Consider the following 115,343-nt stretch of genomic DNA (forward strand, 5'->3'; position numbering starts at 1 on the left):
AATTTCCAAGTCGGGCGTCCGGCCATCCGTGAAGCATTAAGTGCATTAAATTCAATGGGTCTCATTGAAATAAAACAAGGGGAAGGGACATTCGTTAAAACCTTCGACCCTACCATCATGAACCATCCCTTGTCTGCTGCCCTTTTGATGGATCAAGATAATATCAAGCATTTGCTGGAAGTTAGAAAAATCCTTGAGTCTGGGACGGCAGAAGTGGCAGCGAAGAAAAGATCGGAAGAAGACCTTATCGAACTCAAGGAAAGGCTTTTTGATATGGAACAGGTATCCGCCGATGAAGAACTTAGTGATAAAGCGGATATTGCCTTCCATGTTGCAGTGGCAAACGCTTCACAAAATGAGCTGCTGATTACATTGATGAACCACGTTTCAGAATTAATGACGGAAAAGATGCGTGATATCCGTCGGGTTGCGCTTTATTCCGAAGAGATGACACTTAAGCAGCTTTATCAGCAGCATGCGCGGATCTATGATGCAATCGTGGCACAAGATGAAGCTGGAGCCCGCAATGCCATGCTGTTTCACCTTCAAAGCGTCGAGGAATCACTGAACCGGGTCATCCAAAAAAAACAGCAAAAGAATAGTTGATCTTCTTATAAATTTCAAAAATACTCTATACAAACAAAGATAAAATTGATATATTACTTTGAAAACGATTACTACATTTAAATATTGGAAATTGGTTTATTCTCTTAACCATTTCCTTTTTCTATTTTTCAGTCATCAGATGACCTGTTAACCTATTCGAAAAAGGAGGAGTTCAGATTGAAAGTTACTCTCTTTGCAACATGTTTAGTTGATTTATTTCAATCCAATGTCGGTAAGGCAACAGTGGAGCTACTCGAGAGATTAGGCTGTGAGATCGATTTCCCGGAATCCCAGATATGCTGTGGACAGCCGGCATATAATAGCGGGTATACGAAAGATTCGAAGGAAGCTATGAAGAAGATGATTAAAACGTTTGCCGATGCTGAATATATCGTAACCCCTTCCGGTTCCTGTGCAGCGATGTTCAAAGAGTATCCGGTCCTTTTCAAAGGCGATGCCGAATGGGAAAAGAAAGCCGCCTCATTAGCGGATAAAACATATGAATTGACCCAATTCATCGTGGATGTCTTAAAAGTGACCGATGTCGGGGCGACCCTTAAGGGAAAGGCCACTTATCATACTTCATGCCATATGACACGGCTGCTTAAGGTTAAGGAGGCACCTTTCATTTTGTTAAGCCATGTTAAGGGACTGGAAATGACACCTCTGCCAGATGCTCAAAATTGCTGCGGATTCGGGGGAACCTTTTCAGTTAAGATGGGTGACATTTCCGGGCAAATGGTTGAGGAAAAAGTCTGCAATATTGAAGATACCGGGGCAGATATTTTAATAGGTGGGGATGCAGGATGTTTGATGAATATCGGTGGACGGATCCAAAGGAAGGGGCAACCGGTGAAAGTGCTCCATATTGCGGAAGTCCTGAATAGTATTTAAAGAAAGCGAGGAGGGAAAGACGATGGCTATGAAAACCAGCTCTGCCAAGTTTAAAGACCGGGTGGATGAAGGAATACATAATGATTTTATGCGTTTGGCCGTTTCGAGTGCCCAAGAACGATTACACGGACGGCGGCTGATGGCCGTTGATGAATTGGGAAGTTGGGAGGATTGGCGTTCCCTTGGGGAAGAAATCCGGCAGCATGTGCTCAGCAACCTTGATTTCTATTTGCACCAGCTTGCAGAAAACGTTTCGAAAAGGGGCGGTCATGTCTTCTTCGCTGAAACGGCTGAGGAAGCAAGCGGCTATATCAAAGATGTCATTGTAAAGAAGAATGCCAAAAAAGTCGTGAAATCCAAATCGATGGTCACGGAAGAGATCAATTTGAATGCAACTTTGGAAGCAGTTGGCCTCGATGTCGTTGAAACGGACCTTGGTGAATACATTTTACAAGTGGATGATCATGATCCCCCTTCCCATATCGTGGCACCTGCTCTCCATAAAAATAAAGAACAGATAAGAGATGTTTTTAAAGAGAAGCTTGCGTATACGCAAACCGAAAAACCGGAAGAGCTAACCGCCCATGTCCGGGGCATTCTCCGGAAAGATTTCTTAAACGCCGATGTGGGAATTACCGGCTGCAACTTTGCGATTGCGGAATCGGGCTCGATCGGTTTGGTGACGAATGAAGGAAACGCCGATTTGGTCACTGCCCTTCCAAAAACGCAAATCACCGTGATGGGAATGGAACGGCTTGTGCCTACATTCGATGAATTCGAAGTCCTTGTCAGTTTATTGACAAGAAGCGCTGTCGGTCAAAGATTGACCAGTTACATCACCACACTTACCGGTCCGCGTGATGAAGGCGATGTAGACGGACCTGAGGAATTCCACCTTGTGATCGTAGATAATGGACGATCCTCCATTTTAGGAACTGAATTTCAATCCGTTCTTCAATGCATTCGCTGTGCTGCCTGTATAAATGTATGCCCGGTCTATCGCCAGGTTGGCGGCCATTCATATGGTTCAATATATCCTGGACCAATCGGTGCTGTGCTTTCACCCTTGCTCGGAGGGTATGATGATTTCAAGGAGCTGCCGTATGCCTCAACTCTTTGTGCTGCCTGTACTGATGCCTGCCCGGTAAAGATCCCTCTCCACGATTTACTGAGGAAGCATCGTGAAGTCATCGTTGAAAAGGAAAAAATGGCTCCATTTACAGAAAAGATGGCCATGAAGGCTTTTGGAATCGGTGCGGCCTCGCCTATGCTTTATAAGTTCGGTTCCAAAATGGCCCCATCAGCGATGTCTCCTTTTAAAACTGGGGATATCATCTCAAAAGGACCGGGACCACTCAAAACTTGGACAGAAAGCCGCGAGTTCCCTGCTCCAGGGAAAGAGAGCTTTCGGGACTGGTTCAAAAATCGGGAAACAGGAGGGAAACCATCATGAATGGAACCATCCACAATGAAGGGACATTTTTAAACAATATAGCCAAAAACCTGGGAAGGGCTCCTATTACGGAAGGCATTTCCGTTCCCGTATGGAAGCATGCCCCCCAAAAAGAAGTTTTGAAACATGCGACACCAAATGATCTTGTCGCGGAATTGGAGGAGCAATGTAAACGGGTACATACTCAGTTTCACCTTACCGACTCCAAGCAAGTGATGCAGTGTTTAAAACAGGTGATCGAGGAACTTGGAAATGGCCCCTTGATCATCCCTAAGGACGATCGATTTTCTGCCTATAAGTTAGAGGATATCTTAAAGGAAAAAGATGTCCATGTATGGGATCACCAAGCAGGGAAAGAAAATATCGAGAAAGCCGAGAGTGCTAACATTGGAATCACATTCAGTGAAATGACACTAGCTGAATCAGCGACCGTCGTCTTGTTCAGCGACAAGGACCACGGCCGTTCCATCAGCTTCCTTCCTTCCTGCCATGTTTCCATCATTCCAAAAAGCACTATCGTTCCGCGAATGACCCAGGCTGCGGCGGCCATTCGTTCGAAAGTAACCCGGGGCGAAATCGTTCCTTCCTGCATTAATTTCATAACAGGACCGAGCAATTCCGCCGATATCGAAATGGATCTTGTCGTCGGCGTCCATGGGCCAATCAAAGCGGTCTATATAATCGTCGAAGATAAATAGAAATGAGGAAAAAATGGAGAGGACCTAATTAGGCCCTCTCCATTTTCATATTTCACTCTCTTACTCGTAAATGATCCGATCTACCGCTTCACGGTCCAGGCGTTTGATCACTTCGACAATGAGCTTAACGGCATTCTCATAATCATCCCTGTGAAGCATTGCTGCGTGTGAATGAATGTAGCGTGTGGCAATCGTGATCGCCAGAGCAGGTACTCCATTTGCCGTCAAATGGATGGAGCCGGCATCCGTCCCACCACCCGGAATCGATTCATATTGATAAGGAATATTCATTTCATCAGCCGTGTCGGTGACGAAATCGCGTAATCCCTTATGCGCCACCATCGACGAATCATAGATGACGATTTGCGGACCTTCACCCATCTTACTCATCGCTTCTTTATCGGATACCCCCGGTGTATCACCAGCTATGCCGACATCGACGGCAAAACCGATATCCGGCTGAATTTTGAATGTGGATGTTTTAGAACCACGCAGGCCGACCTCTTCTTGCACCGCACCAATTCCATAAATTACATTAGGATGGTCGCAATCTTTCAGCTGTTTAAGCACATCAATGGCAATTGCACAGCCAATTCGATTGTCCCAGGCTTTGGCAAGCAGCATCTTTTCATTATTCATGACCGTGAATTCAAAATATGGCACAACCATATCCCCTGGCTTCACACCCCATTCGCTAACTTCTTCTTTGCTTGTTGCACCAATATCAATAAACATATCCTTAATATCAATCGGCTTTTTCCTCGCCTCCGCTGACAGGATATGTGGCGGCTTGGAACCGATAATGCCAGTTACATCACCTTTACTTGTAACGATCGTCACGCGTTGGGCCAGCATGACCTGTGACCACCAGCCTCCTACCGGCTGAAAACGCAAAAATCCTTTATCATCAATTTGGGTAATCATGAAACCGACTTCGTCCATATGCCCCGTAACGACGATTTTCGGACCGTTTGCATCTCCCGTTTTCTTCGCAATCAAACTTCCCAGGCCATCTGTCGATATTTCATCAGCAAATGGTGTTATGTATTCGGTCATCACTTTTCTTACTTCACTTTCATTTCCTGCAATGCCCTTAGCATCCGTTAAATCCCGCAGCATTCTTAACGTTTCATCTAATTGAACCATGCTTTTACCTCCCTATTAATTACATTATAAGAATAATTATACAGAAAATCGATTGCATTAACAATCAGTAGCCTTGCTTTTGCCGTTCATAGTTCACTTCATTTTTACTTACATATGCTTTTTCCACATCCACTGCCGAAAATCCAAGCAACTCCCCTAAATGCAAATACTCAGCAAAAACCTTTTGGAAAGATGACTCTGTCAATTGCGTGCGAAATTCACTGATGTAGCCGTAAATGGCAGTAAATTGAGCTGTCAAATCCCTATGCTGCACCTTGAGGGAAGATGGGACTTCCGGCACGAATCCCCGTTCGATCCCGAGTGACAAAATGAAATGAATGCCATCCACATATTCAGCTAAAATCGTTTCTTTATCAGAGGGGCCTTTTAGACTCCAGAATTTAAAACATCTCGTTTCATTAGCCAGCTCGCCAAGCTCCACTAAAAGGGCAAGTATCTTACGTTCCACCAAGTCTTCAGCACCCAAATCATGCTTGGATTGTATATGCTCATCTAAAGCCGCCTGCATGTCCAATAATTTACCTATGTTCATTATCATCACTACTTTCTATCGTCTTCCTTTAAATTATATCAAATAAATGAAACTTATTAAAAACCCATACGTAAATGAAGGGAATCACTCTGTTTAGGGAGGTAGCTCCATGGTATTGATCATGCGGTTCATTATTTTGGCTCTCATCATCTTCTTAATATATACAGTCATCAAATACCTATTTAATCCGAAAAGAAAATTAGAGCTGGCACATGAACAGAAAAAATTCTTTTTGCTCGATGATACAGCCAATATACGAAAGAATTTTTTACTGACATACAACGGGGTGATGTTTGAAGGGGAAAAGTATTTAGGTACGACGGAACGCTCCTTTGAAGTCATCTCCATCTTCATATGGCCGAAAAAAGTGGCAGGCCTGAAAGGCTTGAAGCGAAATGACTTTTTAAAAATCGAGGCAGCCATAAAAAAACAATATCCGGATGCCGTCATTGATTGGAAAAGCCCAGTTAAGGAATTTTTGGAATAGTGAAAAATACCGCGCGTTATGAAGAGCCTTGAGAAACGAACTCAAGGCTCCATATTAATCATGTGAACGGAAAAATTCCTTCCATGGTACGACCGTCTGCTTCTCCCTCAATAAATATAGCAATAAGGTCAATGATAATAAAATAATGACGATCAGAGTCGGACTGAAATCTGCAATATAGTGGCCAAAAACCGTGTATACGAAGGCTACGGGGATATTAGTCATGAAGGATAGATAAAAATAGTTTTTCAATCCTTTATTGGATTCCAATAAGCAAAGCGACAAAAGATAAAAATGTATGAATGGTATTAGTCTCAGTACTGCAATTTGCCGGCTGTTTAGCTTTCGGTTTCCAAACAGCTTATTCTTAAGGCGCAGCAGCTTATCCTTTGTTTTCGGAAATTTGCCGATCACGAAATAAAAGGCCATACTGGACAACGTCAAACCGATTACGGAATATATGGTTCCTAAAGCTGCCCCGAATAAAACTCCGCCGGACATGCAAACTACAATGACGGGAATGAATAAAAATTGCCTTAATAGATGAAAAGTGATAAATATCAACGGTGCAAACACGCTGCCAGATTGAACGTAGCTCATCACAAGTGTCAGTTTATCATTCATGCTCTCCCTCCAGCTACTCTTTGCTGCTTCTACAAGCATATACATCATACGGGCTACATATTACCATTGTATGAATATCTTAATCAATAAGCCTATTTGAATAATCATCAATATCGGCAGGCCCCACTTGAAAGCGGCATGCTTCGTCTTATGGCGGAAATGCTTCATCCCCAGAAATGACCCTGTTCCTCCACCTATAACCGCCCAAAACCAAAGTGTCTTTTCGCTGATCCGGTATTCCCGATTACGCGCTTTCCTTTTGTCTACTCCCATTATGGCAAAACCGATGATGTTCGTGATGATCACATAAGCTACAATGAACCATGCTACTTGCATCCTCATCTCCTCCTTTAACTATGTAAAAAGCCACCCTCTTGAAAAGAGAGTGGCTGATATCAGTGAGACTTATTTGTCTAATTGTTGTTTAGCAGCAGTTGCTAATTGAGCAAAAGCTTGTTCGTCAGCAACAGCAAGATCTGCAAGCATTTTGCGGTTCACTTCGATACCAGCAAGCTTTAGACCATGCATTAAACGGCTGTAAGAAAGACCGTTGATGCGTGCTGCAGCGTTGATACGAGTGATCCAAAGTTTGCGGAAATCACGTTTTTTCTGACGACGGTCACGGAAAGCATAGTTTCCTGACTTCATTACTTGTTGGTTAGCTACTTTGAAAAGAATATGTTTCGCGCCATAGTAACCTTTAGCTAATTTTATTACCTTTTTACGACGTTTGCGAGTAACAGTACCGCCTTTTACACGTGGCATGTTATTTCCCTCCTATTTAACTCGATAAATCGAACTTATTTAATATTGTCTAGCATATGACGAATACGTTTGAAGTCACCTTTGCTTACAAGGCTAGCTTTGCGAAGCTTACGCTTTTGCTTAGTAGATTTGTTAGCAAATAAATGGCTTGTGTAAGCGTTAGAACGCTTAAGTTTGCCGGATCCAGTCTTTTTGAAACGTTTAGCAGATCCGCGGTGAGTTTTCATTTTAGGCATAAGGTATTCCTCCTCATTACAAATTACTTTACAATTACTTTTCAGCTTTTGGTGCTAAGATAATGAACATGCTGCGTCCGTCCATTTTTGGATGTTGCTCGATTGTAGCCACTTCTTTACATGCTTCAGAAAAACGAACGAGTACACGTTGACCAATTTCCTTATGTGTAATGGCACGTCCTTTGAATCGGATAGAAGCTTTTACCTTATCGCCTTTTTCAAGGAATTTAATACCGTTGCGAAGCTTCGTATTGAAATCATGTTCTTCAATCGTCGGGCTCAAACGAACCTCTTTAAGACTGATGACCTTTTGATTTTTACGTGCTTCCTTGTCTTTCTTTTGCTGCTCGAAGCGGTGTTTTCCGTAGTCCATGATCCGGGCTACCGGAGGCTTTGCATTTGCAGCAACTAAAACTAGATCAAGATTTACACGAGCGGCAATTTCCAATGCTTCGAATTTCGTTTTAATTCCAAGTTGTTCTCCGTTTTGGTCAATAAGACGAACTTCACGGGCTCGGATGCCCTCGTTTACCATCGCGTCTTTACTAATAGTTAGCCACCTCCAAAGATATTGGCGAATACGAATATTTGAATCAATTCGGTCACGCTCACAACTCGCTTACAGGATTTAATCATAATAAAAAAGTGTGGATGCATGCTGCACCCACACTGATAGACTCATTCAGAAAGATCCAAATAATCAAATCATGACCTGTTAACTGCATTGCTTGCGTCAACCAGGTGAGAAGCGGGTGCTTCTTCTTTTCCTCAAACACGTATTCAATTCACTTTAGAAATATATCATAAACACTGATGACTTGTCAAATGCTATTTTATACGTTTTTCACAACAAAATTAATATTATCAGACATTCTGTTATTTGACAATACGTTTTTTAAAGTAATTTAGACAAATAGTATTCGTCATGATAGCTTTCATCGAAAAATAATGAGTCCCGTTTCGTTCCTTCTAGTTCAAAACCCATCTTTTTATAAAGGGAAAGTGCCGGTTCATTGTTGGCAATAACGGTCAATTCAAGGCGCCGGATTTCATATTCAAGTGCTTGCTCCTCCATTTGTTGAAACAGCTTCGTACCGACTCCTTTTCCTCTCTCTTGTTCGGAGATGCCGATAACAATTATGGCAGAATGCTTTGTTCTGCTAAGATTATTGCCCAATAAGATGAGATACCCTATCAAGTCGTCGCCGCTTGCTGCAACGAGGAAAACGGAGCGGGGGTTATTTTCAATTTGCTCGATTTGCCTCTCCAATTTACTCTCCGTTGCTTTTCTTTCCCCCGGGTTGTACAACATGAACCCGGAATCTTCAACATGATTGATCAGAGCTGCCAATTTCCCTGCATCTTGCCCCGTAGCCTTTCGAATTTCCATCTCTTCCACTCCCTCTTTTTTTACAGGCCATACGGATAGAACCATCAAATGTTAAGAGTTTTCTTTCGCCTTTTTCCTTTTCTCAATGGTGTCCCAAGAATATAGAGCTATCCAAAAAATCAGGACCGGGACAATCGCATATTGCCGATAACCATCCAATAACAATAAGATGATGATGGCAAGGAATGTTGGCCCAAATAGATAAGAAAATTTCTTTTTCATGCTGACCCTCCTTTTCATTGCCGGACATATATTCACATGATGGTTTCATTTTATCATGCCTTAATTAAAAAGAGGGACACAACGATATGTGCCCCCCTTTTGCTGTTAACGGCTTACTTCCGCTTTAATCGCCGCAACAAAATCTTCAAAAGCGATTGTTTCCGATTTTTGTTCACCGTATTTTCGTACATTCACACTGCCTTCTTTGGCTTCATTGTCTCCAACAACCAGCATATACGGGATTTTTTGCATTTGTGCTTCACGGATTTTATAACCGATTTTCTCGTCACGTGTATCCAGGTTGACACGAATGCCTTGCGCTTTAAGTTTTTCCTGCACTTCTTTCGCATAATCCAGGTGCACTTCAGGTGAGACCGGAATCACTTGTGCTTGGATAGGTGCCAGCCAAGTCGGGAATGCTCCCTTGTATTCTTCGATCAAGTAAGCGACGAAACGTTCCATTGTGGAAACGACCCCGCGGTGGATTACAACCGGACGGTGCTGCTTGCCGTCTTCACCGACATAATTAAGATCAAAACGTTCAGGGAGCAAAAAGTCAAGCTGAACAGTGGAAAGCGTTTCATCTTTCCCTAAGGCAGTACGAACCTGGACATCAAGCTTAGGACCGTAGAATGCCGCTTCACCTTCCGCTTCAAAATAATCAAGACCAAGTTCATCCATAGCACCTTTTAACATGCTTTGTGCTTTTTCCCACATGGAATCATCATCGAAATATTTTTCTGTATCCTGCGGATCGCGATATGACAGACGGAATGAATAATCCTTGATATCGAAATCTTTATATACTTCCTGAACCAGGTTCACAACACGCTTGAACTCTTCTTTGATTTGATCTGGACGGACGAATATGTGCGCGTCATTCAATGTCATCCCACGTACACGTTGAAGGCCGGAAAGGGCACCTGACATTTCATAGCGGTGCATCAAACCAAGCTCGGCAATCCGGATTGGCAGTTCGCGGTAGCTGTGGATACTGTTTTTATAGACCATCATGTGATGCGGACAGTTCATCGGACGCAGGACAAGCTGTTCGTTTTCCATTTCCATGACAGGGAACATGCCGTCCTGGTAATGATCCCAGTGTCCAGAAGTTTTATAAAGGTCCACGCTTCCCATTACAGGTGTGTAGACATGGTCGTAACCAAGGCGTTCTTCCTTATCCACGATATACCTTTCGATTGTCCGGCGGATGGTCGCGCCTTTTGGCAACCACATCGGCAATCCTTGTCCCACTTTTTGTGAGCTCATGAACAAGTTCAATTCTTTACCGATTTTACGGTGGTCACGTTCCTTCGCTTCTTCGAGGAAACGCAGGTGTTCGGCTAAATCTTCTTTTTTATAGAAAGCCGTTCCGTAAATGCGCTGAAGCATTTTGTTTTTGCTATCGCCTCTCCAGTATGCACCAGCGATGCTCAATAGCTTAAATTCTTTGATTTTTCCGGTTGATGGAACGTGAATTCCACGGCAAAGGTCAAAGAATTCCCCTTGCTCATAGAGCGTTACTTGCTGATCGGCTGGAATCGCATCGATCAACTCCAGTTTATACTCGTCGCCTATTTCTTTAAAACGGGAAATGGCCTCATCACGACTCACTTCGATGCGGGAAATTTCCAAGTTTTCGTTGACGATTTTCTTCATTTCTTTTTCAATCAATGGCAGGTCTTCAGGAGTCAATGATTCCTCCAGATCCATATCGTAGTAAAAACCGCCCTCAATGACTGGCCCTACACCGAATTTGGCGTTTTTGTACAAACGTTTGATCGCTTGTGCCATCAAGTGTGCTGTACTGTGACGCAATATTTCAAGAGCATCCGCTACGTCCTGTGTTACGATTTCGATTGTGCCGTCTTGTTCAATCGGGCGTTTCAAATCATATAATTCACCATTGAATTTTCCAGCAATGGATTTTTTCCTTAAACCAGGACTGATGGATGCAGCGATTTCTTCAGTTGTTGTGCCTTTAGCAAACTCCTTGACAGCTCCGTCAGGAAAAGATATTTTCAGTAATTCAGACATTCCGTTTCACTCCTTCTTATTGTTCAAACAAATTAAGGGTTTTTGATTCCATTACAACACAAAAAGCCCGCCCCTGTATAAAACAGGGACGAGCTTAGTAATAAATATCATTAACCCGCGGTTCCACCCTCGTTCCATCTTGCTTTTCACGGCAAAACGGCACTTGTAACTTGGTAACGGCAGCTTCCCGTCAGCTCATATTCGCAAAATGCCTGCTTTCCGAGCCGAAGTTTAAAGGTGGTAAGTGTTCCATGCGAATAGGAAGCTTACAGCCTGTTGGCTCCCCTCTCTGATAATCGGCGACTAGAATACCCTTGTCCTCATCATAACTTTTAGTTTTTTAATAGTATGTAGGAAATTATAATTTGTTATACAGTGAAAATCAAGGTTAATTTTCTTTTTACGAAGAAAGATTATTCAAATGCATTTGAAAAGGACGAAAGCGGCAGGACGGTCGCCCGTTCTTCGAAAATCCTTGAAATGGTCTGAATCAGCCCTTCTTCCTTGTCATCGGTATAGATGCACAAGTTTTCAGGAGCAATCGATAAAAGCGGGGCAAGTATCACCGTATCGAGAAAAAGTGAACTTTTGGCAAGAAGCCTCCTGTCGATCATACTATTGATTTTTGGACGGTCGAGTTTGCTGAATTTCTGATCATAGAAATGAAAACCATCCCGGTTGACCAAGTGAAGCTTTCTTAATTTCGACTCCTGCCCATGAAGGCAATCACGGAGAGTGGCAATGAAATTTTGATAGTCCTGTTCTAGCTTATATTCATCAATCGCCTTGACGACATACTTTTCCAAAGTTTGCTGAAATGATTTTAAACGGAAGGTCGTAAAAGAATCGAATGAAAAAGATACCTTTCCAGCCAAGATGCTTTGAAGTCCTTCCTCAATCAATCGTTTCTCCGTACTGAATGCTTCCTCTTGATTCCTGGCTCTTTCCACCTCGATGATTGATGATGCAATTTCAATGATGGCTTCTATTTCTTCCCGTTCCCGATAAAAAAATTTACCGACTATTATTTGCTCCAGAACAGGAAGCGTCTTTTCTTCCAATAAAAAAGAATGAAATGCATCACGAAGCAGAATTAGCCACTTATCACCTGAAGACTCCGTCATATCCACATGCATGCCTTGTTGCGGAAGAAATCGAATGTATGCTTGAAATTCTGCCCCCAGTGGATGGACAGAAACGAAATCCAGTAATTTCAATGCCTCTGAATCGTTTTGAAACGAAATTTGCACTACGACATCCCCCCTTCCCCCTTGCTTCTTTTTTCATGTATATGGGGATGGGGACGTGTTTAGAAGTGGGATGGACCTTGTAAGAAGAAAAAAGTGACCTCCATTAAGAGACCACTTTTCTTCATCTTCTCCGATTCACGCCATCAAGCTTGACCGGCTCCGCTAAATATTGAATTCTTTCCAGTACCCTGGCCGCCTTCACTTCTTCCTTTTCACCACGCTGTGAAAAGGTCAGGTGATTCTCCAGGCCATTCATGTCAAAATTCGAAGTGAAAAACGTCGGAAGGTTTTCCAGCATTCTAAATTGCAAAATCGGGCCAAAAACCTCATCGCGTCCCCAGCTTGTCATGGACTCCGCTCCAATATCATCCAGCATGAGGATCGGTGCCGTTTTCACCATCTCAATTTTTTCATTGACCGTATTGTCACCTATCGAACCCTTAAGTTCCCTCAAGTAGTCAGGTACATAGACAATAAGGGAGGAAATTTGCCTTTCTGCAAGTTCATTGGCAATCGCACCTAATAAATACGTTTTCCCAACACCGAATTTACCATATATATATAAGCCTTTTTGCCTTTTGCCTGGTTCATACTCCATAATGAACGACATCGCTTTACTTAAAACACCTAAGCGTTTGTTTTGATCATCCGTTTGAGTGAAGTCATCAATGGTCGCCTTTAAAATATCCTTCGGCACGTAAAGGCTGCGGATCAATTTTTCACGTTTCCGCTTTTCATCCTCTGCCAATTTCCGCGGGCAGATTTCATAATGCAGATTCAGGGCCTTCCCTTGAACGACCAATTTGGGATAATACCCCTGCATCATATTGATGCAGCCGTCCAAGCTTGGACATTTATCGCACTTATTGCTTTGTGAAGTGAACTCATAAAGCTTCCCCAAGTTTTTTTCGATCATGTCTTCCGTGACCGTCGAACTGTTGGCATTCAAAAATAACCGCACCTGTTCATCTTCAAAAATCTCCTGTTTCAGCTTTTCATAACGCTGTTGAAATTGGTTTGTATTGGCCAATTTATTCAGGGATCTATTAATCTTTTCCATCGTTCATTTCACCTCCTGCTTTCCACTGCTTCCATTTTTCCTGAAGCTCACGTTTCTGGGCATTCAATTCGGGCTGATCCGCATTCTGCTCTTGCTGTGCTTCTTCTTTTTTCTCAAGCCACTCCGGAACCACTTCTTCCCGTATCGTCTTTTTCCGGCCGCCCTTCGCAGCATTCCTGCTCCCTTGAGCCCAGTCCTGATATTTCCGGTGTTCATTTTTAGCTAGTTCCATCGCCTCGATGACGGTGGAGACCTTCAGCCGTGCCCAATGGCCTGCCAATTTTTCCACATAGCCCTTCGTGAACTTCATATCCGTTTTGAGCATGACATATTCAATCAAGACATTGACGACACCAGGATTCAGCTTTTGGTTGATCATCACGCCCTCCACCACTTTCAAATCACCGCTTGATGGCTCTGCGCCGCCGGACAATTGCATTAGCCGCTCCCGTGGGGATATCGTCTCCAAATGCCGGATTAGCTCTTGTTCCTGTGTTTTCGGTTCTTCTTTTTGGGTCCGTTCACGAATCGGCTGCACCCGATTGACCAGGGAAGGCATGTCTGCCTGCCGTTCGATCTGATACCAGTCCCTTGCCGCCTTCCTGAGCATTTCCTCATCGATCTCATCATCCAATGAAACGGCATCCATTACTAGTTTTTGCATTTCAAGCGGATCAATGCCATATAAAAAAGCAAGTTTGGCAATCGTACTTTTAATTTTCGGGGTAAAGGCCTTTTTCGGTACGATCGAAGATTTCATCCCGGCTAATAAAAGTTCAAAATCGAATAAGTTGTCAAATCCCGAAGGCTCGACGCCATCCGTCCGGTCGATATATTGCTGATCAGGAATGGGGTTCCATTCGTTTTTTGCTTCATCCGTTACATATAAAGAGTCCAAATGATCTGATGAGAATACCTCCGCAAAAGATTTAGTCACACCTTCATATTGATCCGTTAAGATATGATCATCACAAAAGAATCTCTTTAACCGGTTGAATTGTGCTTTACCGATCTTTTTGTATAAATAAATATTCAGCATTCCATCCGTGAAGAACTGTTGGGGGGAAAGCGGCGGATTTATCTCATAGATAAATTCCTTTGTCTCATTTTTCGATTTCTTATATACATTCAACAAACCGATTCCCTCAAGTAAAAGCCGGGCTTCGTAAATATCACCTAACTTAAGGCCGATTGTATTCATTAATTGATAATGTGAGGAGGTTTCCGACCATAGCCTGTTTTCCTCCAACTCACTCCATAACGTCATATATAGGCTAATACAGATAGGTCCAATAAGAGGTTGATAAAGTCGGGTAAGTATTTTCCGATCATAATCATGAAGCAGCCCCGCAGATGAGACCAAATATGAATCAGCTGGGAGCAATTCTTGCCAATGCATTGACATCTCCATTCAAACCTTTCAAAAGATGTAGTGAAAAAAGAGCCAAAGTAAATCTTCAGCTCTACTTTCTTTCTTTATTTATTAAATCTTTCAATTCATCGATAAAGACATTGATATCTTTAAATTGTCGATAGACGGATGCGAATCTAACATAGGCAACCTCATCGACTTCTGCCAGCTTGTCCATCACCATTTCGCCGACACTGTCGCTTTTCACTTCCGATATGCCCTGGTTGCGTAGTTCTTTTTCTACATAACTGGTAATTTGCTCTAGTTCTTTCAAGGGAACCGGACGTTTTTCGCAAGCCCTGATTAAGCCACGCAGGATTTTATCACGACTGAACTCTTCCCGTGTACCGCCTTTTTTCACTACAATGAGCGGTGTTTCCTCCACCTTTTCAAATGTCGTGAATCGAAAACCACATGCCTCACATTCACGGCGTCGTCGAATCGATTTACTTTCATCGACTGGCCTGGAATCGAGCACTCTTGTTCCGTTATATTGACATGATGGGCATTTCATCATTATCAGCTCCGTATTTTATGTAGGACTCCCCTATCTAAATGTTCCCCAAGGAATTACTTTTCTATCTTAATCTTATATTAAAAGGAACGGCCAGTACAAGTAAAAAGTGTAACTTCCAGCAGCAGGCACTTTTTGTCACGCACTAGAAGCACCGTTATCAAAGTCTTTGTGCACTGGGATACTTCCCCTTATAAATTGAAGCAAGATCTGATTCATTGCATTAAAAAAGAGATGCACCCATGGCATCTCTGTGTATACGTGTTTTTTATAGGGCACTTATATTGGCTTTTTTCATTTGTACAGGACCTAATCCACGTGGTAATTCTATGTTCTCGCGTGTTTGCGCATTCAAAGCTTCTGCAATATAATCTGCCGCAATATTCGGATCCAAGTTACCGCATGTATAGACATCAATGCTGGCATAGCCGTGTTCAGGAAAACTGTGAATCGTTAAGTGTGATTCAGAAATGATGACAACCCCACTAACTCCTTGTGGAGCAAACTTGTGAAAGGCAACTTCTCGTACCTCTGCACCTGATTTTAAAGCAGCATCAACAAAAATCTTTTCAATCAAATCGATATTGTTCAGTTTCTCAAAGTCACAACCCCAAAGTTCAGAAATTACATGTCTACCCATAGTTTCCATAGTGTAAGCAGTTTCCATATTAAGCTTCCCCCTTACCATGATTAAAAAATAAGTCTGATAACTACCACGGGGGAAAGTTAGTCCAAAGAGGTCCTAACCCTTTAAGTAGCCATCATGCAAACCGCTTTTGAAGAAGTTCACGATTCATAGTATATATGGTTTAAATTTTTTTTGCAACTCCAAATTGAATTTTTGGATAGATAAACTTTTTATGTAATAAAGATATGGGGGAGGTCCCAATGTGGGGCAAATTCTGTTTTCGTGTGTTTATTCAGCGCCATAAGGCAGCCAGAAATTGATGATCAATGAATTAAAAATAGTCTGCTAAAAAAATTTAGCAGATAGACAAACTCGATAATAATTGAGTTTGTCTACTGTTTTTTATGTTTTTAATATTTGGCCGTTTATTGGAACGTGGGGCACTCGCTTTCCGCGGGCGGTCCGCCATTGCGCCTGTGGGGTCTCCCTTTGACGCGCTTTTCCCGAAAGGAGCCTCGAACACCCGCTCCAATCAACTTTGTTTTAAGATAGAATCCTTTTACCTATAGTCTATTTAAGGCAGAGAACAAGGGGATTAAGGACAGTTCAACTAATCCTGAAGAGTAGCTACTATGTGAAAGATGAACGAACAAAACAAGTTTGCCTATTCGTTTCATGCAGCATCGAACTTCAATGCATTTTTGTCGGGGACGATACGCATGATCGTCATATCTTAGAGCCTCTGGTTGAACCAGTGAATTCCAGAAAGTTCGAAAACCAGGAGAGTTTCCGCAGATGCAAAGGAAAAGCATGGTATGCGCTGGGTCACTATTCTCTCTAACTGCTTCAAATCCAATAAAAAATCAAAAAGGTTTCGGAATGTGACCATTCCGAAACCTTTTTGTCTACAAACTGGGCCCGCTAAAAAATTTAGCAGGCTCGATTTTTTCATTATTTTACTGATAATTCAACTTCGGAGGTTTTTTTCAACTCGGATGCAACTAATTTTACAAGGTCCACTACCCGGTTGGAGTAACCCCACTCATTATCATACCAAGCCAGGACTTTAACTTTCCTGTCACCAATCATCATCGTTGTCAAACCATCGATGATGGCAGAGTGAGGATTAGTTTTGAAATCACTGGAAACCAAAGGTTCCATCGTGAATTCCATGATTCCTTTAAGTTCATTTTCTGAAGCGTCGATGAACGCTTGATTCACTTCATCAATCGTGACATCACAGTTTAAATCCACAACAAGGTCGACTAGGGACACATTAGGTGTCGGTACGCGTATCGCCATTCCGTGAAGCTTGCCTTTTAATTGAGGCAACACCAATGAGATCGCTTTTGCAGCTCCTGTGGTCGTAGGAATGATGCTTTCCGCAGCGGCACGAGCACGTCTTAAGTCTTTGTGCGGGTTGTCGATATTATTTTGATCATTTGTATAAGAATGTATCGTTGTCATTAAACCATTGTTAATGCCGAATTTCTCATCAAGCACTTTTGCAACCGGTCCAAGACAGTTAGTTGTACAAGATGCATTGGATATGACAAAATGCTTGTCAATTTCCAGAACTTCCTGATTGACGCCCATGACAATGGTAACGTCTTCATTTTTACCTGGTGCTGATAAAATCACCCTTTTTGCCCCTGCCTCTAAATGAAGAGCCGCTTTAGAACGATCATTGAATTTTCCAGTAGCTTCAATTACAATATCTATGTTCATCTCTTTCCAAGGCAATAGCTTTGGATCGCGGTTATTTATCAATTGTACTCGGCGGCCATTCACTACAAGTGAATCATCTTCCGCTATAATGATACCGTCGAATTTACCATGTATCGTATCATACTTTAGTAAGTGTGCTAAAGTTTCAGCAGGATAGCTTGCATTAATGGCAACAATGTCCAAACCCTCATCTAATATGGCCTTTCGGAAAACCATTCTTCCAATTCTCCCAAATCCGTTAATTGCTATTCTTGAATTCATTGTTCGGACCCTCCTGAAAATATTAATGTTATACTTATTACCTCTCACATGTAATTAGTATAACATAATTAGATTGAAATGTGCTAATAAAAATGCGGATTGTTTTATTTTTTCAACACAAAAGGAAGAAACCCGAAGATTTCTTCCTTTTATCACAACTATATGACATGCCATTCGCTAAGCAGGGCCTTCACCTGCTTCTTCGTTTCCTTAATGTCCCCATTATTATCGATGACGGCATCCGCTAAAGCCTTTTTATCAGCCAAGGGCATCTGAGAATGGATCCTGGCAAGCGCATCCTTCTCAGATAGACCATTCCTGTTCATTAAACGTTCCAATTGAACTTGTTCATCGACATATATCAAAAGCGTCTTTTCCACCATGAATGTCAGCTTACTTTCAAATAAGAGCGGAATATCCATGAATACCGTTTCTTCCCCTGCAGCGAGTGCCTCTTCCGTTTTGAGGCGCATCCAATTCCTGACGGCAGGGTGAACGATGCCATTCAATAGCAATCTCTTTTCCTGATCATGGAATATTATCGACCCCAGCTTTACGCGATCTATATTCCCATCCGCCAATAAGATATCTTCTCCAAACGCCTCCACAACTTGATGATAGGCGTCTTCACCTGGCTCAACGACAGCACGGGAAGCCAGATCTGCATCTACAATCGTGAATCCGAGTTCCTGTAAATAGAGGCTGACACTGCTTTTCCCGCTGGCGATGCCTCCAGTGATTCCGATGATTTGTCCCATATGCTCCCCCTTTTAAACCATGTATCATAACTTGAATAAGCCGATTATAATTAATAGTACACCTGGAAGAAAGGTTAAATGCTGGACAACTTTATTATTCGAAAGCAATTTCCCGCTTTGCAGTCCGCTCCAAATGAAAATTGAACTCATAACAGCGATGCATACTGCGAGGATAATCGGTGAAATCCCGATCATGGCTGCTCCGACTCCAGCCCCGAACGCATCCAGTGAAAGTGCAAACCCCAAGACAAGCGCTTCAACACCCGTAATCGTACCTGATTTATCAAAATCGGCATTCAATGGTTTTTGTAAAATATTAATGGCTACCCCAAGTGATTTAATTTCAAAATTAAAGATGATCTTTTCATGATATCTATCATCTTTCAAATCTTTGTCAGGCCTAAAGTATTGGTATACCATCCAGGCACCAAGAAAGATGAGGATGATGCCCCCGGTTTTTTCAGCCGCCCCGATAGATATGAGCTGACTGATGAATTGACCGATGACCATCGCTATGCCTAAACTCAAAGCAGAACAAAATGAAATGACCGCTATTGACTTTAAGGGGATTTTCATCTTCCGCATACCAAAAGTCAAACCTACGCCAAATCCGTCAATACTAACTGCAAAAGCAAGAAAAATAATTTGTAGCCACATCGGAATATTACTCCTTCCCTTCTCGTTGCTACCCTAGTATATGGTAGGAGCCCATCCGATGTGTTTTTAAAAAACATTAGTTAAATAAGCGGCTGGCACAACGGGCAAATATGTGTGCCGCGTCCTGCAACAACCAGCTTTTCAAGTGGCGTGCCGCATGTTTTGCATTCCTCACCCTTTCGTCCATAGACATTCAGTTCCAACTGAAACATGCCGATTTGCCCTTGAGAGTTGAGGTATGAACGAATCGTACTCCCACCCTTTTCCACCGCTTCACCCAATGTTGCAATGATTTCCGCATGCAACTTTTTGATTTCCTGCAAGGATAGTGAAGAAGCTATTCTCTCCGGATGGATACCGGAACGGAATAATGACTCGTCCACATATATATTCCCAATTCCAACGACAACCGTTTGATCAAGGAGAACCGGCTTGATTTTCCTGTTGGTTTTGGCCAATTTCGCACTTAGCCCCTCGACAGTAAATTCTTCAGATAACGGTTCAGGTCCTAAATGCAGCAGCGGCAACCGCTCAAACTCTTCTCCTTTGGCAAACAGGTGCATCGTTCCGAATTTCCGGACATCCCTGTACCGAAGCTCACTGCCATCCGTGAAAGTGAAGATCACATGTGTATGCTTATCGTATGGCTCTTCTTTTGGATGCACCCCGTATTTCCCCTCCATCCTTAAATGCGAAACCATCGAATAATCATCCAAGGTGAAAATGAGGAACTTGCCCCGACGACCTATACTCTGAATCGTTTGCCCTCTTAAAGCATCCTGAAACTGTTCGACAGGCTCAGGCGCTTTAATGATCTTTGGCCAAAAGACGGACACTTCCTTGATCTCTTTTCCAAGTACGAGCTGCTCTAACGTTCTTTTGACTGTTTCCACTTCTGGAAGTTCTGGCATTACAATCACCTATCTTTTATTATTTGGCATCAAACCATGTTGGCCCGAAAGCATAATCCACTTTAAGGGGCACGTTCAATTCAATGGCATTTTCCATTTCCTCCGGAACGATGACCTTAAGGATTTCGAGTTCCTCGGGAGGAGTTTCAAAAATCAATTCATCATGCACCTGAAGAAGCATTCTCGTTTTCAGCCCTTCACTTTTCAGGCGCTTATTCATATTTATCATCGCAAGCTTGATGATATCCGCGGCACTGCCTTGAATCGGTGTGTTCATCGCTGTCCGTTCGGCAAAGCTCCTGATGTTGAAATTCCTGCTTGTAATCTCAGGTATATAGCGCCTTCTTTGCAGCAAAGTCGTGCTATACCCTTTTTGACGTGCCTCATGTATACTTTCTTCCATATATTCCTGAACACCAGGAAAGCTCCTTAAATACTTCTCGATGAACTCTCCAGCTTCTTTTCTCGTGATGCCAAGACTTTGCGATAGCCCGTAGTCACTTATACCATAAACGATTCCGAAGTTGACGGCTTTTGCTTGGCGCCTCATGTTCGACGTGACTTCCTCCGCCTTTACATGGAACACATCCATCGCTGTCCTTGTATGGATGTCCATCCCGGCTTGGAATGCTTCCACCAATCCGCTGTCATTGGCGATATGCGCCAGCACGCGTAACTCGATTTGCGAATAGTCCGCAGCAAAAATGATCCAATCCTTTTCGGAAGGAATGAAGGCCTGCCTGATTTTCCTGCCTTCTTCCAGTCTGATAGGGATGTTCTGCAGGTTGGGATCTGTAGAACTTAATCGGCCGGTTTGGGTCAATGCTTGGTTGAACCGGGTGTGCACCTTGTCCGTTTTAGCATTGACCACTTTGAGCAAGCCTTCAATATATGTGGATTGCAACTTACCAAGCTGGCGATACAGTAATATTTCCTTAACGATATCATGCTGGCTCTCCAGTTTTTCCAGTACATCGGCTGAAGTGGAATAACCTGTTTTGGTTTTCTTCATGACCGGAAGCTCTAACTTTTCAAAAAGGATGGCCCCAAGCTGTTTAGGTGAATTGATATTGAAAGCCTCTCCAGCCAAATCAAAAATTCGTGCTTCAATGGTTCTTAAGCGAATGGCTAATTCCTGCCCCATGTTTTTCAGCCGGCCTATATCCACCTTGATGCCCTGCCATTCCATATTAGCCAGGATGATCGACAAAGGCAGCTCCAGTTCCGTTAACAGATGATATTGCTCGAACTCTTGCAGTTTATTGATCATCGGTTCTTTAAGAGAAAGGATTGCCTTCGATTTTCTGGCGATATGCTCGCTCAATTCAGCTTGCCCAGGAATCTTCCGTTTTGCACCTTTCCCATAAAAAACATCATCTGTCTCAAGACGGATTGTACCTTGTGTTTTCGTGATTTCGGCCACTTCATCCACTGACTCTGCCGGATCTAGGATATAGGATGCCAAAAACACATCAAAATCGATGCCTTTTATTTCGACGCCTCTATGACGGAGTGCAACAACCGTACGCTTCGCATCGAAAACCGTTTTCTTTTTTGTTTCATCCTCTGCCCAGGTTTTAAATGCCGCGGAACTCAGAGCATCATCTCCATGGAAGTAAAAATGACCTTGTTCATTACTGATGGCTATCCCTATAATATCTGCACGATGATAATTATCTTCTAAAGTTTCAACATATAAAGCACTTTCATCTGCAAACATTCCTTCTGACATTTCACCCGTGTGAACCTCTATCTTTTCCTGTTCAAGCGGTACACTTTCCGTTACATCCAATTTATCGAGCAAAGTCGAAAAGCCTAGCTCTTTATAGAATGAGATGACTCGTTCCTGATCCATGCCGCTGTACTCGGTCTCGTTTACAGAAACTTCAAGCGGCGCTTCCCTCGTTATTGTAGCCAGCTCTTTACTTAATAGAGCCAGGTCTTTATGTTCCTCTATTTTCTCTTTCAATTTTTGTCCGCTTACCTCATCAATCGACTGCAGGAGGTTTTCCACCGTTTCAAATTGATGCAATAACTTAAGGGCGGTTTTTTCACCAACACCCGGTATGCCAGGAATATTGTCGGAGGCATCTCCCATCAGCCCTTTTAAATCAATGATCTGAAAGGGGGATAGACCGTATTTTTCATGTATATGCTTTGGAGTGTATTCCTCAATTTCAGTAATCCCCTTTTTCGTAATGGAAACCGTCGTACTAGGGGAGGATAATTGTGTTAAATCCTTATCACCGGAAATGACCTTCACCTCAAAACCATCTTTTTCAGCTTGTAAAGATAGCGTCCCGATAATATCATCGGCTTCATAGTTCTCCAGTTCATACCTTTTTATTTGAAAACAATCAAGCAGCTCACGAATGAAAGGAAATTGCTCAGATAATTCAGGCGGCGTTTTTTGGCGTCCCCCTTTATATTCTTTAAATGAAGCATGTCTGAATGTCGTTTTACCCGCATCGAATGCAACAAGTATGTGCGTTGGTTTTTCTTCTTCAAGAATGCGGTTGAGCATCATGGTGAATCCGTAAACGGAATTCGTATGTACCCCTTTATCATTATTCAAGAGCGGAAGTGCAAAAAACGCACGGTATGCAATGCTATTTCCATCTATGAGTACTAACTTTTTATCCAATTCCGTCTTCCTCCAGTCATACAGGTTTATGTAGTTTTAGCTTCTATTTAAAAACGCAAAAAGCCGTTCATTTTCTTTCTCTATTCTACCATGAGTAGAAGCGGAAAGAAAAATGACGGCAACGGCGATTATTTAGTATTTCCCATTAACAAGCTGGCATATGGGGAATCCGACGGCAGAACGATGACCGTTTGATCTCCAATCGTTTTTTTGTAGGAGTCAAGAGTCCGGTATAGTTTATAGAATTCGGGATCTTTGGAAAACGACTTATTATAGATTATCGCTGCTTCCCCTTCTCCTTCAGCCCTGATAACTTCTGCATCAGCTTCTGCAGTCGAGAGCAATTCTTTCACTTTACGATCAGTATCCGCAATGATACGATTTTTCTTCGCATCACCTTTGGATAGGTACTCTTGCGCTTTCGATTCCCGCTCTGAAATCATCCTCTTGAAGACGGATGCTTCATTTTCGGCTGGCAGGTCAGTCCGCTTTATCCGGACATCCGTCAGGCTGATGCCATAACTGTCCTTTTGGAGCAGTTCGTTGACTTTTTCTGTTATGCGGTCGTTTAAACTTCCCCTGGATGACTTCTCATCATTAATGATTTCATCATAATTCAGCTGGCCCAGCTCTGAACGAACTGCCGAATAGATGAACTCTTCCATTTTCGTTTCGGCATTCTGTAGCGTCCTTGCATTTGTAATCAATTTCTTCGGATCTTCTATTCTCCATACTGCATAGTTGTCGATCAGCATCCGCTTTTTATCTTTCGTATTGATTTCCGCCTCGGATACATCAGAACTCATCTGATACTTCGGCAAGGTCATGACGCTCTGGATGAATGGCACTTTTACCTTCAAACCCGGGGTTTTATCAATTCTTACCACTTCACCGAATTGACGGACGACTTTATATTCGCCCTCTTTGACGATATATACATTGGTGAAGATGATTAGCAGCAACGCGAATAAAATAATGAGGAAAATGCCAATTTTCACGTAGCCTCTCCAATGAAAATCACCTTTTTTCAACTCAGAGAAATCTATTATTTTCCCACTCATTGTTTAGCGCCCCCTTCCCCCGCCGCTTTTTCTTCCGTTGCATTCCCTTTTTCCGTTTCTCCTTCTGGAGCAGTGGATTCATCAGGTGCAGGCATTTTTTTCGTTTCCTCTTTTTCAAGCGAGCGAAGCGGCAAGTACTTCATTGTGTTTCCATCATCATTCATGATATAAAGCTCCGCATTCGGCAATACTTCTTCAAGGGTCTCAATAACAAGACGGTCCTTCGTAATCCCCTTATTGCCCTTATACTCACTTAGTAATTTTTCAAAGACCGCTACATCCCCACGGGCAGCTTCCGTACGGGCAGCTTTATCCCCATTGGCCTGTGATATGATGGCGTCTTTTTCCCCTTCCGCTTCATTCATCCGTTTATTTTCATATTTATCCGCTTCGTTTATTTTCGTATTGGCCGTTTCCCTGGCATCCGTTACATTGGTAAATGCCTTCCGGACTTCTTCATTCGGTAACTCCACATCCTGGAGTTTAACCGCAGATATCGAAATTCCGACATCATATTTCTCCATTAGCTGTGACAGCAATCCCCATACATCCGCTTCAATTTGCGCTTTACCGGATGTAAGTGCATCATCTATTTTCGTGCTGCCGATAATGCTCCGTAAGGCAGCTGAAGTCGTATCATATAATATTTTCTCTGGATCATCTGCATTGTATAGATATTTTGGAGGGTCTGTGATTTTCCACTGAACAACTAGGTCGGCTAGCACAATATTTTCATCACCCGTAATCATCTTGGTCTCACTCGGGTAATCCTTCACCTTTCCATCCTCTTCCTTATATCCAAACTTAAGGCTGAATGTTTCTTTCGATAATTTTTCAACCGATTGAATCGGCCAAGGCAGCTTAAAGTGAAGTCCTGGTTCTGTTATCGTCTGCTCCACCTTACCAAACGTCATTATGACAGCTTGATCGGATTCATCAACCGTGTACCAGGTCGATATCGCAACTACACCCAAAATTAAAATTAGAAAGACAAGTCCTATGATCGTATATATCCTTTTTAAGGTAACGATATGTATCACCCCTTCTTTGCCGTTATATCTTATTTACGCAAGAAAGGGCCTAAAGTTTCATGAAAACCAAATATTTTCCTAAGAAAATAGGATAGAGGAATGGTTCCCGGGGAATAAGACAAAATTAAAAGACAGAGACTATGGGTCTCTGTCAATGTTTAACTCCTTGGATGAGGGGTTGTACAAACATTGTACCCCTGCATTATGAAGTCCGTTTTAAGAAATTGTAAAGGACATGTAAATTCACGAAACCCGCTACATCTTTCCTTTTAAGCTTTTATTTAAAGTGACTGTAAAAGTCGTCCCGGTTCCAGGTGTGCTTTCCACGTTGATTTTACCTTTATGGACTTCTATTATATGCTTGACGATTGCCAGTCCAATGCCAGTTCCTCCTGAATCGCGGCTCCTTGCCTTATCGATCCTGTAAAACCGTTCAAAGATTCTCGGCAGTTCTTTTTCTTCGATACCGATCCCGCTATCTTGAACTGCAATATCAACCGTCTGTTCATTCTCCATGATATTCACGGTGACCCTCCCGCCATTTGGGGTATAGGTCAATGCGTTCGTTATCAAATTAATGAAAACCTGTTTGATCCTATCAGATTCCCCTTCAATGAAAGCAGGTTCCTGTGATGCTTTAATTTCAAGCGATACTTCTTTTTCCTTCAGCTTCCCAATAAGCATCTCTTGTATTTCACCAAGGACTTTCGTAATATCCACGACACCTGCGTTCAAAACGAATTCCTGCTGCTCCATTTTTGATAAATTCAGAAGCTCCTGAATGAGCTCTTGCAGCCGATCACTTTCTTTCAAGATAATTGTTAAAAAGTGCTTTAAGGTCTTTTCGTCTTTTAAAGCCCCATCTAACAATGTTTCTGAAAACCCTTTAATAGAAGTGATCGGGGTTCTCAATTCATGGGACACATTAGCCACGAAATCCTTCCGCATTTGCTCGAGCCTTTTCAATTCGGTGATATCATGGAAAATGAGGAGGATCCCCTTCCATTCATCATGATTCCCGATAATGGGAGCCCCGTAAATCTCAAAATGCTTACGTTCTATTGCAAGCGGTATCCTCACCTGGCGTTTTATCGTTTTTTCCGTCCGAAAGATCTCTTCGATTATGGCAATCACTTCCTGATCTTTAATGACCGAGTAATATTCCTGAAACAAAAAAGTAGCGGAGTTTACATGGAAGCTTTTCTTGAATTCCCGGTTGATTAAGGTGGTATACCCTTTACTGTCTATGAGCAAGACACCACTACCGATATTTTCAACAAGTACTTCCAAACGATCCTGATTCATTTCCCTCGCTATTTCAGTTTCCTGAAGATTCCTCGCCAATATGTTCAAGGAAGTTGTCAGCATTCCGGTTTCATCAGTTTGCCTCCCGAATGTCCGAGTTCCATAATTCCCTTTTGCCAGTTCGATGGCTGCCATCGTCGCCTCCTCGATCGGACGGATATAATATGAAGTGATTTTACTCGCGAGCATGAGAATGATGATCAAGGCAACCCCTAAACAAATGATCAATATTTGCCACATTTGTTTATTCACTTGATCGATGGCCTCTATTTCATTGCTATGGACGACAAAACCTTCAATCTCGCCATCCTTTTCGACCGTCTTCCAATAAAAATGGAGGTCCGACTCCCCTTCAACCACCTCAAACCCTTCCCCATACTTAAGCCCTTTTTCCAAAGTTATTTTGCGAAGGACCTTGGAATGGCTTTTAAGTATTTCATTTGATGATGTCGAATCGTATAATATTTCCCCACTCGTAGAGAGAATCGTTAAGTTCGAATCTAAAAGGGGAGTCAGTTTTGCCGTCTTCCCTTCTTCCAAAAAGGACGCGATCCCCCCATGCTCTTGAATATATGTAGAAATGAAGAATGTTTCGTTCTGTATGCGCTCATTGAAAGTTGTAATATAATAACTTTTGAACAAATGCCCCAATAAAAAGCCCACGGCCATCAGGACGACCATCACCAGCGTGATGAGGGTATATAAGAGCTTTTTACGATAGGTCGTCATTCTTTTTTAGGCTCCTCAAGCTTATACCCCAAGCCCCTTATCGTTTTGATATATAGAGGTTTTTTTGTATCCTTCTCTATTTTTTCACGAAGATGGCTAATATGCACATCGACGATTCGGGAATCTCCCGCGAAATCATAATTCCATACCGCACTGAGCAGTTGGTCCCTAGTCAATACTCGTCCTTTATTCTTCGCCAAGTATAAAAGTAATTCAAATTCTTTTGGAGTTAATTCTAATTGCTGTTCATCAAAGAATGCTTCGTATCGATCCGGGAATACTTTCAATTCCCCTAATTTCAAGAGACCATCTTCCTGATCATTACCTGACTCACTGCCGTTCGATTGAAACTGAGATCTCCTTAATATGGCTTTAATCCGTGCTACTACCTCCCGCGGACTAAATGGTTTGGTTAAATAATCATCCGCTCCAAGTTCAAGTCCCAGAACTTTGTCAAATTCATCGTCCTTAGCAGTCAGCATCAAGATCGGTATATTGATTTTTTGCTGGCGAAGCTGTTTACATACTTCAAGCCCATCCATTTTAGGCAGCATCAAATCCAATACCACTAAATCGGGGCGTATGTCCACAGCAGCCTGTAGTCCTTGTTCTCCATCCAAAGCAGTGATCACCGAATAGCCTGCTTGTTCTAAATTGTACTGAAGTAAGGTAACTATTGATTGTTCATCATCCACTACGAGAATTTTCTTTGACATTAGATCCCCCTGAATTATGTATTACCCCATAGACCAAATTCTCAGTCTACTCATCCAATTCCATTATAAAGAATATTATATGAAATTTACACATAAAAAAACGTATTGAAAGTTATTCCTACCTTAAGCAGGGGCTTATCGCCCCCGGATTTGTTCCAAAGCGGATAAAAAGACTGCCCGGAGATGGAAGATGGCCTCGGCCTTCCCTTCCAATATTCCAGGCAGTCTGATCAAGAGATTGTTTTCCATCTCTTATTGAAGAACTTGCATTACCGCTTTAACTGATTCAACTGATTTTGAAAGTGCCGCTTTTTCGCCTTCAGTCAATTCAAGCTCGATGATTTGTTCAATGCCGTTTGCACCTAGTACAGTTGGCACACCAAGGTAGATTCCTTCGAATCCGTATTCGCCCTCAAGATAAGCGATGGATGGAAGAACGCGACGTTGGTCTTTAAGGATTGCTTCAGCCATTTCCACAAGGGATGCAGCCGGTGCATAATATGCGCTTCCGTTTCCGAGAAGGTTTACGATTTCTCCGCCACCTGTACGAGTACGAGCCACGATTGCTTCTAAACGATCTTGGGGGATCAATGTCTCCAAAGGAATTCCGCCAGCATAAGAATAACGGACTAGAGGGACCATATCGTCACCGTGTCCGCCAAGCACGAAACCAGTTACATCTTTAACGGATAAGTTTAATTCTTGAGCTACGAAAGTGCGGAAACGAGCTGTATCAAGAACACCCGATTGTCCGATAACGCGTTCTTTAGGGAAACCTGATTCTTTGTAAACAGTGTAAGTCATTGCATCTACAGGGTTAGTCAAAACGATGATTGTTGTATTAGGGGAATATTTAACCACTTCTTTAGTTACTGATTTCATAACTTTTTGGTTAGTTTGAACTAAGTCGTCACGGCTCATGCCGGGCTTACGGGCAATTCCAGCAGTGATGATCACTACGTCGGAATCAGCTGTTTCTGAATAGTTGGATGTACCGATGATGTTAGCGTCGAAACCAAGAACAGGTCCTGCTTCCGCCATATCAAGAGCTTTACCTTTTGTAGGGTTTTCAGCTTGCGGAATATCAACTAAAACGATATCACCAAGTTCTTTTTGAGCTGCTAGGAATGCTGCTGTAGCACCAGTGAAACCGGCACCTACCACTGTGATTTTTTTACGCTTAGACATGTTAATTCCTCCTTAAAATATGTGAATATTTTGGAATACTTTTAACATTTTCATGCACATATATATATAAAGCTCCCTGGAAAAGAAGCCCATTAAGGTACTTTTCCAGAAAGCATTTATAAATTATTTAAGGTTTTTGATAAGCTCATCAGCGAACTCAGAACATTTAACTTCTGTTGCGCCTTCCATTAGGCGGGCAAAATCGTATGTAACGACTTTAGAAGCAATTGTTTGTTCCACTGATTTTGTGATGCTGTCTGCAGCTTCGTTCCATCCAAGGTGTTCAAGTAAAAGAACGCCTGAAAGAAGTACTGAAGATGGGTTAACTTTATCAAGACCAGCATATTTAGGAGCCGTTCCGTGAGTTGCTTCGAAAATGGCATGTCCAGTTTCGTAGTTGATGTTTGCTCCTGGAGCGATACCGATTCCGCCAACTTGTGCAGCTAATGCATCAGAAATGTAATCTCCGTTCAAGTTCATTGTTGCAACAACATCAAACTCTTTAGGACGAGTCAGGATTTGTTGTAAGAAGATATCAGCAATGGAATCTTTAACGATGATTTTGCCTTCAGCTTCAGCAGCAGATTGTGCTTTGTTAGCAGCTTCAGTGCCTTCAGCATCTTTAATTTTGTCATATTGGTTCCATGTGAACACTTTATCGGCGAATTCTTGTTCTGCAACTTCATAACCCCAAGTTTTAAATGCGCCTTCCGTGAATTTCATGATGTTACCTTTATGAACAAGCGTTAATGATTTACGGCCTTCTTTGATCGCATAGTTAAGTGCAGAGCGAACAAGACGTTTTGTTCCTTCTTCAGAAATCGGTTTAATTCCGATACCTGAAGTTTCAGGGAAACGAATGTTTTTAACACCGAATTCATTTTGTAGGAATTCGATTAATTTCTTAGCTTCGTCAGAACCTTTTGCATATTCGATACCAGCATAGATGTCTTCAGTGTTTTCACGGAAGATGACCATGTCAGTGTCTTCCGGACGTTTAACTGGTGAAGGCACACCATCAAAGTAACGTACTGGACGAAGACATACGAATAAGTCCAATACTTGACGCAATGCAACGTTCAATGAGCGGATACCGCCACCGATTGGAGTTGTAAGAGGTCCTTTAATAGCGATTAGATATTCGTTAATGACATCAAGAGTTTCTTGTGGAAGCCATTCGCCTGTTTGGTCAAATGCTTTTTGTCCAGCTAAAACTTCTTTCCATTCGATTTTCTTTTCGCCGTTGTAAGCTTTTTCAACTGCTGCGTCTAAAACGCGAGAAGCTGCTGCCCAGATATCAGGACCGATTCCGTCTCCCTCAATATAAGGAACGATTGGATTGTTTGGTACGTTAAGAGCACCGTTAGTAACTGTGATTTTTTGGCTTTGTGTCATGTCTCTTACCTCCGATTCAAATTCAAAGGTTAGATGGCCCGGCATTAAACGAGGCAGGACCACTAACCCTTTTTACTCACATCTATTAATTTACTACAAAATCGATGAAATAAAAAATAATTTTTGAAAAACTTTTAATTAGCGTTCTTCAATCGGTACATATTTTTGCATACCTGGTCCAACATACTCTGCACGCGGACGGATCAGGCGGTTGTTTGAATATTGCTCAAGGATATGAGCGATCCAGCCTGAAGCACGGCTTACTGCAAAGATTGGTGTAAATAGGTCATGCTCGATACCTAAACTATGGTATACGGAAGCAGAATAGAAATCTACGTTTGGCGGAAGATTTTTTTGACCAGTTACGATTTCATTAATTTTAATGGACATATCATAATATTGCGGTTGTCCAGTAAGTTCAGTAAGTTTTTGGGACATTTCTTTAAGGTGTTTAGCACGTGGATCACCTTTACGGTACACACGGTGGCCAAAGCCCATGATTTTTTCTTTATTGGCTAATTTTTCATTGATATATGGCTCAACGTTATCAACTGAACCAATTTCAGTAAGCATTTTCATGACTTGTTCGTTAGCTCCGCCGTGAAGTGGGCCTTTTAAAGCGCCGATGGCAGAAGTTACGCCAGAATAGATATCGGATAATGTAGCCACACAAACGCGTGCAGTGAATGTGGAAGCGTTCAATTCATGGTCAGCATGAAGGACCAATGCTTTGTTGAATGCCTCTTCTTCGATTGCCGTTGGTTCATTACCACTTAACATATATAAGAAGTTAGCAGCAAAGCTTAAATCTGTACGTGGTGCAACCGCTTCTTTACCTTGACGGATGCGAGCGAAAGTTGTTACCAATGTAGGGATTTTTGCTTGGATGCGGATTGCTTTACGATAGTTAGCGTCTTCATTCATTACATCCGCTTCTTCATCATAAAGACCAAGAAGAGATACAGCTGTGCGAAGAGCTCCCATTGGATGTACTTTATCGATTGGGTATGTTTTGAAATGATTAACCACTTCTGCTGGAATTGCAGCATTTTCAGCAAGTTGTTTAGTTAATTCCTTTAGTTGGCTTTTGTTTGGAAGAGCTCCGTGCCATAAAAGATAGATTACTTCCTCGAATGTTGCATTTACAGCCAAATCGTCGATGTCATAACCTGAATACGTTAATGTGTCATCGATAATGGAGCTTACTGATGAAGTTGTTGCTACCACACCTTCAAGACCTTTTGTTGCTGTCATACTAAATCTCTCCTTTTCCTAGATATTCCCCTATACCCTTGCTCATTGCGTATAAATATAGCGCTTCCAAGGAAATTAGCTATTCTGAATACAACCATCTATTTTTTAGCAGAAGACATACATCTTGTATTGAAGCGTTCACGGAATATGCCCCCAACAATAGTAAAATGTACGATAATCTTTTATACGAAATTCTAAAAATAATGTTTGTAGCTATTCCTAGTGAGCGCTTGCTCAATAACTACATCTTTTTTTAAGGTTCCTCAAAAATATCAATGATATTCTGAATCCCATTTTTAATAAAACAGAGCAGTTACATGATTATTATAAACAATAAACACTTTTTTGGGAATGAAAAGCACTTAAAATGTGAAAAAATTATTATTTCATTAGAAAAATTAGCAACATATTCACCTGCTTTTTTTTATGCAATCCAACACATTTTTTTTGAAAATTTGTCGCAAAACAGAAGAAATGAAACATTAGATAGAAAATTCCCATTCCCAATGTTGACGAGCTCTTTTATCCTCCGCCACTTGCTTCATTTAAAAAAATTAAAGATCTGCATGCATAAATAAGCAATTCCTGCCCCGATTAACGGACCGACAGCTACACCTTTGAATAATGCGACAGCAAGAATCGTCCCAAAAACAAGAGCCGCAGTAATATGCGGATCATGTGACAGGAGTGTAATCCCATTTTTCGCTATGAGTGCAACCGCTATTCCGGATGCAAGCGCAATCCAGGCATAAGGGGATTTAATGGCGTCCCCAAGTTCCTTGAAACCAATCGCCCCATTCGCTATTGGGATGAGTACGGAAATCGTGATGATAGTAACGCCCAAGTTGATTCCTTTGGCTTCTAAATATGGAAACACTTTAGCGTCAAGGCCAATCAGTTTCATGCTTAAAAGAAAACCCGCAGCCATGATCAGTGACATATTTTTCCCAAACCAACCGATTGCTGCAAGTAAAATTAAAAATACGACAGGACCGTTGATCATTCTCCCTTCACCTTCTTTCTTCTTTTTTGTTATTTTAACATAACAAACTCCTCTCTTTCTTTAGAGGAGACCGATTTATGGAGCTATGTATTTTAACGGGAAAAAGTTAAGCAGAATGACGAAAGAATCTTTCCTTTCTTTTCCATCATCGTTACAATTATAATACAAACTTTATGATAGAAGGAGGATATGTCTTGAATCCAGTATATATGTATCGTTTCATTCGTTCTTTACTGGTCGTCGGAGGAATAATTTTAGGTGGAATTGCCTTGTTTTATTTATCTAAGTATACATACCCATTCATTATTGCCATGATAATCGCTTTCTTGATGAACCCCCTGGTCACTTTTTTCGAAAAGAAAGGAAGACTGCCAAGGGGATTGGCTGTATTCATTTCCCTTTTGCTCATTTTCCTTTTATTTGCGGGTCTAATCACCTTACTGGTCACCGAGATCATTTCAGGGACCAATTACCTTGCCGGAGTCATACCACAACACATTGAAACGATCGTGGACTTTATAGAAACATACATCACTTCAACCGTCATCCCTTTATATAATCAAATAGCTGCCATGTTCAATAATTTGGATATCGAACAGCAAGACACAGTCCTCAAGAATATCCAAAATATCGGTGAATCCATCACTACCGGAGTAAGCGGCTTCATTCAAGCGTTCTTGAAGAACATTCCCACAATTATCGGATGGTTTCCAACTACGGCAACAGCACTCCTTTTTACCCTACTGGGCACTTTCTTCATCAGTAAAGATTGGGATACCTTTGGCCTTGTGACAGGAAAAGTGTTGCCTGATAAGATTTTTTCGGGTGCCAAGCGTTTATTCAGGGACTTAAAACGAGCTTTATTTGGTTTTATCCGTGCACAATTCACTCTTGTTTCATTGACGACTGTCACGATTTTAATCGGCTTTCTCATCTTAAGGGTGAATTATTCAATTACCATTGCCCTGATATGCGGACTGGTCGATATCATTCCCTATTTAGGGACAGGGACGATTTTCATTCCTTGGATCATCTTTGAATTCATTGCCGGAAATACAAGTCTTGCAATCGGTTTGTCCGTCCTGTACATAATCGTTGTTGTCCAGCGCCAGTTAATAGAGCCAAAAGTTCTTTCTTCCAGTATTGGTTTGGATCCGCTCGCCACTCTCATCGCCTTGTTCATCGGCTTCAAATTGATCGGTTTCCTTGGGCTGATTGCAGGACCTGTCGTACTTGTCATATTCAATACACTTCAGCGTGCCAATGTCTTTAAGGCCATATGGTCTTTCATCATCGGGCAAGATACAAAGAGAACCACATAAAGTAATCCAGCTTATCTTTATATCTTATAGCATTCTCCCATTCCATATAAAAATCCGCCTCGGGTACGAGGCGGATTTTTGGTTTCAAGCCTTTATTTTGACGTCTCGAATTGTTCTGTTTCAGTAGAACCTGCAAGTGCTGTTGTGGATGATGTTCCACCAGAAACGACTTGTGCCACTTCATCAAAATAACCAGTTCCCACTTCACGTTGATGGCGTGTTGCTGTATAGCCGTCGGGTTCACTGGCGAACTCTGCTTGTTGAAGTTCTGAGTATGCAGCCATACCGCGGTCTTTATAACCAAGAGCAAGATTGAACATGCTATGATTCAATGAGTGGAAGCCAGCAAGGGTAACGAATTGGAACTTATAACCCAATTTACCCAATTCAACTTGGTAGCTGGCAATTTCTTCATCACTTAATTTAGCTTTCCAGTTAAATGATGGGGAGCAATTGTAAGCAAGGAGTTTACCCGGGAACTCTGCATGGATCGCTTCGGCAAAGCGGCGAGCATCCGCTAGATTAGGTTCAGAAGTCTCACACCAGATAAGGTCGGCATACGGTGCATAAGCAAGGCCGCGTGCAATTGCTTGATCAAGGCCCGCGTTGGTGCGGTAGAACCCTTCCGGAGTCCTTTCGCCAGTGATGAAAGGTGCATCGACCGGATCGATATCATCGGTGATCAAGTCTGCAGCATCAGCATCCGTACGGGCAATTAAGATAGTCGGTGTCCCCATTACGTCGGCTGCCAATCGGGCGGAAACCAAATTACGTACTGCCGTTTGGGTTGGCAGAAGAACTTTACCGCCTAGGTGACCACATTTTTTCTCTGAAGAAAGCTGGTCTTCAAAGTGAACGCCTGCCGCTCCAGCTTCGATCATGCCTTTCATTAATTCGAAGACGTTAAGGGAACCGCCAAAGCCGGCTTCAGCATCCGCTACGATTGGAGCGAACCAATCGATATCCTCTTTTCCTTCGGCAAAGCTGATTTGGTCTGCACGCTGAAGTGTCTGATTAATGCGTTTAACCACTTGCGGCACGGAGTTGGCTGGATATAAACTTTGGTCAGGGTACATTTGCCCTGCGATGTTAGCATCTGCCGCAACTTGCCAGCCGCTTAGGTAGATTGCTTTTAAACCAGCTTTCACCTGTTGCATTGCTTGGTTACCAGTCAATGCTCCTAATGCATTGATGAAATCCTCTGTATTTAATAGATTCCATAGTTTCTCAGAACCACGGCGTGCCAGTGTTTGTTCAATATCGATGGAACCTCTTAATTTAATAACTTCGTCCGCCGTATAAGGACGTTTAATCCCAGTCCACCGTGAGTCATTTTCCCAGTTTTGTTGTAATTGTTGCGCTCTTTCATTCATCATTATAGTTTCCTCCTAATTTATATTTAATATTTTTAATATTAAGATAATTGTTCATATGCCGGATTGGTTAAGAAATCTGCAAAGTCATCCGCTTCAATCAATTCTTCGAATAGTTTAGTAGACTCTTCAAACTTTCCTGACTTGAAAGCTTCTTCCCCTACTTCCGATTTAATGACCTCCACTTCTTCCTCTTTAATCTGATGGAATAATTCTTCGGTTATTTTCCTGCCATCTTCGAGGATGCCTTTTGGATGCCGGATCCATTGCCAGACTTGTGCTCTTGAAATTTCAGCCGTTGCTGCATCTTCCATTAAGTTATTAATGGGCGCCGCCCCCCTGCCGCTTAACCAAGAGGCAATATATTGGATGCCGACGTTAATGTTCGTCCGTAATCCTGCCTCCGTGATCGTTCCTTCGGGCACAGCCAGCAACTCTTGCGCTGTTACAAGGACATCTTCTCGTTTTCGGAAAATTTGATTCGGCTTTGGAACAAGCAGGTCAAAAACCTCTTTTGCGATGCTTACCATACCTGGATGGGCAACCCATGTTCCATCATGGCCGTCTCTTGCTTCGCGTTCCTTATCTGCCCGGACTTTCGCAAAAGCCTCATCATTCTTAATCGGGTCATTTTTAACTGGAATTTGCGCTGCCATCCCGCCAATTGCCGGAGCATTACGAGTGTGGCATGTTTTGATTGCCAATAAGGAATACGCTCTCATATTCGGAACGGTCATCGTCACCTGCAGCCGGTCAGGAAAGATAACATCATCCGAGTGACGGAACTTTTTCAGGAAACTGAAGATATAGTCCCAGCGGCCGCAGTTCAGGCCTGCAGAATGTTCTTTAAGCTCGTACAGAATTTCATCCATTTCGAATGCGGCAAGTATCGTTTCAATCAAGACCGTTGCCTTAATGGTTCCTTGCGGTATTCTTAGATCGTTCTGTGCATATACGAATATTTCATTCCATAATCTTGCTTCTAGGTGGCTTTCCATTTTTGGTAAGTAGAAGTATGGACCGCTTTGTTTTTCGACCAATGCTTTTGCGTTGTGGTAAAAGTACAGTCCAAAGTCAAAAATGCTGGCTGATATTGGCTGTCCATCCAAAAGGACATGTTTTTCCTCCAAATGCCAGCCGCGTGGCCTTACCTTTAGGACAGCCCTTTTTTCATTCAATTCATACACTTTGCCATTTGGATTTTTAAATGAAATGGTTCCGCGGATTGCATCGCGCAAATTCAATTGACCATCCACGCAATTCTCCCAAGTGGGTGAGTTGGCGTCTTCAAAATCAGCCATGAATACATTGGCACCTGAGTTCATTGCATTAATGATCATCTTACGATCAACTGGTCCAGTTATTTCAACCCTGCGGTCCTGCAAGTCATTCGGGAGTGGCGCAATCGTCCAATCACTTTCACGAATATGCTTCGTTTCTTCAAGGAAATCAGGCAACTTGCCTTGATTCAGCTCTTCCTGTACGCTTTTGCGCCGTTTCAGAAGTTCCCTCCTTCTTTCACTGAAATGCCGTTCAATTCTTTCGATGAATTGAAGAGCCTCCGTTGTAAGTATTTGTTCATATCCTGGCTTAATGTTGCCCGTAATTTGTAAGCCTTTTGCTTCCGTAATCATGTTGCCTCTCCACATCCTTTCCAACTCTTTAATGTTATAATACAGTTGTTTTATTTCCTGTTTGTATTATATAACACACTGTATAAATTTGTCACCAGTTTTTTCTAAAAAGTTTCCAAAAAAAGAATTTCTCACATGAAAAAACCTGATTTATCCATGTTTTCGCGGGATAATAGTTAAAAAATTCTGTTATTATACATTGCTTCACTTTCTTCCGAATTCTTCATTTAATGGTGAAACAGGCAAAACGGATTACATTTAATCTCCCTATGTTTTTGTCCAATTTTAGTGAAATGCCATAAAGGCTGCCAATGAAAAAAACCCTTGGTTGCTTTTGAAGACTTCTTTTTTCCAGACCAAAAAGGCTGCCTAAAAGCTTGAGCTTTTAGGCAGCCTTATATTATTTATGCCGAATGATGGTGACTTTCCCTTTATTCATCCTGTTCATGATAAACCGGATAACAATCGGTTTGAGGAGATTCCGGGTTGGCGGAAATACAAGGAGCAATCCCATGATATCCGAAATGAACCCAGGGGACAGCAACAGTGCAGCTCCAATAAAGATACAGATTCCATCAATGATTTCATTTCCTGGCATCATTCCGTAACGAATCTGTTCCTGTGCCCTTTTCCATGTTTCCATCCCTTGCCGTTTAGCCAAATAGGCTCCGATTAAACCTGTGGCTACAATCAGGAACACAGTTGGCCAAAAACCAATCATATTGCCTGACAGCAATAGGACAATGATTTCAATGACCGGCATCGCAATGATAAACAATAAAAAATATTTCATCTACATTCCTCCTGCACAGCCCATTTCTGGTGCGGTACATCCATCTTACCTCATTGGCACGGAATCAGCCAAAATTTCGTTTTACAAAACGTTGGCATGTCCATCATAAATGACTCCACGGCCTGCATCGACCGTTATTCTTTGCCCATCCGTGAAAACTTTGGTCGCGTTTTCCGCCCCAACGATGACCGGAATGCCCAATGTGACCCCTACAACAGCTGCATGGCTTGTCAAACCGCCTTCTTCCGTTATCAATGCTGCACACTTTTCAATCGCTGGCATCATATCGCGGTCAGAACCAATTGTAACAAGTACAGAGCCTTCCGTCACTTTTTCCAAAGCTTCCTTGGCATTCTTAGCTACAACCACTTCACCTTTCGCAGATTTCCTGCCGATTCCTTGAGCCTTCAAAAGAACCTCCCCTAACACATGAATTTTCATCAAGTTAGTCGTACCTGTTTCACCAACTGGCACACCGGCTGTTATGACGACTAAATCCCCATGGGACACTAAGCCGGAATGCAAGCTTTCATCAATAGCAGTTTGAAGCATCTCATCGGTAGTCGTCGCCTTGGGACCGATCTGTGGGTAGACTCCCCAAGCCAGTGCAAGCCGTCTTGAAACATGATCATTGGAGGTAACGGCAATGATCGGTGCTTTAGGGCGGTATTTAGAAATCATCCTTGCCGTATGGCCACTTTCGGTAGGGGTGATGATTGCTCCGGCATTAAGATTAAGCGCCGTGTGGGCAACGGACTGACCAATTGCATCCGTGACATTATGACGGTTCACTTTGCTTCTGACTGATAATATATCCCGATAATCAAGGGCAGTTTCTGCACGTGAAGCAATGTTATGCATCGTTTGAACAGCCTCGACAGGGTAGGTTCCAGCAGCCGTTTCACCAGAAAGCATGATGGCATCCGTTCCATCAAATATGGCATTGGCTACGTCACTTGCTTCTGCACGGGTCGGCCTTGGGTTACGCTGCATCGAATCGAGCATTTGTGTAGCCGTTATGACCGGTTTCCCGGCATTGTTACATTTTTTGATCATTTGTTTTTGGACTAATGGCACTTCTTCTGCAGGAATTTCCACTCCCAGGTCGCCACGGGCTACCATCAAACCATCTGAAACTTCCAAGATTTCATCAAGCCGGTCTACACCCTCTTGATTTTCAATTTTAGGGATGATTTGAATATGCTCAGCTCCATTCTGCTGCAATAATTCACGCACTTCAAGTACATCGGAAGCCCTGCGTACAAATGAGGCAGCAACAAAGTCGATACCTTGTTCGATTCCAAAAAGGATATCCTGTTCATCTTTCTCCGTTATGCCAGGCAGGTTAACCGAAACACCTGGAACATTCACGCCTTTTTTGTTCTTAAGTGTACCGCTATTCAATATTTTGGTACTGATTTCTTTTCTTACCTCATCTATTTTCAACACTTCAAGACCGATCAATCCATCATCCAAAAGGATTTTAGATCCTGGATGGACATCATGCAGAAGCCCTTCATAGGTAATGGAGAATTTTTCAGGTGTTCCCAGGACTTCATTCATGGAAATAATGACATCATTGCCGGCTACCAGCTCTATGGAGTCATTTTCCATATTATTTGTCCGTATTTCAGGTCCTTTTGTATCCAGCAGGATAGCAACCTGTTTACCCGCTTTTTCACCCGCTTCCCTGATATTGCGGATTCTAGCGGCATGTTCTTCATGATTTCCATGTGAAAAGTTAAGCCGAGCTACATTCATCCCCGCTTCTATTAATTGAACCAGCTTTTCTATACTTTCACTTGCGGGGCCAATCGTACAAACAATCTTGGTTTTTCGCATGTGTCATCCTCCTTTAAGGAAAAATCGCCGCCTGCCCACCTTTTAAATGACAGGGGGCGTAGTGTTATAAGTCTCTTCTTTTAAATACCTGCAATTATTATCATTGATCAATACTGATTTAAATGGATAACTCAGAAGATAAATCATACATTTTCTTGTCAATTGTATGCGGTTTAGCAAGGGCTTCGATGATATCATAATCAACTAGTCGATTTTGTTCTATTCCAACAGCCCTGCCCCCTTTGCCTTCAAGAAGCAATTCAACAGCTTTGGCTCCAAGCCGACTTGCCAATACACGGTCATTTGCCGAAGGAGATCCTCCGCGCTGGACATGGCCGAGAACCGTTACACGGGTTTCAAATCCTGCTTTCGCCTCAATTTTCCTCGAAATATCAACAGCACTTCCAACACCTTCAGCTACAATGATGATACTATGCTTTTTCCCACGGTCATGTCCGCGGTTCAGCTTCCCAATCAGATCTTCCATATCATATTCGCATTCAGGACAAAGGATCGTTTCCGCTCCGCCAGCCAGGCCGGCCCAAAGCGCGATATCGCCGGCATTTCTTCCCATTACTTCAACCACATAAGTCCTTTCATGAGAAGTTGCCGTATCCCGAATCTTATCGATAGCGTCGATTACTGTATTCAGGGCTGTATCGAAACCAATCGTAAAGTCCGTACCCGGTATGTCATTATCAATCGTTCCAGGAACTCCGATACAAGGGAAGCCCCTTTCAGTCAAAGCTTTCGCTCCGCGGTAAGAACCATCGCCACCTATTATGACAATGCCCTCGATGCCAAGTTTATTCAGTTGTTCAATCGCTTTCAGCTGGCCTTCCTCTGTCTTAAATTCCGGACAGCGAGCCGTATGTAACATTGTGCCGCCTCGATGAATGATATCCCCGACCGACCCAAGCTCAAGTTTCCTTATATTCCCATTTATAAGGCCCTGATATCCATAATAAATCCCGAAGACCTCCATTTCATGAAAAATTGCTTTACGGACAACCGCCCGGACTGCCGCATTCATGCCTGGAGAATCTCCTCCACTAGTCAATACACCAATTCTTTTCATAAATGTCACCTCTCTACAGCACTAATCAATTTTAAGCTCATTATATCATTGTACCCTTTTTCAAGCTTCAATAAGCAGTATCTGTTACACTTATGCTCACCTGATGTAATAAGCCTAACCGATTCTCTACAGAAATTGAAGTAAAATGGTGTAAAAGTTTACATACTATACACAAACCATATTCTTTACAGGTTTCGGTAATGAATACATATGCACACCATTAAAGGCTGAAAAAACGTGTTGCCCTTGGCAGCACGTTTTTCCTTTTTGCAAAATGTATTATGAATGCTGTTCAACTTCCTTAGGTTTCCCCTCAGATTGTTTTTCAAATTCATATTCACCGATTTTCTTGAATTTCATGTAACGCTGGTTAATAAGGTCATCACTATTCAATGGCAGAAGTTCATTGAATGAACGTTTCAGGATTTCCTTGATGGCTTCTGCCTGTAAATTTGCATCCCGGTGGGCGCCGCCTCTCACTTCAGGAATGATCTCATCGATGACTCCTAAACGGTTTAAGTCGGGAGCAGTGATTTGCATCGATTCCGCAGCCCTCTTAGCCTGAGAAGCATCCTTCCACAGCAATGCCGCAGCCCCTTCAGGAGAAATTACCGAATATGTTGAATTCTCAAGCATGAAAATTCGGTCTCCAACACCAAGTGCCAATGCACCGCCGCTTCCACCTTCACCAATGACAATGCTGATGACCGGCACCTTAAGCCCTGCCATTTCAAAAAGGTTTTTCGCAATGGCTTCACTTTGTCCGCGCTCTTCAGCAGCTTTGCCCGGGAAAGCTCCCTTCGTATCAATGAAACAAATAATCGGACGATTGAATTTTTCCGCCTGTTTCATCAGACGCAAAGCTTTTCGATAGCCTTCCGGATGGGGCATGCCAAAGTTACGGCGGATGTTTTCCTTCGTATCCTTACCTCTTTGATGTCCAATGACAGTCACGGCAAGTCCATCAAACTCTGCGATTCCAGCCACAATCGCTTCATCATCCCCATAATAACGATCTCCATGAAACTCTATGAAGTCATTGAATAATCTCGGAATGTAATCAAGCGTCGTCGGACGGGCTGGATGACGGGCAATCTGAACGCGATCCCACGGTTTTAAATGGTTATAAATATCCACTTCCAGCTTCTCTAGGCGCTTTTCCAACGTTTCGATTTCTACTGTAAGGTCTACGTCAGCATCCTTCGTAATCGCCTTTAGCTCTTTAATCTTATTTCTCAGGTCCGTAACGGGACGCTCGAACTCTAATTCGTAAATCATAACCATTCACCACCCGGGGCATGAATTTTAAGGATCGTCGTCAAAGTTTCTTTCATTTCAGTACGTTTGACAACCGCATCCAATTGGCCGTGCTTCATCAAGAATTCAGATGTTTGGAAGTCTTCTGGAAGCTCTTCATGAATCGTCTGTTCAATGATTCTTCGTCCCGCAAAACCAATAAGTGCTCCAGGTTCGGCTAGATTAATATCACCAAGTGACGCGAAACTTGCCGAAACCCCACCTGTGGTAGGATGGGTCATCATTGATATGATCAGCCCGCCTTCATTGCTGAACATCTTGAGTGCAGCACTCGTCTTTGCCATCTGCATCAAGCTTAAAACACCCTCCTGCATCCGAGCGCCGCCTGATGCCGTAAAAATGATAAACGGAATCTTCAATTCACCTGCACGTTCAATGGCACGGGTGATTTTTTCACCAACAACGGAGCCCATGCTTCCCATCCGGAAATTGGAATCCATGATGGCTGTTGATACTTGGTACCCATTGATGCTCCCTACTCCTGTAACAACGGCCTCATTAATCTTGGCCTTCTTTTTGTCCTTTTCCAATTTATCCAAGTAATCCGGAAATCCAAGTGGGTTAACTGAAATCATTTCTTTATCAAATTCATTAAAACTGCCGGCGTCGAATAAACATTCGATACGCTCATGGGAAGACATCGAATGATGGAACCCGCAATGCAGACAGACTTTATTGTTTTTCACTAATTCTTTTGTATACATGATTTTTTTACAGCCGGGGCATTTTGTCATAATTCCTTCTGGTACATCTTGTTTCTCCCGATCTAAAGGAACCGTTGCATATTTCTTCTTAGACTTCGCAAATAGCTCTTTAAGCAAGCTTAATCCTCCCTTTACCACCAATTATCTATTATTTGATACTTGGTACAAACTATATCAGAAATTAAAGTAGTATCGTGTAAAAAGGTGTCACTCGTCCTTCGACATATTTCTAATTCTAATAAGATACGTTTCGATGGCTTTTTCTTCATCCCGTTCGAGTAAATATGTAAGAAGTGCCAGATAATCTTCTTTTTTCACATTACCCTGTACCATCTCTGATGTTCTAGCATAGCTGTTGACAATGCGCCAAATTCGTTCCATCAATCGATTGCGATTCAATATGGCAATTCTTAAGAAGAAATCATCATCATGAAACTCATCCGTCTTGACCCAGACCATTAATCGTTTGATATCCTCAGCTGTAGCGAAAAAGGCGACAATCCGTAAACAGTCAATTTCAATCAGCCTTTTCGTCTCAGCCAAATCTTCTTGTACTTTTTTATCTTGCAAAAAAAAGGTTCCCAGAAGCTCGACTAGCTTATGCTCCTGGAAATCCCTGATAAACGTTCCTTCACCACGCCTTGTTTCTATTAATCCTAATAGCTCTAAGGCACGCAATGCTTCCCGTACAGAGGAACGACCAACATTAAAACGATCCGATAACTCCCGTTCTGATGGGATTTTATCTCCCGGCAGGAGGCTTTCCGCTTCAATCATGCTACGTAGGCTCTCAACGACATCGAGATAAATTTTGGATGAAGAAGTCCGACCTGCCAAATTAATTATTCCTCACTTTTTCCAATGATCGCTAATTTCCTTGTTTTTTCTTTAATTGCCTCGGGATCCATATTAATTCTAGCCACTCCCGTTTCCATCGCTGCCTTGGCAACAGCAGCCGCAACTGCAGGCGCTACCCTCTCATCAAAAGGAGCAGGGATAACGTAGTCTTCGTTCAACTCATGTTCCTCAATTAAACTGGCAATGGCCTCTACAGCAGCAACCTTCATTTTTTCATTGATATGAGTCGCACGTACATCCAATGCACCACGGAAAATTCCCGGGAATGCAAGGACATTATTGACCTGATTCGGGAAATCCGAACGGCCCGTTCCAACAACCTTGGCACCCGCTGCTTTCGCATCCTCCGGCATGATTTCCGGATTTGGATTAGCCATCGCGAAAATGATCGCATCCTTATTCATTAATGAAACCATTTCTTTGGTTAACGCACCTGCGGCAGAAACGCCTACAAATACATCAGCGTCTTGAATGACCGCTTCCAAAGGTCCTGAAATCTTATTACGATTGGTCACTTTCGCCACTTGTTCTTTTATATCATTCATGCCTGACGAACGGCCCTCATAAATGGCGCCCTTCGTGTCACACATAATAATGTCACGTACTCCGTAGCTATAAAGCAATTTAATGATAGCAATACCCGCAGCCCCGGCTCCATTCGCTACCACTTTAATTTCTGAGATTGATTTATTCACAAGTCGCAAGGCATTTACAAGACCTGCAACAGTTACAATGGCCGTACCGTGCTGATCATCATGAAAAACAGGGATATTCATTTCTTTCTTAAGTCGTTCTTCAATTTCAAAACAATTTGGTGCGGCAATGTCCTCTAAGTTAACTCCTCCGAATGTCGGTTCGAGTAATTTAACTGTCTCTACAATTTTATCCACATCCGTCGTTTTTAAACAGATTGGAAAAGAGTCCACTCCAGCGAAACTTTTAAATAAAACGGCTTTTCCTTCCATAACCGGCAAAGCAGCTTCAGGGCCGATGTTTCCAAGTCCCAACACAGCCGTTCCATCAGAAATAACAGCAACAGTGTTCCCTTTCATTGTATAGTCATAAACGGTTTCTGGCTTATCGTATATTTCTTTACATGGTTCTGCGACACCAGGAGAATAAGCAAGACTTAAATCTTCTGCATTCCTAACCGGTACTTTTGAAACTGTTTCTAATTTCCCTTGATTCATGCGATGCATATGTAAAGCTTCTTCTCTTAATGACATATTTTCACTCCTAAAACATATTGGGTAACCCATATCATATATGCTGAAATCTAGTGGTCAGACCACAGCGGCCTGTTTTCAATATAACATAACTGCTTAAGTTGTAAAACAGTTATTCTCGCTTATAAACCACATTACCTTTTCCGACTAAACCAAATAATGCCTGCATCAGACTATCTGTAGGATTGACCCAATCCCAATAAGATAGCTGTACATAACGGTTTTCCCTCTCGTAAAAAAGCATGACCTTTGTTTCGCCGCTATGCTGCATTAAAATTTTTTTTATTTTTTGCAGTGTGTCCTTCGTTTGCTTGCCAGCCTCAATTTTCAGGAAAACCGTTCCGTTTTGTTCCTCTTTCATCCTTTTCACTTTTTCAAGCGGATATACGTTCCTGGTCAGGAGCTGGGTTTTTCCATCCCGTTCTTCCAATGTCCCCTGCAGCATAACGAGTTGTCCATGATTCAAGTCGGCAGAGTGGTTTTTATATACATTGGGAAAAACGACCGCCTCAATGTCCCCCTCTTCATCACTGACGCTCAAAAAGGCCATAACATCGCCCTTTTTTGTCCTTATGGTTTTAACCGACGTAATATATGCGCCAAGTAAGACTTTTGATTCCTTTTTATTGGTAGCCTCGTCTATGGTCAAACAGCCGAAGTACTGAAATAGTTCCCTGTAGCTGGTCACGGGATGATTCGATAGATAAAGCCCCAATGCGCTTTTCTCCAATGAGAGTTTGTGCTCGATAGGAATGGGCTCGACCCGGTTGTATTTCGGTTTGAGTGAAAACTCGCCATCCGAAAACATATCGAATAGATCATCATCTGGATTTACCAATTCCGTATGGCTGATCGCTATGTCCAAACTCGCCAATAATGTTGCCCGGTCTTCACCGAATTCATCAAAAGCACCTGAATGCACAAGCGCCTCCAACACTTTTCGATTTACGATTTTCCCCGAAACGCGCAAACAGAAATCGAATAAATCAGCGAACGTCTTTTGTCGTCTTGCAGCAAAGATTTCTTTTAAAACCGTACCGCCTATTCCTTTTATGGCTCCAAGACTATAGCGGATCCCTTCCTTTTCCGGTAAAAACGGGTATCCGCTCCGGTTAATCGAAGGGGGCAGAACCGTCATCCCTTTCTTTTTTGCCTCACGGATATATTGGGCAATCTTTTCATCATTCCCCACTACCGATGTCATTAGTGCTGCCATGAAATATTCCGGATGGTGGGTTTTCAAGTACCCCAGCTGATAAGCAATGACACTATAAGCAACCGCATGGCTACGGTTGAATCCGTAATTAGCGAAGCGGACGATCAAGGAATAAATCTCATCTGCCGTTTTTTCGGAATATCCTTGTTTCAAAGAGCCGCTCACAAAATGCTGCCGCTCCTGATCCAGCACATCCTTTTTCTTCTTCGAAACGGCACGACGGAGCAGGTCAGCTTCCCCAAGTGAAAATCCGGCGAGGCGAGAGGCAATTTGCATGATCTGTTCTTGATAAACAATGACTCCGTATGTAGGCTCAAGGATATCCTTCAAATCCTGGTGCAGGTACTCAATGGGAGCCAGTCCATGTTTTCGCTCGATGAACAGCGGTATGTTTTCCATGGGACCTGGACGATAGAGGGCATTGACCGCGACAATATCCTCGAATCGGTTCGGTTTCAGCTTGATCAAAACCTTTCGGATGCCATCCGATTCAAATTGAAACACTCCAGTTGTTTCACCTCTCCCTAAAAGGGCTAACGTCTCGGGGTCATCCATCGGGATATGCGACAGGTCCAGTTTTTTCCCCGTTCCCTTGTGGATGTTCTTTAAAATATTTTCGATGAGCGTTAAATTGCGAAGCCCCAGAAAATCCATTTTAAGAAGTCCCAGTTCTTCAAGAAGGTCCATTGGATATTGAGTAAGATGGATGCCGTCATGCCCTCCCTGAATCGGGATATGCTCGGTCAGTGCCTGGTCGCTAATGACGACGCCTGCCGCATGTGTCGAAGCATGGCGAGGCAGCCCTTCAAGCAATAACGCCGTTTGAAAAAGTTTTTGATTCATCTCACTCTCATTAACGAATTCCCTCAGCCTTTTCGATTCCTTGAAAGCTTCAGGAAGCGTGATGCCCAGACGGCCTGGAATCATTTTCGATACCGCTTCCTGTTCCTTTGAATTCAAGCCGAAAACACGTCCTGTGTCCCTTAAAGCAGCCTTGGCAGCTAATGTTCCGAATGTAATGATTTGTGCTACATGAAGTTCCCCATATTTCTTCGCGACATAGGCAATCACTTCTTCACGGCGGTTATCCGGAAAATCAATATCGATATCCGGCATCGAGACACGTTCAGGATTCAGGAAACGCTCGAACAGCAAGGAATGTTCGATTGGATCGACATCCGTTATCGACAGCACATAAGCGACCATCGATCCGGCGGCCGATCCCCTTCCAGGACCAGTCAGGATTTGGTGATCCTTAGCGAATTTCATGAAATCCCAAACGATTAAAAAGTAATCACTGAAATTCATCTTGGTAATTATATCCAATTCGTATCGAAGGCGCTCTTCATATTGAATGGATGGCTCAGGAAATCTTTTCCGCAACCCTTGGAAACAGACAACTTCGAGCATCTCCTCGGCTGTGACTCCATCTTCAGTGGGGTACTTAGGCAGCAGTGAACGATGAAACGGAATTTCAAGATTGCATTGTGCGGCAATATGTAGTGAATTTTCGAGTGCATCCGGCCTGTCATGGAATAGTTCTGCCATCTGAGCCCTGCTTTTCAAATAAAATTGATTGGATTCAAGAACCGTATGCGTCTCATCCGACAGCTTGTCACCATTTCCAATTGCCAGAAGGACTTCCTGAGCGAGTGCATCGCTTTCGTTCAAAAAATAAACCGGATTCGTCGCAACGATCTTTATCCCTAATTCTCTCGCCAACTGACTTAAAGCTTCGATACCTTTCTCTTCGTCCGCAATCGAAAGTCTCTGTATGGATACAAAAAAGTTATCATGGCCAAAAATTTGCAGAAATCGACCTGCAGCCTGTTTGGCTCCTTCAGTATTTTCTTCTCTTAATAGCGTTTCTATGTTCCCCTCTGCACCCGGTGTTATTGCTATCAAGCCCCCGGAGTAGGCTTTAAGCCAGTTCATTGGAATGCCTGACGGGGATTTCGTTTTTATGGCACTGCTTATTTTTAGCAGGTTTTGATAGCCTTGCAGATTTTTTGCCAATAAAAGAAGGCCATGTGCCGATTCCTGTTCATCGAGGACATCTGCAAGAAGGCCGACAATCGGCTTTATTCCCTGTTTCTTACATTCTTTATAAAAATAGACCGAACCGTACATAACATTTCGATCGGTTAAGGCAAGACTTGTACAGCCATCCGCTTTCGCTTTGGCCACAAGATCAGTGATCTTCACCGTACTTGTCAGCAGGCTGTATCCGCTCTGAATATGGAGATGAGTATACACGTTTTTTCTCCCACCTTTGTAAGGCATGTTTCTTTTCATTATAGTGTTTATTTCAAAAAAAGAAAATATGTTCTCATTACCAATCCAATATATCACCCTGATTTTCGCCGACTATCATAATACCTCTGCACTTCCCATATAAATAGAATAGAAGAATATCAAGCAAAAAAGGATGATGATATATGAATGAAGCCTTTTTTCCGGCCTTTATCAACAGCTTTTTCATATCGCTTGGCGTATTGCTTGGAGGCTCGTTAATCGGGGGCCTCGCCGCTTTTTTTACTGGACAAGCTCCGATGACGACTGTGTTCCGGCTATCGGACAGCCTGCGTATATGGGCGATTGTCGCTGCCATCGGGGGTACTTTTGATATGGTCTATAATTTCGAACGCGGCATTTTCCACGGAGAAACGAAGGATATAGTCAAGCAGATACTATTGATTCTATCTGCACTTGGGGGAGCACAGACAGGAGCACTGATCATCAACTGGTTCACTCAGGAGCATATATCATCATGAGGATTCCTCCCTATCACCGGGCACCCACCTGGCAGCGTTTTTTTGCCGGGGCCGCACTTGGCGGATTGATCAGCTGGGTGATTTTCTTTTATATGTATGGGGTCCAGCAAGAAACACAGATACGGATCATTCATGACCAAAGAGAAGAAGTCAAGGATTTGAACGAAAAAATCGGGATCTGGGAGCAGGATTATAAAAAATTGAATCAGCAAAACGAAGAGATCTTAACGATTCAAGAGGTCGAAGTGACGATTACGAATGGAAAAACATACAGTCTCGATCAGCTGAGTGTCGCGGAAGCGGAGGATGTGATAGAGGACGACCTTTCCTCCCTTCTCGCCAAAGATGTCGTCAGTGTATATAATGGAAAGATGCTCTTGAAAAAATCAATCGAAAATAAAATCGTGACCATCAATAAAAAGCGTTATGACCTTGAAGTCGTGGAAATCATGTTTTATACGAAAATGAACATTGAAATCAAAGTAAAGAGGAGCTCTTGATAAAACCGCTTTCCGACAAAGTCCTTATTATATCCGCAAAGCTAAAAGACCAAATCACTTTGATTTGGTCTTCATGTCATTTCAATCCAAAAATCGTTTTCTAATTCGCTTTATTCAACTCTTCCAAATCGGCAAGGATATTATCCACTTCATCCCAAGAATGGATCGAAGCCCCTGCTGCAAACGGATGGCCTCCGCCGTTATATTTACGGGCAATCGTATTGATGATTGGACCCTTGGAACGGAAACGGACTCGGATTTCTTTATCCTCTTCAATGAAAAAGACCCATGTCTTAACATTTTTAATCGAACCTAGCGAGGAAACGAGCTGAGAGGCCTCCGATGCCGAAGCATGGAATGTTTCAAGTATATCCTTTGTGATGATCATTTTCCCCGTGCCATATGGAAGGATCTCAAAATGCTGCAGAACATAGCCATTCAACCTGACAATGCTTTCATTGACATCATACATCTCCTGATATAATTGCGGACGGGAGAACGAATAGTGAATCAATTCACTGGCATAGGCAAATGTCTTTTCAGTCGTGCTTTGGAATAGGAAACGACCTGTATCGCCAACGATGCCTGCATATAGAAGGCGTGCCGCTTCATCACTCATCTTCAAGCCTTTTTCTTTACCGAATTGGTAAAATTCATAAATCATTTCACTTGCAGAACTTGCTGATGTATCGACCCAGCGCATATCCCCATATGGATCTTCATTAGGATGATGGTCAATCTTAATCAGTTTATCCCCCGTCATATACCTTGAATCACAAATCCGGTCGGTATTGGCGGTATCACAAACGATGACCAAAGCACCTTGATATGTTTCATCAGAAATCACATCGAGCCTTCTTAAATAATTCAGTGACGGTTCTTCTTTCCCAACCGTATAAATCCGCTTTTCAGGGAAAGATGCCTTCAGGATTTCCGCCAATCCCCCCTGTGAACCATAAGCATCCGGATCTGGACGGACATGGCGATGGAGAATGATAGTATCATAACGCTTTATATCTGCTAAAATTTCAGCCTTCATATTGATCTCCCCTCAAACTATGTATTATCGAACCTAATAAAGATTTTATATATTTCATTTAATCAAAAAATTGGGGAAATAGAAAGTGTCATCTTGGTTTACTGTGGCATTCTCTTTCATTTCCCGCTACAATAAAAAGGTACATATGTTAAATTGGGGGAATTTTAAACGATGCCTATTCTTGTAACCTTGATCGTTCTTTCACTAGGGGTCTATTTGTTTTATAAGATCAAATCGGTCCGAACCAAAATGCCGATGGAAAAAAAGTGGATTTCAGGGAAGTCTTCCATTGCCCTTGGTGCGTTTGTCGCACTATTCGGAATCAATCAGCTTTTTCTATTCCACACAACCACCACTTATATCATTTCTGCCGTTTTCATTTCCGTTGGCCTATTCAGCGTTTGGGGAGGCTATAAAATGTATAGATTTTACCTGCCGCATGCAATTGAAGAAGCCGTAAATCAAAAAGGATAATCGAATATCGATTATCCTTTTTGATTTATTTATCATGATCGATCAAGCAATTGGCAGGTTAACATCGCCTTACCGACAAGTTTGCCTTGGTTAAACACCTCGACATCCACTTTTCCGAATTTACGTCCTACATCAAGGACACGCGGATGGATTTCAAGCGTGCTGTCGATCTGAACTGGCTTGATGAAATAAATCGTCATATTTTCCACGACCAAGTCACCGCGCTTATAGCTTCGAAGTGCCCGGTTTGCTGAATCCGTAACCAATGTCGTAAACACACCGCTTGAAATGGTCCCAAGATAATTGGTCATCTGCGGAGTGACGCCATAGTTATACACTTCCTCACCCTTGCCGCGATTCGAAGTCATCACAAGCTGACTTGTGATCGTATCGTCGATCGTTTCGCCGACCTGTGGCTGCCTTTGACTCATTTGCAGTGCCTTCAGTACATCCTGCCTGCTCACGATTCCCTTCAGGATATGACTGTCATTCACGACCGGGATTAACTCAATGCCTTCCCAAACCATCATATGTGCAGAAGATGCTACACTCATTTTATCGCCTACGGTCATCGGGTTTTTCGTCATCACCTTATCAATGAGCGTCAACTCTTCCTGACCCATGATATCTTTTGATGTGACCATTCCTTGAACCTTCATATTGTAATCGACAACAGGGAAACGGCTATGCCCTGATTCCTGATTCAGTTCATGCCAAGTCTGAACCCGGTCACCAACCGTTAAAAAGGTCGTTTCCTGTACGGGCGTCAAAATATCCTCCACCAGCAATATTTCCTTTTTGATCAATTGGTCATAGATTGCCCGATTGATCATCGTTGCAACGGTAAAGGTATCGTAACTTGTAGAAATGACTGGCATCTCCAATTCATCGGCCAACCTTTTAACGGGCTCTTCCGTATCGAATCCCCCGGTGATCAGCACCGCTGCACCCGCATTTAACGCGTGCTCATGGGCCTGGGTACGGTTCCCGACGATCAGCAGATTTCCTGCACCTGTATATCTCATCATGGCATCCAGCTTCATCGCCCCGATGACGAATTTATTTAATGTCTTATGAAGTCCCGTTTTTCCACCCAGAACTTGTCCGTCCACAATATTAACTACCTCGGCAAAAGTGAGCTTTTCAATATTCTCTTTTTTCTTTTTCTCGATACGGATCGTGCCTACCCGCTCAATCGAGCTCACGTAGCCCTGGTTCTCCGCCTCTTTAATTGCCCGATATGCCGTACCTTCACTAACATTCAATGCTTTCGCAATTTGACGGACGGAAATCTTTTCACCAACAGGGAGCCCATCGATATGTTTTAATATTTGTTCATGCTTTGTAGCCAAGCGCTTCACCCTTTTCACGGTATTCCTATTCTCCATTATAAGGTCAAAGAGCCTAGTTTATCAAACAACTACTAGTATTGGCGCAACCTTTTGTATTCCAGCAGGCGTTTTACCTTTTGTTTTTTAGGAGAATATAGTATTCCCGTCAAGTTCCCCGCTACCGCCAACAAGGCAAACAACAACCAGGTTCCGGCAAACAGGCTCTCCAAACCGCCACTTTCCAACGACAAGCGCGGCACGGCATAATACAGCATCACACCGCATAAAAGCAAACATAGAAATAACCTCTGTTTCATCCAATCCCCCCTTTTTACCATCTATTCATTTTATGCCTGCGAAAGGAAAAAAGACTTGGCTGAATGAAGGAGATTTACTTTACGACACCTCTATAAAAATCCAGATTCGTAAAAGGCAATGCTACAAGGATTTCCTTTCATTTCAATCCTCCATCCGCTCCTGATACTTCCCGAACGACCCAAACAAAAACGGGAGGCCATGTGGCTCCCGCTCCTTTTATAGTTCAATTTCATCCCCGGCTTCCATGATCAGTCCATTCTCCTCTTCAAGCAGGTCAATGAATTTGTTAGGATCCTGTTTGATGACAGGGAAAGTATTGTAATGAATCGGCACGACCTGTTTGGCTTGAAGGAATTTCGCTGCAAGTGCGGCATCTTCCGGCCCCATGGTGTAATTGTCGCCGATTGGCAAAAATGCCAAGTCAATCGGATGTCGCTCCCCGATCAGTTTCATATCGGAATATACGGCTGTATCCCCTGCATGATAGATCGTTTTCCCTTCTATCATAAGTAATACGCCAGCAGGCATTCCTAAATAAATGATTTGCCCATCTCCGTTATTGAATCCCGTTCCATGGAAAGCAGGCGTCAGTTTCACTTTTCCAAATTCGAACTCGAAAGCTCCGCCGATGCTCATCCCGTGAGTCCTAACCCCTTGAGCACCAAGATAGTCGGCAATTTCTGCAATGCCAATGACAAGAGCATCATGCTTTTTGGCCAATTCGACCGTGTCACCAACGTGGTCATTATGACCATGTGTCAAGATGATCACATCCGGTTTCACATCTTCTACCTTCAAATCGGTCAATTCATTTCCATTGATGAACGGATCGAATAAAATCGTTTGACCATTCGTTTCGACTTTTACAACTGCATGTCCATGAAAAGATACTTTCAATTCTGATGCTCCCTTCCCATACCACTAATTTTTAAATAGCCTTATTAGGCCTTACCCATTTACTATACTTTTAAATATTGCTAAGGTAATTATATCTTATAAATGGAGGTATCGTCATGAATGAACGTTTGACAGAACTACAAAATTGGCTTCAGGCCAATGAGGTTGAAGCCGCATTACTTACATCCACAGAAAGCATCTTCTATTTAAGCGGGTTCTTTAGTGATCCTCATGAAAGACTGCTTGCACTTGCCATTTTTGCAAATGCCGACCCATTCCTGGTCTGCCCGCAGATGGAAGTTCCGGATGCTAAACATGCTGGATGGAATGGGGATATCATTGGTTATACCGACATTGAAAATCCATGGGAAAAAGTTAAGCAAGCAGTGGTGAATCGCGGGTTAACCATAAAGAAAATGGCCATTGAAAAAGAGCATATGAATGTAGAACGCTATGAAAAGGTCCAACATCACTTCGGAGCACCAAAGCTCGTTTCAGCAGAAGAAAAACTCCAAAGGATGCGAATGATCAAGTCGGAAGAGGAAATGGTCAAAATCCGTGAAGCATGCCGCCTTGCCGACTTTGCGATCGAAGTGGGTGTCAGCGAAATTCATGAAGGTAAAACGGAAATGGAAATCCTTGCAGCGATAGAATTCGAACTGAAAAAGGCCGGAGTAAGCCAAATGTCATTCTCCACAATGGTCCTGACCGGTAAAAATGGTGCTTCCCCACATGGCACACCTGGGAATACGAAGGTTCAGCGTGGCGATCTTGTCCTCTTTGACCTGGGGGTCGTTCATGAAGGGTACTGCTCTGACATCACTAGAACTGTTGCTTACGGAGATATTAATGATAAACAGGCAGAGATATATGAAACGGTACTAAATGCACAAGAAGCTGCCGTTACAGCCAGTAAACCGGGTGTATCCTGTTCCGAGATTGACCTGATTGCCAGAAACATCATCAGGAATAAAGGATACGGTGAATTCTTCCCGCACAGGCTCGGCCACGGACTTGGGATCAGCGTCCATGAATACCCATCCTTAACCGAAACGAATACCCTTGAACTTCAATCCGGAATGGTTTATACCATCGAACCGGGTATATATGTTCCAAATGTTGCAGGCGTCAGGATTGAAGATGATCTATTAATCACCGATACCGGCTGTGAGGTTTTGACCAAATATCCGAAGAGCCTGCAAATCATAAAATGATCATGCATTGACCGTTTAATGTAACGAAACCCGGATACCCCCGTCCTCATTTAAGACGGGGGTAACTATTAATCGAATTTCATTTCAACTAATCGGTCCGCAGTTCAAACTTAACAGCTTGTTCATTGCCGTCAAACCAAATGACAAGCCATTCACTATCTATACTTATTATTCCCCTCTCGGCACCAAGGTAATAAACATTATCTTCCTCTTTGAAATATTCCGTTTCTGTTGGAGAACCTAAAAGCGTAATCACTTCTTCTTTTGTCTTTCCTATCAATTCATGCTCTTCCTTCATCATCATGTAACCATCTTTCGGTGGTGAACCTTGATTCATATTCATTTACCCCTAAAATGACCACACAATAAAGCAGCAGAAGAAAGCCAAGGCTTGAAATGGCAATACATCTAATTTTAATTTTCCTTTTATTATGTGAATCGGTATATGAAATCCATTGAAAAAATAGCAAAAGAACAAATGGAACAGCAGTGCTGATCTACTCATTATACTGATAGAAGCATGTACAACATTAATGAATAAAATAAAAAAGAAATAGATCAACGCATACAAAAGTACGTATAAATATAATGCATAGTTTAATATTCTTGAAACACTCAAAGAAAAAACTCCCCTCTCACGCCCGGCCTTACCATAAATAAACAAATCAAGTAAATAAAAGACATAAGGGGTTTGGTTAAAGCAAAGCTTCTTATTCGCAATAACAAGTTCAACTTTTCTAGAACCCATATTGTTTCATGTTGCGATTTCTTGGGCACTGGCTAAAACATTCGCTAATTTGTTACAATTGAAATAAGACAATCAGGTAAATAATAGTATAATAGGAATGAAATAGAAGGAGGAGATTCACTTGAATAGTATAGATTATAAAAATATTCTAGTAGCAGTGGACGGTTCGGAAGAAGCAGAGTGGGCTTTAAAAAAGGCTATCTATTTAGCAAAACTCAGTGATGCGACCCTATGTCTTGCACATATCGTTGACACAAGGAATTTCCCTACTATCGAAGCATATGATATGACTATCCGTGAACACTCTGAAACCTTTGCCAATGAGCTATTGGAAAAGTATAAAATGGAAGCCATTGCATCCGGGATTGCAAAAGTCCAAACAGAAGTGGCATATGGTTCTCCTAAAGTTCAAATTCCAAGGGATATTGCCAAAAAACATTCAATCGATTTAATTGTGTGCGGTGCAACAGGCCTTAATGCCGTCGAACGTTTCCTGATCGGCAGCGTGTCGGAAGGTATCGTTCGACGTTCAAACTGTGATGTAATTGTCGTTCGTACGAATAGTGATAAAAGATGATCATAAAAAAGCTCATTCGCCAAATTGGTGAACGAGCTTTTTCACTGTTATTCACTTACCAGTTTTTCCGCTTTTTCAATCGCCAGCAACACTTGGGCAAAACCTGTACCGCCCGCACTGTTACGGCGTTTAACGGCTTCGTAAGGATTTAATGCATCGTAAATATCATGTCCAAACAAATCGGAGGCTTCCTGGAATTGTTCAATGCTTAGGTCTACTAAATAGCAGCCATTCTGGACACAGAACAATACAAGTTTCCCGACCACCTCGTGTGCCTTACGGAAAGGCATTCCCTTTGAAGCTAGGTAATCAGCTAATTCCGTCGCATTCGAGAAGTCATTTCTTGTTGCTTTTTCCATGACGTCCGTTTTCACTTTCATTGTTGAAATCATGCCAGCAAATATTTTAAGTGAACCAACAATGGTCTTGACCGTATCGAAAACGCCTTCTTTATCTTCTTGCATATCTTTATTATAAGCAAGCGGCAATCCTTTCAATACAGTCAATAACCCCGTTAAATTCCCATAAACCCTTCCTGTTTTACCACGAATCAATTCTGCCATATCAGGGTTTTTCTTTTGCGGCATAATGCTGCTTCCCGTTGAAAACGCATCATCCAATTCAACGAATTGGAACTCCTGGCTTGACCATAGAATGATTTCTTCGCTGAAACGGGATAAATGCATCATCATCGTCGCACTGTTGCTCATGAATTCAATGGCAAAGTCACGATCACTTACCGCATCAAGGCTGTTTTCATAAATCCCCTCAAACCCCAATAGTTCGGCACTGAGGGCACGGTCAATCGGGAAAGTCGTCCCAGCTAGCGCCCCAGCACCCAATGGAGAAACATTAATTCTTTTGAAGCTCTCGGTGAAACGCTGCTTATCACGCTCAAGCATCCAAAAATAAGCCATTAAATGGTGGGCAAATGAAATGGGCTGTGCCCGCTGTAAATGTGTATAACCTGGAATTAGTGTTTCCACATTTTTTTTGGCCTGTCCCAAAATCGCTTTTTGCAGATCATTGATGAGTTCCAGGATCACTTTTGTTTGGTTCCGCATATACAGATGAAGATCTGTTGCAACTTGGTCATTACGGCTTCTGCCTGTATGAAGCTTTCCGCCCACTGGACCAATTTCGCTTATTAGCATACTTTCCAGGTTAAGATGGATATCCTCCATCTCAACCTTAAAAGTCAATTCACCCTTTTCAGCTTTTTCCTGTAAACTTTTCAGTCCTGCAATGATCTGGTCCGCATCTTCTTCAGGTAAAATGCTGCATTGCTTTAACATGGTTACATGGGCTAAGCTGCCTTGAATATCTTCAAGGACAAGTTCCTGGTCAAAGGAGATGGAAGCTCCAAACTCATCTACCCATTCTTCGGCAGACTTGGTGAATCTCCCTCCCCAAAGCTTGCTGCTCACACTGTCACCTTCTTGTTATTGACCATGCTGTTCACTTTCGTTGGAAGTCCCCATAACTTAATGAAACCAACTGCTGCATCATGATCGAATTCGTCCGCTTTTGTATAAGTAGCCAGTTTTTCATCATATAGAGAGTACTCGGATTTTCTTCCTTCAACAATCGCATGACCTTTGAAAAGCTTCACACGGACCGTACCCGTTACATTTACTTGTGTTTCTTTAAGGAAAGCGGCCAATGCTTTTTGAAGCGGAGAGAACCAAAGGCCTTCATAAATCAATTCAGTCATTTTCTTCTCGATCACGGGTTTGAAGTGAGCCAATTCTTTTACAAGCGTGATATCTTCAAGCTCTTTATGTGCAGCAATTAATGTCATAGCACCTGGAGCTTCGTATACTTCACGAGATTTGATTCCTACTAATCTATTTTCCACGTGGTCGATACGTCCAACTCCGTGTTTACCGGCAATCTGATTCAATTCAACAATCAAGTCAGCCAATTTATAGTTTTTGTCATTCAATGTAACCGGTACACCTTGTTCAAAACCAATTTCAATGATGTCAGCAGTATCTGGCGTATTTTCAAGGCTTGTTGTCAGATCATAAGCCTCTTCTGGTGGAGCTGCCCATGGGTCTTCCAGGATTCCGCATTCGTTACTTCTTCCCCAAAGGTTTTGGTCGATCGAGAATGGACTTGCCAAGCCGATTGGAACAGGAATGCCATTTTTAGCTGCATATTCAATCTCCTCTTCACGAGACCATTTCCAATCACGAACAGGTGCAAGAACTTCTAAATCAGGATTCAATGCCGAGATGGATACTTCGAAACGCACTTGGTCATTTCCTTTTCCCGTACAACCGTGCGCAACGGCTACAGCGTTTTCCGCTTCAGCCACTTCCACTAATTTCTTAGCGATCAGCGGGCGTGATAGAGCTGAAACCAATGGATATTTCCCTTCATATAAAGTATGTGCCTGAAGAGCCGTTAATGCGAATTCATCAGCGAATTCGTCTTTCGCATCAATCACATATGAACTGACCGCACCAACAGTGATTGCTTTTTCTTTAATGAAGTCCAAATCTTTCCCTTCACCGACATCCAAGCAGCATGCTACAACTTCGTATCCTTGATCTTGTAACCATTTAATTGCAACGGAAGTATCCAAACCTCCGGAATATGCTAAAACAACTTTTTGATTTTTTCCCATTTTAATCGTCCCTTTCGTGTGAATAAAAATTCACTCAATGTTATTTTTATTCAATCTATGATTAGTACTTTATCATCTTTATAAACGGAATACAAGGGGTATTTTAAAGATTTAGCTAAATAATCCGTTAATAATTTCAGGGAATTCATACATTGGATGCTTTCGCAAGAATATAGTAAACTAAGAGTATGAAAAATCGAAAAGTGGTGGGAATATGAGAGAACTATTTACCTATGATGAACGGCTTGGCATCCCCATTCCTGATTTGAATCTGGAGTGGGATGAATATACAAAAGGCGAGCAACAGCAAATACTCGTACAATGGGAGAATATCCGGGGGAGCATACCGGACCGCATCAAGGAACTGGAATCCACCATTAACCGAAAACAGTTTCAGCTCTCCGATGAAAGTAATTTCACCAAATCATGCCAGCTCAATTCCGAAATTGCGGAACTTGCTTCCATCATCAATGATTTATGGCTTTGGTATCGCACCAATCAAGGCGTTAGTGAAAAGATGCATAATTAAGGCCTATTCCATGCAAAAAAACCACAGTTTAGAACTGTGGTTTTTTTGCATCCCTCTTATAAATCCTTCCGAAGCTCACCAACGACATGTCCCAATTCCGGGAGAATCAATTTATTCATCGCAAGCCGAACCGCCCCCGTTGAACCCGGGGTGGAAAAAACCGCTTTGTTGTTCACGACCCCAGCAATCGCCCTCGATAGAATGGCTGCAGAACCGATATCCTCTTGAAAGCTGAGCATTCGGAAAATCTCGCCAAAACCCGGAATTTCCTTTGTCATCAATTCTTGAACCGCCTCGATCGTTACATCCCTATTGGCGATGCCAGTGCCACCGTTTGTTAATATGACATCCACCTTGCTGCTTTGGCTGCCAACTGTGACCGCAGCTTGAATCGCTTCCCTTTCATCCTTTACAATTTCATATTCCGTCACTTCATGCCCATTCGATTTCAATAATTCCACCATCAGTGCCCCGCTTTTATCCGTTTCTTCATTACGCGTATCACTAACGGTTATCACCATGCATCGAATTGCCTCCGTGAAGCCTTCTTTATGATCCCTGACACTCATTCTTCTTCAGCCTTCTTCATCTGTAAATACCGATATTGATAGAACTTCTGCGCAAATTCACTGACATTCCGGGTCATTTGATAATTGGCCCCAGCCCCGATGGCCATGCTGATGAATGGAATGCCCCGAACCAATTTTTTTCGAAAGACAGTTATGGATACGGCTTTCAACAGCTGCTTCAACGGCTGTTCCATCCAGGTCGGATTTGTAAGTTCTTCGATTCCTAAATAAAAATAGTCATCTTCCGCGTTCTGGACTTCCCGGATCAATTCTTCCCAGGCCATCCCTTGAAGTCTTTTTGGCATCGCTCCTGCATTGAATACCTTAAGGGCCATCATCATTTCAAAAGGCGTATTCACCTCAACACCATAAGACATCGCAATCAGCTGTACGATCCTGACATTGATGACCGTCATGGCCGGAATATCACTCCCTAACAGGAGCAGGCTACCTGATCCGCTTACACCGCCTTGTGCAAATGAATACAACCGATGCTTTGCGATATGCTGGTTCGCTATGTAATTCAACTGATCGATCGATAAGTGATTCAAGTCATCCAGCGTTTCGATATCTTCCTTAAACAAGCGCGCAGATGCTAAAATCCGCTCTCTTGCATCTATTTGGATTTGTGAGCTCTGAACCATGGCATGCAAATGAAAAAGCCAAGTATCAAGCTTTTCAAAAAACTGTTGTTGGACGTTATCTGGAAGCAGGTCAAAACCCTGCTCTAACCATTTATCATACAATGCTGACAAATCTTTTCGCTCATATTGATAAAGATTTTCCTGCCATTCACTAATTTCATTCCAAATTTTAATTTCCCGATTCGTGAATTCCATGCATCAAGCCTCCTATGTACAGAATTGGTGGATTCTCCCTTAAGTATACCATAGAGGATGGCTTTTCAAGAAAGATGATGAGGGGCAAGAAGATGCGGTTGAGGGTGAAACCATTTGAATCAATGCTTTCATGGAAAAGATCCCTTACCAATAGATAAGGGATCTTTATAAAAAATCATGAAGTCATGTTTTCGCTAAAAGCCAATCTCATGGTATCCCTGACAATCATGATTTCTTCATTAGTGGGAATGACCATCACTTTAACGGGGGAATAAGGTGTATTGATGAAGGCTTCCTTACCCGAGGTACGGTTGAGATCCTTATCCCAATATACCCCCATGAATTCAAGTCCCTCCAAGATTCGCCCCCTAATGGCTTGACTGTTTTCACCGATGCCCGCTGTAAAAATGATGCCGTCCACACCTCCCATTTTAGCCGAATAGGAACCTATGTACTTGTGAATCCGATCTGCAAAAACTTCAAGTGCGAGTACAGCCCGATCATTGCCTTTATCCGCTTCCACTTGTATATCGCGCAGGTCGCTGGAAAACCCAGAAAGGGCTAGAATGCCGCTTTTCTTATTCAGGACATCCAGCACTTCATCAGCCGTTTTTCCCGTCTTCTCCATGATATATGGAATCAGCGCAGGGTCGATGTTGCCTGAACGCGTCCCCATTGTAACACCGGCCAATGGTGTAAATCCCATTGATGTATCAATCGATTTACCGCCCTTTATGGCCGTAATGCTTGCACCATTCCCTAAATGGCAGGATAACAAGCGAAGCTGTTCGATTGGGCGGCCAATCATTGCTGCAGCCCGCTGCGACACATATTTATGTGAAGTACCATGAAACCCATATTTCCTTATTCCATAGTTTTCATAATATTCAAAGGGTAAGCTGTACAAATATGAATCTGCAGCCATCGTTTGATGAAAGGCAGTATCGAATACGGCAACAGCAGGAACATCAAGTATTTGCCTGAAGGCTTTGATTCCCGTGATATTGGCGGGATTATGAAGGGGTGCCAACTCGGAAAGCTTTTCGATTTCCTCTATTACTTCCACCGTAATCAAGACGGAGTCACTGAACACCTCACCACCATGCACAACCCGATGCCCTACGCCATCTATCTCTTCAAAGGATTCAATGATGCGATGGTAAATCAGCTTTTTCAATAAAAGCCCTACTGCCACTTCATAGTTGGGTATATGCACCGTTTCAGATACCTTTTTGCCTTCGACGCTCAAAGTGAATGTGGAATTTTTCAAGCCAATCCTTTCTACAAGACCCTTTGTAATTACGTTTTCACTTGGCATCTCAAAAAGTTGAAACTTCAATGAAGAGCTGCCAGCATTAATAGCCATGATTTTTGACATCCATCCTGCTCCTTTACTCTAAGCTAGTTCTTCCAATGATCATCTCAACGAAACATGTAGTGTATTGTACAATTTTATCATGGCGAGCGGATACAACCAAATAAAAACCAAAAATTAGGAATAAAAAAAATGAAAGCCAATGCCTGTGGCATCAGCTTTCATTGACTACTTTTCCTCTTTAAACCAATCATCCATCTGCTGCATGACAGAGCTTGTCGCTTCGAAATCCGATAACTTCGGAAGTTGTACGAGCAGTGCCTTCTTCGGAGCTTCGATACCCTCTTTTTTCTTTTGAAGGATCAGGATGCTTTTCGCAGCCGCTTCACTCTTAAACATGGAAAGCGGCAGTTGCACCATCCCTTGGATATGTGTATACTTCTTCAGGAAATCATTGAGTTTCGGCGCTTCCTCCGAGACGAACAGGTTATTAGGGACAATGAAGAAAAGGTGTCCGCCATCCTTCACATGTTTAACACTTTGCTCAATAAACAAATGGTGTGCATATGAATGTCCATTATCTGCCTTCAATTCATATTCAGCTGCACGCACATCATTCGGATAATAACCAATCGGCAAATCACTGACCACAACATCGGAAGGATCGATGAAAAGTGGCTCCAAGCTGTCCTGATTGAAAAATTGCAGCGGATGTTCTTGCAGGTTGGCACCTGCATAAGCAAGCCTGATCAAGGTTTCATCAATCTCGACACCATATGATGCGATACTTTTATCAGTAAGTTGATTCAAGATCGCAAATAGTAAATTCCCCGTTCCGACAGCTGGATCTAGCATGACCAATTCTTTTTGATCCTTGGTGAATTTACCGACTAAATAGCTGACAAACATGCCGACTGCATCCGGGGTCATATGATGATTCGGTTGGACGCTCTCCTGCATGCCTTTTAAAATAGCAAGCTGGTACGCTTTACGAATTGCTTCCTTCTCATATTTCTCTGGTGAAAAATCTCCATAATGCTTAACTAACCTTTTCTTCGATACTTCACTGATTTCCTCCTGCAGGACTTTCCCCTGGAAGAAGTTCTCACCCGTTTCACCTAGGGCATCCAGATACGTACATGATAATTCACTTTGCAATATTTGGGCTGTTTCATCAAATTCATAAAATAATTGTTCAACTGGGGTAGACTTCACTTATTAATTCCTCCTGTTTGCTTCTGTCCTTATTTTATAGCTAACAAGAAAGAGATACAAGTCGTACGTCCTGCTTAACATTCTTTTGAAAGTCCGTATATTTAGAATCGAGCCACTCTTTTTTAAAAGTTTTTAAAAATTGGTAAATAAATGGTAAATACGTTAATTTCGAGTGTGGATGACTAGGGGGAAGTATTATTTGGAGGATACTAAAAAAGATTCTATAGTGGGGATTTTTTGTTTTTATTTTCCTGTACGGGATATTAACTGTTCTTTGGATTATCTTTGTGATTTCACTTGGTTGGTTAGAATTTAATAACCAATGAACTATATTCTCCTTTTAAACATTAAAACAAAAAACCGGACACATTGCGTCCGGTTTCTAAGAATTCACATCTTATTTTGCTGCTTTAGCCGCTTCGATTGCACCCTCGTAATTTGGATGGTTGGTACCTTCACTAACATATTCTACATATGTGATTTCATCATTGCTGTTTACAACGAACACCGAGCGTGCCAATAGTCGAAGTTCTTGCATGACGACACCATAGGCTTCACCGAAAGAAAGGTCACGGTGATCGGAAAGAACTTGAACATTGTCCAGGCCACTAGCAGCACACCAGCGTTTTTGCGCGAAAGGAAGATCGTTACTGATCGTCAGAACTTTTACATTATCCAATTTTGCCGCTTCTTCATTGAATTTACGTGTCTGTGCATCACATACACCTGTATCGACAGATGGAACTACACTGATGATGCGGACAGAACCTTTGGAGTCGCTTAATGTAACCGGTGATAAGTCATTAGCCAATACCGTAAAATCAGGTGCTTTGTCCCCAACTTTTAGTTCTGATCCCACTAAAGTGACCGGGTTGTTTTTAAATGTAACTGAAGCCATTAAAAATTCCTCCTCTTTCTGCTATATGTACAAGCATAATAATATTTGTTTTACCGGAATTTTGCAATTAATTGAATTAGGAAAAGTGAATTGGCGGTTCACATGTGTGGAAAATCAAGCATTAAGTGGTGTAAGCATATTACAGCAAAAAGAAAACTCGGCGGATGCCGAGTCGCAGTTAGAAATCTAAATCCTGTTTAGGTTCTTGGTACCTCTTTACGTTTGTTTGACTGCTACTGCTGCCTTGCCTTTGATTACTACTTTCTTTTTTGGATAGCATGGACTGAATCTTATCGACGACTTGAGGAGCTAAATCCATCATTTTTTCGAGAAGATGCGTACCTTCATCAAGATGAATCATTTTCACCCCGTGGGAACCGACAATCAAAAAGGCAATTGGTGTTATGGAAACCCCACCGCCGCTACCGCCGCCAAAAGGCTGCTTGGAATCACCTTGATGTGCTTGATGGTTTCCATCCATTACAAATTCGCTGCCACCGGCTGCAAAACCAAAACCAACTTTGGATACGGTTAAAATGACACTTCCATCCGGAGTCTCCACCGGATCACCGATGATCGTGTTCACATCGACCATTTCTTTCAGATTTTCCATCGCTTCTTTCATTAAACCTTGAATCGGATGATCTGACATTTAAATTCCTCCACTCTCTAGAACGATTGTTTATTGGAATCACCTGATAGCTTCGCTAATTTCCTGGACCTGAAATGCGGTTTTCCGCCTTTCCAATAACGAAGCAGTTTTATTCCAGTCACCATAGCCTGCCCGATTCTAAATTGTAATATGCAGGAAATCGACGTATTGGCCTGCCATCTTTGAAAGTCAGGTGTAATGGAATATGCGGGCATGATCCGGAAGTTGAAATAGGTTGTCAGCAAACCGATGATTGAGCCTTTAAGTGCCCAGCATGCACCTGTTAAAACACCGGTATGTGCAGCGTTTTTAGTACCGACAATACTATGCCAGCTGAATTTTTTAACTTGGATTTTCCCTGTGAACTGACGGACGACCCTATGAAATCCGACCATATGCTGAAGCAACTCCTTCATGTCAGCGAATCCGTCACGCAAATCTTCGGGTGTGATTTTTTTCTTTTCTTCCTTTTCGGTTTTTCCGTTCATTTCTTGCTCTTCCTTTACTACTATAGCTGCCGAGTCATCATCCTTTTTAATGACCGGGACTTTAAATGTATAGTGAATAAGTCCATACCAAGCTGATAATTTAATATGTATTTTGTCATTCGTTTGGACACGTTTGTAGTCAATGTATACTCTTACTTTTGTGAAAATAAGAATAAGCAGCACCAAAATGAGGATACCTATAATCAGCAAAACCCACATCATGCACCCACACCCCTTCAGCCTATCATTATCGGCAAATGCAAAAAAAAATAAACCTGCAAAAGCGAAAAACACGCTCTTACAGATTCATGAATGGAAAATATCATCTTCTGATCAAAATAACACCTGTGTCTGCAAAGACATCATGCAAAGCCTGTTTCTTCGGTAATAAGCCTGCCAGGAGATAGCCAATCCAAGTAACTTTTGAAATATATCGGCCAATCAGCTCCCTGAACAATATCGTACCCCAAGAAATGGTTTTTGTCTCTTCCCTCAATGTAACGACTTTCAGTCCAAAAATCATCTTACCAAGGGTTTGGTTCAAGAATTTGGTCATCAAAACAAAGTATAAGAAGAATACGATCCCTGTTAGTAAGCCTTCTGCGGAAAACCAAAGATCATCTGTCCCTTCATAAAACTTGAAGATGGGATGAATCAAAATCCGATTCAAACTTCCGATAACCAACAAATCAGCTAAATAGGCCCAAAATCTCATCCAAAATCCAGCAAAATGCACTCTCTTGACTCCGCCATCATCCACGGCCTGCTTGGCTGGCGTAAATTCCTGCTGAACGGGAACCTCTTGATCTGCCAGTACATTGGATGCAGCGATTTGTTCATTGTTTTCATTTCGTTCCGTCATCCTTCAGCCCCCCTATTCCGCATACAAATACATTAAGCGTGGAGAATTTGAAGAGGAAAGGATTTTTGTCAAGACGGCCGTTTCCACATCATTCCCCAACATTTTTTGCGCTCCCATACTGAATAATGAACCGAAACCTGCCTCATCGGTATAGCGGATAACTTGAGCATCTTTTTTACCGATATCAGTTTTCATCGCGGCAATTACATCATCCAAATGGCCGAAATCATCTATTAAATGGTTTTCTTTAGCCTGACGCCCATCATAAATGCGGCCATCAGCAATTTTGCGTACTTCATTCTCTGTCATACCTCGTCCGTCGGCAATGACTTTTACAAATTGATCATAAGAATTATTAATCATATTTTGCAGTATTTCACGTTCTTCTCCAGTCATTTCCCGAGTTGGGCTCATAATATCTTTGTGTGGTCCGCTTTTGATGGTTTCGAACTCAACGCCATACTTCTTGGCCAGCTTCTCGTAATTATACCCATGCATGATGACACCTAGTGAACCCGTCATCGTTTCTGGGCTGGCGTAAATCTTATCGGCTGGCGCAGAAATATAATATCCTCCGGAAGCCGCCATTGATCCCATTGAAACATAGACAGGTTTTTTCACTTTTTTAATATCAAGGATCTTATCATAGATCTCAGCACTTTCTACGACACCGCCGCCAGGAGAATTCACCCTTAGTATGATTCCTTTGATATCATCATTTTCCTCTGCCATCTTCAGCTTATCCATGAAGGCACGGTGATTATATGTTGCTGAACTTAGTAATGAAGCTTCTCCTGTATCTTGAATCGTTCCCTCTACATCGAATACTGCAATAACATTAGAAAAATCATCGCCTTCTATGACTTCCTCGTTAAATGCACTTTCAGAAGCAAATAATTCATCAATGATATTTTCCGTATCCGCTGTAAATAGAGTTGTAGCCGTCCCTACAGCAATAGAGACAAAAAATAAAACGGCTGCAATTCCAAGTGCCGCCCAACGTTTTCCATTCATCTGTTTTCCCCCTTAAATATATGTATCCTTCTTATCATACGAACTGCATACATTAATGTTTCATTCCATGATAAACTAGACATATAAAATTGTAGCAAATAATCCTCTAATTGGAAATGCATTGGTGCATTTTGCACGATCTGCATTTACCTGAACAGGAAAAAGAAAGCCCTTTCATCACCAATCATACTAGGGGGGAACATGATGAACACTCGCAGGAATATTTATTTTTTCCATGCACCGAATACAGAAATACTTAACAAGATCGAATACTTATCGGACTTAGCGAAACAGCATTCATATGAAGTCATCCAAGATTTCACAAAGGCCAACATCATCGTAAGCATAGGTGATGACGGCACATTCCTGCAGGCAGCCCGTAAAACCGGGTTCAGGGATGATTGTTTATATGCAGGCATTTCCACCACAGGTAACTTGAATATGTATTGCGATTTCCACTTGGAAGACACGGATAAAATGATCGATGCCATGACAAGAGAGCAAATCGAGGTGCGTAAATATCCAACCATCGATATCCAGTTGGACGATCAGCCCTCCTTTTATGCCCTCAATGAACTCAGTATCCGGACTTCCATAACCAAAACGTTCATCATGGATATTTTCATTGATCAACTCCATTTTGAAACTTTTCGCGGCGACGGAATCATCATTGCGACCCCGACCGGAAGCACCGCCTATAATAAATCGGTAAACGGGGCCGTTGTGGATCCGCTTCTCCCTTGTTTTCAAGTGAGCGAGCTCGCATCCATCAATAATAATTCCTATCGGACCCTAGGTTCTTCATTCATCCTAAGCGGCAATAGGACGTTGACCGTCCACCTTGAACAAAACGGGCCAAGCTACCCGATCATCGGAATGGACAATGAAGCATTAAGCATCAATCATGTTGAAAAGGTCAAGGTCCGGTTAAGCGGTAAAGTCATCAAGACCGTTAAGCTTAAGGATAATTCCTTTTGGGAAAAGGTGAAAAGGACCTTTCTTTGAACTAACTAATAAAGGTACCGGATATGTCCGGTACCTTTTATATATGGTAAAAATCTTTCGTATTTTGATAAAGGATTTCATAGACATCCTCAATTGGCAATCCTTTAATCGAAGCAATTTGACGAACACTTTCATGCATCATGCCCGGGTGCGTCCATTTCCCTTTGAAAACCCCTTCAAACGGCCATGGGCCATCCGTTTCAATCATCATCAGCTTAAGTGGGTATGCAAAAACCAATTCCTGTATTTCCCTCTCATAACAAACATCAGGTGTAATCGAAATGCGGTACCCCTTTTCGGCCATTCTTTCGACTGTCCTGATATCACCTTTAAACCAATGAAAGTGTGCCTTTGTGATTTGATGCTTATCCAAAAGGTCGCAAACGATGGGGGCATCGCCATAGACGGCATGAAGGATAACCGGCTTTTCAACCTCTTTAGCAAAAGCCAGCAACCTTTCCAGTATCTCTACATAACCTGACGTATCCATATTGGGATTTTCCTGCCTTAAGTAATACGGGAGTCCGATCTCACCTACAGCAACCATATTATGACGATGTTCCCGCATCCAATACAATAATTCGTTCACTTCCTCTTTACTCGGGAGGGGCTGCTCGGGATGAAAGCCGAAGGCAGGCTTAATTCGTGAATCTTTGAGTGAAAGCTGGTCATTGTTTATGGAAGAGGTTAAATTCATGGAAACTGTCACCAATGATTCCAAATGCACCTTTTCCATATCAGAGAGAATCTGCTTCTGTTCACTTTCATCATACCTATCCAAATGGATATGGCTGTCGATGATCTTCATTTTCAATTTCCTCCTGACTTAAGAAAGGGTTGGCTTTAGTGCGGCATATAACTCTCTCTTCAAATTTAAAAATTCATCACTTAGAAATTGTTCCTCACTTCTTGGCCTTGGAAATGGAACTTTCACTTCTTTGATGACAGCAGCCGGTTTTGCTGATAACACATAAATTCTATCTGAAAGGAAAACCGCTTCATCTATGCTGTGGGTAACAAAAAGCACAGATCTCCGATTTTGTTCCCAAACAGACAACAGCCATTTTTGCATTTCCAATCTTGTCAGTTCATCCAGAGCAGAAAAGGGTTCGTCCAGGCACATCAAGTCCTGTCGACTTAAGATGCTTCGAATGAAAGCGGCCCTTTGCTTCATGCCCCCAGATAGTTCATGCGGATATGCCTTCACATACTCTTCTAATCCAGCTTTCAACAAAAGGGCTTTTGCCATTTCTTTGTCTCTTATCCCAGCAAGCTCACTTCCAAGCAAAACATTATCCAACACCGTTCTCCAAGGTAAAAGGGATGGCTGCTGCGGCATATAGCTTATATGGCCCTTAAAGCCATTTATCTTTTTACCATCCAACGAAATGATGCCCTGATCCGGCTTCAGAATACCGCCTATCAAGTGGAACAACGTACTTTTACCGCTGCCAGATGGTCCTAGGATTGTGACAAATTCCCCATCATCTACATGGAAATTCATATTCTCTAAAATATTCTGTTTACCATCGAAAGAAAAGGAGACATCTTTAATTTCCAGCATCATCCCTTTCACCCTCCTTTCTCTTCCATGAAACTAAATATTTCTCCAGGAATGTGATGATTCCAAAAAAGAGAAGGCTCATTCCCATAATGATGAAAATGGCAACAAACACCCGATCTGTCCGAAACGCGGAGGAAGCGAGCGTCATATAAACACCAATCCCCGATTTAGCCCCAAGCCATTCCGAAATAACCGCACCCATTATACTATAGGTGGCCGAAATTTTTAGGCCTGAGAAAATGAACGGGATCGAGTGGGGAAGTTCCAGCTTCCAAAATAACTGGTTTTTCCCCGCTCCCATCATCTTGAAATAATGCTTAAGTTCGTAAGGTGTCTGGCGAAAACCGTCCAATGAAGCAACCGCAACCGGAAAAAAACATACGAGTGAAATCACAATTAACTTAGGCAGCATGCCAAAGCCAAACCAGATCACTAAAAGCGGTGCCAAAACTATGATTGGTATATTTTGCGAGAGTATGAGCAGAGGATAAACCGCGTCCTTCACACCTGGAAACAGGTGTAAGATTGCAGCAATCAATAAACCGATACAGCTTCCAATAAGAAAACCCGATAACGCAAGCTCAGTTGTTGATATAAGGTGTCCAAAAAGATTACGGGACGACTCAATTCCTTCAATGAAAATGGCTGATGGAGCGGGAAGCAGCCATTTTTCAACCTTTAATAAGACTGTCATTGATTCCCATACTATCAGCAAACATAATAAAAGAAAGAAGGGAGCCCCCTTCTTCCAAATTCCCCTTTTGATCATGCCCGATATTTCTCCGTTAACGTATCCATCGTAATCCCGCTTGGCTGATATAGTATCTTCACTTGGGAAATGACATTCGGCGAGCCTAATTCAATCATTCTTACATTCATTTTTTCTATCACGGCAAAAAGCTCGGATAGCTCACCCTCCATTGTTGTTTCTAGCGGGTGAACCTCATACTTGACACCTGATTCATCAATGATCTTGATTGCTTCATCGACCATGGGGATGACATTTTCCCCTTTAGGAATGATTTGTATACTAATTAATGAATTGGCCATTGTATTTCCTCCTATTTTGGTAAAAATTCATTGGTAAATGCCTTTTCAGGATTGAAATCACCTTCAAGAAGCTTATTTTCCTTCATCCAATCACTATAATTCTTCCAGATTTCAAGCTTTTGTTCACCCCAACGCGGAGCATCATCCTGATACTTATCTGCAAGCCACTCCTGGCTTTTCTTCACTAGTTTTGGATCTAGATCAGGTGCAGACTTAATTAATATGTCCGCTGCATCATCAGGATTCTTAATTGCAAACTGGTACCCTTTCGAAGCTGCATGAACGAATGCTTTAACAGTCTCAGGATCCTCTTTAATCATCTTTTCATTTGTTGTCAAAACAGGCGTATAGTAATCAAGCTTATCAGAGTATTCGGTTAAGTAAACCATATTAAGCTTTTCATTCCGCAACTCAGCCTCGATACCTGTCCACCCATAATAAATCCAGGCGAAATCTATATCCCTTTTAACCGAAGTGAAAAAATCTGTGTCCCCTGTATTCACTATATCCACTTTATTTACATCGGCATTTTCTTTTTTCATAAGTGAATCAATAATGGCCTTTTCAACTGGAGACCCCCAGCCACCATACGTTTTCCCTTCAAAATCCTTGGGAGTTTTAATGTTTTTTGCCGCAGGTGAAGCGAATCCAGAGGTATTATGCTGGATGACAGCAGCTAGCGAAACAATCGGAACGCCTTGCACGCGGGCCTGCGTAATGCCCTCCTGGTAGCTCACGCCAAATTCAGATTTCCCTGAAGCCACAAGTTTATCAGCTCCAGCTTCGCCTGGCATGATAATTTCCACATCCAGACCTTGTTCTTTGAAATACCCTTTTTCCTTGGCTACATACAATCCTGTATGGTTTGTATTCGGTGTCCAATCAAGCACGACCGATACCTTTTTTAATTCTTTATTGCCTTCTTTTTTAGATGATTCTTCTTTTTCATTAGTTCCGCCTGCCCCACATCCAGCCAAAAGGAACAACGAAGTTAACAGTGGTAAGAATTTATTCAAACTATTATCCTCCTACACATCATATAAGATCCATATGCCGAAACCATAATGAGGCGCCAGGGTCCATTCCAATACCGGTAAAAAAACAAAAAACGCCCGAAGATGAATTCGGACGCTTAACATACAAAACAGAAAGTCAGTAATAATATGTTCCCTCCGCTGGCATCATCCAGATCAGGTTCAAAGAGTCAGCATCTAAAGGACGCAATCTCAGCCAGCAGTACTGGCCCCCCTACATTTCTCGCACATATGAACTTTTCTCTCCCATTATATCAATTCATGGGGAAAAAGGAATACTAATTTGCTTCTTCTCATTAATTGGAAAGGTTTCCCTTGCGTTAAAGGATATCTAGCAAAACATCATGCCATTCCAATCATTCTCGTTTACGTGCCTGACACGTTCAAAGAGTCATTTCCTTGCAGGTATTCATATAATGAGCATAACCTGTGGACATTTTTTGTGTACTGGTTTTATAAGCCCTTAATTTCAAAAGCAAAAGGTGGATATGATCATGATAAAGATTAATCACAAATTATTAGATGTCAGTCACATCCAACCAGGTATAGCATCTGCTAAATCGCTTGAAATTCTCCAATTGCTAGCGGAAGATTCTAACATTTTTGAATATCGGAGCTTTGGATACCTTAATTTCGATATACAACTGAGGCACCGAGTCATCGAGGCAGCTTTTGCGTTGGATAAAAGTGATGCAGAATTTTCCACACTTGAGGAATCGGCATCCAATAAACAATATTGGCGCCTTTCAAAGGATGGCACTTTTACCCTTCAGCCAGGGATTGCCCCTCATGTTGCACTCCTGGACATTTTCTTGAATGGAACGCTTTACGCTTTCGAATGCGGTACAGCGATAGTCGTCACTTTTTTAAAGGCCATTTTGGATTTAATCGGCCCTAGGAATTTCGACTATCTTTTTTCAAGCCTATTTCTATATGACTGGCGCCCTCCGAAGAATATGGCTCTTCATGTTCATCAAGGAACGGATTATTTACCAGGGGATTGCCTTTACTTCAAAAACCCTGATCACGATGAGGAAACACCTGAATGGCAAGGTGAGAATGCAATATTATTAGGAGAAGACCTCTTTTATGGCCACGGGATCGGGATTACCAATGCACAGGGTATCATCGATGAACTAAATAGCAATAGAAAGCCGAATGCCGCCATCTCAGCATTCCTGACAAAGCATATCATTAGCCTGGATAGTTCCTACTATAGACAATTCCAACCAACTATCTCCCGTGCAAAGCCCGTTCACGGTCTTGTCAGCCTATCTGATTTGATTGTTTCTGAAATAGGTCCGAGGATTTATCTTTCATGACTCAAGCAATTCTCCTGCCGTAAAACCGGTTTCTTTAAATATAGGCAAAAAAAATGCTTGGGGATGGAACCACCAAGCATTTTTTCTTATTCACGCACCGATGTTCCCTTTGCCTTTAAACCTGCGTGCACTTGCCTGACCCCATTTCGTAATGGATAGTGTATAAACAGCCAAGGCTGACCATATGAACAAAAAGGCTAAAAGATGCGCTTTTGTAAAACTTTCGTGATAGACGAATACCCCGATCAGTAAGGATAAGGTCGGAGCGATATACTGAAAAATCCCAAGCATCGATAACGGGATCTTCTCCGCCCCCTTTGCAAAATATAAAAGAGGCAAGGCCGTAACAATCCCACCGCCCACCAACAGCAAGCTTGTGCTTCCTGCTGTAAAGAATTGCATTTCTGATTGGTTCATCAAGTATATCAGGTAACCCAGGGCAAGAGGCGTTACCATCATCGTTTCGAGCGTCAGCCCGATCGCCGATTCGGCTTTGATCATTTTTTTTGCCAGGCCGTATAATCCAAAGGTCATGGCCAAAACAAGAGAGACCCACGGGATCGTACCGAAATGAATGCCTAGGATCAAGACCCCGATTCCTGCAAGCAGGAACGACATGATCTGTGCCCCGCTCAATTTTTCTTTTAAAACTATCACTCCCAATAGTACACTGACTAGCGGATTGATATAATATCCAAGGCTCGTGTCAAGGATCCGTCCTGAGTTAACGGCCCAGATGAACACTCCCCAATTAGCTGTAACGAGCAGTGAGGCCGTTAGTAACGCCGCAAAGAGTTTGGGATTTCCCAATATGTTTTTGACATAATCAAGAAACGCTTGTCGTTTTTTCATGAACATCAATAAAACCAGCATGAAGACGAAAGACCATAATACCCTCTGAGCCAAGATTTCTGTAGCTCCGACTCCCTGAAGGAACTTCCAGTAAATTGGCACGACTCCCCACATCATATAAGAAAGGGCTGCATAGATCGCCCCTTCTTTTTGTTCATCCACTTTCATAACCTGCCTTCTTTCCATTAATTCCTTTATCGAATTCTAACTATTTTGCGTATCCATTTCTTTTTTTGCAACTGTTATTTTTTATCATACATGATTCTGTCATCTATGACCGTCATGACCGCCTCAACTTTCAGGAGATCATCCGGCACAACAGCAAAGACATCCAGATTAAACACGGTAAAATCTGCATCGTACCCTTTGATGATCTGACCGCGGCGTTTTTCCTGGCCGATAGCTGCAGCACTCCCTTTTGTATAAAGTGCGAAGGCATCATGAACGGAGAGCCTTTCATCCAAGCCATATACGGTACTGTCCTCACTGTTGATTTTCGTCCTTGTGACAGCAGCATGGATGCCCAAAATTGGATTTAATGGCTCTATAGGCGCATCTGACCCTCCTGCACAAATGATGCCCATATTCAAATAGGTTTTCCAGGCATAGGAGGAATCCAATAGATTGGCTGGAACCTTTTCTTCCACCCACGGAAAATCGGACGTGACGAAACCTGGTTGGATATCAAATATGACCTGCAGTTTTGCCGCCCGCTCCAGCAGCTCCGGCCGGACGATCTGCGCATGGATGAGCCGGTCCCTCTGTCCCTCTTTTGGGGGGATGGCTTCAATTGCATTCAAGACGTATTCAAAAGCGAGATCGCCAATGGCATGGACAGCAATCGGCATTCCGGCATCCCTTGCTTTTTTCACCCATTCCTGAAGCTCATGCTCAGTGAATATCGCGACACCGTTCGTATCCCTTTGATCTGCATAGGGTTCGCTTAACAGGGCTGTGCGTCCGCCTAAGGAGCCGTCGGTAAATATCTTCATGCTGTCGAACTTGATATATCGCGTACCTTCTTGATAGCTGCCGCCTGCTTTCAGCATTTCTTCTAACGCTTCGTGATGGACGAGTAAATTGGCGCGAAAGGCCATTTCCCTGTCCTCGATTACCGATTTAAACGCCTGATATGTCGGAAGGAAGCCATTATAGTAATGGAGGTCTTCAGTATGTCCGCCAGTCAAACCTAGCTTATATGCGTCTTCTATGGCCTCTATGAGTGCGTTTTCGATATACTCTTGGTCAATGCCAGGAAGGCTGTCTAAAATCAGGTTCTGCGCCTGGTTTTCTTTAAATAAACCATTTAACCGACCTTCTGGATAGCGGCAGATCACCCCGCCTGACGGTTCTTTTATATCTTCTTTAATACCCGCTTCCAAAAGGGCGCAGGAATTGACCACCAAGGCATGGCGGCAGATCCTTTTCAATACGATGGGATGTTCTGTCGATATCGCGTCAAGCTCATCCCGTAAAATCAATTCAGGACTGGGCCATTCATTTTCATTCCACCCTTCGGCAACAATCCACTTTCCAGCAGGGGTCTTTGAGCACTTTTCCTTCAAGGCATTCATGATGGACTCCCTGCTATCCATCAAAGAGAGGTCTAGACGAAGCAGTCTTTCACCATGCCCGACCAAATGAAGGTGACTATCCACTAACCCTGGCAGCATCGTTTGTCCTTTTAAGTCGATTTCCCTGGAAATATTGCCGGCATATTTACGTTCTAAATAGTCAATGCTGCCGGTATCAACTATTACCCCCTTTTCAGTGAAGAGTGCCTCCACTTGATCTTTTTCTTTAATCATCGTATAAATCGCCCCATTGAACCATATCGTTCCCATCCCGCTCTACACTCCTTATTAAATGATTCTTTCCCTTCAGATATGCAGTAAGTGTACCATCTCAATTCACGGATTCCCATATTTATGATTATGCAAGCCTCTGTTAATAAAAAAAACGTCAGCCGGGGGCTGACGGAAATGCTTTCGTTAATTATTAAGTAGTGCTTCTTCCCTTTTCCGTAAATCCACCCGTTTGATTTTACCCGATGTCGTTTTGGGAAGCTCATCTAAAAATTCGATTTTCCTTGGATATTTATATGGAGCAGTCAATTCTTTTACGTGCGATTGAAGCGTTTTGATCAAATCTTGGCTGTCCGGATCGATATCATCCATCAAGACAACATACGCCTTGACCACATTTCCCCTTATTTCATCAGGACTTGCTATAACGGCACACTCTTTCACATATGGATGCTTAACGAGTGCATCTTCCACTTCAAACGGTCCAATGGTATATCCCGAACTGATGATGATATCATCAGTTCGACCCTCAAACCAGAAATAACCATCTTCATCCATTTTCGCCTGATCGCCGGTGATATAATAGTCCCCACGGAATTGCTTCGATGTCCGCTCGGGATCTTTAAAATATTCTTTAAAAAGAGCAGGTGTATCGATATGTACGGCAATATCCCCGACTATACCAGGAGAACAGGGTTTACCGGAATCATCAATGATTTCCACATGGTTGCCCGGAGTCGGTTTGCCCATGGAGCCCAATTTAATATCCATGCCTTTTGTTACACCTACCAAAAGGGTATTTTCGGTTTGTCCATATCCATCGCGCACTTCAATATGGAAATGGTTTTTAAAGACCTCGAACACTTTTTGATTTAAAGGCTCTCCCGCTGATACTGCACTATGAAGATGGGATAAATCATAGTCATCAAGGTTATCCACCTTTGCCATCAACCGATACTCGGTTGGTGTGCAGCATAACGCATTCACTTTGTATCCCTGAAGCAGCTGAAGATATTTTTTCGCCTCGAACTTCCCATGATAGGCAAGACCTGTTGCACCCGTTCCCAATACAGCCAGGAAAGGACTCCAGATCCACTTTTGCCACCCTGGGCCTGCCGTTGCCCAAACCACATCCCCTTCGCTGATGCCCAGCCAGTTTGCAGCAGACGTTTTTAAATGGGCATAAGCCCATCCATGTGTATGGACAACCCCTTTTGGATTACCTGTCGTTCCGGAAGTATACGATAAGAACGCCATATCCTCACTCTTCGTGTCGGCCATTGGCAGCTGATCGGATTCATCATCGGCAAGCTCATTCAAATCCAGCCAATTTTCCATTCGTTTTCCGATTGAAAACTTCAGAAGGCTTTCCGCTCCCTCTATTTCATTCAATTCATGAGTATATTCATGAAAACTGACGATTCCTTTAACATCACCGTGGTTGACTCGATACTGCAAGTCCTTCGCACGAAGCATTTCAGAACAAGGGATGACAATCATGCCAATTTTCAATGCGGCTAAATACACTTGATAAGCTTCTACTAAACGAGGGATTATGATAAGGACCGTATCACCTTTACCCAGCCCTTTTTTCTTGAAGGCATTTCCAATTTTATTTGCACTATTTAATAAATTCTCATATGTAAGTTGTTTTTTATCTCCGGTTTCGTTCTCCCAAAGTACAGCAACTTTTTCCGGATCTTTTGCAAAACGTTCCATTTCACTCACTAAGTTGTAATGTTCCGGAGCTAATAAATCTTTACGTTTCATTTTTTTCCCCTCCATTTATGAACTCTTAGTACCTACTCATTATACAAGATACTTCTCTAATATATCCATGTATTTTTACAAATAAATAAAGAGAGCGGGTTTTAGAACCCGCTCTCTGTAGCCATATTATTAAATTATCTGTTGAAACCTCCGCCTAATTGTTGTTCAGCCATTTGAACAAGGCGTTTTGTGATTTCCCCACCAACTGATCCGTTAGCGCGAGATGTTGTATCGGCACCAAGTTGTACACCGAATTCTGAAGCGATTTCATATTTCATTTGTTCTAGAGCTTGTTCCACTCCAGGTACCAATAATTCGTTTGAGCTGTTGTTGTTTGCCATGAGTTTTTCACCTCCTTGTGATTATAGAGTGTGTTAAAACACATGGCTTCATTCGCACAATATCATTGGTAATTACAGGATATTAAAACAAGTCTTCCATCGCTTCTTCCCTATCGAATGTCTGACCCGGTTTAACCGTCAATATTTCTGTTTCGGAGACCGCTTTTTCAATCAATGATTCAAAGTCAACGAAGCTCTCATAATAATTGACTTTTTCACGTTTCGGTTTCGTTTTTGGGCTTGCCGGCGTAAAGACCGTACAACAATCTTCGTAAGGCAGATTGGATATTTCAAAAGTATCAAGCTCTCTTGCGATTTTAATGATTTCCGTTTTATCCATCGTAATCAGCGGACGCAGGATCGGTGTATTCGTCACCTCATTGATGGCAAACATGCTGCTCATCGTCTGGCTTGCAACCTGTCCAAGGCTTTCACCGGTGATCAGTGCCATGGCTTCTTCCTTTTCACGGATTTGATCGGCGACCCGCATCATTAAACGTCGAGTTGTTGTCATTGAGTAGTTTTCCGGGATCTGTTTTTGAATCAATAATTGAATTTCAGTAAATGGAACGATATGCACTTTCATGCTTCCACTTATTTCAGCAAGTTTGCCCGCCAGATCAATGACCTTTTGACGTGAACGCTCACTTGTGAAAGGCGGGCTGTAAAAATGAATCGCTTCTACGTCCAACCCGCGTTTCATCGAAAGGAATCCTGCAACAGGGCTATCAATCCCGCCTGAAAGCATCAGCATTGCCTTTCCGCTTGAACCGAATGGAAGACCGCCTGCCCCCTGGATGATTTCACCCGTCAAATAAACGGCTTCGCGTCTCACTTCTACCAGCAGGTTCAAATCAGGGTTCTTTACATCCACTTTTAAATTTTCTGTATTCCGAAGCAAATGCCCGCCGAGTGCCCTGTTAATTTCATCGGTATTATATGGGAAATCCTTATCTGCGCGTTTTGTCGTGATTTTGAATGTATTTACCTCCTCAAGAGTATGATTAAGGTAATACAACGCTGCCGTTTTCATCACTTCTAAGTCGCGTTCAATTTTTATCGCAGGACTTAAAGACTGGATCCCAAAAATGCCTTTCAATCGGTCAATGACAGGCTTATGGTCCACACCGTTCAGGAGAACGTACATCCGCTCCCTGTTGGCTGTTAGCACTACTCCTTCAATATCCTTTAAACTCCAGCGGATATGCGCCTTCATTTTGTCTACAAAGCCTTTACGGTTTCTTTTTTTCGTGGAGATTTCTCCATAACGGATAATTATATGATCAAATTTCATTTTGCAACCCTCATTATTTTTTCTAAATTAGCGACTATTTTCTGTATCGCCGCCAGAACTTGCTTCGCTTCTTCCATCTCATTGCTATAGGTAGTACTGATTCGGATCACACTTTCGGAACGGGCTTGGTTATGGAACATCGCATCCACCGTTTTGCTTACCGTCCTTTTTTTCGAAGAACAGGCACTAGTCGTCGAAACATATATCCCTTCCGATTCAAGCGCATGCAGCAATACCTCTGATTTGAGTCCCGGTACGGAAAAATTCACAATATGGGGTGCACCTTTTTCAGGACTGTTAATCAACACCCCGTCCAGTTCCTTCAAACCTTTATATAAATAATTTTTGATTTGCTGCAGCTTATCATGACACAGCAATTGATTGCTCATACTAATACGAAAAGCCTTCGAAAGGGCGACGATTCCCGCAACATTTTCGGTGCCGCTCCTGATTTTCGTTTCTTGATTGCCACCGTGGAAAAGCGGATCGACCCGAACGCCTTCACGAACATAAAGGATGCCCGTCCCCTTCAAGCCGTGCACCTTGTGTCCGGAAATTGTACATAAATCCACATTGGCATCACGTATTGATAAAGAAACTTTGCCTGCCCCCTGCACATTATCGACATGAAAGAGCACGTGTGGGTATTGCTTTAACAATTTTCCCATTTCAGCAATCGGCTGGATAGAGCCAACTTCATTATTAACATGCATGACGGATACTAAAATGGTATCTTCCCTCAATGCATGCTTAAGATCGTTTAAATCAATTTGCCCAAATTCGTTAACGGGAAGATATGTGATCTCATAACCCATTTTCGTCAATGCTTGGCATGCGTCTTCTACAGAAGGATGTTCGATTGCCGTCGTGATTATGTGTTTTCCCCGATTTCTCTGAGAGAGGGCGGTTCCTTTAATGGCAAGATTATTCCCTTCCGTCCCCCCGGAAGTGAAATATATTTCCGAGCTCTTCACCTTTAATAAATCAGCGATTTGCTTTCTTGCAGCAGAAAGTAATTTTTCGGATTGCACCCCAAGTCCATGCAGCGAAGAGGGGTTTCCAAAATAGTCCGAAGAAACCTTCATGAATGATTCGATTACTTCAGGATATGGTTTTGTTGTTGCACTATTGTCAAAATAAATCATGGGTTCACCTTCCATGTTTTTGTATCTATGTTGGTCACTCTTCTAAATTCCGTTTCAAGTGTAGCTGTTGCGACTTCTAATATTAACATAATTGGATTTGAAAGAGAATGTAAAACACTGGTCCATGAACGAAAGGAGACATGCTTTCTTTGAATTCCCGCAGAATGATTCACTTCCAACCCTATCGATCCCATTTTTCAATTTTGGCAGAAAACTAATTCAGGATCCGATAAAAGAAAAAACCCGCCATGGCGGGTTTTCAGGAAAGAACTTCTTCTATGTTCGCTCCAATTTTTTGCAAACTACCTGGGTCGACCTTTTCAATGGCCGTGGCTGCCGTTTCCAATGCAGCTTGATATTCATAGCTTCGGAATTTGGCTTCCGCTTCCCTGAGACTATCGGCAACTGTATCGTGACTGCTGCGATAACGGTTTCCGAATTGAATCACCTTTTCGGCCAAATACATATGTTCGATCAATTCATCAGCTTTTTCGTGGACCGCACTCACCTGTTGGACCGCTTTTTCCAAATAAATATAAACAGCTGCCATGTCAAGCGGCTTTTCTTCAAGTTTACCCTGAACGTCATCCATGCTTTCTTTGGCATCCTGAAGCACCGCTTTATACTCTTCAGGAAGACCTGGAATATTGCTTTTTGCAATTAAACGGCCAGTATCGACCATTTTGCGTTTCAATTCGGCCAGTGAATCCCTGGCATCCATTTCATCTTTTCGTAAAGCCTGTAATTTAATGGTGAATTCTTTTTGATTTTCCTGTAATTCTTTCAGCTGTACTTCCAGCCCCTGCATCTCTTCGCTGATAAGCGAGCTTGCCATCACATTATCCTCCATCTTCAAGACGAGCAATTGATGGCGTTTCGAAATCTGTGCAATCTGCTTTTCCATCTTCCGTTGAGCATCTAGCTCATTTTCCGTTAGATGATACGTGTGTTGAACATGTATGGTTTCAACTTTAAGTTTATCGTTTTCATATTCAAGGTCACTTATCGTTTTCCTAAGGACTTCATCATTTTTCAAGACATACTGTTTTGAAAGCACTTCTTTCTCCAAAAGGTCATAAAGCACCTCAATGCTTTCGCGCATATCTTTAATGCCTTTATCCACAGCTTCCGTTTCGGCATTTTCCAATTGTGCTTTATAAAGATTCAGTTCTTCCTCAAGCCTTGATATTTCCTGCTCGAATTGGATATGACTCAACAGATAACCCTGTCCCGACATCTCCTCATAGCCATCCTTCAATTCATGAAGCTGGGAGCGCAGCTCGGATTGACTATCAACCAATAATTTTGGGAGCAACTCCATTTTAACGGCCAAGATCGCCAATTTTTCCTTAATGGAAAGAACGAGCTCCCTCGCATTCAAATAATTCCCGTTCACAGTCTCTTCTTCATACCTCTGAAGGATCTGCAATACTTCATCCAAGGAATTTTCCAGCTTATCAGCCGCTTTCCCGTAATTATGCCTGTGTGCAAGCAAGGATTTCTTCAATTGACGGTAGGATTCTTTAATATCCTCAATTTCCAATCGGTTCTTTTCCTCACTGCCTACGAGTTCATTCAATTCGTATAGGATCTTTTTGATCATTTCCTCGATTTCATTCAGCTTGACTGTAATTTTGCGCTGTACCTCTTTTGACCGGCTGAAACGGTATTTATCGATGGACTCCTCTGCATCGAATAAAAGCTCTTCGACTTCGGGCATATGGTCCGTAATGATAGCGTCCCATTCAATGCGCCAGTTTTCGAACATTTCCTCTGTTTCACCTGTCATGTTCAATTGTTTGACTTTAGAAAGCTCTTCTAGCACGGGGCGGTGCATGATGCTTATTTTCCAGGATTCCAGTCGATCGATCTCTTTAAAATATCTCTTTTTGAAAAAATAACCCCAAATGATGAAAATCAAAATTAATACAATTACCCCAAGTATGTACTCCATGGTAAGCCCCCTGTTCTAGTCCCTACAGTCTTGCTCGTTTATATATCAATTTTAAAAATGTTAAATTTAATGCTTTTATGATACCATGTTAGCAATAATTTTTGATGAGAAAAATGATTTTTTTGTAGAAAATTGCTACAAATACCTGTTTTTTGGGAGGGAAGGACTATGAAAGCTGACGGTCATGTACATACTCCGTTTTGCCCTCACGGCTCTACGGATAAATTCGATGAATATATTACGCGGGGAATCGAGCTAGGATTAAAGGAAATCACATTTACGGAACATGCTCCATTGCCACGAGATTTTCAAGATCCTACGCCTGAAAAAGACAGCGGCATGGACGCTGCCCTGCTCCTGGATTACTTTCAGGAGCTCCGCGTACTGAAAGAACGCTATAAAGACAAAATCCTGATCAAAAGAGGTCTAGAGGTTGACTTCATAGAGGGTCATGAAAAAGAAACAAAAGAATTCCTCGACGAAATCGGAGAATTCCTTGATGACAGTATACTTTCCGTCCACTTCATCAAGCATCAAAGCAATTGGCATTGCATCGATTTCAGTGAAAATGGGTTTGGTGAGATTGCCAATGAACTAGGTTCAGTCGAATCGGTGTATGCCAAATATTACGATACTCTGGAAAAATCGATAAAAGCTGATTTAGGCATTTATAAACCTAAGCGGATCGGGCATATTACGCTTGTCCATAAATTCCAGCATCGATATCCGCCAGCATTAAGTTTTGACGAGCGCGTTTACAAGGTGCTGGATTTGATCAAGGAACAAAAGTATGAACTTGATTATAATGGAGCCGGCCTTGTAAAGCCGCTATGCGGTGAGCCTTATCCTCCAGAAAGGTTTGCAAAGCGTGCTTTCGATCTCGGCATTCCGCTTATTTATGGTTCCGATGCCCATCAGGCTAAAGATTTGGGTCAGGGCCATCAGGCGCTGATTGCAGAGTTTAATGGGTAACTCATGTATACACTTCAGGCCGGCCCGCTAACAGTGGCTGTAGGTCTTCGGCAATGAAAAGGGTATCTTGCAGAAAACGTCCGACTTCATTGGCATAAATATTCGTGTAATAGGCTTCCTGCGGGAACACATGAAGCACATCCATCGCATAATGGGTATGAAGGACAGGAGCCGTTAGCAGGCCCTTCAACTGGAGCATATACATGGGAATGGAGACCTGCTGGAAACTCCTGCTCTTAATCCCTTGTTCCAAAACATATTGAAAATAAGACTTTTCCTTTGTAAAATAAGTCGAATGAATTTCCCGGTTTAAATTGGAATCTAGTGAAGATTCCCCATATATGAACCGTGCAGCCAGGAAGTTTTCCCTCTGGAAATCGAGAATATCCATTACTAGATTCATCAAGCAATGCTGGGGGCCTTTAAGGTCCAGCAGTGTCATGTTCGTATCAAGGACCAGGATATACTCTTCTAAATAGGAAGTGAAACAGAATTCCAGCAATCCCTGCTTATTCTTAAAATAGTAGGCAATATTTGCAGCGTTCACTTTCGCTTTGTTCGCAATATCCCGTATGGATGTGGCATGATAGCCTTTTAAATGAAATAAATGCAGTGCAGCTTCCACAATGGCTTGTTTCGTTGGCGTCTGGCGATTCATTTAGGCAATCCCTCGCTTTCTTTGAGACAAGTCTTATGGACTATTTCTGCACGGAAGAGCCTGAATCCTTTAGTAAGTTCTCGACAATTTCCCAACAATAAAGCAACATATTAGAAAGTGCTGTAATAATATGAGGAAGACAGGTGAACGCTTTTGTTTAATGTCGAAATGTATCAAGGAAAAAAAGAAAAAAACTATGAACTTGTCCAGAAACAACTTTTTGCCTTAATCGAGGATGAAACGAACTGGATAGCCAATTTAAGCAATGCGGCAGCTCTGCTTAATCAGTTTCTTGATGAGATTAACTGGGTCGGCTTTTATTTATACGAAGAAGGCCAATTAATACTGGGACCCTTCCAGGGACTTCCAGCCTGTGTTCGCATCCCAATGGGTAAAGGAGTATGCGGGACATCAGCGGCAACTGAAAAAACCCTGCGCATCGAGGATGTCCATCAATTCCCTGGACATATCGCCTGCGACGCAGCATCGCGATCTGAAATTGTCATACCGCTCATGAAGGATGGCAAATTGTTCGGGGTCCTCGATATCGACAGCCCGGTCACGGACCGATTTGACGAAATCGATCAGCAGGGACTGGAGAAGTTCGCAGAAATCCTTTCCAAGCAATTATAAAGTTAAAGGGAGCGGCAATCCTTGCCTGCTCCCCTCTCCATTACAGGATCCCATGTACTTGCATCCGGTCCTTCCCTTAATTCCTCCCAATATAAAACGCCTGGCCCTTAACCTCTATCACACTATTCGATTGACCTTCTGCCCAATGGGAAACACCGATAACTGCCTATTTTTTAGTTATTTATACGATTCGCAAAAAACGATGCAAAAGAACTAGGTGGGAACGATACCTATAAGGGCTCCCAAGGAATGCCGGGAAACCAACCATGAAGCATACAAAAATAGTGTTATTTAAATGTATTGTATCTTCCCGCTGCGATTCTCTCCCCTTATTTAATCGTAACTATCCTTGACTCATTGAGCAGAATATTATACAATACTCCTTGTGTAAAATATTGCAGCCTATGTGACAGCCTTTATGTTCTCATTTTGTTCCTCAATACAGAGGTGTATCTCGTAACTCTCTGCTGCTAGGGCGAAGGTACATGAAAACAAAATGGTCATGATCGTACATTCACACGGTTTTTATTTTACCAAAATAAAAACATTTAAAGGAGGAGTCATCCTATGGCTCGTTATACTGGCCCAAGCTGGAAACTATCCCGTCGTTTAGGAATTTCCCTAACAGGTACTGGTAAAGAATTAGAAAAACGCCCTTATGCTCCAGGACAACATGGTCCTAACCAACGCAGAAAAATTTCTGAATACGGAATGCAACTGCAAGAGAAACAAAAACTTCGTCACATGTACGGAATCACTGAACGTCAATTCCGTTCAATGTTCGACCGCGCTGGCAAACTTAAAGGTGTACATGGTGAAAACTTCATGGTTCTTCTTGAATCACGTCTTGACAACCTAGTTTACCGTCTTGGTTTAGCTCGTACACGTCGTCAAGCACGTCAACTTGTTAACCACGGTCACATCACTGTAGACGGAAGCCGCGTAGACATTCCATCTTACAAAGTGACTCTTGGACAAACAATCTCAGTTCGTGAAAAATCACGCAACTTCTCAATCATCAAAGAATCAGTTGAAGCAACTAACTTCGTACCTGATTTCCTTACTTTCGATGCTGAGAAATTAGAAGGTACTTTCACTCGTTTACCAGAACGTTCTGAATTGCCTGCTGAAATTAACGAAGCTCTTATCGTTGAGTTCTACTCTCGTTAATAACTTCAAAACCCCCATCCTTGGATGGGGGTTTTTTTGGCACTAAACACTTCAAAATAAGGCCCGGCTGTAATTCAGCCGGGCCTTGAACAATCATTTCACTAATGTATATTTCTTCTTACCGCGTCGAACGAGGATGAACTCCCCTTCAATCTTGGCAGCTTCCGTCACTACATATTGCAGATCAGTCACTTTCTCCCCATTTATGGAGATTGCCCCATTCTGAATATCTTCACGGGCTTGACGCTTTGAAGGCGAAATTTTCGCTTCAACGATTAAATCGACCAAGCCGATATCTTCCTTGCTTTCACGTTCGAAGCTAGGGACATCTTTAAAGCCCAATTTGATTTCCGCTGCACTTAAATTCTTCACCTCACCGCTGAATAGGGCGGCAGAGATTTTGATTGCTTGATCAAGAGCTTCCTGACCATGAATCAAACGGGTCATTTCTTCCCCTAAGGCTTTTTGCGCTTTACGCAAATGCGGTTCGGACTGTACGGACTGCTCTAACTCTTCAATTACTTCACGTGATAGGAATGTGAAGAATTTCAAGTATTTCACGACATCAGCATCCGCTGTATTGATCCAGAATTGGTAAAATTCATACGGAGTCGTCTTTTCCGGGTCAAGCCAAATCGCCCCGCCTTCCGTTTTACCGAATTTCGTTCCGTCCGCTTTCGTCACAAGCGGAATCGTCATGCCGAACGCTTTTGCTTCCTCGTCATGCGATTTACGAATCATTTCAAGACCGGTCGTAATATTGCCCCACTGATCACTTCCGCCAATTTGCAACTTACAGTCATGATTATCGTATAAATGGCTAAAGTCGATCCCTTGTAAAATTGTATACGCGAATTCCGTAAAAGAAATCCCTGTTTCCAAACGGGAAGCAACCGTGTCTTTTGCCAGCATGTAGTTAATGCCGATGTATTTCCCGTAATCACGCAAGAACGTAACCATGTCGATTTTACCTATCCAGTCATAGTTATTGACCATGACAGCACCATTTTCACCGTCGAATTCAAAGATGTGGGATAGCTGTCCTTTAAGGCAGTCGGCATTATAGAGGACTTTTTCCAGCGTTTGCAGCTGGCGTTCCTCTTTTTTACCGCTTGGATCACCGATAAGTCCAGTCGCTCCTCCTACAAGCACAAGGGGACGGTGACCGTGCTGCTGGAAACGGCGCATTGTCAAGAATGGCAGTAAATGTCCGATGTGCATACTATCCGCGGTTGGATCTACACCACAGTATAAAGAAATTTTCTCTTTTTCTAAAAGGTCCTTAAAACCCTCTTCATCCGTTTGTTGATAAATAATCCCTCTCCACTCGAGTTCCTTTAGCAATTCCATTTTACAATTCCTCCTTCAATCCGAAAAAATCCCGCAAAAAGCATACAAAAACGCCCCTTCATATAATATGAAGGGACGAATAAATTCGCGGTACCACCCAACTTGAGGACATAATGCGCCCTCCGCTCGAGACGAATAACGGTCGTCAACCGTTTCCTGCTACTAATCATTTCACAGTAAATGCTCCAGGAAGTAATTCATCTCACCATGTGTACCGATTTCCACTGACCACCGGCTCTCTAAAACAGGGATAGTTTGACTACTGGGTCCTATCATCGCGCTTTTTTAATAAATTTTATTATTAATAAATTTTTATCATACATAAGATTCATTGTCAACATCACCCTTACAGATTCTAGAAAAATATGAAAGTTCGCCTTTCCTTTCCGTGTTATATGCTATAATATATGTGATTTCAGGGGGTATGATACGATGAATAATAATCAAAAAGATAGATTTCAAACAGCATGGAAACAGATAACCCGTTTTTTTAAAAATGAAAAAACACAAAAAAATGCAAGGGTTACATACCAAGTCATTTGGAACCTAACGTTGATCCTCATTATTGTTGGGGTTCTAGGATTCTCATTCGCCGGCGGCGTTGGAGCTGGCTATTTTGCTGCCCTCGTCAAAGATGAGCCGGTACGCTCAAAGGAAGATTTAAAAAAAGACATCTACAATTACGAAGAGACCTCTGAGGTATACTTTGCTGATGACGTATACTTAGGCAAGCTTAAGAGTGACCTTGAGCGTGAAGAAGTGTCCATCGATAAAGTATCGGAGTATCTTAAAAATGCAGTCATCGCTACAGAAGATGAGTATTTTTATGAACATGACGGGGTTGTCCCGAAAGCTATCCTGCGTGCCATTTACCAGGAATTTACGAATGCATCCGTCCAATCGGGAGGAAGCACTTTAACACAGCAGCTCATTAAAAACCAAATCCTGACCAACGAAGTATCATTTGATCGGAAAGCAAAAGAAATCCTGCTTGCACTCCGGGTCGAAAAGTTCTTTGAAAAAGAAGAGATTTTGGAAACATACTTAAATGTCTCCACTCTGGGGCGAAATTCTTCCGGTCGGAACATCGCTGGTGTCGAGTCCGCTGCTGAAGGTATTTTCGGCGTGGAGGCCAAAGATCTGACACTGCCCCAATCTGCCTTTATTGCTGGATTGCCGCAAAGTCCTTTCGGTTATACACCGTATACCCAGCAAGGAAAACTGAAAGAAAATCAAGAACCCGGCATCAACCGGATGAAAACCGTTTTAAAACGGATGTATAGTAATGGATACATAACAAAAGAAGAGTATGATAAAGCAAGCGCATACGACATAACAAAAGACTTTATCGGTAAAAAGGCGTTGCCATCGGAGAAATATCCTTGGCTCACCCATGAAATTGAAAAACGCTCCATCGAAATCCTTTCTGTCAGTCTGGCAAAAGAAGATGGATATGAAGAGAAAGATTTAAAGGATAAAGATTTAAAAAAACAATATGTAGCACTTGCCGATCGCAAGCTGCGTCAAAACGGCTATCAGATCTATACGACGGTCAATAAAAAGATATATGATAAAATGCAGGAAGTTACGAAAAACTATCCGAATTTCGGATACGATAAAGCGGGCGAGCCCGTTGAAGCCGGAGCTATTCTAATCGAAAATAAAACAGGAAAAATCATCAGTTTCGTAGGTGGCCGTGATTTCAAGCGGGAACAGACGAACCATGCAACCGCATCACTTCGATCAAACGGATCAACGATGAAGCCTTTGCTCATATATGGTCCAGGCATCGATCTGGGCAAAATCTCACCTGGAAGCATATCGGCCAACGTGCCCATTTCCATTCCGGCAGGCAGCAAAGCGTGGAGTCCAGGAAACTATGGCGGCGGCAGCTATACGGGAGTATCGACTGCCCGCGAGGCCCTAAAGAATTCCTATAATATTCCGGCAGCGCTCTTTTACAAGAAAATAATCAACCTGAGCCCCGCTTCCTATTTGGAGAAAATGGGATTCTCCACCGTGACGAAAGGGGATTACTCCAATCTTGCCATGTCATTAGGTGCCATGAACAGAGGTGTAACCGTTGAAGAAAACGTCAATGCGTTTGGCACATTTGCCAATTCAGGGGAATTCATCGATGCTTATATGATCGATAAAATCGTTTCGAAAGATGGCAAGGTCATCTATCAGCATAAAGTGAAACCAGTGGATGTTTTCTCACCACAAGCCGCTTACCTGACGCTTGATATGATGCGCGATGTCGTAAACAGCGGGACGGCCGCTTCGGTCAGGAACCGACTTGCTTTCTCAAGCGATTGGGCAGGTAAGACCGGAACTTCCCAAAACTACTGGGACGCATGGTTCGTCGCAACCAACCCGAATGTATCATTCGGTACATGGCTGGGTTATGATACACCGAAATCCTTGCAAGGGACCTACAATGGTCTTGAATATAATAAACGGAATATATATTATTGGGCAGATCTGATCAATGCCGCATATAAAGTCGACCCGAAACTCGTCGATCCCGATAAGCGGTTTGAAATGCCTGGCGGAATTGTCAGCCGTTCCTTCTGTGCCGTTTCAGGACTGCTGCCTTCAAGTGCATGCCAAAAGGCAGGGCTTGTAAAATCAGATTTATTCATCGCCAAATATGCTCCATCCAAGGCGGATGATAGTTTCATAGATGGACAATATGTATCAGTCGGCAGCAAACGCTACGCAGCCCTTCCGCAAACGCCTGGCGAATTCACGAGCGGCGGGTTCATGCTCAATCCAGATTCGTTCGCAGATATCGGATTGCAATATGTGATTGACCCGGGATCCGTTATTCCCGGAGGCGAAAAATCAGGAAATGTCGTCGGGGCGAAAGCGAAATTGAATGATAATGGCAAAGTACCCGATCCCCTATCCATAACGATCAGTAACGATAAAATTACATGGGGCCTGCATCATGAAGGAGATGTCGTCGGCTATCGTGTCTATAAAGACGGCAAAAAAGTGGCGAGCATCAATGCTGGTGAGAGTCTTGTTTACAAAGTCGGCTCAGGCGGTTCCTATTATGTAACGGCCGTAGACATAGTCGGTAAAGAATCAGCCCCTTCTCAGCGTGTTGAAAGCGGCGCTAAAAAGACAGGTTCAAAAGAAGATTCGACTAAAAATAAAGATGATCGCGGAAATGATAAAATAACTCAAGAAGTTAAAAAACCAGACTCAAAAGAAGAGAACGGTAAACCAGATAAAGAAAAAGACACAAATAAAGATAAAGATATAGATAAAGTTATAGATAAAGAGCAAAATCAAGACAAAGATCAAGACAAAGGGAATATAGACAAAGAAGATACAGAGACCGACAAAGATAAAGATACAGTCAATGATAAAGATACAGTCAATGATAAAGATAAAGACACAGATAAAGCTGAAGAAGAGGAAGAATGACACTCTTTTTAAACAGGCTGTCGGGGATTTCCCGACAGCCTGTTTCAATATAATCTCCCACACTGATTCGACTAATGTTCCCGAACTCAAAAAAAAGGCATCCATGCAATTGACCATGGATGCCTTTTAATTTTCATCTAAAATCAGAATGCCCAGCGTTTCAATCCTCCATCGATGATAAATCACCAGTTGGGAGATCCAGTTCCCAAGCTTTCAAGACACGGCGCATGATTTTCCCGCTTCTTGTTTTAGGAAGTTTATCCCTGAATTCAATTTCACGCGGCGCCGCATGTGCTGCGAGACCATTCTTTACGAATTGGCGAATTTCTTCAATCAGCTCATCGTTTGCATCGTATCCGTCACGGAGGGCTATAAATGCTTTGATAATTTCCCCCCGAACTGGATCGGGCTTACCGATGACCCCCGCTTCAGCTACGGCTGGGTGCTCGACCAACTTGCTTTCCACTTCGAAAGGTCCGACTCTTTCCCCTGCCGTCATGATGACATCATCAACCCGGCCTTGGAACCAGAAATAACCATCTTCATCCATATAAGCGGAATCACCGGAAACATACCAATCACCTGGCATAAAGTAAGATTCATATTTTGATTCATTATTCCAGACAGTCTTCATCATCGAAGGCCATCCTTTCTTGATGGCCAGGTTCCCCATTCTGTGCGGTGGAAGCTCGATGCCTTGATCATCCACTATTGCCGCTTTCACACCAGGAATCGGTTTACCCATCGAACCCGGTTTGATTTCCAGGCAAGGATAATTGCATATGACCTGAGCCCCGGTCTCCGTCATCCACCATGTATCATGGATACGGTGATTGAATACCTTCATTCCCCAGCGCACCACTTCCGGATTCAACGGTTCACCGACACTTAAAACATGGCGGAGAGAACCCAAATCGAACCGTTTAACGATTTCATCACCTGCACCCATCAGCATCCTAAAGGCTGTCGGAGCACTATACCAAACCGTGACACCAAAGTCTTCCAAGGTTTTATACCAGGATTCAGGCTTGAATCGCCCACCTACAATGACATTGGAGGTTCCTGTCAGCCAAGGTCCAAAGATACCGTAAGACGTCCCTGTCACCCATCCAGGATCCGCTGTGCACCAATACACGTCCTCTTCCTGCAAATCAAGGACCCACCTTGCCGTTTGATAATGCTGGATCATCGCATTATGAACGTGAAGCACCCCTTTTGGCTTCCCTGTGGAACCTGAGGTATAGTGAAGAATCAGGCCGTCATTCCGATCTACCCATTCGATTTCAAATTTTTTGTCCGCTTCTTTTAATTTTTTATTGAAGTGATGATACTTTCCTTCTTCTTTTATATTTTCCCCCACTAGGAAAATATGTTTTAAATGGGGTAATTCATCTACTGGGACGCGCGGCAAAAGCTCAGGGGTCGTCACTATCACACTTGCCTCACTATCTTCAAGGCGATCCCTTACCGCGCCTTCCATGAAGGCTTCGAACAACGGCCCTACGACCGCCCCCGTTTTAATCGCACCCAACAATGCAAAATAAAGCTCCGGGGAGCGTGGCATGAAGATGAAAACGCGATCGCCTTTTTCCACATTGGCAATGTTCTTGAACACATTGGCAGCTTGGTTCGTATAATCTTTCATTTCCTTGAAAGTATACTTTTCATTTCTTTTATCGTCTTTGTAATAAAGGGCTACTTTGTTCTTTTTATATGTTTCAACATGGCGGTCAATGGCTTCATATGCAAGATTCACTTTACCTGTTTCAGACCAGGAAAATTCCTTTTCCGTCTCGGACCAGTCAAATTTCTTGTATTTTTCATCGTAATTCTTTAAATTAAAATTACCTTCCACTACTGGCAACGCTTTCACATTCATATGGCAAACTCCCCCTCTATTCGGCTCTATATTTTCATTATAGTATAAAAACACAATTATCTCAATTTTTAAAATATTCAACACTTCCATATTAGGGAAAATCTTTCTTGATGAATTTTGAAAATCACTTATAGTTATTATGAGTTCATATCGATAGCGGATATATGGGAAGCACTGTAACAAAAGATTCATATAAGCCTTGAACTTTCTGCATTATGCCACTTTTTTTATGTATAATTTATGTAAGCTTTCCATTCGGCCAGTTTTAAAAGCAATGCTCCTTATGCTTGAATGCGAGAGTTATAAGATTACTATTTTACAAGGGTGGTGAAAGAATGGAATATAATAAGACCTTTTATACTAAGGAACTGCAGACATTAAGCGGGACGCTCATCATCGAGGGGCCGTTAAACGGGGAAAAAATGTCCGCTTATGAGTTTCACGAAGACTTGGTCGCCTTCCGCCCGCCTGCTTTGCAGCATAAAGCTTTAATAGAGATTGCTGACTTGCCTGAAGGCAGGATCTTTATCGCCCGTGAAAAGGAAACCATCGTTGGTTATGTAACTTATTTATATCCCGATCCCTTGGAACGCTGGTCGGAAATCAAGATGGAGGACCTGATAGAGCTTGGTGCAATCGAGGTCATCCCTAAATACCGGGGTGCCTCCGTCGGGAAGAACTTAATCAGCCTTTCCATGGAAGACGATTCGGTCGAAGACTTCATCATCATCACCACTGAATACTATTGGCATTGGGACTTGAAAGGGACAGGGCTGAATATTTGGGACTATCGCAAGGTCATGGAAAAAATGATGAGTGCCGGTGACTTGGTCTACTTTGCAACGGATGATCCTGAAATCAGTTCCCACCCGGCCAACTGCCTGATGGCCCGGATTGGCAAAAGAGTGCCGCCGGAATCCATCCAAAAATTCGACCAATTGCGTTTTATGAATCGGTTCATGTATTAAAGAGGCGTATAAGAGGAGGAAGGAATATGATTGTTGAAAAAATAATGAATGAGGATATTATCACTCTTACTCCAACGGATACAATCCATAGCGCTGTCTTAATCATTAAGGAGAAACGAATTCGCCATATACCCATTGTCGATGACAGCTTTCAACTTGTCGGATTAGTCAGCGACCGTGATATACGGGATGCTGCCCCTTCTATATTCCGCACCGCAGAAAACGAAAATGATTTACAAAAAGCATTATCAACCATCATGAGAACGGATATAATCACAGGGCACCCGCTAGATTTCGTCGAAGAAATCGGGGCTATTTTTTGCGATAACAATATCAGCTGCCTTCCAATCGTAAAAGAAAGGAAATTAGTAGGCATCATAACCGGTTCTGATTTGCTTCATTCATACGTTGAGTTGACCGGAGTCAACCAGCCCGGTTCCCAAATCGAAATCAAAATCCCTGATAAGGCAGGTACCCTTCATGATATTGCCCGCATTTTCAAAAGGCGCAATTCCAATATCCTGAGCACTCTTGTTTATCCTGAAAAAGATGGGACCGATTATAAGATTCTTGTAATTCGAGTGCAGACGATGAATCCATTTATGGTGGTGGAGGATTTGAAGAAAGAAGGCTATACCGTTTTATGGCCTAGTCTACCGGGGATTTCCCATGAATGATACATCCCTTTTTGTCTATTCGGATGAACTCCTTACCTATAAATTCAACGATGAACATCCGTTCAATCAAAAACGGCTTAAACTCACGTTGGATTTGTTAAAAAAACACCATGCCATCAGTGATGATCAAATTATCAAGCCAAGAATGGCTACAGATGAAGAATTGGAATTGATCCATGATCCGCATTATGTAAACGCTGTCAGATTAGCAGGGCAGGGTAAGCTCCCCCCTGAAAAGGCCATGAATTACGGGCTTGGAACAGAAGATACCCCAATCTTCCCCAGGATGCATGAAGCAAGCGCCTTGCTTGTAGGCGGTACATTAACTGCGGTTGATGCCGTCATGACCGGTCAGTCCCTGCATGCACTTAATCTTGGAGGGGGCCTGCATCACGGTTTCCGAGGGAAAGCCTCGGGCTTCTGCATTTATAACGATAGTTCGGTCGCGATTAAATACCTGCAAAAAAAATATGGGGCACGTGTCTTATATGTCGATACTGATGCACATCATGGCGACGGAGTCCAATGGTCATTTTATGATGATCCGGATGTATGCACCCTATCCATTCATGAAACGGGACGCTACTTATTTCCCGGCACAGGCAATATTAACGAACGGGGTCAAGGAACAGGATACGGCTATTCATTCAACATCCCGGTTGATGCATTCACGGAAGATGGCTCCTGGCTCGAATGCTATACAGTTTCCTTTAAAGAGGTCATTGAATTCTTCAAACCGGATGTCATTTTAACGCAAAACGGAGCGGATTCCCATTATTACGATCCGCTCACCCATTTATCGGCCACCATGAAGATTTATAGAGAAATACCAAAGTTAGCCCACGAAATGGCTCATAAGTATTGCGAAGGACGGTGGATTGCAGTAGGGGGCGGGGGATATGATATATGGCGCGTCGTCCCGAGGGCTTGGTCGAGGGTCTGGCTTGAAATGACGGATAATGATATATCAGGTCCCTTATCAAAAGAATGGCTTGATTGCTGGCAGCCTGAGTCCCCAGTTTCGCTACCGAAAGAATGGGATGATAAGGAGGATATATACGAACCCATTCCGAGGAAGCCTGAAATTACCGAGAAAAATGCCCTGACACTTGAAAAGGTTCTATATCCCATTCGGTCTTCCAAGCAAACATCAGCAGGCAAGGACCACAGTCAACCAAAAGATCGTTGAAAAACGATCTTTTTTTTAAGAAACAAAAGAGAGTGCCCCCAGGACACTCTCCAAACCAGCTTATTTCGTTGATTGACGATTTTCAATCCGATGTGGCAGGATCACTTTTTCATGACCTTCCTCCACTTCTTCTTTATTCATCAACTTTGTCAGAAGCCTCATCGCAACGGCACCAATATCATATAAAGGTTGAACGATCGTCGTGATTTGCGGTCGCACCATCAATGTCAATCTCGTGTTGTCGAAGCTGATCACTTCAAAGTCTTCCGGTACATTATACCCTTTGTCCTGTGCCGCATGGACAATTCCAAGCGCCATTTCATCAGCACTGGCGATGAATGCCGTCGGTTTCTCTTCAGCTTCCAGTGACTTTTCAAAAGATTCGATTCCTGAATCATATGTATAATCGCCTTCAACAATATAGCTTTCATCGAAAGTAAGCCCAGCTTCTTTCAACCCTCGTTTATAACCAGTCAATTTCTTTTCATCAATCAGCGCGGAAGGATTTCCGCTTACAAAAGCGATATGCTTGTGGCCTTTTTTAGCAAAGAAGGTCACTGCGTCGAATGCCGCCGCCTCATAATCAATATTAACCGATGGAACTTGTCCGCTTTCATCCACCGAACCTGCCAGAACGATTGGAACGGGTGAATTCTTAAACTCTTTGACATGCTCATCAGAAATGTTACCGCCCATGAATACAATACCATCCACTTGTTTTCCAAGCATCGTATTCAACAAATGGAATTCCTTATCTATATTCTCATCGGAACTGCTTAGAATGATATTGTATTTATACATGGTGGCTATATCTTCTATGCCTCGTGCCAATTCGGCAAAAAAGATGCTCGAGATATCCGGAATTATGACCCCGACTGTTGTCGTTTTCTTGCTGGCAAGACCCCTTGCCACTGCATTGGGACGGTACCCTAACTTCTCAATCACATCCGAAACTTTCTTCCTTGTTGCAGGCTTTACATTCGGATTCCCGTTAACTACACGGGAAACGGTGGCCATGGAAACATTCGCCTCACGCGCCACATCATAAATGGTTATATTATTCATTCATCCATTCCTCCATTTCTTTCATTTTCCCCATAAAAGACCCGAATTATTTCGGGAAAAATTCTTTTATGCGTTTTCCTCTATAAGGAAGATTATTTTAGGAACGATCTGCCTAACAAAAAATGCAGTCCTACTCTCTTCTCAGTCAAAGATTCAATACCCTTTTCAAGTATAAAATTCACATAGATATCACTTTATGTATGACTCAATCTTCCGAACAGTTCTTATTCTTGTTATTTATCATACGATAGTCGAATCTTTCCTGCAATCCAATAGTGCCTATTTCGATGCTTTTTCTGTAAAAACAAGTATTTTACCATTAAAAATAGCCCTTGCCAAGGAGGTAAGGGCCGTAAGTAGATATTTTAAAGACTTTCCAGCTTATACAGTTACCCAATTCAAACGTTTAATTTCATCGTAGAATTCATCAAATTGTTTGAAGTCCATTTGCTGTGCAGAATCCGATAAAGCAACAGATGGGTCTGGATGCACTTCTGCCATTACACCGTCAGCACCGATTGCAAGCGCCGCTTTAGCCGTCGGAAGCAAGAGGTCGCGACGTCCAGTGGAATGCGTCACATCAACCATGACCGGTAAATGGGTTTCTTGTTTTAAAATCGGTACGGCAGAGATATCAAGTGTGTTTCTTGTTGCTTTTTCGTAAGTACGGATACCGCGTTCACAAAGGATTATGTTGCCATTGCCCTGCGACATGATATATTCCGCTGCATGAATGAACTCTTCAATCGTTGCAGCCAGTCCGCGTTTTAATAGAACTGGTTTATTCACGGCACCAGCCGCTTTTAGCAAGTCGAAGTTTTGCATGTTGCGTGCACCGATTTGGATGACATCAATATGATCGATCGCCGCTTCGATATCGTTAGCGCTCACGATTTCACTGATGACGGCCAAGCCGTATTCGTCAGCAACACGTTTAAGTATTTGTAAGCCCTCCAAACCAAGTCCTTGGAAGTCGTATGGGGATGTACGTGGCTTAAATGCACCTCCGCGCATCAATTTCAAACCTTTAGCTTTAATGACTTCCGCCACCGCAGCAGTTTGTTCATAAGATTCAACGGCACATGGTCCGAAAACGAAGCTCGGGATTCCATTACCGACCAATTCACCCTTAATGTCGATGATAGTGTCTTCAGCCTTTTGTTTTCTAGATACAAGAAGCGTTTTCTTCTGATCGTCTTTTTGAAGCTCCAAGCCCAATTTGAAGATTTCTTTGAAAATATGTTTAATCGAACCAAGATCAAGCGGTCCTTGATGATTAGCTTCGATAAGATCCAGCATTGTTCTTTCACGGACCGGATCGTAACGGTTTACACCTTGTTTTTCTTTAACGCGACCAATTTCCTGTACAAGTTCAGCACGTTGATTAATAAGATGTAATAACTGAAGGTTCACATCATCCAGTTGATTACGAAGTCCATCAAGCTCTTTGTTGCTCATTACAAATCCATCCCTTCGTTTTTTAAAATAGAAATCGGTTCAGCGGATTCAAACTAAAAAATCCCATCCGGACCCTCGAACATCCACCCCGATTGTTTTATCAATGAAAAATTTAGAATATTTCATGTATGATTAAATCAATTATAAATGAAGTGTCCATAAATGTCACTATATTTTTCTTTAATAATTAAACGCTTTTAAGCATTAAAGTTATAAATACTTAAAACTAGGTGCCGCTCATGCCAGAAAAACGATTACACAGAATATTGAAACACGATCCGTTGTAGGAATTATATTGGAAATAGAACAGGAAAGCTATCATTTAATTGATCATTTTTCACAAGAACATAGAAAAGTTTAAATCTTCTGCCACTTGTCCGAAGGAGAAATATTTAAAGAGTCTTTACGAAAGGGCCTTCCCTAGAATAGGTTTCCCCAGGATTAACATCCTTAGGCCCGCCAATCAATGGAATAATAAAAGGCCGGATCCCCTATCTGGGATCCGGCCTTCCATTCATTCTGTAATGGCTTTGCTCAATGAATCATATGTAATCCGCCAATGAGATTCATTCCAGGCCGGTTTTCCACTTTTAAAAAGGATGGCCTGAGGTGATTGATGTTTGATATCAAATGTTTCTGCCACATAATTGGATAGTGGACGAGCTTCCTGAACGGCTAAATAGGCCGTTTTAAGTTGTTCGTTCTCTGAGATGTACTTTTCATATTGTTCATATGCTTCAGCACTGACCGGGCATGTTACGCTATGCTTGAAAAGTAGGAAAGTATCCTCTTTTAAAAGCTGATTGAATTGTTCTTCTGTTTCAATTTTGGTAATCTTCATAATGCATCTCCTTTCCTTGTACATATAAATTTTACCATCAAAAAGGCGGTGAAGCCATCGAAGCGCTTCACCGCCTTATTCTACGTAACTTTATGTCACTTCATCCCTTTTAAAAGAATGGAGGGTCAAGAATTTATTTCGTTAGTTTATTCTCTGTTTCATCAAATGCCTTTTTCGCTTCATCAAGTTTTAATTTTGCCGTATTCTTGTTTCCGCTTGTAGGATCGGCAGGATCAGTTTCCGAGTTGCTGCCGTTAGCAAAATTCGTTTCTACAGATACGATAGGAGAATCGGAAGTTCCCGTCACATCTATATCCTTATTGCTCGAATTTGTCGTATCATCAGCAGAGTCGCCGTTTTCTTTTCCCGTTTTTAGGCTTTTCACTTTATTAACGATATTTGAAGATTTATTTGAAACGATTTCCGTTACGGAGCTTGTTTTTTCTTTTGCAGTATCAGCAAGAACCGTACCTTTTTCCATCGCCGTTTGTCTTAATCTTTCCGTTTTCTCTGAAATGTTTTTAGCTTGTTCATTGAAATCGTTCCTTAGTTCCTTGCCTGTTTTGGGAGCCATGAACAAAGCAGTGGCCGCTCCGATCATCCCGCCGATCAAGGCGCCAATCATAAAGTCCTTAGAATTGATCGAGTCGCGTTCGTCCTCATATGATTTCTGATAGTCCTTTGTCTGAAATTCTTTTTGAGTCATAATACATTCCCCTTTCAATTTTCAGTTCATTTTTTATATAACTAGATTTTATGATCTAGAACGTAAAAACCTTTTTTTAGGCAGGTTATCGGTTTCCAGTGCTTCCCTTTCTAATTCCGCACTTTCAGTTGGGGTTGGGGCAGCCTGTTTGCTTCTAGTCTTCCATTTATCCCTAATCTCTAAAGCTACATTACTCCATTGTACAATCTGTGAGATTCGTTCTTGATTATTATCAATCTCAGCCTGCACTTTATGGGAAACCTTTTGGATGGAAGAATTAAAGCTTGAGATGGATGTACCTACATCCTTCACAGCATCCACCACCGTGTTCAGGTTTTCTGACTTTTGCTGCAAATCTTCAGCCAACGTATTCGTTTTATGTAATAACTGGGTAGTTTCGAGCGTTATGCCCTGCATTTGGCTCTCTAGTCCTGTCAGCGTCCGGGCCACACTGTCCAGGGTTGTTTGAAGCGATGTCAGTACCTTTGTCAGGAAAATAACAAGGACCAAAAAGGCTATCGCTGCAACAGCAGCACTTACGTATAAAATAATCTCCATTGGAACACCTCCGAAAAAATCGACTTATTTAGTAGCTGTTAGATATTAATTACCCCTTCCCTATTATTATAAACGTATTTATTTTTTCAATATACCCCATCAAACCCTAATCTGGAAATATTGTTGCCTGCATCCAGTTCCTCCATGAAATTCATGGGGTGACACTTATGGCTGGAAATCGGGTATGATAGAAAGATAAGTCGAATTTAAACAATGGAGGTATTTTTATGAAAGATCCCAGAATTGAAACATTGGCTAAAAATTTAATCAATTATTCCGTGAAGCTTCAAAAAGGTGAAAGAATCTTGATCGAAAACTTTGGATTGCAGCGTGAGCTTGTTAACGCCCTTGTGAATGAAGCCTATGCAGCTGGTGGTTACCCATTCGTCCTTTTAAAGGATCACCAAGTCGATCGTGCCTTGTTGATGGGTGCCAAAGAAGAACAGTACAAGATGATGGGTGAGTTTGAAGCAAACGTAATGAAACAGATGGATGCCTATATCGGGCTTCGTGCCGGGGATAATATCAATGAACAATCCGATGTCCCTCCAGAGAAGATGGCGATTCATGGACAGACAGTCGGTAAAGTACATAGAAATATCCGCGTGCCAAAAACAAAATGGGTCGTACTTCGCTACCCGACAAATTCCATGGCCCAATTAGCCAAAATGAGCACTGAAGCATTTGAAGACTTTTATTTCGAAGTCTGCAACCTCGACTATGGCAAAATGAGCGCAGCAATGGACAGTCTTGTCGAATTGATGGATAAAACGGATAAGGTCCGCTTAACCGGGCCCGGAACGGATCTAACCTTTTCCATCAAAGACATTAAAGCCATCAAATGTGCGGGTGAGCTAAACATTCCTGACGGTGAAGTATATACGGCTCCTGTTAAAGATTCCATCAATGGAGTGATTTCGTATAATACTCCGTCCCCTTATCAGGGCTTTACTTTTGAAAACGTGAAGTTAACATTCAAGGATGGAAAAATCGTTGAAGCGGCTGCGAATGATACGGATCGCATCAACAAAATTTTTGATACTGATGAAGGCGCACGATATGTCGGTGAATTTGCAATTGGTGTAAATCCTTATATTCTACACCCGATGCAAGATATCCTCTTTGATGAAAAAATTGGTGGAAGTTTTCATTTCACTCCCGGACAATGCTATGATGATGCCTTTAACGGAAACCATTCAGACATTCACTGGGACCTGGTCAATATCCAGCGGCCTGAATATGGCGGCGGGGAAATACATTTTGATGACGTCTTGATACGTAAGGACGGGCGCTTCGTTTTACCCGAACTGGAAAATTTAAATCCAGAAAATTTAAAATAACAAAAATTCCAATAAAAAAACGACCGACCCGTGCTAACGGATCGGTCGTTTTTTTATTTTACCTGCAGTGAATGCTCGTAGGCTGCTTGGAACTTCTGAATGTCCCCCGCACCCATGAATAACACGACACTGTTTTCATGATTTTGCAATATTGCAGTTGTGTTCTCCGTTATCAGCTCGGCACCTGGAATTTTATCTTGAAGGTCCTCAATCGACAACTTCCCTTGATGTTCACGGGCAGATCCAAAAATTTCACATAAGTATACTTTGTCGGCCAAATTCAAACTGTCGGCAAATTCATCCAGGAATGCCTGCGTTCTCGAGAAAGTATGCGGTTGGAATACCGCAACAACCTCACGCTCTGGATATTTTTGACGAGCAGAGTCAACAGTTGCCGAAATTTCAGTCGGATGATGCGCATAATCATCAATGATGATCTGGCTTCCGATTTCCTTTTCGGAGAACCTGCGTTTAACTCCGCCAAAAGTCCGCAATTGGGCTTTCACAGCTTCTTTATCCAAGTTTTCATATTTACAAAGTGCAATGACACCAAGTGCGTTCAACACATTATGCTTTCCAAATGTAGGAATAGTGAATGTATCATAGTAATTGTTCCTTACGTGCACATCAAAAGTGGTGCCATCCGGAGTGACGGAAACATTTTTCGCTTGGAAATCATTTCCTTCTGCAAATCCGTAAAAAATAACTGGTACTTTAGCCTGAATATGTGGTAAATGCTCATCATCCCCGCACGCAAAAATGCCTTTGTTGACTTGAAGGGCCATCGTTTGGAAAGCCTCGAACACGTCTTCGACATTGGCGTAATAATCAGGATGGTCAAAATCGATATTCGTCATGATTGCATAATCCGGATAATATGAAAGGAAATGACGGCGATATTCACATGCTTCGAACACGAAGTAATCAGAATTCACGATTCCTTTACCCGTTCCATCCCCAATCAAAAAGGATGTCGGTTTAGGCCCGCCCATTACATGGGCCAGTAAGCCGGTCGTCGATGTTTTACCATGCGCTCCCGTAACCGCCACGCTGATAAAGTTTTTCATGAAATCACCTAGGAAACGGTGATAACGGATGATCGGCAAACCAAGTTCCTTTGCCTTCATGATTTCCGGATGACTATCCGGAAACGCATTTCCTGCAATGATGGTCATTCCAGGTTGAATATTTTCCTCGTTAAAAGGAAGGATTTTAATCCCGGCTTTTTCTAATGCCAATTGTGTAAAAAATTCTTTTTCGTAGTCGGAACCCTGCACTTCAATATTCATATCATGCAGTATTTGTGCAAGAGCACTCATACCCGACCCTTTAATTCCCACAAAATGGTAAGCAGTCATAAAGCGAACCTCCACCAATCGTCTACCTGTATGACAGTATATGACGTCATCTTTTATTTGTTTTTTCATTACGAGACTTGTTAGAAACGCAATTTCTTCATAGTTTTTCATGCTTATATTTTCAATCACTCATCAACAAAAAACTATTATATCACTTTTTTATTCATTCATCCATGTCAGGGAGGTTCCAATTTATAAAATCATTGGCTTTTGCCTCAATTAACGTGATAATAACAAGGTTTTCACCCTTTTACATTATATACAATTTCCTTTTAATAGGTTCTCTTAATTAACATGTAAAAATTCCAGTTCTTCTTCCGTAATCAAAACATCCCTGGGCCTTGAGCCCCTGGATTCAGAAACGACTCCTTGCTGCTCCATCATTTCTATTAAACGCGCTGCACGGTTGTAACCGACACGGAAGCGCCTTTGGACACTCGATGCAGATGCAGCCTGTTGGCTCACGACAAATTCACATGCCTCGAAAAATAGTTCATCCGCTTCTTCCGTGACCTGGGCCCTGTTCAACAAGTCTTCCTGTTCAAACAGATATTTAGGCTGCTGCTCCAGTTTGACATGGTTGACAACTTGATCGATTTCTTCATCACTTACAAAAGTCCCTTGCAGGCGAACCGTTTTTGAAGAGCCGTTTTCAGCAAATAACATATCGCCTCTTCCCAACAGTTTTTCCGCACCTCCGCTATCGATGATCGTACGGGAGTCGACTTGTGAAGAAACCGAAAAAGCGATCCTTGTCGGGATATTTGCCTTGATCAATCCAGTTATGACATCGACAGACGGTCTCTGAGTGGCTACAATCAAATGAATGCCACAGGCCCGGGCCTTTTGAGCAATCCGGCAAATCGCTTCCTCTACATCAGCCGGGGACATCATCATTAGATCCGCAAGCTCATCGATGATCACTAGGATATAAGGCAGCTTGCTTGAAAATTGACCGGCTTTTTCCGCTTGGTCATTAAAGCGGGTGATATCACGTACACCGGCATGTACAAACAATTCATAACGCCGTTCCATTTCCTCTACCGCCCATTTAAGCGCGGCCGTAGCCGCTTTTACATCGGTTATGACTGGACTGACCAAATGCGGGATTCGATTATATGGGGCAAGTTCGACCATTTTGGGATCGATCAACAGCAATTTCAACTCCTGCGGCGTCGCTTTATACAGCAAGCTTACCAGCATGGTGTTGATACAGACACTTTTCCCCGATCCCGTTTGCCCGGCTATCAATCCATGCGGCATCTTCCTCAAATCCGTGATTATCGGCTGACCGGATATATCTAGACCCAAAGCCACAGCAAGCGGTGATTCATGCTCTTGAAACTCATTACTTTCCAAAACCTCCCGCAAAAATACCGGCTTGCTTTTCCTGTTCGGAATCTCGATCCCAATTGTATGTTTACCCGGTATAGGCGCTTCCATCCGCATATCCTGAGCGGCAAGGCTTAATTTGATGTCATCCATCAGGTTCGTCACTTTATTCACCTTCACACCGGGTTCCGGATGCACCTCGAATCGGGTTACTGCCGGTCCTTGAGTGACATTGACGACCTTAGCACGGACATTGAAGTTTTTCAAGGTCTCATCAAGTAATAAAGTCTGTTCTTCGAGCCACTCATCATCATGCACAGCATAAGTGGGAGGTGTCAGCAACTCGATATTCGGAAACACATAGTATGGATTATCATCGGCTTCAACGGAACCAAACACTTCTGGGGTATCGCTCTGCCAACCTTCTGCTGAAGCCTCTATATTATCAGCTTCTTGATTCCCATTATCAGAAATGTGATGTCCCTGTTCAAATGTAGGCTTAAAGACAGGAGTCGAACCGATATAGGATTCAGCTGTTTTGTCAGGTACTGCGACCGTTACGTTGCCATATTCAGTATCCACTAAGGTTGAGGGTTCTTGAATGACCGGAGTCTCCTCCTTCGACATAACTTTGCCATCCTCCGGTCTCCGTTCAGGCATGGAGGATGGTTTCGCTTGTCCTGCCTCCGTTTCATCAGCATTGATCAGAGATCGCTTATCAGGTGAAACGATTACCCTTTCGGCATTAGGGCTTTTTTTTTCCGGCAGCATTTTATTCATGAACTCATTTTTTTCCCGGTCTTGCTTAAGCATCATCACATTAAATGGGATATGTTTTTTCGGACGATTAGGCTGTTTTTCCGGTTTTGCCTCTGATGGATCACTTTCTGGATGGATCCCGTGACTTACAGGTGGTTGAGTCGATTGTACCGGGACCGATATAGCTTCAGCCGGCTTGTCCATGATGGATACAGCGACTTCGCGTCCAAAATCAATTGGGTCCTGTTCATAAGACTCTTTTTCTTCCGCATGCGCATCTATAACAGGCTCGCTTACTGCTTCTTCAGGTCGTGCCTCAATGGACTTCTTACGAAAGAAAGCGGGTATCTCCGCCCCTTCCCTTTTTTTTTCCGCTTGCTCTTGTACAAGAACAGATGGTTTTATCGTCAATTCCGCAAAGGCTTTTGGGGTTTCAGGGATGGATCCTGGAATCTCAATATCGTGTTCTTCTTTATTAAGGACGGGCAATTTGCTTTCTAATTCATATTCGACAATTCCTTCAGAAGGGACTATCTTTTTTTCCGGACGACGGAACCCATAAATGGGTGAAGGGATTTCCGTTGGGCGGAATGGAGTATTTGAAGGGACTATTTTCGAGTTTTGCTCCCGATCTAAGCTTCTCCGTTTTGTTTCGGGATCCCTAACAGGCCTTCTCGTTTCTTTGGTCACATTCCCCTGCTCTGGTTCGTGATTTTCCCTGTTTCTTTCCCTAGGCTTTCTTTTTTTCTGTTCCCGGTCAGGAATGAGCGGAAACTTGAACTGTCCTTTGGGATATTGAAACAGGATTTTCGTATCCGGATCTGGAGTCTGTGACATTTTTTCCACTGTTTGATTGTAAACTTTTATTTCTTCTTTCTTTGACTTCGGTAGCTTCGAAAAATCCATATTTCTTAATGTCTCTTCATCAAGCGGTTCATCTATAATAATTTCTTCGATTTCAATAATTTCCTCTGCTTGGAACCATTTTTTCATCTTATTTAGCCATTTCAAACGTATCACTCTTTCTACATCTGTAGTTATGTAACTAATTCTACCAGTTTTTTTTAAAATATCGAGAAAATTTAAGCTAAATTGGGATTTGTATCTGCTTTTTTATCGTATTCTTTACTAACTCTACCTATTCCGCAGAACTCCTATCCTATTAAACCCCTTGTGGAATGAGTTTAAACCTATCCATTGTGAAATACCCTCAGCCTCTAGTCTACTATTAAAATAAAACACCGCTGTTAAATCACGTTTACAATGAGATTAAGTTTACATGCAAACCGGGTGGAGACTGGTCAAATCATTGCATTATCCTTCATGGAACCTCCGGTGGCATCCAAACTGCCGAAGCCTATAAAACACCGTTCGTTAATACTGAACGGTGTTTTGTGGGTTCCAACGTTTTTTTGCAAAAAAAGACCAATGGTACTATTCCCATTCATAAAAGCTGCTTACAACCTGCGCCACTGATTTGGAAGCGATCAAAGGGCATCATCATCAATATCGAATTTAGGATGGTGATTGAATTATGCCTTCTCCATCCCTTTCGGTTTACAGCCGATGTAAAAGAAGCAGCCTGGAATCTTTTCTGCATAATACGAAAAATCTTCTGAACCTGAGAAAATCGGAAATTCCTAACCTTCTTAAGATCTTTGTCATTCATGCTTTCCAGGCTATTTTTCACGAAACCAGTCAGTTCAGGGTCCTTGTTGGAAAATGCTTCACTTTCTTTTAGTTCAACTCTATTAAACTTGTATATACTTCTCCATAAAAAACAGGACCGCTGCCAAGCTGGAGTTCTCCATGCTGACACGGTCCTTATGTTTTGCAAGATATTATAGTTCACGCTTTTTGTTTTTACCCAAAATGAAGATGGACTCCAGCTCATTTTCTTCATAAAGGAAAGATAGAGCCGTTATCGGTACATGACCGCTGGCAAAGAAGCTCATGGCCATTTGCGCAAGAATATCATAACCCGTATCATTCTTCACATCGGCAATGATGATGACATCCTGATGCGGAATGGCCACCGCCATGGTTCCCTCGACCTTATCCTTCATTTCCCGGAGCCAGGATTCATTTAGGATTCTACTGGCATCATATCCGTCATTCGTGTTCAAAAAATAAAATGCATTACCTGCAACGATATCCGACTTCATTTCAGTTGAGAGGGAACGGGCATTGAAAAGGGCAATTTCACGGATCCTGTCACCCTGCCAATTTTCCCGTTGAAGCATCTTTTCATCTATAAGGCGGTAGGTCTTCCCTAAATCAAGGGCATAGAAAATCCGGGTTTCAGCCGTATGATCATCGAATAAAAATGGATTTCCGTCTTCCGATTCCATAGGAAAGGAGGTTGAGCGGATGACTGGGAAAATGGATTTCTCCTTGCCTTCCATGCTGTGATCTTCCCCCATTACATTCAGGGCCTCTTCCACATAATAGGCAATTTCATCGATGGCTTTTTCCTGTACGTTTTCATAGTTAGCAAGCACAGGAGGCAACTCGATGGTGATCCCCTTCCCGGTCTTCACATTTTCCACACGTAACGTATCTTGCTTGCTATCGAATTTGAAAGTGCGATTAACATCTTTTAAACGTTCCTTCAAGATATTTTTCAGCTTCGTGCTGTCCATTTTCATGATTGACCCTCCTCTTCATTGAAAAATCCCCTGCGAGAAGGGGAAATTGATTATAGTGATTGAATGAATTCCTCAATTTGTTCTTTTGTTTTTCGGTCCCTGCTCACGAATCTACCTAGCTCTTTGCCATTATCATAAGCGATGAAACTTGGTATACCGAATACATCATTAGCTGCACACACATCGATGAATTCATCACGGTCCACATGAATGAACGTAAAATCAGGAAATTTCGTTTCAATCTCCGGGATTATCGGTTCGATTACACGACAATCTCCACACCATGCTGCTGAAAAAAGAAAAATATGTTTGCCTTCATTTTTTAATGCATCAAATTGCTCAATAGTTTGTAAATTTTCCATTTGAATATTCCTCCTGCTCTAAATGACAGTTTATATAATCCCATCATACCAGACTCTCCCCTAATCAACCATTAATATGGATCGGTTGAATGGCCGGAAATTTCGGGGTGCATTTTATTTTTGGGGCACAGATGAAACGACTTGCATCATTTGTTTCGCATCGGTTTTTAAGTGGTCTTTATCCGTTTCGGTTGTCAGCTTGACCGCACCGATCCCCACCGCAAGCTCATACTTTTCCTTCGATGCCTCTTTTATCGAGATAAAGCCGAATTTTTCATCATTTTGAAAAGAATGCAGCACTAAATATTGATCCCCCTGCAACTTTGTTGCCAAAAATAATACGGAGCTGTCTTCCTTTTCATTTGGATTGACAAATAATATATATGCCTTATCACCTTTTTGTAAAATCAAATTATTTTCATGTTCTTCTACTACATTAAAATCCTTTGGCAGATAGACCTGAATAAGCCCTGCCTCGATATTGGGCTGTTTTTCATCGTCACGAAAAGCCACTTCAGCAGCCTTCATCGCCTTTTCGGTTTGTCTCTCGATGCCTGAGCAACCAACAAGCAAACTGCTAATTAACACGAAAACAAGAAATTTTTCATTCGATAAAGCCATCGTCATTCCTCCAGCCTTCTCTTGTACTCACTTATGGATACTATTATCCTTATTTATGGAATTCATCCATTTTCTAAAAAACATGATACAATGAAAGCAATTTAAATACCGAGGAGGAAAACTATGAAATTAACCGTGTATCTTGCCGGGGAGATTCATTCGAATTGGAGAAGTGAGTTGAGAGATAAGGCCGCTGCCTTGAAGCTTCCCTTAGAATTTGTCGGTCCGATGGAAAACCATGAACGCTCCGATAATGTTGGTGAAGATATTCTCGGAGAACAGCCGAACCCTATTCTGAAGGATGCCGCCGCTTCCCAAATCAATAATTTGCGGACAGGTCTTATGATGAAAAAAGCTGATCTTGTCGTCGCTCTGTTTGGCGAGAAATATAAACAGTGGAATACTGCCATGGACGCTACCACCGCCGTTTCCCTGGGTAAACCGCTTATTTTGATTCGCTCAGAATCCCATCATCATGCCTTAAAGGAATTATCGGAAAAGGCGAGTGTCACGGTCGAATCCGTGAACCAAGCCATGAAGGTGCTCTCTTATATTTTTGAAGATGGGCGGTAATTCTTCCTGGCCAAGAGCTTGACCCCCTATGTGGATTGATTGATAACGAGAAAAGGTCTATACCCAAATAAAAAGCTTGTAGGGAAAGTGAGATGAACCTAATCTCCCTACAAGCGAAAAACAATATTTTATGAGTTAAAACTTATCCCTTTCTAATGGGAATCCAAATTTCCGAGTAATAATCAGGATTTGATGCGTCATCATCCGCATATACTTCCAATTCAGGTGTCCCGGCATGTTCATAACCGCTGGTAGGGAACCATTCGGAAAAAATTTGCTTCCAAGCTTTTTGAATGGCATCCGGCATTGGCCCGTGAACTTCAAATACAACCCATTTGGAAGCCGGTATCGTAAGTGTTGAAAACTCTTCAGGCACTTTTCCGGCATACTCTGCACCTATCCAATAATCCATTGTTTCATTTTTTTCCACTGCCCGCTTATCGACACATACACCAATCAAGCCATCTATTTGGCCATTATTCAACTTCCCTAACCTATCGCTGGTTCCATCCGCATTCACTTTATCCCACAACATCGGAATCCCAACCAAATTTTCTTCATTAACCAAGGAAAACTCTTGCTTGATTCCAATCAATTGAAAGGAATCCCTTTCGAGGATATTGTATTTCATCGGTTTTGCCCCTTTCAAAATCACCTGTATCACCAGGCGTTCATAGAATTTCAGCTTCCCCATATACTTTCGGGCTTCACTTGGAGATACTCCATGCTGCCTTCGAAAAGCTTTTGAGAATGCCTCGGGAGTGTCATAGCCATACTTGTAGGCTAAATCAATGACCTTGCCATTTGTGGATGAAATCTCCTGGGCCGCTAATGTCAATCTTCGACGCCGGATATATTCACCAATCGAAATATCCGTTAAAATGGTGAATGTCCTTTGAAAATGAAAAGCTGATGCATTCGCTTGCCTGGAAATGCTCTCGATTGTCAGATCCTCCAATAAGTGCTCCTCGATATACTCGATCGCCTTCTGGATTGATTCAACCCACCCCATTCCGCTCACCCCTTGTCATTTATACTAGCAACCCCGCTCAATAAAATCCTGTCAGATCCTGCTCTGTTTTGGCAGTATTCTTTTTTCATGATTCGAACCCGCATTCGCCGATCCGAAGTATGCATTCGGTCATGACATGATTCAAAAATCCTCTTTTTTCATTTTCAGCTTATACTCGTGTTGACCGGCAAGCATCCTCATGATATGAAGGAACATTTCCCCCCTGGTGATTCGCTCATTTGTAAACACGCCGATCGCCCCTTCCTTTTTGCTAATATTCTCTTGCTTTGTGAAGGCGTCCATCACCGGGCCCAACTCTTGACCGCCCAGCAGCTTCTCAGCAACAATTTTGGGTAGTGGGATTCTCGCTCCGCCAGCTACAAAGACCTTACCGTCTCTCGTGGCCATCGCACCCCAATTACACAGAAATAGGCCCTGTTCCATTTTCACGACACCGCCTTCAAGTCCGATACCGATTTCAGCATCACTGTGAATTAAGCAATTCCGGGCACGTGTCATTGCCCCATCCAACGTTTCCTCATCTGAAAATGGCTGGTCCGAGACCCCGCTTTCCACTTGAAGCGAAATGATTTCAGCTTCTACATATACATCAAGCACTGCCTTTACTTTCGCCGGATTTTTACTGCCTACTGCTATTTTCAATATACTTACCTTCCTTCTATGTAAAAAAAAAGCTGCTGGAAAAGGATACATGACAGCATCCCTTTCCATTTCAGCTTCCTCCATCAACCGTTATTTATCAAAGTCTCAAATGTCGATTTATCGCAGGAACGAACCAATTTCCCAATCAGTTCACGTGCAGCGGCATAATCATCAATATGAATCATGGATGCATGTGTATGAATATAGCGCGAGCAAATACCAATCACCCCGCTTGGAATTCCTTCATTTGCAATATGGACCTGCCCTGCATCCGTGCCTCCTTGGGAAACGAAATATTGATACGGAATATCATTCGATTCTGCCGTATCAAGGATGAATTCCCTCATGCCGCGATGCGTAACCATCGAACGATCAAAAATGCGGAGTAGTGCCCCTTTCCCTAGCTGGCCAAATTCGCTTTTACTGCCGGACATATCATTCGCCGGACTTGCATCTAAAGCGAAGAAAAGATCCGGTTTGATCATATGAGCTGCAGTCTGCGCACCCCGTAATCCCACTTCCTCCTGCACGGTTGCTCCGGAATATAAGATATTCGGTAATGTTTCATCTTTTAAATCTTTTAACAATTCGATTGCAAGTCCGCACCCGTAACGATTATCCCACGCTTTTGCAAGGATTTTTTTCTCATTGGCCATCGGCGTGAATGGACAAATCGGTACAATCTGCTGACCGGGCTTAATACCGATTCTCTTCACGTCTTCCTTATCATCCGCCCCGATATCAATCAGCATATTTTTGATATCCATCGGTTTTGAGCGTTGCGAATCATCAAGCAAATGAGGAGGAATCGAACCGATTACACCAATGACCGGGCCGTTATCGGTAATGATTTCGACTCTTTGGGCCAAAAGCACTTGACTCCACCAGCCTCCAAGGGTCTGAAAACGAATCATTCCATTTTCCGTTACGGAAGTGACCATGAAGCCCACCTCATCCATATGCCCGGCAACCAGGACAGTCGGCCCTTCTTCATTCCCTCTTTTTAAGCCAAATATTCCGCCAAGGCGGTCTTGGACGACTTCATCCGAATACTTTTCCAGCTCACTCCTCATGAAACTCCGAACTGCATGTTCATTTCCCGAGGCTCCTGGTAATTCCGTCAACGTTTTAAATAGTTCTAAAGTCTCATGATTCATTTTTTTACCCCTAACCTATGTATTGTATTGTTACTTACTATTTTACAGAACTTAGCTTCATGTTACACTAGAAAGTTCTAATTTATCAGTTAATGGTTAAAATTTCAAATTATTAGTCAAATAATGTGTTCTTCTGTATACTAGTGGGAGTGGTTTTAAAAAATGCAATGGAGGAGAAATAAATGAATTGGAAAACGTTTTTACTAGGTACTGCAGCCGGGTTTGCCGCTGGCTATGCAACAAAACAAATATTGGATCAATCAAGTAAACCTTCTCCGGATAAAGTCTTGGCCCAAGTGAAGGAAACAGTCAAAAAGGATGGAAATATATATGGCTCATGGATCTTGATGAAGCCGGAAAACTATACAAAAAATGATTTGGACTATGAAGTGTACAAAGGCGGGATCACTAGAAACACAGAGGGACAACGCGAGCAATTCGAATTTATTGCAGATGCCTCTACAGGAACGATATTGGAACTTAATGCACAAAATGATTGATACAAAAAGGAGGGCAGTCAAAATGACGTCCTCCTTTTGCTTTCCCGCTTACCGTTTCCGTTTCAATTCGGCTATTATATCCTTACCCGTTACATCCCACTTGATGGCACAATAGTGGGCATCATGGTAAAAGCTGTACCAGGACCCATTTTCGAGTCCGGATTTCATCCATTTTTCCTTCGCCTCGATGGAAGTCATAGGATAGTCGTCATAAGCGAGGACCCAGAGGACATTCGCATGCGCGTGCGTCGGCATGATATCTGCCATGTGGATCAATCTATCCCCGCCATCTTCAATGATGATGATTGCATGTCCATCACTATGACCCCCAGTATGGACCATTTTAATGCCGTCCGTAATTTCTTGCTCCCCTTCAAAAGGACGAACAAGAGAAGCGACCGCCTCCCAGTTTTCTGCCCAATATGTACTTTTTGAACGAATATTCGGGTTTTGCATTTCTTTCCATTCAGTTTGGGTCGTAATAATTTCTGCACGCTCGAAAACAGGAACCCAAGTTTCACCTTTACGTTTCGTTAAACCGCAGGCATGGTCGAAATGTAGATGCGTCATTAAAATGTAATCGATATCATTTGGCTGAATCCCAAGTCTGCCAAGATCTTCAACAAGATTGGATTCCTCCGTCACCCCAAAATTCCGTCTTTGCTTGTCATTCATCTTTCCATTACCAATACCGGAATCTATAAGCATGTTCAATCCATTTGCCTGCACTAAAATCGGATCAGTACGTAACTCGATTTGGTTATTTTCGTTAACAGGATACTTCTTGGCCCAAAGCGGTTTCGGTACAACACCGAACATCGCGCCACCATCCAAGTGAGTTACACCGCCATTCAACCATGTTAATTTAATTTCCCCTATTTGCATCGTTTCCATTTTACCCCTCCTCTTCCTTTAGTTTAACACCCGCTTCCAGATATTGAAATTGATAACAATCCATCTCGTTCTCGTAAATCCAGGAAATCCATAGTAGGACGATAATGGTGGATACATTTCAATATAATCTCTCTTGAGTTTCCTTGACATCCTTGATGATTAACAGCATTAATCCTGTCTTTTACATAAGAGAGATATGAACATTTTTTGATTTTAACAAACTAAAAACCAGATGCTGTGCACCTGGTTTCTGAACGATGATTATTGGAACATTGCTTCCAATCGGTATATCCGGTTGCCTTTACTCGAGAACTTTTCTTCATATTCAGTCATGATATTCCCTTCAAAACTGCTGTTATGCAGATCAAGGCTTACATATTTCAAGAGCATGCCGTATTCGGAAATGCTCTTCAAGGAAGATTCGAATAACCCTTGGTTATCCGTCTTGAAATGAATCTCGCCGTTGTCTGGCAGGATTCCTTCATATACTTCGAGGAATGTCTTATACGTTAACCGACGTTTTGCATGGCGTGATTTTGGCCATGGATCAGAGAAATTCAAGTAGACGCGATCCACGTCACCTTTTGCAAAATATTCACCTAAGTTCGCTGCGTCAACATTCAACAGCTTTAAATTCGGAACTTCTGCTTCAATCAGCAAGTCCAGTGCAGCTACAATGACGCTTCTATATACTTCAATTCCAATGAAATTCACATCAGGATGGGCTTTTGCCATTTCTGTAATGAAACGGCCTTTCCCCGTACCCACTTCAATATATAACGGATTATCGTTACCAAAAACTTCATGCCATTTACCTTTATGGCTCACTGGCTGATGAATTACATATTGTGGAAAATCATTCAAACGGTCTTCAGCCCAAGGTTTATTTCTTAAACGCATGATGACACCCCTATTTATAATATAATCGTTCAAACCATAACACGAGTGGATGGATTCCTGCAAGTTGATTTTTTCAGGAAAAGCCTGCATGCACCCACTGAACAAATAAAAAAACTGCCGGCCATCCAGGCGACAGTCTCTGTAGTTTTCATGTATAAAACTTTCCGCAAAACACACCATAAATAAGTGAAGGGCAGGCGAGAACCACCTGGAAATCCCTAGAATCCATATTTAAGAAAGGAGAGGTATTAAATGCCGATTTCCCATGAACATCAAATGTCACTATTAAAAGATATATTAACCAATCATCAAAAAGACTGCTGCGGATCCGTTGCTGAATGTGAACAGGTTGAAAGGCTCGTCAAATCCTTAATGATCAACATGGATATTGACAGCAATGTGAAAACGATACTGACAGAGATTTACGAATACAGTCAGACAGGCATCGGTACCGCCGATTTGGATGCACATATATCAACCCACCAGAACGACTTGTCCCAGTGGGTGGATGATATAGATCAATTCTGATCAGTCAACCATCAATAATGCTTCAAGTTTTTGCAGTAGTTCATTTCTTTCCTCGTACCGCTTTCTACGATGATGCCATTGGATGGAAAGCACAAGTTGTGAAACCGTGTGCCATTTCATCCTCATCTCCAGGCCTGCGTCAAGCTTCTTGCCATAGCGGGCAAGCCATTGATTCCATTCTTCCCTTGGGACATATGAATACAGGAGTATGCCGAGGTCAATGGCCGGATCGCCAATGACCGCTCCGTCCCAATCAATCAGGAACAATCCGTCGGTTTCGGTCATGAGCCAATTATTATGGTTCACATCACAATGACAGACGACTTTTTCGTCGCATTCAATCAACAGAAGATTGTTCTGTAAAAAATGGATGGCTTCCTTGATAATCGGAATATCCGTAACATCCGAAGTTAACCCGGTTTCTATGTCTGTAAGTATACTTTCAGGTCGTAAAGGGGATTTCCCAAGCCTTTTGAGCATGCTTAACAAAGGATTGGATTGATGAATTTTTTGAAGCAGCTTTGCGACTCTTATATTGTTCATTTCCTGCTGAGATAGCTCCCTGCCTTCCATCCAATGCTGGGCCGTAATTACATCCCCATTTTCCAGGCGTTTTGTCCACATTAACTTTGGAACAATGCCCTCAGCTGAAAGAACAGCTAAAAATGGCGATGAATTTCGTTTAAGGAAGAGCTTCTGCCCTTCTTTCTCGGCAATAAAGGCTTCTCCCGTAGCTCCTCCAGCAGGGGATATATCCCACTCCTGACCTAATAAATGTTCCAACTGGTTCACCTTCGATTTCCTCGCTTAATCATACAAATATGGGTACGTTCACCTAGTGTATGTAATACCACTACTTTGAGTCCATGTTTAATAAAAAATCCGCCTGCTGGCGAAGCTGCATATATACGTGCATCGGGATGATACCCGCAATTAAAAACATCCTCATTTAGAGAAATAAAAAAATAGCTATTGAGCAATTAAACAATAGCCATAAATTAAATTTTAGTTGAAAAACGGTTTCTTCGTCAAGTACTATAGAACGATTATACGCATAAAACAAAAACAAATAAATCATTTCATATTTTTGCATGGAATATCATCCTTGAACATAAAGCGGATTTTCTCTTTCAGA

Annotated in this window: 111 protein-coding genes, 2 pseudogenes, 1 riboswitch and 2 other annotated features (2 of these 116 cut by a window edge); of the genes and pseudogenes, 26 read left to right on the top strand and 87 right to left on the bottom strand. The window is 42.4% G+C overall.

Annotated features, from left to right (window positions below):
* The 4 genes from ACFX4L_RS02090 to ACFX4L_RS02105 form a co-directional block, all read left to right on the top strand.
* Window positions 1-606, top strand: partial view of a FadR/GntR family transcriptional regulator gene (locus tag ACFX4L_RS02090; RefSeq protein WP_377403776.1) — the 3' portion only. It extends 126 nt beyond the left edge of the window; the window shows 606 of its 732 coding nt (coding positions 127-732); the start codon falls outside the window, past its left edge; it ends in the stop codon at window positions 604-606.
* A gap of 177 nt (window positions 607-783) precedes the next feature.
* Window positions 784-1,500, top strand: coding sequence for a (Fe-S)-binding protein (locus tag ACFX4L_RS02095; protein ID WP_125160119.1), 717 nt, complete (start codon window positions 784-786; stop codon window positions 1,498-1,500).
* A 22-nt stretch (window positions 1,501-1,522) separates the two neighbouring features.
* Window positions 1,523-2,953 carry a LutB/LldF family L-lactate oxidation iron-sulfur protein gene (locus ACFX4L_RS02100; RefSeq protein ID WP_289319919.1) on the top strand — a complete coding sequence of 477 codons (1,431 nt, stop codon included), beginning with the start codon at window positions 1,523-1,525 and terminating at the stop codon, window positions 2,951-2,953.
* Entirely contained in the window at window positions 2,947-3,651 is a 705-nt protein-coding gene (locus ACFX4L_RS02105; protein ID WP_317776950.1) for a LutC/YkgG family protein, read from the top strand. The genes ACFX4L_RS02100 and ACFX4L_RS02105 overlap by 7 nt, the downstream gene beginning before the upstream one ends.
* 60 nt (window positions 3,652-3,711) lie before the next feature.
* On the opposite strand, the gene ACFX4L_RS02110 is transcribed toward ACFX4L_RS02105, so the two are convergent.
* Both ACFX4L_RS02110 and ACFX4L_RS02115 read right to left on the bottom strand, forming a co-directional pair.
* Window positions 3,712-4,797 carry a M42 family metallopeptidase gene (locus tag ACFX4L_RS02110; RefSeq protein ID WP_377381247.1) on the bottom strand — a complete coding sequence of 362 codons (1,086 nt, stop codon included), beginning with the start codon at window positions 4,795-4,797 and terminating at the stop codon, window positions 3,712-3,714.
* Window positions 4,798-4,861: 64 nt separating this feature from the next.
* Complete coding sequence (locus tag ACFX4L_RS02115) at window positions 4,862-5,350, bottom strand: dUTP diphosphatase (RefSeq protein ID WP_061466158.1); 489 nt, start codon at window positions 5,348-5,350, stop codon at window positions 4,862-4,864.
* 109 nt (window positions 5,351-5,459) lie between these two features.
* On the opposite strand from ACFX4L_RS02115, the gene ACFX4L_RS02120 reads away from it, so the two are divergent.
* Window positions 5,460-5,837, top strand: a complete 378-nt coding sequence (locus ACFX4L_RS02120; protein ID WP_061464338.1) for a hypothetical protein — start codon at window positions 5,460-5,462, stop codon at window positions 5,835-5,837.
* Between the two features lie 54 nt (window positions 5,838-5,891).
* Here ACFX4L_RS02120 and ACFX4L_RS02125 read toward each other — a convergent pair whose 3' ends face one another.
* The 13 genes from ACFX4L_RS02125 to speD form a co-directional block, all read right to left on the bottom strand.
* Entirely contained in the window at window positions 5,892-6,461 is a 570-nt protein-coding gene (locus tag ACFX4L_RS02125) for a TVP38/TMEM64 family protein (protein ID WP_061464339.1), read from the bottom strand.
* A 60-nt stretch (window positions 6,462-6,521) separates the two neighbouring features.
* Window positions 6,522-6,797 carry a DUF1294 domain-containing protein gene (locus ACFX4L_RS02130; RefSeq protein ID WP_061464340.1) on the bottom strand — a complete coding sequence of 92 codons (276 nt, stop codon included), beginning with the start codon at window positions 6,795-6,797 and terminating at the stop codon, window positions 6,522-6,524.
* A 69-nt stretch (window positions 6,798-6,866) separates the two neighbouring features.
* Window positions 6,867-7,226 (bottom strand): 50S ribosomal protein L20, encoded by a 360-nt coding sequence (gene rplT / locus ACFX4L_RS02135; protein ID WP_034309067.1) that lies wholly within the window; start codon window positions 7,224-7,226, stop codon window positions 6,867-6,869.
* A gap of 35 nt (window positions 7,227-7,261) precedes the next feature.
* A complete protein-coding gene (gene rpmI / locus ACFX4L_RS02140) occupies window positions 7,262-7,462 on the bottom strand; it encodes a 50S ribosomal protein L35 (RefSeq protein WP_034309070.1) in 201 nt (66 codons plus the stop codon).
* A gap of 34 nt (window positions 7,463-7,496) precedes the next feature.
* Window positions 7,497-7,997: a translation initiation factor IF-3 gene (infC, locus tag ACFX4L_RS02145; RefSeq protein ID WP_057911473.1), complete on the bottom strand. Its 501-nt coding sequence runs from the start codon at window positions 7,995-7,997 to the stop codon at window positions 7,497-7,499.
* 98 nt (window positions 7,998-8,095) lie between these two features.
* Window positions 8,096-8,232 (bottom strand) — a sequence feature (ribosomal protein L20 leader region).
* A gap of 125 nt (window positions 8,233-8,357) precedes the next feature.
* On the bottom strand, window positions 8,358-8,852 hold the full coding sequence (locus ACFX4L_RS02150) for a GNAT family N-acetyltransferase (protein WP_061464341.1): 495 nt from the start codon (window positions 8,850-8,852) through the stop codon (window positions 8,358-8,360).
* A gap of 51 nt (window positions 8,853-8,903) precedes the next feature.
* Window positions 8,904-9,074 (bottom strand): hypothetical protein, encoded by a 171-nt coding sequence (locus ACFX4L_RS02155; RefSeq protein WP_155727366.1) that lies wholly within the window; start codon window positions 9,072-9,074, stop codon window positions 8,904-8,906.
* Between the two features lie 105 nt (window positions 9,075-9,179).
* A complete protein-coding gene (thrS, locus tag ACFX4L_RS02160; protein WP_377403779.1) occupies window positions 9,180-11,111 on the bottom strand; it encodes a threonine--tRNA ligase in 1,932 nt (643 codons plus the stop codon).
* A 413-nt stretch (window positions 11,112-11,524) separates the two neighbouring features.
* Window positions 11,525-12,361: a sporulation protein YtxC gene (gene ytxC / locus ACFX4L_RS02165; protein WP_061464343.1), complete on the bottom strand. Its 837-nt coding sequence runs from the start codon at window positions 12,359-12,361 to the stop codon at window positions 11,525-11,527.
* A gap of 121 nt (window positions 12,362-12,482) precedes the next feature.
* Entirely contained in the window at window positions 12,483-13,421 is a 939-nt protein-coding gene (dnaI, locus tag ACFX4L_RS02170) for a primosomal protein DnaI (protein WP_061464344.1), read from the bottom strand.
* Entirely contained in the window at window positions 13,408-14,820 is a 1,413-nt protein-coding gene (locus ACFX4L_RS02175) for a replication initiation and membrane attachment family protein (RefSeq protein ID WP_250211691.1), read from the bottom strand. The genes dnaI and ACFX4L_RS02175 overlap by 14 nt, the downstream gene beginning before the upstream one ends.
* 64 nt (window positions 14,821-14,884) lie before the next feature.
* Entirely contained in the window at window positions 14,885-15,346 is a 462-nt protein-coding gene (gene nrdR / locus ACFX4L_RS02180; protein WP_034309080.1) for a transcriptional regulator NrdR, read from the bottom strand.
* 268 nt (window positions 15,347-15,614) lie between these two features.
* On the bottom strand, window positions 15,615-15,995 hold the full coding sequence (gene speD, locus ACFX4L_RS02185) for an adenosylmethionine decarboxylase (RefSeq protein WP_034311443.1): 381 nt from the start codon (window positions 15,993-15,995) through the stop codon (window positions 15,615-15,617).
* Between the two features lie 534 nt (window positions 15,996-16,529).
* Between speD and ACFX4L_RS02190 the strand changes: the two are divergent.
* Window positions 16,530-16,731, top strand: a pseudogene (locus ACFX4L_RS02190) (IS5/IS1182 family transposase); the annotation flags it as partial.
* A 194-nt stretch (window positions 16,732-16,925) separates the two neighbouring features.
* On the opposite strand, the gene ACFX4L_RS02195 reads toward ACFX4L_RS02190, so the two are convergent.
* The 13 genes from ACFX4L_RS02195 to ACFX4L_RS02255 all read right to left on the bottom strand — a co-directional run bounded on the left by ACFX4L_RS02195 (window position 16,926) and on the right by ACFX4L_RS02255 (window position 32,615).
* The gene (locus tag ACFX4L_RS02195; RefSeq protein WP_377381262.1) at window positions 16,926-17,963 is read right to left on the bottom strand and encodes a glyceraldehyde-3-phosphate dehydrogenase; all 1,038 of its coding nucleotides are present in this window, start codon (window positions 17,961-17,963) and stop codon (window positions 16,926-16,928) included.
* A 158-nt stretch (window positions 17,964-18,121) separates the two neighbouring features.
* A complete protein-coding gene (coaE, locus tag ACFX4L_RS02200) occupies window positions 18,122-18,721 on the bottom strand; it encodes a dephospho-CoA kinase (RefSeq protein ID WP_061464348.1) in 600 nt (199 codons plus the stop codon).
* Window positions 18,722-18,745: 24 nt separating this feature from the next.
* On the bottom strand, window positions 18,746-19,378 hold the full coding sequence (gene ytaF, locus ACFX4L_RS02205) for a sporulation membrane protein YtaF (RefSeq protein WP_061464349.1): 633 nt from the start codon (window positions 19,376-19,378) through the stop codon (window positions 18,746-18,748).
* 80 nt (window positions 19,379-19,458) lie between these two features.
* Entirely contained in the window at window positions 19,459-20,289 is an 831-nt protein-coding gene (gene mutM / locus ACFX4L_RS02210) for a DNA-formamidopyrimidine glycosylase (RefSeq protein WP_377381268.1), read from the bottom strand.
* Between the two features lie 19 nt (window positions 20,290-20,308).
* Complete coding sequence (gene polA / locus ACFX4L_RS02215; RefSeq protein WP_284470039.1) at window positions 20,309-22,933, bottom strand: DNA polymerase I; 2,625 nt, start codon at window positions 22,931-22,933, stop codon at window positions 20,309-20,311.
* Between the two features lie 128 nt (window positions 22,934-23,061).
* A complete protein-coding gene (gene hflC, locus ACFX4L_RS02220) occupies window positions 23,062-23,994 on the bottom strand; it encodes a protease modulator HflC (protein WP_061464352.1) in 933 nt (310 codons plus the stop codon).
* On the bottom strand, window positions 23,991-25,025 hold the full coding sequence (hflK, locus tag ACFX4L_RS02225; RefSeq protein WP_377381399.1) for an FtsH protease activity modulator HflK: 1,035 nt from the start codon (window positions 25,023-25,025) through the stop codon (window positions 23,991-23,993). The genes hflC and hflK overlap by 4 nt, the downstream gene beginning before the upstream one ends.
* A gap of 255 nt (window positions 25,026-25,280) precedes the next feature.
* Entirely contained in the window at window positions 25,281-27,059 is a 1,779-nt protein-coding gene (pnpS, locus tag ACFX4L_RS02230) for a two-component system histidine kinase PnpS (protein ID WP_377381274.1), read from the bottom strand.
* Window positions 27,056-27,775, bottom strand: a complete 720-nt coding sequence (locus ACFX4L_RS02235) for a response regulator transcription factor (protein WP_061464354.1) — start codon at window positions 27,773-27,775, stop codon at window positions 27,056-27,058. The genes pnpS and ACFX4L_RS02235 overlap by 4 nt, the downstream gene beginning before the upstream one ends.
* Window positions 27,776-28,027: 252 nt before the next feature.
* Window positions 28,028-28,963, bottom strand: a complete 936-nt coding sequence (mdh, locus tag ACFX4L_RS02240) for a malate dehydrogenase (RefSeq protein WP_061464355.1) — start codon at window positions 28,961-28,963, stop codon at window positions 28,028-28,030.
* Window positions 28,964-29,086: 123 nt separating this feature from the next.
* Entirely contained in the window at window positions 29,087-30,403 is a 1,317-nt protein-coding gene (gene icd / locus ACFX4L_RS02245; RefSeq protein ID WP_284470036.1) for an NADP-dependent isocitrate dehydrogenase, read from the bottom strand.
* Window positions 30,404-30,496: 93 nt separating this feature from the next.
* Complete coding sequence (gene citZ / locus ACFX4L_RS02250; RefSeq protein ID WP_061464357.1) at window positions 30,497-31,612, bottom strand: citrate synthase; 1,116 nt, start codon at window positions 31,610-31,612, stop codon at window positions 30,497-30,499.
* 541 nt (window positions 31,613-32,153) lie between these two features.
* Window positions 32,154-32,615: a DUF441 domain-containing protein gene (locus ACFX4L_RS02255; protein ID WP_089361733.1), complete on the bottom strand. Its 462-nt coding sequence runs from the start codon at window positions 32,613-32,615 to the stop codon at window positions 32,154-32,156.
* A 194-nt stretch (window positions 32,616-32,809) separates the two neighbouring features.
* On the opposite strand from ACFX4L_RS02255, the gene ytvI reads away from it, so the two are divergent.
* Window positions 32,810-33,937, top strand: coding sequence for a sporulation integral membrane protein YtvI (gene ytvI / locus ACFX4L_RS02260; protein WP_089361734.1), 1,128 nt, complete (start codon window positions 32,810-32,812; stop codon window positions 33,935-33,937).
* A gap of 92 nt (window positions 33,938-34,029) precedes the next feature.
* On the opposite strand, the gene aceA is transcribed toward ytvI, so the two are convergent.
* The 10 genes from aceA to dnaE form a co-directional block, all read right to left on the bottom strand.
* Window positions 34,030-35,313, bottom strand: a complete 1,284-nt coding sequence (aceA, locus tag ACFX4L_RS02265; RefSeq protein WP_061464360.1) for an isocitrate lyase — start codon at window positions 35,311-35,313, stop codon at window positions 34,030-34,032.
* A 38-nt stretch (window positions 35,314-35,351) separates the two neighbouring features.
* Complete coding sequence (aceB, locus tag ACFX4L_RS02270; RefSeq protein WP_377381282.1) at window positions 35,352-36,944, bottom strand: malate synthase A; 1,593 nt, start codon at window positions 36,942-36,944, stop codon at window positions 35,352-35,354.
* A 400-nt stretch (window positions 36,945-37,344) separates the two neighbouring features.
* Window positions 37,345-37,737 (bottom strand): FxsA family protein, encoded by a 393-nt coding sequence (locus ACFX4L_RS02275; RefSeq protein ID WP_089361736.1) that lies wholly within the window; start codon window positions 37,735-37,737, stop codon window positions 37,345-37,347.
* A gap of 81 nt (window positions 37,738-37,818) precedes the next feature.
* Window positions 37,819-39,579, bottom strand: coding sequence for a pyruvate kinase (pyk, locus tag ACFX4L_RS02280; protein WP_377381286.1), 1,761 nt, complete (start codon window positions 39,577-39,579; stop codon window positions 37,819-37,821).
* A gap of 118 nt (window positions 39,580-39,697) precedes the next feature.
* Entirely contained in the window at window positions 39,698-40,657 is a 960-nt protein-coding gene (gene pfkA, locus ACFX4L_RS02285) for a 6-phosphofructokinase (RefSeq protein WP_061464364.1), read from the bottom strand.
* A 279-nt stretch (window positions 40,658-40,936) separates the two neighbouring features.
* Window positions 40,937-41,935 (bottom strand): acetyl-CoA carboxylase carboxyl transferase subunit alpha, encoded by a 999-nt coding sequence (gene accA, locus ACFX4L_RS02290; protein ID WP_061464365.1) that lies wholly within the window; start codon window positions 41,933-41,935, stop codon window positions 40,937-40,939.
* Window positions 41,932-42,795 (bottom strand): acetyl-CoA carboxylase, carboxyltransferase subunit beta, encoded by an 864-nt coding sequence (accD, locus tag ACFX4L_RS02295; protein ID WP_061464366.1) that lies wholly within the window; start codon window positions 42,793-42,795, stop codon window positions 41,932-41,934. Before accD ends, accA begins: the two co-directional genes overlap by 4 nt.
* Before the next feature lie 90 nt (window positions 42,796-42,885).
* A complete protein-coding gene (locus ACFX4L_RS02300) occupies window positions 42,886-43,515 on the bottom strand; it encodes a FadR/GntR family transcriptional regulator (RefSeq protein ID WP_089361739.1) in 630 nt (209 codons plus the stop codon).
* Between the two features lie 5 nt (window positions 43,516-43,520).
* Complete coding sequence (ystJ, locus tag ACFX4L_RS02305; RefSeq protein ID WP_284470031.1) at window positions 43,521-44,762, bottom strand: NADP-dependent malic enzyme; 1,242 nt, start codon at window positions 44,760-44,762, stop codon at window positions 43,521-43,523.
* Window positions 44,763-44,874: 112 nt separating this feature from the next.
* On the bottom strand, window positions 44,875-48,234 hold the full coding sequence (gene dnaE / locus ACFX4L_RS02310; RefSeq protein ID WP_377381292.1) for a DNA polymerase III subunit alpha: 3,360 nt from the start codon (window positions 48,232-48,234) through the stop codon (window positions 44,875-44,877).
* A 182-nt stretch (window positions 48,235-48,416) separates the two neighbouring features.
* Between dnaE and ytrH the strand changes: the two genes are divergently transcribed.
* Window positions 48,417-48,752 carry a sporulation membrane protein YtrH gene (gene ytrH / locus ACFX4L_RS02315; RefSeq protein WP_061464368.1) on the top strand — a complete coding sequence of 112 codons (336 nt, stop codon included), beginning with the start codon at window positions 48,417-48,419 and terminating at the stop codon, window positions 48,750-48,752.
* A complete protein-coding gene (ytrI, locus tag ACFX4L_RS02320) occupies window positions 48,749-49,252 on the top strand; it encodes a sporulation membrane protein YtrI (protein ID WP_089361740.1) in 504 nt (167 codons plus the stop codon). Before ytrH ends, ytrI begins: the two co-directional genes overlap by 4 nt.
* A 100-nt stretch (window positions 49,253-49,352) precedes the next feature.
* Here the strand turns inward: ytrI and ACFX4L_RS02325 are convergent, their stop codons facing one another.
* A complete protein-coding gene (locus tag ACFX4L_RS02325; RefSeq protein ID WP_061464370.1) occupies window positions 49,353-50,291 on the bottom strand; it encodes a DHH family phosphoesterase in 939 nt (312 codons plus the stop codon).
* A 171-nt stretch (window positions 50,292-50,462) separates the two neighbouring features.
* Between ACFX4L_RS02325 and ACFX4L_RS02330 the strand changes: the two genes are divergently transcribed.
* A complete protein-coding gene (locus ACFX4L_RS02330) occupies window positions 50,463-50,765 on the top strand; it encodes a YtpI family protein (protein ID WP_125160151.1) in 303 nt (100 codons plus the stop codon).
* A 32-nt stretch (window positions 50,766-50,797) separates the two neighbouring features.
* Here ACFX4L_RS02330 and ACFX4L_RS02335 read toward each other — a convergent pair whose 3' ends face one another.
* The 3 genes from ACFX4L_RS02335 to ACFX4L_RS02345 form a co-directional block, all read right to left on the bottom strand.
* Entirely contained in the window at window positions 50,798-52,117 is a 1,320-nt protein-coding gene (locus tag ACFX4L_RS02335) for a DRTGG domain-containing protein (protein WP_061466161.1), read from the bottom strand.
* 71 nt (window positions 52,118-52,188) lie between these two features.
* Complete coding sequence (locus ACFX4L_RS02340) at window positions 52,189-52,413, bottom strand: hypothetical protein (protein WP_284470028.1); 225 nt, start codon at window positions 52,411-52,413, stop codon at window positions 52,189-52,191.
* 217 nt (window positions 52,414-52,630) lie between these two features.
* Window positions 52,631-53,311, bottom strand: a complete 681-nt coding sequence (locus ACFX4L_RS02345; RefSeq protein WP_377381299.1) for a metal-dependent hydrolase — start codon at window positions 53,309-53,311, stop codon at window positions 52,631-52,633.
* Between the two features lie 116 nt (window positions 53,312-53,427).
* Here ACFX4L_RS02345 and ACFX4L_RS02350 point away from each other — a divergent pair, with 116 nt between their 5' ends.
* Window positions 53,428-54,525, top strand: coding sequence for a M24 family metallopeptidase (locus ACFX4L_RS02350; protein WP_089361745.1), 1,098 nt, complete (start codon window positions 53,428-53,430; stop codon window positions 54,523-54,525).
* Between the two features lie 88 nt (window positions 54,526-54,613).
* Here the strand turns inward: ACFX4L_RS02350 and bamE are convergent, their stop codons facing one another.
* Window positions 54,614-54,862, bottom strand: coding sequence for an outer membrane protein assembly factor BamE domain-containing protein (gene bamE, locus ACFX4L_RS02355; RefSeq protein WP_284470026.1), 249 nt, complete (start codon window positions 54,860-54,862; stop codon window positions 54,614-54,616).
* Between the two features lie 541 nt (window positions 54,863-55,403).
* Here bamE and ACFX4L_RS02360 point away from each other — a divergent pair.
* Window positions 55,404-55,850 carry a universal stress protein gene (locus ACFX4L_RS02360; protein ID WP_377381403.1) on the top strand — a complete coding sequence of 149 codons (447 nt, stop codon included), beginning with the start codon at window positions 55,404-55,406 and terminating at the stop codon, window positions 55,848-55,850.
* A 47-nt stretch (window positions 55,851-55,897) separates the two neighbouring features.
* Here ACFX4L_RS02360 and argH read toward each other — a convergent pair whose 3' ends face one another.
* Together argH and ACFX4L_RS02370 are read right to left on the bottom strand one after the other, a co-directional pair.
* Entirely contained in the window at window positions 55,898-57,277 is a 1,380-nt protein-coding gene (gene argH / locus ACFX4L_RS02365; RefSeq protein WP_089361747.1) for an argininosuccinate lyase, read from the bottom strand.
* Entirely contained in the window at window positions 57,274-58,482 is a 1,209-nt protein-coding gene (locus ACFX4L_RS02370; RefSeq protein WP_061464377.1) for an argininosuccinate synthase, read from the bottom strand. The genes argH and ACFX4L_RS02370 overlap by 4 nt, the downstream gene beginning before the upstream one ends.
* A 214-nt stretch (window positions 58,483-58,696) precedes the next feature.
* Here ACFX4L_RS02370 and ACFX4L_RS02375 point away from each other — a divergent pair, with 214 nt between their 5' ends.
* Window positions 58,697-59,011: a hypothetical protein gene (locus tag ACFX4L_RS02375; protein ID WP_061464378.1), complete on the top strand. Its 315-nt coding sequence runs from the start codon at window positions 58,697-58,699 to the stop codon at window positions 59,009-59,011.
* A 56-nt stretch (window positions 59,012-59,067) separates the two neighbouring features.
* On the opposite strand, the gene ACFX4L_RS02380 is transcribed toward ACFX4L_RS02375, so the two are convergent.
* From ACFX4L_RS02380 to sppA, 9 genes are all read right to left on the bottom strand, one after another.
* Window positions 59,068-59,580 (bottom strand): MogA/MoaB family molybdenum cofactor biosynthesis protein, encoded by a 513-nt coding sequence (locus ACFX4L_RS02380; RefSeq protein ID WP_089361748.1) that lies wholly within the window; start codon window positions 59,578-59,580, stop codon window positions 59,068-59,070.
* A complete protein-coding gene (locus tag ACFX4L_RS02385; protein WP_284470024.1) occupies window positions 59,577-60,419 on the bottom strand; it encodes an EcsC family protein in 843 nt (280 codons plus the stop codon). The genes ACFX4L_RS02380 and ACFX4L_RS02385 overlap by 4 nt, the downstream gene beginning before the upstream one ends.
* 175 nt (window positions 60,420-60,594) lie before the next feature.
* Entirely contained in the window at window positions 60,595-61,797 is a 1,203-nt protein-coding gene (locus tag ACFX4L_RS02390; protein WP_061464381.1) for an acetate kinase, read from the bottom strand.
* Between the two features lie 165 nt (window positions 61,798-61,962).
* Window positions 61,963-62,949, bottom strand: a complete 987-nt coding sequence (locus ACFX4L_RS02395) for a class I SAM-dependent methyltransferase (RefSeq protein WP_284470022.1) — start codon at window positions 62,947-62,949, stop codon at window positions 61,963-61,965.
* A gap of 397 nt (window positions 62,950-63,346) precedes the next feature.
* Window positions 63,347-63,847: a thiol peroxidase gene (tpx, locus tag ACFX4L_RS02400; protein ID WP_061464383.1), complete on the bottom strand. Its 501-nt coding sequence runs from the start codon at window positions 63,845-63,847 to the stop codon at window positions 63,347-63,349.
* Window positions 63,848-64,025: 178 nt separating this feature from the next.
* Complete coding sequence (gene ytfJ / locus ACFX4L_RS02405) at window positions 64,026-64,499, bottom strand: GerW family sporulation protein (protein WP_061464384.1); 474 nt, start codon at window positions 64,497-64,499, stop codon at window positions 64,026-64,028.
* A 17-nt stretch (window positions 64,500-64,516) separates the two neighbouring features.
* A complete protein-coding gene (locus tag ACFX4L_RS02410) occupies window positions 64,517-65,209 on the bottom strand; it encodes a DUF2953 domain-containing protein (RefSeq protein ID WP_284470020.1) in 693 nt (230 codons plus the stop codon).
* Between the two features lie 100 nt (window positions 65,210-65,309).
* Entirely contained in the window at window positions 65,310-65,849 is a 540-nt protein-coding gene (locus tag ACFX4L_RS02415; protein ID WP_284470019.1) for an RDD family protein, read from the bottom strand.
* Between the two features lie 12 nt (window positions 65,850-65,861).
* Window positions 65,862-66,863 (bottom strand): signal peptide peptidase SppA, encoded by a 1,002-nt coding sequence (gene sppA / locus ACFX4L_RS02420; protein WP_089361757.1) that lies wholly within the window; start codon window positions 66,861-66,863, stop codon window positions 65,862-65,864.
* A 204-nt stretch (window positions 66,864-67,067) separates the two neighbouring features.
* On the opposite strand from sppA, the gene ACFX4L_RS02425 reads away from it, so the two are divergent.
* Window positions 67,068-67,868 (top strand): NAD kinase, encoded by an 801-nt coding sequence (locus ACFX4L_RS02425; protein ID WP_377381319.1) that lies wholly within the window; start codon window positions 67,068-67,070, stop codon window positions 67,866-67,868.
* A 37-nt stretch (window positions 67,869-67,905) separates the two neighbouring features.
* Here ACFX4L_RS02425 and ACFX4L_RS02430 read toward each other — a convergent pair whose 3' ends face one another.
* From ACFX4L_RS02430 to ACFX4L_RS02450, 5 genes are read right to left on the bottom strand one after another with little or no spacing between them, the layout of a single operon-like run.
* Complete coding sequence (locus tag ACFX4L_RS02430; protein ID WP_284470018.1) at window positions 67,906-68,676, bottom strand: TatD family hydrolase; 771 nt, start codon at window positions 68,674-68,676, stop codon at window positions 67,906-67,908.
* Window positions 68,677-68,694: 18 nt separating this feature from the next.
* The gene (locus ACFX4L_RS02435) at window positions 68,695-69,435 is read right to left on the bottom strand and encodes an ABC transporter ATP-binding protein (protein ID WP_377403784.1); all 741 of its coding nucleotides are present in this window, start codon (window positions 69,433-69,435) and stop codon (window positions 68,695-68,697) included.
* Window positions 69,419-70,201 carry an ABC transporter permease gene (locus ACFX4L_RS02440; RefSeq protein ID WP_061464390.1) on the bottom strand — a complete coding sequence of 261 codons (783 nt, stop codon included), beginning with the start codon at window positions 70,199-70,201 and terminating at the stop codon, window positions 69,419-69,421. Before ACFX4L_RS02440 ends, ACFX4L_RS02435 begins: the two co-directional genes overlap by 17 nt.
* The gene (locus ACFX4L_RS02445) at window positions 70,198-70,482 is read right to left on the bottom strand and encodes a thiamine-binding protein (protein WP_125160171.1); all 285 of its coding nucleotides are present in this window, start codon (window positions 70,480-70,482) and stop codon (window positions 70,198-70,200) included. The genes ACFX4L_RS02440 and ACFX4L_RS02445 overlap by 4 nt, the downstream gene beginning before the upstream one ends.
* An 11-nt stretch (window positions 70,483-70,493) precedes the next feature.
* A complete protein-coding gene (locus ACFX4L_RS02450) occupies window positions 70,494-71,498 on the bottom strand; it encodes an ABC transporter substrate-binding protein (RefSeq protein ID WP_089363630.1) in 1,005 nt (334 codons plus the stop codon).
* A gap of 134 nt (window positions 71,499-71,632) precedes the next feature.
* Window positions 71,633-71,742: riboswitch (TPP riboswitch) on the bottom strand.
* Window positions 71,743-72,010: 268 nt separating this feature from the next.
* On the opposite strand from ACFX4L_RS02450, the gene ACFX4L_RS02455 reads away from it, so the two are divergent.
* Window positions 72,011-72,838, top strand: coding sequence for a protein-glutamine gamma-glutamyltransferase (locus tag ACFX4L_RS02455; protein ID WP_377403787.1), 828 nt, complete (start codon window positions 72,011-72,013; stop codon window positions 72,836-72,838).
* A gap of 90 nt (window positions 72,839-72,928) precedes the next feature.
* On the opposite strand, the gene rarD is transcribed toward ACFX4L_RS02455, so the two are convergent.
* From rarD to ezrA, 7 genes are all read right to left on the bottom strand, one after another.
* Complete coding sequence (gene rarD / locus ACFX4L_RS02460) at window positions 72,929-73,858, bottom strand: EamA family transporter RarD (RefSeq protein WP_061464394.1); 930 nt, start codon at window positions 73,856-73,858, stop codon at window positions 72,929-72,931.
* 74 nt (window positions 73,859-73,932) lie between these two features.
* Window positions 73,933-75,534: an amidohydrolase gene (locus ACFX4L_RS02465; RefSeq protein WP_377403790.1), complete on the bottom strand. Its 1,602-nt coding sequence runs from the start codon at window positions 75,532-75,534 to the stop codon at window positions 73,933-73,935.
* 147 nt (window positions 75,535-75,681) lie between these two features.
* Window positions 75,682-77,265, bottom strand: coding sequence for an acyl-CoA synthetase MbcS (gene mbcS, locus ACFX4L_RS02470; protein ID WP_377381335.1), 1,584 nt, complete (start codon window positions 77,263-77,265; stop codon window positions 75,682-75,684).
* Window positions 77,266-77,399: 134 nt separating this feature from the next.
* The gene (locus tag ACFX4L_RS02475) at window positions 77,400-77,606 is read right to left on the bottom strand and encodes an alpha/beta-type small acid-soluble spore protein (RefSeq protein WP_125160175.1); all 207 of its coding nucleotides are present in this window, start codon (window positions 77,604-77,606) and stop codon (window positions 77,400-77,402) included.
* An 82-nt stretch (window positions 77,607-77,688) separates the two neighbouring features.
* Window positions 77,689-78,900 (bottom strand): tRNA uracil 4-sulfurtransferase ThiI, encoded by a 1,212-nt coding sequence (gene thiI / locus ACFX4L_RS02480; RefSeq protein ID WP_061464397.1) that lies wholly within the window; start codon window positions 78,898-78,900, stop codon window positions 77,689-77,691.
* The gene (locus tag ACFX4L_RS02485; protein ID WP_377403793.1) at window positions 78,897-80,045 is read right to left on the bottom strand and encodes a cysteine desulfurase family protein; all 1,149 of its coding nucleotides are present in this window, start codon (window positions 80,043-80,045) and stop codon (window positions 78,897-78,899) included. The genes thiI and ACFX4L_RS02485 overlap by 4 nt, the downstream gene beginning before the upstream one ends.
* Window positions 80,046-80,304: 259 nt before the next feature.
* Window positions 80,305-81,999 carry a septation ring formation regulator EzrA gene (gene ezrA / locus ACFX4L_RS02490; RefSeq protein WP_377403796.1) on the bottom strand — a complete coding sequence of 565 codons (1,695 nt, stop codon included), beginning with the start codon at window positions 81,997-81,999 and terminating at the stop codon, window positions 80,305-80,307.
* Between the two features lie 168 nt (window positions 82,000-82,167).
* Between ezrA and hisJ the strand changes: the two genes are divergently transcribed.
* A complete protein-coding gene (gene hisJ, locus ACFX4L_RS02495) occupies window positions 82,168-82,971 on the top strand; it encodes a histidinol-phosphatase HisJ (protein ID WP_284470014.1) in 804 nt (267 codons plus the stop codon).
* Between the two features lies 1 nt (window position 82,972).
* On the opposite strand, the gene refZ is transcribed toward hisJ, so the two are convergent.
* Complete coding sequence (gene refZ / locus ACFX4L_RS02500) at window positions 82,973-83,629, bottom strand: forespore capture DNA-binding protein RefZ (protein ID WP_061464401.1); 657 nt, start codon at window positions 83,627-83,629, stop codon at window positions 82,973-82,975.
* Window positions 83,630-83,782: 153 nt separating this feature from the next.
* Between refZ and ACFX4L_RS02505 the strand changes: the two genes are divergently transcribed.
* Complete coding sequence (locus tag ACFX4L_RS02505; protein WP_089363623.1) at window positions 83,783-84,262, top strand: GAF domain-containing protein; 480 nt, start codon at window positions 83,783-83,785, stop codon at window positions 84,260-84,262.
* Window positions 84,263-84,829: 567 nt separating this feature from the next.
* On the top strand, window positions 84,830-85,432 hold the full coding sequence (gene rpsD, locus ACFX4L_RS02510) for a 30S ribosomal protein S4 (protein ID WP_061464403.1): 603 nt from the start codon (window positions 84,830-84,832) through the stop codon (window positions 85,430-85,432).
* A 93-nt stretch (window positions 85,433-85,525) separates the two neighbouring features.
* Here rpsD and tyrS read toward each other — a convergent pair whose 3' ends face one another.
* Window positions 85,526-86,782, bottom strand: a complete 1,257-nt coding sequence (gene tyrS, locus ACFX4L_RS02515; protein ID WP_061464404.1) for a tyrosine--tRNA ligase — start codon at window positions 86,780-86,782, stop codon at window positions 85,526-85,528.
* Between the two features lie 68 nt (window positions 86,783-86,850).
* Window positions 86,851-87,067: a binding site (T-box leader), on the bottom strand.
* Window positions 87,068-87,214: 147 nt separating this feature from the next.
* On the opposite strand from tyrS, the gene ACFX4L_RS02520 reads away from it, so the two are divergent.
* On the top strand, window positions 87,215-90,220 hold the full coding sequence (locus ACFX4L_RS02520) for a transglycosylase domain-containing protein (RefSeq protein WP_377403799.1): 3,006 nt from the start codon (window positions 87,215-87,217) through the stop codon (window positions 90,218-90,220).
* Window positions 90,221-90,380: 160 nt separating this feature from the next.
* Here the strand turns inward: ACFX4L_RS02520 and acsA are convergent, their stop codons facing one another.
* Complete coding sequence (gene acsA / locus ACFX4L_RS02525; RefSeq protein WP_125160182.1) at window positions 90,381-92,099, bottom strand: acetate--CoA ligase; 1,719 nt, start codon at window positions 92,097-92,099, stop codon at window positions 90,381-90,383.
* A gap of 335 nt (window positions 92,100-92,434) precedes the next feature.
* Between acsA and ACFX4L_RS02530 the strand changes: the two genes are divergently transcribed.
* From ACFX4L_RS02530 to ACFX4L_RS02540, 3 genes are read left to right on the top strand one after another with little or no spacing between them, the layout of a single operon-like run.
* A complete protein-coding gene (locus ACFX4L_RS02530) occupies window positions 92,435-93,067 on the top strand; it encodes a GNAT family N-acetyltransferase (RefSeq protein ID WP_061464406.1) in 633 nt (210 codons plus the stop codon).
* A 26-nt stretch (window positions 93,068-93,093) separates the two neighbouring features.
* A complete protein-coding gene (locus tag ACFX4L_RS02535) occupies window positions 93,094-93,744 on the top strand; it encodes an acetoin utilization AcuB family protein (protein ID WP_284470010.1) in 651 nt (216 codons plus the stop codon).
* Window positions 93,737-94,933 carry an acetoin utilization protein AcuC gene (locus ACFX4L_RS02540; protein ID WP_377403803.1) on the top strand — a complete coding sequence of 399 codons (1,197 nt, stop codon included), beginning with the start codon at window positions 93,737-93,739 and terminating at the stop codon, window positions 94,931-94,933. Before ACFX4L_RS02535 ends, ACFX4L_RS02540 begins: the two co-directional genes overlap by 8 nt.
* Window positions 94,934-94,993: 60 nt before the next feature.
* Here the strand turns inward: ACFX4L_RS02540 and ccpA are convergent, their stop codons facing one another.
* The 5 genes from ccpA to ACFX4L_RS02565 all read right to left on the bottom strand — a co-directional run bounded on the left by ccpA (window position 94,994) and on the right by ACFX4L_RS02565 (window position 99,561).
* A complete protein-coding gene (gene ccpA, locus ACFX4L_RS02545; RefSeq protein ID WP_061464409.1) occupies window positions 94,994-95,998 on the bottom strand; it encodes a catabolite control protein A in 1,005 nt (334 codons plus the stop codon).
* Window positions 95,999-96,379: 381 nt separating this feature from the next.
* Window positions 96,380-97,456 (bottom strand): bifunctional 3-deoxy-7-phosphoheptulonate synthase/chorismate mutase, encoded by a 1,077-nt coding sequence (locus tag ACFX4L_RS02550; protein WP_061464410.1) that lies wholly within the window; start codon window positions 97,454-97,456, stop codon window positions 96,380-96,382.
* A 514-nt stretch (window positions 97,457-97,970) separates the two neighbouring features.
* Window positions 97,971-98,297 (bottom strand): bacillithiol system redox-active protein YtxJ, encoded by a 327-nt coding sequence (gene ytxJ, locus ACFX4L_RS02555; protein ID WP_284470008.1) that lies wholly within the window; start codon window positions 98,295-98,297, stop codon window positions 97,971-97,973.
* Window positions 98,298-98,430: 133 nt separating this feature from the next.
* On the bottom strand, window positions 98,431-99,003 hold the full coding sequence (locus ACFX4L_RS02560; RefSeq protein WP_377381356.1) for a YtxH domain-containing protein: 573 nt from the start codon (window positions 99,001-99,003) through the stop codon (window positions 98,431-98,433).
* A 48-nt stretch (window positions 99,004-99,051) separates the two neighbouring features.
* A complete protein-coding gene (locus ACFX4L_RS02565; RefSeq protein WP_061464413.1) occupies window positions 99,052-99,561 on the bottom strand; it encodes a DUF948 domain-containing protein in 510 nt (169 codons plus the stop codon).
* 227 nt (window positions 99,562-99,788) lie between these two features.
* Here ACFX4L_RS02565 and ACFX4L_RS02570 point away from each other — a divergent pair, with 227 nt between their 5' ends.
* Window positions 99,789-100,901 carry an aminopeptidase gene (locus ACFX4L_RS02570; protein ID WP_377381359.1) on the top strand — a complete coding sequence of 371 codons (1,113 nt, stop codon included), beginning with the start codon at window positions 99,789-99,791 and terminating at the stop codon, window positions 100,899-100,901.
* Between the two features lie 53 nt (window positions 100,902-100,954).
* Here ACFX4L_RS02570 and murC read toward each other — a convergent pair whose 3' ends face one another.
* From murC to ACFX4L_RS02600, 6 genes and pseudogenes are all read right to left on the bottom strand, one after another.
* Window positions 100,955-102,259 (bottom strand): UDP-N-acetylmuramate--L-alanine ligase, encoded by a 1,305-nt coding sequence (murC, locus tag ACFX4L_RS02575; protein ID WP_061464415.1) that lies wholly within the window; start codon window positions 102,257-102,259, stop codon window positions 100,955-100,957.
* 285 nt (window positions 102,260-102,544) lie between these two features.
* Complete coding sequence (locus ACFX4L_RS02580; protein WP_377403861.1) at window positions 102,545-105,256, bottom strand: DNA translocase FtsK; 2,712 nt, start codon at window positions 105,254-105,256, stop codon at window positions 102,545-102,547.
* A gap of 528 nt (window positions 105,257-105,784) precedes the next feature.
* A pseudogene (locus ACFX4L_RS02585) lies at window positions 105,785-105,990 on the bottom strand (amidohydrolase); the annotation flags it as partial.
* Between the two features lie 201 nt (window positions 105,991-106,191).
* Entirely contained in the window at window positions 106,192-106,998 is an 807-nt protein-coding gene (locus ACFX4L_RS02590; protein WP_377403806.1) for a DUF1444 domain-containing protein, read from the bottom strand.
* A gap of 50 nt (window positions 106,999-107,048) precedes the next feature.
* Window positions 107,049-107,360, bottom strand: coding sequence for a thioredoxin family protein (locus ACFX4L_RS02595; protein ID WP_377381367.1), 312 nt, complete (start codon window positions 107,358-107,360; stop codon window positions 107,049-107,051).
* 114 nt (window positions 107,361-107,474) lie between these two features.
* Window positions 107,475-107,981: a hypothetical protein gene (locus ACFX4L_RS02600; protein WP_089363613.1), complete on the bottom strand. Its 507-nt coding sequence runs from the start codon at window positions 107,979-107,981 to the stop codon at window positions 107,475-107,477.
* A gap of 123 nt (window positions 107,982-108,104) precedes the next feature.
* Here ACFX4L_RS02600 and ACFX4L_RS02605 point away from each other — a divergent pair, with 123 nt between their 5' ends.
* The gene (locus ACFX4L_RS02605; protein WP_089363612.1) at window positions 108,105-108,554 is read left to right on the top strand and encodes a YtoQ family protein; all 450 of its coding nucleotides are present in this window, start codon (window positions 108,105-108,107) and stop codon (window positions 108,552-108,554) included.
* A gap of 142 nt (window positions 108,555-108,696) precedes the next feature.
* On the opposite strand, the gene ACFX4L_RS02610 is transcribed toward ACFX4L_RS02605, so the two are convergent.
* The 3 genes from ACFX4L_RS02610 to ACFX4L_RS02620 form a co-directional block, all read right to left on the bottom strand.
* Entirely contained in the window at window positions 108,697-109,566 is an 870-nt protein-coding gene (locus tag ACFX4L_RS02610) for an AraC family transcriptional regulator (RefSeq protein WP_377403809.1), read from the bottom strand.
* A 141-nt stretch (window positions 109,567-109,707) separates the two neighbouring features.
* Window positions 109,708-110,280 carry a DUF84 family protein gene (locus tag ACFX4L_RS02615; RefSeq protein WP_377381406.1) on the bottom strand — a complete coding sequence of 191 codons (573 nt, stop codon included), beginning with the start codon at window positions 110,278-110,280 and terminating at the stop codon, window positions 109,708-109,710.
* A 32-nt stretch (window positions 110,281-110,312) separates the two neighbouring features.
* Window positions 110,313-111,386 carry a M42 family metallopeptidase gene (locus ACFX4L_RS02620; protein WP_061464424.1) on the bottom strand — a complete coding sequence of 358 codons (1,074 nt, stop codon included), beginning with the start codon at window positions 111,384-111,386 and terminating at the stop codon, window positions 110,313-110,315.
* A gap of 182 nt (window positions 111,387-111,568) precedes the next feature.
* On the opposite strand from ACFX4L_RS02620, the gene ACFX4L_RS02625 reads away from it, so the two are divergent.
* Complete coding sequence (locus ACFX4L_RS02625; RefSeq protein ID WP_125160196.1) at window positions 111,569-111,886, top strand: PepSY domain-containing protein; 318 nt, start codon at window positions 111,569-111,571, stop codon at window positions 111,884-111,886.
* Window positions 111,887-111,934: 48 nt separating this feature from the next.
* Here the strand turns inward: ACFX4L_RS02625 and ACFX4L_RS02630 are convergent, their stop codons facing one another.
* Window positions 111,935-112,780 (bottom strand): YtnP family quorum-quenching lactonase, encoded by an 846-nt coding sequence (locus tag ACFX4L_RS02630; protein WP_284470003.1) that lies wholly within the window; start codon window positions 112,778-112,780, stop codon window positions 111,935-111,937.
* Between the two features lie 261 nt (window positions 112,781-113,041).
* A complete protein-coding gene (gene trmB, locus ACFX4L_RS02635; RefSeq protein WP_061464427.1) occupies window positions 113,042-113,680 on the bottom strand; it encodes a tRNA (guanosine(46)-N7)-methyltransferase TrmB in 639 nt (212 codons plus the stop codon).
* A gap of 252 nt (window positions 113,681-113,932) precedes the next feature.
* Here trmB and ACFX4L_RS02640 point away from each other — a divergent pair, with 252 nt between their 5' ends.
* Window positions 113,933-114,208: a YtzH-like family protein gene (locus ACFX4L_RS02640; protein ID WP_089363608.1), complete on the top strand. Its 276-nt coding sequence runs from the start codon at window positions 113,933-113,935 to the stop codon at window positions 114,206-114,208.
* Here ACFX4L_RS02640 and ACFX4L_RS02645 read toward each other — a convergent pair whose 3' ends face one another.
* Window positions 114,209-114,991 (bottom strand): phosphotransferase family protein, encoded by a 783-nt coding sequence (locus ACFX4L_RS02645; protein ID WP_284470002.1) that lies wholly within the window; start codon window positions 114,989-114,991, stop codon window positions 114,209-114,211.
* Between the two features lie 291 nt (window positions 114,992-115,282).
* On the bottom strand, window positions 115,283-115,343 hold the final stretch of the coding sequence (locus ACFX4L_RS02650; protein ID WP_284149540.1) for a hypothetical protein. The gene runs 62 nt beyond the window's last position; the window shows 61 of its 123 coding nt (coding positions 63-123); the start codon falls outside the window, past its right edge — the gene reads right to left on this strand; its stop codon occupies window positions 115,283-115,285.

This window comes from Peribacillus sp. YIM B13482 (genome assembly GCF_042787975.1).
GTDB classification, from domain to species: domain Bacteria; phylum Bacillota; class Bacilli; order Bacillales; family DSM-1321; genus Peribacillus; species Peribacillus simplex_A.

Bases quoted from the DNA above. Each gene is read 5' to 3' on its own strand.
- ACFX4L_RS02100 (WP_289319919.1), top strand. From the start codon at position 1,523: ATGGCTATGAAAACCAGCTCTGCCAAGTTTAAAGACCGGGTGGATGAA.
- ACFX4L_RS02110 (WP_377381247.1), bottom strand. From the start codon at position 4,797: ATGGTTCAATTAGATGAAACGTTAAGAATGCTGCGGGATTTAACGGAT.
- ACFX4L_RS02115 (WP_061466158.1), bottom strand. From the start codon at position 5,350: ATGAACATAGGTAAATTATTGGACATGCAGGCGGCTTTAGATGAGCAT.
- ACFX4L_RS02120 (WP_061464338.1), top strand. From the start codon at position 5,460: ATGGTATTGATCATGCGGTTCATTATTTTGGCTCTCATCATCTTCTTA.
- ACFX4L_RS02125 (WP_061464339.1), bottom strand. From the start codon at position 6,461: ATGAATGATAAACTGACACTTGTGATGAGCTACGTTCAATCTGGCAGC.
- ACFX4L_RS02130 (WP_061464340.1), bottom strand. From the start codon at position 6,797: ATGCAAGTAGCATGGTTCATTGTAGCTTATGTGATCATCACGAACATC.
- rplT (WP_034309067.1), bottom strand. From the start codon at position 7,226: ATGCCACGTGTAAAAGGCGGTACTGTTACTCGCAAACGTCGTAAAAAG.
- rpmI (WP_034309070.1), bottom strand. From the start codon at position 7,462: ATGCCTAAAATGAAAACTCACCGCGGATCTGCTAAACGTTTCAAAAAG.
- infC (WP_057911473.1), bottom strand. From the start codon at position 7,997: ATGGTAAACGAGGGCATCCGAGCCCGTGAAGTTCGTCTTATTGACCAA.
- ACFX4L_RS02150 (WP_061464341.1), bottom strand. From the start codon at position 8,852: ATGGAAATTCGAAAGGCTACGGGGCAAGATGCAGGGAAATTGGCAGCT.
- ACFX4L_RS02155 (WP_155727366.1), bottom strand. From the start codon at position 9,074: ATGAAAAAGAAATTTTCTTATCTATTTGGGCCAACATTCCTTGCCATC.
- thrS (WP_377403779.1), bottom strand. From the start codon at position 11,111: ATGTCTGAATTACTGAAAATATCTTTTCCTGACGGAGCTGTCAAGGAG.
- dnaI (WP_061464344.1), bottom strand. From the start codon at position 13,421: ATGGAAAAGATTAATAGATCCCTGAATAAATTGGCCAATACAAACCAA.
- ACFX4L_RS02175 (WP_250211691.1), bottom strand. From the start codon at position 14,820: ATGCATTGGCAAGAATTGCTCCCAGCTGATTCATATTTGGTCTCATCT.
- nrdR (WP_034309080.1), bottom strand. From the start codon at position 15,346: ATGAAATGCCCATCATGTCAATATAACGGAACAAGAGTGCTCGATTCC.
- speD (WP_034311443.1), bottom strand. From the start codon at position 15,995: ATGGAAACTATGGGTAGACATGTAATTTCTGAACTTTGGGGTTGTGAC.
- ACFX4L_RS02195 (WP_377381262.1), bottom strand. From the start codon at position 17,963: ATGAATTCAAGAATAGCAATTAACGGATTTGGGAGAATTGGAAGAATG.
- coaE (WP_061464348.1), bottom strand. From the start codon at position 18,721: ATGGGACAAATCATCGGAATCACTGGAGGCATCGCCAGCGGGAAAAGC.
- ytaF (WP_061464349.1), bottom strand. From the start codon at position 19,378: ATGTGGCTACAAATTATTTTTCTTGCTTTTGCAGTTAGTATTGACGGA.
- mutM (WP_377381268.1), bottom strand. From the start codon at position 20,289: ATGCCAGAACTTCCAGAAGTGGAAACAGTCAAAAGAACGTTAGAGCAG.
- hflC (WP_061464352.1), bottom strand. From the start codon at position 23,994: ATGAGTGGGAAAATAATAGATTTCTCTGAGTTGAAAAAAGGTGATTTT.
- pnpS (WP_377381274.1), bottom strand. From the start codon at position 27,059: ATGACGACCTATCGTAAAAAGCTCTTATATACCCTCATCACGCTGGTG.
- ACFX4L_RS02235 (WP_061464354.1), bottom strand. From the start codon at position 27,775: ATGTCAAAGAAAATTCTCGTAGTGGATGATGAACAATCAATAGTTACC.
- mdh (WP_061464355.1), bottom strand. From the start codon at position 28,963: ATGTCTAAGCGTAAAAAAATCACAGTGGTAGGTGCCGGTTTCACTGGT.
- icd (WP_284470036.1), bottom strand. From the start codon at position 30,403: ATGCCGGGCCATCTAACCTTTGAATTTGAATCGGAGGTAAGAGACATG.
- citZ (WP_061464357.1), bottom strand. From the start codon at position 31,612: ATGACAGCAACAAAAGGTCTTGAAGGTGTGGTAGCAACAACTTCATCA.
- ACFX4L_RS02255 (WP_089361733.1), bottom strand. From the start codon at position 32,615: ATGATCAACGGTCCTGTCGTATTTTTAATTTTACTTGCAGCAATCGGT.
- aceA (WP_061464360.1), bottom strand. From the start codon at position 35,313: ATGATGAATGAAAGAGCGCAACAATTACAACAAAACTGGGAAAATGAC.
- aceB (WP_377381282.1), bottom strand. From the start codon at position 36,944: ATGATTACGGAAGCAAAAGGCTTACAAATTACGGGCAACATTAAGCCA.
- ACFX4L_RS02275 (WP_089361736.1), bottom strand. From the start codon at position 37,737: ATGAAATATTTTTTATTGTTTATCATTGCGATGCCGGTCATTGAAATC.
- pyk (WP_377381286.1), bottom strand. From the start codon at position 39,579: ATGCGAAAAACCAAGATTGTTTGTACGATTGGCCCCGCAAGTGAAAGT.
- pfkA (WP_061464364.1), bottom strand. From the start codon at position 40,657: ATGAAAAGAATTGGTGTATTGACTAGTGGAGGAGATTCTCCAGGCATG.
- accA (WP_061464365.1), bottom strand. From the start codon at position 41,935: ATGATTTACGAATTAGAGTTCGAGCGTCCCGTTACGGACCTGAGAAAT.
- ystJ (WP_284470031.1), bottom strand. From the start codon at position 44,762: ATGTCATTAAGAGAAGAAGCTTTACATATGCATCGCATGAATCAAGGG.
- ytrH (WP_061464368.1), top strand. From the start codon at position 48,417: ATGAATGAAGCCTTTTTTCCGGCCTTTATCAACAGCTTTTTCATATCG.
- ytrI (WP_089361740.1), top strand. From the start codon at position 48,749: ATGAGGATTCCTCCCTATCACCGGGCACCCACCTGGCAGCGTTTTTTT.
- ACFX4L_RS02325 (WP_061464370.1), bottom strand. From the start codon at position 50,291: ATGAAGGCTGAAATTTTAGCAGATATAAAGCGTTATGATACTATCATT.
- ACFX4L_RS02330 (WP_125160151.1), top strand. From the start codon at position 50,463: ATGCCTATTCTTGTAACCTTGATCGTTCTTTCACTAGGGGTCTATTTG.
- ACFX4L_RS02340 (WP_284470028.1), bottom strand. From the start codon at position 52,413: ATGAAACAGAGGTTATTTCTATGTTTGCTTTTATGCGGTGTGATGCTG.
- ACFX4L_RS02350 (WP_089361745.1), top strand. From the start codon at position 53,428: ATGAATGAACGTTTGACAGAACTACAAAATTGGCTTCAGGCCAATGAG.
- bamE (WP_284470026.1), bottom strand. From the start codon at position 54,862: ATGAATCAAGGTTCACCACCGAAAGATGGTTACATGATGATGAAGGAA.
- ACFX4L_RS02370 (WP_061464377.1), bottom strand. From the start codon at position 58,482: ATGGGAAAAAATCAAAAAGTTGTTTTAGCATATTCCGGAGGTTTGGAT.
- ACFX4L_RS02375 (WP_061464378.1), top strand. From the start codon at position 58,697: ATGAGAGAACTATTTACCTATGATGAACGGCTTGGCATCCCCATTCCT.
- ACFX4L_RS02380 (WP_089361748.1), bottom strand. From the start codon at position 59,580: ATGAGTGTCAGGGATCATAAAGAAGGCTTCACGGAGGCAATTCGATGC.
- ACFX4L_RS02385 (WP_284470024.1), bottom strand. From the start codon at position 60,419: ATGGAATTCACGAATCGGGAAATTAAAATTTGGAATGAAATTAGTGAA.
- ACFX4L_RS02390 (WP_061464381.1), bottom strand. From the start codon at position 61,797: ATGTCAAAAATCATGGCTATTAATGCTGGCAGCTCTTCATTGAAGTTT.
- tpx (WP_061464383.1), bottom strand. From the start codon at position 63,847: ATGGCTTCAGTTACATTTAAAAACAACCCGGTCACTTTAGTGGGATCA.
- ytfJ (WP_061464384.1), bottom strand. From the start codon at position 64,499: ATGTCAGATCATCCGATTCAAGGTTTAATGAAAGAAGCGATGGAAAAT.
- ACFX4L_RS02410 (WP_284470020.1), bottom strand. From the start codon at position 65,209: ATGATGTGGGTTTTGCTGATTATAGGTATCCTCATTTTGGTGCTGCTT.
- ACFX4L_RS02415 (WP_284470019.1), bottom strand. From the start codon at position 65,849: ATGACGGAACGAAATGAAAACAATGAACAAATCGCTGCATCCAATGTA.
- sppA (WP_089361757.1), bottom strand. From the start codon at position 66,863: ATGAATGGAAAACGTTGGGCGGCACTTGGAATTGCAGCCGTTTTATTT.
- ACFX4L_RS02425 (WP_377381319.1), top strand. From the start codon at position 67,068: ATGAACACTCGCAGGAATATTTATTTTTTCCATGCACCGAATACAGAA.
- ACFX4L_RS02430 (WP_284470018.1), bottom strand. From the start codon at position 68,676: ATGAAGATCATCGACAGCCATATCCATTTGGATAGGTATGATGAAAGT.
- ACFX4L_RS02435 (WP_377403784.1), bottom strand. From the start codon at position 69,435: ATGATGCTGGAAATTAAAGATGTCTCCTTTTCTTTCGATGGTAAACAG.
- ACFX4L_RS02440 (WP_061464390.1), bottom strand. From the start codon at position 70,201: ATGATCAAAAGGGGAATTTGGAAGAAGGGGGCTCCCTTCTTTCTTTTA.
- ACFX4L_RS02445 (WP_125160171.1), bottom strand. From the start codon at position 70,482: ATGGCCAATTCATTAATTAGTATACAAATCATTCCTAAAGGGGAAAAT.
- ACFX4L_RS02455 (WP_377403787.1), top strand. From the start codon at position 72,011: ATGATAAAGATTAATCACAAATTATTAGATGTCAGTCACATCCAACCA.
- rarD (WP_061464394.1), bottom strand. From the start codon at position 73,858: ATGAAAGTGGATGAACAAAAAGAAGGGGCGATCTATGCAGCCCTTTCT.
- ACFX4L_RS02465 (WP_377403790.1), bottom strand. From the start codon at position 75,534: ATGGGAACGATATGGTTCAATGGGGCGATTTATACGATGATTAAAGAA.
- mbcS (WP_377381335.1), bottom strand. From the start codon at position 77,265: ATGAAACGTAAAGATTTATTAGCTCCGGAACATTACAACTTAGTGAGT.
- ACFX4L_RS02475 (WP_125160175.1), bottom strand. From the start codon at position 77,606: ATGGCAAACAACAACAGCTCAAACGAATTATTGGTACCTGGAGTGGAA.
- thiI (WP_061464397.1), bottom strand. From the start codon at position 78,900: ATGAAATTTGATCATATAATTATCCGTTATGGAGAAATCTCCACGAAA.
- ACFX4L_RS02485 (WP_377403793.1), bottom strand. From the start codon at position 80,045: ATGATTTATTTTGACAATAGTGCAACAACAAAACCATATCCTGAAGTA.
- ezrA (WP_377403796.1), bottom strand. From the start codon at position 81,999: ATGGAGTACATACTTGGGGTAATTGTATTAATTTTGATTTTCATCATT.
- hisJ (WP_284470014.1), top strand. From the start codon at position 82,168: ATGAAAGCTGACGGTCATGTACATACTCCGTTTTGCCCTCACGGCTCT.
- refZ (WP_061464401.1), bottom strand. From the start codon at position 83,629: ATGAATCGCCAGACGCCAACGAAACAAGCCATTGTGGAAGCTGCACTG.
- rpsD (WP_061464403.1), top strand. From the start codon at position 84,830: ATGGCTCGTTATACTGGCCCAAGCTGGAAACTATCCCGTCGTTTAGGA.
- tyrS (WP_061464404.1), bottom strand. From the start codon at position 86,782: ATGGAATTGCTAAAGGAACTCGAGTGGAGAGGGATTATTTATCAACAA.
- ACFX4L_RS02520 (WP_377403799.1), top strand. From the start codon at position 87,215: ATGAATAATAATCAAAAAGATAGATTTCAAACAGCATGGAAACAGATA.
- acsA (WP_125160182.1), bottom strand. From the start codon at position 92,099: ATGAATGTGAAAGCGTTGCCAGTAGTGGAAGGTAATTTTAATTTAAAG.
- ACFX4L_RS02530 (WP_061464406.1), top strand. From the start codon at position 92,435: ATGGAATATAATAAGACCTTTTATACTAAGGAACTGCAGACATTAAGC.
- ACFX4L_RS02535 (WP_284470010.1), top strand. From the start codon at position 93,094: ATGATTGTTGAAAAAATAATGAATGAGGATATTATCACTCTTACTCCA.
- ACFX4L_RS02540 (WP_377403803.1), top strand. From the start codon at position 93,737: ATGAATGATACATCCCTTTTTGTCTATTCGGATGAACTCCTTACCTAT.
- ccpA (WP_061464409.1), bottom strand. From the start codon at position 95,998: ATGAATAATATAACCATTTATGATGTGGCGCGTGAGGCGAATGTTTCC.
- ACFX4L_RS02550 (WP_061464410.1), bottom strand. From the start codon at position 97,456: ATGAGCAACAAAGAGCTTGATGGACTTCGTAATCAACTGGATGATGTG.
- ytxJ (WP_284470008.1), bottom strand. From the start codon at position 98,297: ATGAAGATTACCAAAATTGAAACAGAAGAACAATTCAATCAGCTTTTA.
- ACFX4L_RS02560 (WP_377381356.1), bottom strand. From the start codon at position 99,003: ATGACTCAAAAAGAATTTCAGACAAAGGACTATCAGAAATCATATGAG.
- ACFX4L_RS02565 (WP_061464413.1), bottom strand. From the start codon at position 99,561: ATGGAGATTATTTTATACGTAAGTGCTGCTGTTGCAGCGATAGCCTTT.
- ACFX4L_RS02570 (WP_377381359.1), top strand. From the start codon at position 99,789: ATGAAAGATCCCAGAATTGAAACATTGGCTAAAAATTTAATCAATTAT.
- murC (WP_061464415.1), bottom strand. From the start codon at position 102,259: ATGACTGCTTACCATTTTGTGGGAATTAAAGGGTCGGGTATGAGTGCT.
- ACFX4L_RS02580 (WP_377403861.1), bottom strand. From the start codon at position 105,256: ATGGATTTTTCGAAGCTACCGAAGTCAAAGAAAGAAGAAATAAAAGTT.
- ACFX4L_RS02590 (WP_377403806.1), bottom strand. From the start codon at position 106,998: ATGAAAATGGACAGCACGAAGCTGAAAAATATCTTGAAGGAACGTTTA.
- ACFX4L_RS02595 (WP_377381367.1), bottom strand. From the start codon at position 107,360: ATGGAAAATTTACAAACTATTGAGCAATTTGATGCATTAAAAAATGAA.
- ACFX4L_RS02600 (WP_089363613.1), bottom strand. From the start codon at position 107,981: ATGGCTTTATCGAATGAAAAATTTCTTGTTTTCGTGTTAATTAGCAGT.
- ACFX4L_RS02605 (WP_089363612.1), top strand. From the start codon at position 108,105: ATGAAATTAACCGTGTATCTTGCCGGGGAGATTCATTCGAATTGGAGA.
- ACFX4L_RS02610 (WP_377403809.1), bottom strand. From the start codon at position 109,566: ATGGGGTGGGTTGAATCAATCCAGAAGGCGATCGAGTATATCGAGGAG.
- ACFX4L_RS02615 (WP_377381406.1), bottom strand. From the start codon at position 110,280: ATGTATCCTTTTCCAGCAGCTTTTTTTTTACATAGAAGGAAGGTAAGT.
- ACFX4L_RS02620 (WP_061464424.1), bottom strand. From the start codon at position 111,386: ATGAATCATGAGACTTTAGAACTATTTAAAACGTTGACGGAATTACCA.
- ACFX4L_RS02625 (WP_125160196.1), top strand. From the start codon at position 111,569: ATGAATTGGAAAACGTTTTTACTAGGTACTGCAGCCGGGTTTGCCGCT.
- ACFX4L_RS02630 (WP_284470003.1), bottom strand. From the start codon at position 112,780: ATGGAAACGATGCAAATAGGGGAAATTAAATTAACATGGTTGAATGGC.
- trmB (WP_061464427.1), bottom strand. From the start codon at position 113,680: ATGCGTTTAAGAAATAAACCTTGGGCTGAAGACCGTTTGAATGATTTT.
- ACFX4L_RS02640 (WP_089363608.1), top strand. From the start codon at position 113,933: ATGCCGATTTCCCATGAACATCAAATGTCACTATTAAAAGATATATTA.